General features: G+C 51.4%; 108 protein-coding genes and 1 pseudogene (1 of these 109 running past the window's edge). 83 read left to right on the forward strand and 26 right to left on the reverse strand.

Annotated features, from left to right (window positions below; genetic code table 11):
* Nucleotides 1-451: 451 nt before the first annotated feature.
* From I2D94_RS00005 to I2D94_RS00020, 4 genes are all read right to left on the reverse strand, one after another.
* Nucleotides 452-976: a signal peptidase II gene (locus tag I2D94_RS00005; protein WP_195395165.1), complete on the reverse strand. Its 525-nt coding sequence runs from the start codon at nucleotides 974-976 to the stop codon at nucleotides 452-454.
* A gap of 80 nt (nucleotides 977-1,056) precedes the next feature.
* Nucleotides 1,057-1,413 (reverse strand): hypothetical protein, encoded by a 357-nt coding sequence (locus tag I2D94_RS00010; protein ID WP_229056697.1) that lies wholly within the window; start codon nucleotides 1,411-1,413, stop codon nucleotides 1,057-1,059.
* A complete protein-coding gene (locus tag I2D94_RS00015) occupies nucleotides 1,407-2,318 on the reverse strand; it encodes an AEC family transporter (protein WP_195395166.1) in 912 nt (303 codons plus the stop codon). Before I2D94_RS00015 ends, I2D94_RS00010 begins: the two co-directional genes overlap by 7 nt.
* A gap of 230 nt (nucleotides 2,319-2,548) precedes the next feature.
* The gene (locus I2D94_RS00020; RefSeq protein WP_195395167.1) at nucleotides 2,549-4,468 is read right to left on the reverse strand and encodes a sensor domain-containing diguanylate cyclase; all 1,920 of its coding nucleotides are present in this window, start codon (nucleotides 4,466-4,468) and stop codon (nucleotides 2,549-2,551) included.
* Nucleotides 4,469-4,908: 440 nt separating this feature from the next.
* On the opposite strand from I2D94_RS00020, the gene I2D94_RS00025 reads away from it, so the two are divergent.
* From I2D94_RS00025 to I2D94_RS00090, 14 genes and pseudogenes are all read left to right on the forward strand, one after another.
* Complete coding sequence (locus I2D94_RS00025) at nucleotides 4,909-6,291, forward strand: Xaa-Pro peptidase family protein (RefSeq protein WP_195395168.1); 1,383 nt, start codon at nucleotides 4,909-4,911, stop codon at nucleotides 6,289-6,291.
* Between the two features lie 111 nt (nucleotides 6,292-6,402).
* Nucleotides 6,403-7,848 (forward strand): M81 family metallopeptidase, encoded by a 1,446-nt coding sequence (locus tag I2D94_RS00030; protein ID WP_195395169.1) that lies wholly within the window; start codon nucleotides 6,403-6,405, stop codon nucleotides 7,846-7,848.
* A gap of 461 nt (nucleotides 7,849-8,309) precedes the next feature.
* Nucleotides 8,310-9,101, forward strand: coding sequence for a MurR/RpiR family transcriptional regulator (locus tag I2D94_RS00035; RefSeq protein WP_072683168.1), 792 nt, complete (start codon nucleotides 8,310-8,312; stop codon nucleotides 9,099-9,101).
* 44 nt (nucleotides 9,102-9,145) lie between these two features.
* Nucleotides 9,146-10,621, forward strand: a complete 1,476-nt coding sequence (locus tag I2D94_RS00040) for a glycoside hydrolase family 1 protein (RefSeq protein WP_195395170.1) — start codon at nucleotides 9,146-9,148, stop codon at nucleotides 10,619-10,621.
* The gene (locus I2D94_RS00045) at nucleotides 10,618-12,480 is read left to right on the forward strand and encodes a glucose PTS transporter subunit IIA (protein ID WP_195395171.1); all 1,863 of its coding nucleotides are present in this window, start codon (nucleotides 10,618-10,620) and stop codon (nucleotides 12,478-12,480) included. Before I2D94_RS00040 ends, I2D94_RS00045 begins: the two co-directional genes overlap by 4 nt.
* A gap of 114 nt (nucleotides 12,481-12,594) precedes the next feature.
* Nucleotides 12,595-13,866, forward strand: coding sequence for a hypothetical protein (locus I2D94_RS00050; RefSeq protein ID WP_195395172.1), 1,272 nt, complete (start codon nucleotides 12,595-12,597; stop codon nucleotides 13,864-13,866).
* Nucleotides 13,867-13,941: 75 nt separating this feature from the next.
* Complete coding sequence (locus I2D94_RS00055; protein ID WP_195395173.1) at nucleotides 13,942-14,772, forward strand: HAD family hydrolase; 831 nt, start codon at nucleotides 13,942-13,944, stop codon at nucleotides 14,770-14,772.
* Nucleotides 14,769-15,458: a YitT family protein gene (locus I2D94_RS00060; RefSeq protein ID WP_195395174.1), complete on the forward strand. Its 690-nt coding sequence runs from the start codon at nucleotides 14,769-14,771 to the stop codon at nucleotides 15,456-15,458. The genes I2D94_RS00055 and I2D94_RS00060 overlap by 4 nt, the downstream gene beginning before the upstream one ends.
* Before the next feature lie 227 nt (nucleotides 15,459-15,685).
* On the forward strand, nucleotides 15,686-16,747 hold the full coding sequence (locus I2D94_RS00065; RefSeq protein WP_195395175.1) for a helix-turn-helix transcriptional regulator: 1,062 nt from the start codon (nucleotides 15,686-15,688) through the stop codon (nucleotides 16,745-16,747).
* A gap of 205 nt (nucleotides 16,748-16,952) precedes the next feature.
* Complete coding sequence (locus I2D94_RS00070) at nucleotides 16,953-17,489, forward strand: HdeD family acid-resistance protein (protein ID WP_083538376.1); 537 nt, start codon at nucleotides 16,953-16,955, stop codon at nucleotides 17,487-17,489.
* Between the two features lie 123 nt (nucleotides 17,490-17,612).
* Complete coding sequence (locus tag I2D94_RS00075) at nucleotides 17,613-17,792, forward strand: hypothetical protein (protein ID WP_195395176.1); 180 nt, start codon at nucleotides 17,613-17,615, stop codon at nucleotides 17,790-17,792.
* A gap of 48 nt (nucleotides 17,793-17,840) precedes the next feature.
* Entirely contained in the window at nucleotides 17,841-18,131 is a 291-nt protein-coding gene (locus I2D94_RS00080) for a helix-turn-helix transcriptional regulator (protein WP_072683176.1), read from the forward strand.
* A 76-nt stretch (nucleotides 18,132-18,207) separates the two neighbouring features.
* Nucleotides 18,208-19,220, forward strand: a pseudogene (locus tag I2D94_RS00085) (permease).
* Between the two features lie 13 nt (nucleotides 19,221-19,233).
* Complete coding sequence (locus tag I2D94_RS00090) at nucleotides 19,234-19,566, forward strand: thioredoxin family protein (protein WP_195395177.1); 333 nt, start codon at nucleotides 19,234-19,236, stop codon at nucleotides 19,564-19,566.
* 66 nt (nucleotides 19,567-19,632) lie between these two features.
* Here I2D94_RS00090 and I2D94_RS00095 read toward each other — a convergent pair whose 3' ends face one another.
* The 5 genes from I2D94_RS00095 to I2D94_RS00115 form a co-directional block, all read right to left on the reverse strand.
* Complete coding sequence (locus I2D94_RS00095; protein WP_072683179.1) at nucleotides 19,633-20,301, reverse strand: transcriptional regulator; 669 nt, start codon at nucleotides 20,299-20,301, stop codon at nucleotides 19,633-19,635.
* A gap of 35 nt (nucleotides 20,302-20,336) precedes the next feature.
* Nucleotides 20,337-20,831 (reverse strand): PTS glucose transporter subunit IIA, encoded by a 495-nt coding sequence (locus I2D94_RS00100; protein ID WP_195395178.1) that lies wholly within the window; start codon nucleotides 20,829-20,831, stop codon nucleotides 20,337-20,339.
* A complete protein-coding gene (locus I2D94_RS00105; protein WP_195395179.1) occupies nucleotides 20,824-22,035 on the reverse strand; it encodes a pyridoxal phosphate-dependent aminotransferase in 1,212 nt (403 codons plus the stop codon). The genes I2D94_RS00100 and I2D94_RS00105 overlap by 8 nt, the downstream gene beginning before the upstream one ends.
* Nucleotides 22,036-22,183: 148 nt before the next feature.
* Nucleotides 22,184-23,560 (reverse strand): PTS transporter subunit EIIC, encoded by a 1,377-nt coding sequence (locus I2D94_RS00110; protein ID WP_195395180.1) that lies wholly within the window; start codon nucleotides 23,558-23,560, stop codon nucleotides 22,184-22,186.
* Nucleotides 23,561-23,573: 13 nt separating this feature from the next.
* The gene (locus tag I2D94_RS00115) at nucleotides 23,574-23,948 is read right to left on the reverse strand and encodes a RidA family protein (RefSeq protein ID WP_195395181.1); all 375 of its coding nucleotides are present in this window, start codon (nucleotides 23,946-23,948) and stop codon (nucleotides 23,574-23,576) included.
* Between the two features lie 172 nt (nucleotides 23,949-24,120).
* On the opposite strand from I2D94_RS00115, the gene I2D94_RS00120 reads away from it, so the two are divergent.
* Nucleotides 24,121-25,572 (forward strand): glycoside hydrolase family 1 protein, encoded by a 1,452-nt coding sequence (locus I2D94_RS00120; RefSeq protein ID WP_195395182.1) that lies wholly within the window; start codon nucleotides 24,121-24,123, stop codon nucleotides 25,570-25,572.
* Between the two features lie 102 nt (nucleotides 25,573-25,674).
* On the opposite strand, the gene I2D94_RS00125 is transcribed toward I2D94_RS00120, so the two are convergent.
* The 3 genes from I2D94_RS00125 to I2D94_RS00135 form a co-directional block, all read right to left on the reverse strand.
* Nucleotides 25,675-27,426, reverse strand: a complete 1,752-nt coding sequence (locus tag I2D94_RS00125) for an FAD-binding protein (protein WP_195395183.1) — start codon at nucleotides 27,424-27,426, stop codon at nucleotides 25,675-25,677.
* Between the two features lie 85 nt (nucleotides 27,427-27,511).
* A complete protein-coding gene (locus I2D94_RS00130) occupies nucleotides 27,512-28,780 on the reverse strand; it encodes a sensor histidine kinase (RefSeq protein ID WP_195395184.1) in 1,269 nt (422 codons plus the stop codon).
* Entirely contained in the window at nucleotides 28,773-29,516 is a 744-nt protein-coding gene (locus I2D94_RS00135; RefSeq protein WP_195395185.1) for a LytTR family DNA-binding domain-containing protein, read from the reverse strand. The genes I2D94_RS00130 and I2D94_RS00135 overlap by 8 nt, the downstream gene beginning before the upstream one ends.
* A gap of 399 nt (nucleotides 29,517-29,915) precedes the next feature.
* On the opposite strand from I2D94_RS00135, the gene rpmE reads away from it, so the two are divergent.
* The 9 genes from rpmE to I2D94_RS18620 all read left to right on the forward strand — a co-directional run bounded on the left by rpmE (nucleotide 29,916) and on the right by I2D94_RS18620 (nucleotide 36,014).
* Nucleotides 29,916-30,122 carry a 50S ribosomal protein L31 gene (rpmE, locus tag I2D94_RS00140; protein WP_072683185.1) on the forward strand — a complete coding sequence of 69 codons (207 nt, stop codon included), beginning with the start codon at nucleotides 29,916-29,918 and terminating at the stop codon, nucleotides 30,120-30,122.
* A gap of 106 nt (nucleotides 30,123-30,228) precedes the next feature.
* Complete coding sequence (locus I2D94_RS00145) at nucleotides 30,229-30,369, forward strand: hypothetical protein (protein WP_195395186.1); 141 nt, start codon at nucleotides 30,229-30,231, stop codon at nucleotides 30,367-30,369.
* 45 nt (nucleotides 30,370-30,414) lie between these two features.
* A complete protein-coding gene (locus I2D94_RS00150) occupies nucleotides 30,415-30,741 on the forward strand; it encodes a hypothetical protein (RefSeq protein WP_195395187.1) in 327 nt (108 codons plus the stop codon).
* 97 nt (nucleotides 30,742-30,838) lie between these two features.
* Complete coding sequence (locus I2D94_RS00155) at nucleotides 30,839-31,444, forward strand: thymidine kinase (RefSeq protein ID WP_039864017.1); 606 nt, start codon at nucleotides 30,839-30,841, stop codon at nucleotides 31,442-31,444.
* Nucleotides 31,437-32,813, forward strand: coding sequence for an MATE family efflux transporter (locus tag I2D94_RS00160; RefSeq protein WP_195395188.1), 1,377 nt, complete (start codon nucleotides 31,437-31,439; stop codon nucleotides 32,811-32,813). Before I2D94_RS00155 ends, I2D94_RS00160 begins: the two co-directional genes overlap by 8 nt.
* A 12-nt stretch (nucleotides 32,814-32,825) precedes the next feature.
* Nucleotides 32,826-33,905, forward strand: a complete 1,080-nt coding sequence (prfA, locus tag I2D94_RS00165) for a peptide chain release factor 1 (protein ID WP_072683188.1) — start codon at nucleotides 32,826-32,828, stop codon at nucleotides 33,903-33,905.
* Nucleotides 33,898-34,752, forward strand: coding sequence for a peptide chain release factor N(5)-glutamine methyltransferase (gene prmC, locus I2D94_RS00170; RefSeq protein WP_195395189.1), 855 nt, complete (start codon nucleotides 33,898-33,900; stop codon nucleotides 34,750-34,752). Before prfA ends, prmC begins: the two co-directional genes overlap by 8 nt.
* A 78-nt stretch (nucleotides 34,753-34,830) precedes the next feature.
* Complete coding sequence (locus tag I2D94_RS00175) at nucleotides 34,831-35,211, forward strand: hypothetical protein (RefSeq protein WP_006058224.1); 381 nt, start codon at nucleotides 34,831-34,833, stop codon at nucleotides 35,209-35,211.
* Between the two features lie 620 nt (nucleotides 35,212-35,831).
* Nucleotides 35,832-36,014: a MarR family transcriptional regulator gene (locus I2D94_RS18620; protein WP_195395299.1), complete on the forward strand. Its 183-nt coding sequence runs from the start codon at nucleotides 35,832-35,834 to the stop codon at nucleotides 36,012-36,014.
* Nucleotides 36,015-36,153: 139 nt separating this feature from the next.
* On the opposite strand, the gene I2D94_RS00185 is transcribed toward I2D94_RS18620, so the two are convergent.
* Complete coding sequence (locus tag I2D94_RS00185) at nucleotides 36,154-36,504, reverse strand: helix-turn-helix domain-containing protein (RefSeq protein WP_006058221.1); 351 nt, start codon at nucleotides 36,502-36,504, stop codon at nucleotides 36,154-36,156.
* A gap of 99 nt (nucleotides 36,505-36,603) precedes the next feature.
* Here I2D94_RS00185 and I2D94_RS00190 point away from each other — a divergent pair, with 99 nt between their 5' ends.
* From I2D94_RS00190 to I2D94_RS00225, 8 genes are all read left to right on the forward strand, one after another.
* Entirely contained in the window at nucleotides 36,604-37,599 is a 996-nt protein-coding gene (locus tag I2D94_RS00190) for an NADH:flavin oxidoreductase (protein WP_195395190.1), read from the forward strand.
* A 239-nt stretch (nucleotides 37,600-37,838) separates the two neighbouring features.
* On the forward strand, nucleotides 37,839-38,759 hold the full coding sequence (locus I2D94_RS00195) for a CorA family divalent cation transporter (protein WP_195395191.1): 921 nt from the start codon (nucleotides 37,839-37,841) through the stop codon (nucleotides 38,757-38,759).
* An 89-nt stretch (nucleotides 38,760-38,848) separates the two neighbouring features.
* Nucleotides 38,849-39,535 (forward strand): response regulator transcription factor, encoded by a 687-nt coding sequence (locus tag I2D94_RS00200; protein WP_195395192.1) that lies wholly within the window; start codon nucleotides 38,849-38,851, stop codon nucleotides 39,533-39,535.
* Nucleotides 39,522-40,745, forward strand: a complete 1,224-nt coding sequence (locus I2D94_RS00205; RefSeq protein ID WP_195395193.1) for a cell wall metabolism sensor histidine kinase WalK — start codon at nucleotides 39,522-39,524, stop codon at nucleotides 40,743-40,745. The genes I2D94_RS00200 and I2D94_RS00205 overlap by 14 nt, the downstream gene beginning before the upstream one ends.
* A gap of 166 nt (nucleotides 40,746-40,911) precedes the next feature.
* The gene (locus tag I2D94_RS00210; protein ID WP_195395194.1) at nucleotides 40,912-42,453 is read left to right on the forward strand and encodes an ABC transporter permease; all 1,542 of its coding nucleotides are present in this window, start codon (nucleotides 40,912-40,914) and stop codon (nucleotides 42,451-42,453) included.
* Nucleotides 42,454-42,466: 13 nt separating this feature from the next.
* A complete protein-coding gene (locus tag I2D94_RS00215; RefSeq protein WP_195395195.1) occupies nucleotides 42,467-43,159 on the forward strand; it encodes an ABC transporter ATP-binding protein in 693 nt (230 codons plus the stop codon).
* Between the two features lie 142 nt (nucleotides 43,160-43,301).
* A complete protein-coding gene (locus tag I2D94_RS00220; protein ID WP_229056698.1) occupies nucleotides 43,302-44,126 on the forward strand; it encodes an SDR family NAD(P)-dependent oxidoreductase in 825 nt (274 codons plus the stop codon).
* 553 nt (nucleotides 44,127-44,679) lie between these two features.
* On the forward strand, nucleotides 44,680-45,375 hold the full coding sequence (locus I2D94_RS00225) for an MBL fold metallo-hydrolase (protein ID WP_195395196.1): 696 nt from the start codon (nucleotides 44,680-44,682) through the stop codon (nucleotides 45,373-45,375).
* Nucleotides 45,376-45,457: 82 nt separating this feature from the next.
* On the opposite strand, the gene I2D94_RS00230 is transcribed toward I2D94_RS00225, so the two are convergent.
* Complete coding sequence (locus I2D94_RS00230; protein WP_072683289.1) at nucleotides 45,458-46,213, reverse strand: DeoR/GlpR family DNA-binding transcription regulator; 756 nt, start codon at nucleotides 46,211-46,213, stop codon at nucleotides 45,458-45,460.
* Between the two features lie 192 nt (nucleotides 46,214-46,405).
* Between I2D94_RS00230 and I2D94_RS00235 the strand changes: the two genes are divergently transcribed.
* The 4 genes from I2D94_RS00235 to I2D94_RS00250 all read left to right on the forward strand — a co-directional run bounded on the left by I2D94_RS00235 (nucleotide 46,406) and on the right by I2D94_RS00250 (nucleotide 51,397).
* On the forward strand, nucleotides 46,406-47,326 hold the full coding sequence (locus I2D94_RS00235) for a 1-phosphofructokinase family hexose kinase (protein WP_195395197.1): 921 nt from the start codon (nucleotides 46,406-46,408) through the stop codon (nucleotides 47,324-47,326).
* Between the two features lie 57 nt (nucleotides 47,327-47,383).
* Nucleotides 47,384-49,249, forward strand: coding sequence for a glucose PTS transporter subunit IIA (locus tag I2D94_RS00240; protein ID WP_195395198.1), 1,866 nt, complete (start codon nucleotides 47,384-47,386; stop codon nucleotides 49,247-49,249).
* 18 nt (nucleotides 49,250-49,267) lie between these two features.
* On the forward strand, nucleotides 49,268-50,362 hold the full coding sequence (locus I2D94_RS00245) for an alpha/beta hydrolase (RefSeq protein ID WP_195395199.1): 1,095 nt from the start codon (nucleotides 49,268-49,270) through the stop codon (nucleotides 50,360-50,362).
* A 192-nt stretch (nucleotides 50,363-50,554) separates the two neighbouring features.
* The gene (locus I2D94_RS00250) at nucleotides 50,555-51,397 is read left to right on the forward strand and encodes a class II fructose-bisphosphate aldolase (protein WP_195395200.1); all 843 of its coding nucleotides are present in this window, start codon (nucleotides 50,555-50,557) and stop codon (nucleotides 51,395-51,397) included.
* Nucleotides 51,398-51,504: 107 nt separating this feature from the next.
* On the opposite strand, the gene I2D94_RS00255 is transcribed toward I2D94_RS00250, so the two are convergent.
* Entirely contained in the window at nucleotides 51,505-52,320 is an 816-nt protein-coding gene (locus I2D94_RS00255; RefSeq protein WP_006058203.1) for a BtpA/SgcQ family protein, read from the reverse strand.
* Nucleotides 52,321-52,522: 202 nt separating this feature from the next.
* Here I2D94_RS00255 and I2D94_RS00260 point away from each other — a divergent pair, with 202 nt between their 5' ends.
* Both I2D94_RS00260 and I2D94_RS00265 read left to right on the forward strand, forming a co-directional pair.
* Nucleotides 52,523-53,251, forward strand: coding sequence for a hypothetical protein (locus tag I2D94_RS00260; RefSeq protein WP_139248535.1), 729 nt, complete (start codon nucleotides 52,523-52,525; stop codon nucleotides 53,249-53,251).
* Complete coding sequence (locus I2D94_RS00265; RefSeq protein WP_195395201.1) at nucleotides 53,248-54,033, forward strand: DeoR/GlpR family DNA-binding transcription regulator; 786 nt, start codon at nucleotides 53,248-53,250, stop codon at nucleotides 54,031-54,033. Before I2D94_RS00260 ends, I2D94_RS00265 begins: the two co-directional genes overlap by 4 nt.
* A 167-nt stretch (nucleotides 54,034-54,200) precedes the next feature.
* On the opposite strand, the gene I2D94_RS00270 is transcribed toward I2D94_RS00265, so the two are convergent.
* From I2D94_RS00270 to ulaG, 3 genes are read right to left on the reverse strand one after another with little or no spacing between them, the layout of a single operon-like run.
* Nucleotides 54,201-54,851 carry an orotidine 5'-phosphate decarboxylase / HUMPS family protein gene (locus tag I2D94_RS00270; protein ID WP_006058200.1) on the reverse strand — a complete coding sequence of 217 codons (651 nt, stop codon included), beginning with the start codon at nucleotides 54,849-54,851 and terminating at the stop codon, nucleotides 54,201-54,203.
* On the reverse strand, nucleotides 54,848-55,693 hold the full coding sequence (locus I2D94_RS00275; RefSeq protein ID WP_195395202.1) for an L-ribulose-5-phosphate 3-epimerase: 846 nt from the start codon (nucleotides 55,691-55,693) through the stop codon (nucleotides 54,848-54,850). Before I2D94_RS00275 ends, I2D94_RS00270 begins: the two co-directional genes overlap by 4 nt.
* 41 nt (nucleotides 55,694-55,734) lie before the next feature.
* Entirely contained in the window at nucleotides 55,735-56,841 is a 1,107-nt protein-coding gene (gene ulaG, locus I2D94_RS00280) for an L-ascorbate 6-phosphate lactonase (protein WP_006058198.1), read from the reverse strand.
* 165 nt (nucleotides 56,842-57,006) lie between these two features.
* Between ulaG and I2D94_RS00285 the strand changes: the two genes are divergently transcribed.
* The 11 genes from I2D94_RS00285 (at nucleotide 57,007) to I2D94_RS00335 (ending at nucleotide 65,928) form a co-directional block, all read left to right on the forward strand.
* On the forward strand, nucleotides 57,007-57,636 hold the full coding sequence (locus tag I2D94_RS00285; RefSeq protein ID WP_072683207.1) for a ribulose-phosphate 3-epimerase: 630 nt from the start codon (nucleotides 57,007-57,009) through the stop codon (nucleotides 57,634-57,636).
* 11 nt (nucleotides 57,637-57,647) lie between these two features.
* Nucleotides 57,648-58,280, forward strand: a complete 633-nt coding sequence (locus I2D94_RS00290; RefSeq protein ID WP_195395203.1) for a class II aldolase/adducin family protein — start codon at nucleotides 57,648-57,650, stop codon at nucleotides 58,278-58,280.
* Nucleotides 58,281-58,475: 195 nt separating this feature from the next.
* On the forward strand, nucleotides 58,476-58,937 hold the full coding sequence (locus I2D94_RS00295) for a PTS sugar transporter subunit IIA (RefSeq protein ID WP_229056699.1): 462 nt from the start codon (nucleotides 58,476-58,478) through the stop codon (nucleotides 58,935-58,937).
* A gap of 20 nt (nucleotides 58,938-58,957) precedes the next feature.
* A complete protein-coding gene (locus I2D94_RS00300; RefSeq protein WP_006058194.1) occupies nucleotides 58,958-60,451 on the forward strand; it encodes a PTS ascorbate transporter subunit IIC in 1,494 nt (497 codons plus the stop codon).
* Nucleotides 60,448-60,738 carry a PTS sugar transporter subunit IIB gene (locus tag I2D94_RS00305; protein WP_006058193.1) on the forward strand — a complete coding sequence of 97 codons (291 nt, stop codon included), beginning with the start codon at nucleotides 60,448-60,450 and terminating at the stop codon, nucleotides 60,736-60,738. The genes I2D94_RS00300 and I2D94_RS00305 overlap by 4 nt, the downstream gene beginning before the upstream one ends.
* 71 nt (nucleotides 60,739-60,809) lie before the next feature.
* Nucleotides 60,810-61,841 carry a hypothetical protein gene (locus I2D94_RS00310; RefSeq protein ID WP_195395204.1) on the forward strand — a complete coding sequence of 344 codons (1,032 nt, stop codon included), beginning with the start codon at nucleotides 60,810-60,812 and terminating at the stop codon, nucleotides 61,839-61,841.
* 10 nt (nucleotides 61,842-61,851) lie between these two features.
* A complete protein-coding gene (gene araD / locus I2D94_RS00315; protein ID WP_072683210.1) occupies nucleotides 61,852-62,547 on the forward strand; it encodes an L-ribulose-5-phosphate 4-epimerase in 696 nt (231 codons plus the stop codon).
* The gene (locus I2D94_RS00320; RefSeq protein WP_229056700.1) at nucleotides 62,534-63,394 is read left to right on the forward strand and encodes an L-ribulose-5-phosphate 3-epimerase; all 861 of its coding nucleotides are present in this window, start codon (nucleotides 62,534-62,536) and stop codon (nucleotides 63,392-63,394) included. The genes araD and I2D94_RS00320 overlap by 14 nt, the downstream gene beginning before the upstream one ends.
* On the forward strand, nucleotides 63,387-64,205 hold the full coding sequence (locus tag I2D94_RS00325) for an HAD family hydrolase (protein ID WP_195395205.1): 819 nt from the start codon (nucleotides 63,387-63,389) through the stop codon (nucleotides 64,203-64,205). Before I2D94_RS00320 ends, I2D94_RS00325 begins: the two co-directional genes overlap by 8 nt.
* Nucleotides 64,193-65,008 carry a transketolase gene (locus I2D94_RS00330; RefSeq protein WP_195395206.1) on the forward strand — a complete coding sequence of 272 codons (816 nt, stop codon included), beginning with the start codon at nucleotides 64,193-64,195 and terminating at the stop codon, nucleotides 65,006-65,008. The genes I2D94_RS00325 and I2D94_RS00330 overlap by 13 nt, the downstream gene beginning before the upstream one ends.
* A complete protein-coding gene (locus I2D94_RS00335) occupies nucleotides 65,005-65,928 on the forward strand; it encodes a transketolase family protein (RefSeq protein WP_195395207.1) in 924 nt (307 codons plus the stop codon). The genes I2D94_RS00330 and I2D94_RS00335 overlap by 4 nt, the downstream gene beginning before the upstream one ends.
* Before the next feature lie 122 nt (nucleotides 65,929-66,050).
* On the opposite strand, the gene I2D94_RS00340 is transcribed toward I2D94_RS00335, so the two are convergent.
* A complete protein-coding gene (locus tag I2D94_RS00340) occupies nucleotides 66,051-66,731 on the reverse strand; it encodes a hypothetical protein (RefSeq protein WP_195395208.1) in 681 nt (226 codons plus the stop codon).
* Nucleotide 66,732: 1 nt separating this feature from the next.
* Nucleotides 66,733-67,938 carry an FAD:protein FMN transferase gene (locus I2D94_RS00345; RefSeq protein WP_195395209.1) on the reverse strand — a complete coding sequence of 402 codons (1,206 nt, stop codon included), beginning with the start codon at nucleotides 67,936-67,938 and terminating at the stop codon, nucleotides 66,733-66,735.
* A 235-nt stretch (nucleotides 67,939-68,173) separates the two neighbouring features.
* Between I2D94_RS00345 and I2D94_RS00350 the strand changes: the two genes are divergently transcribed.
* The 4 genes from I2D94_RS00350 to I2D94_RS00365 all read left to right on the forward strand — a co-directional run bounded on the left by I2D94_RS00350 (nucleotide 68,174) and on the right by I2D94_RS00365 (nucleotide 72,380).
* Nucleotides 68,174-68,923: a lipoprotein gene (locus I2D94_RS00350; protein WP_195395210.1), complete on the forward strand. Its 750-nt coding sequence runs from the start codon at nucleotides 68,174-68,176 to the stop codon at nucleotides 68,921-68,923.
* A 23-nt stretch (nucleotides 68,924-68,946) separates the two neighbouring features.
* Complete coding sequence (locus tag I2D94_RS00355; protein WP_072683218.1) at nucleotides 68,947-69,630, forward strand: rhodanese-like domain-containing protein; 684 nt, start codon at nucleotides 68,947-68,949, stop codon at nucleotides 69,628-69,630.
* 330 nt (nucleotides 69,631-69,960) lie between these two features.
* The gene (locus I2D94_RS00360) at nucleotides 69,961-70,326 is read left to right on the forward strand and encodes an Hpt domain-containing protein (RefSeq protein ID WP_200798746.1); all 366 of its coding nucleotides are present in this window, start codon (nucleotides 69,961-69,963) and stop codon (nucleotides 70,324-70,326) included.
* Nucleotides 70,326-72,380: a diguanylate cyclase gene (locus I2D94_RS00365; protein WP_229056701.1), complete on the forward strand. Its 2,055-nt coding sequence runs from the start codon at nucleotides 70,326-70,328 to the stop codon at nucleotides 72,378-72,380. Before I2D94_RS00360 ends, I2D94_RS00365 begins: the two co-directional genes overlap by 1 nt.
* Nucleotides 72,381-72,679: 299 nt before the next feature.
* On the opposite strand, the gene I2D94_RS00370 is transcribed toward I2D94_RS00365, so the two are convergent.
* Nucleotides 72,680-73,489 carry a helix-turn-helix domain-containing protein gene (locus tag I2D94_RS00370; RefSeq protein ID WP_072683219.1) on the reverse strand — a complete coding sequence of 270 codons (810 nt, stop codon included), beginning with the start codon at nucleotides 73,487-73,489 and terminating at the stop codon, nucleotides 72,680-72,682.
* A 217-nt stretch (nucleotides 73,490-73,706) separates the two neighbouring features.
* Here I2D94_RS00370 and I2D94_RS00375 point away from each other — a divergent pair, with 217 nt between their 5' ends.
* The 3 genes from I2D94_RS00375 to I2D94_RS00385 all read left to right on the forward strand — a co-directional run bounded on the left by I2D94_RS00375 (nucleotide 73,707) and on the right by I2D94_RS00385 (nucleotide 77,802).
* Nucleotides 73,707-74,645 (forward strand): AEC family transporter, encoded by a 939-nt coding sequence (locus tag I2D94_RS00375; RefSeq protein WP_195395211.1) that lies wholly within the window; start codon nucleotides 73,707-73,709, stop codon nucleotides 74,643-74,645.
* 18 nt (nucleotides 74,646-74,663) lie between these two features.
* The gene (locus I2D94_RS00380; protein WP_195395212.1) at nucleotides 74,664-75,824 is read left to right on the forward strand and encodes a transglutaminase family protein; all 1,161 of its coding nucleotides are present in this window, start codon (nucleotides 74,664-74,666) and stop codon (nucleotides 75,822-75,824) included.
* Between the two features lie 622 nt (nucleotides 75,825-76,446).
* Complete coding sequence (locus I2D94_RS00385; RefSeq protein WP_195395213.1) at nucleotides 76,447-77,802, forward strand: MATE family efflux transporter; 1,356 nt, start codon at nucleotides 76,447-76,449, stop codon at nucleotides 77,800-77,802.
* Nucleotides 77,803-77,999: 197 nt separating this feature from the next.
* Here I2D94_RS00385 and I2D94_RS00390 read toward each other — a convergent pair whose 3' ends face one another.
* The gene (locus tag I2D94_RS00390; protein ID WP_072683223.1) at nucleotides 78,000-78,833 is read right to left on the reverse strand and encodes a MurR/RpiR family transcriptional regulator; all 834 of its coding nucleotides are present in this window, start codon (nucleotides 78,831-78,833) and stop codon (nucleotides 78,000-78,002) included.
* A 234-nt stretch (nucleotides 78,834-79,067) separates the two neighbouring features.
* On the opposite strand from I2D94_RS00390, the gene I2D94_RS00395 reads away from it, so the two are divergent.
* From I2D94_RS00395 to I2D94_RS00410, 4 genes are all read left to right on the forward strand, one after another.
* Nucleotides 79,068-79,847, forward strand: coding sequence for a PTS sugar transporter subunit IIC (locus I2D94_RS00395; RefSeq protein WP_195395214.1), 780 nt, complete (start codon nucleotides 79,068-79,070; stop codon nucleotides 79,845-79,847).
* On the forward strand, nucleotides 79,840-80,664 hold the full coding sequence (locus I2D94_RS00400; protein WP_072683225.1) for a PTS system mannose/fructose/sorbose family transporter subunit IID: 825 nt from the start codon (nucleotides 79,840-79,842) through the stop codon (nucleotides 80,662-80,664). The genes I2D94_RS00395 and I2D94_RS00400 overlap by 8 nt, the downstream gene beginning before the upstream one ends.
* Nucleotides 80,665-80,670: 6 nt before the next feature.
* Complete coding sequence (locus I2D94_RS00405) at nucleotides 80,671-81,393, forward strand: N-acetylmannosamine-6-phosphate 2-epimerase (RefSeq protein ID WP_195395215.1); 723 nt, start codon at nucleotides 80,671-80,673, stop codon at nucleotides 81,391-81,393.
* An 82-nt stretch (nucleotides 81,394-81,475) separates the two neighbouring features.
* Nucleotides 81,476-82,180 (forward strand): sugar isomerase domain-containing protein, encoded by a 705-nt coding sequence (locus tag I2D94_RS00410; RefSeq protein ID WP_072683226.1) that lies wholly within the window; start codon nucleotides 81,476-81,478, stop codon nucleotides 82,178-82,180.
* A gap of 28 nt (nucleotides 82,181-82,208) precedes the next feature.
* Here the strand turns inward: I2D94_RS00410 and I2D94_RS00415 are convergent, their stop codons facing one another.
* Nucleotides 82,209-83,402, reverse strand: a complete 1,194-nt coding sequence (locus tag I2D94_RS00415; protein ID WP_195395216.1) for a hypothetical protein — start codon at nucleotides 83,400-83,402, stop codon at nucleotides 82,209-82,211.
* A gap of 151 nt (nucleotides 83,403-83,553) precedes the next feature.
* Between I2D94_RS00415 and I2D94_RS00420 the strand changes: the two genes are divergently transcribed.
* The 9 genes from I2D94_RS00420 to glyA all read left to right on the forward strand — a co-directional run bounded on the left by I2D94_RS00420 (nucleotide 83,554) and on the right by glyA (nucleotide 93,710).
* Nucleotides 83,554-86,379: a sigma 54-interacting transcriptional regulator gene (locus I2D94_RS00420; RefSeq protein ID WP_195395217.1), complete on the forward strand. Its 2,826-nt coding sequence runs from the start codon at nucleotides 83,554-83,556 to the stop codon at nucleotides 86,377-86,379.
* A gap of 127 nt (nucleotides 86,380-86,506) precedes the next feature.
* Nucleotides 86,507-86,926: a PTS sugar transporter subunit IIA gene (locus I2D94_RS00425; protein WP_006058017.1), complete on the forward strand. Its 420-nt coding sequence runs from the start codon at nucleotides 86,507-86,509 to the stop codon at nucleotides 86,924-86,926.
* On the forward strand, nucleotides 86,920-87,393 hold the full coding sequence (locus tag I2D94_RS00430) for a PTS sugar transporter subunit IIB (protein ID WP_195395218.1): 474 nt from the start codon (nucleotides 86,920-86,922) through the stop codon (nucleotides 87,391-87,393). Before I2D94_RS00425 ends, I2D94_RS00430 begins: the two co-directional genes overlap by 7 nt.
* 16 nt (nucleotides 87,394-87,409) lie before the next feature.
* Nucleotides 87,410-88,192, forward strand: a complete 783-nt coding sequence (locus I2D94_RS00435) for a PTS sugar transporter subunit IIC (protein WP_072683230.1) — start codon at nucleotides 87,410-87,412, stop codon at nucleotides 88,190-88,192.
* Entirely contained in the window at nucleotides 88,185-89,006 is an 822-nt protein-coding gene (locus tag I2D94_RS00440) for a PTS system mannose/fructose/sorbose family transporter subunit IID (protein WP_006058014.1), read from the forward strand. Before I2D94_RS00435 ends, I2D94_RS00440 begins: the two co-directional genes overlap by 8 nt.
* 45 nt (nucleotides 89,007-89,051) lie before the next feature.
* A complete protein-coding gene (locus I2D94_RS00445) occupies nucleotides 89,052-90,122 on the forward strand; it encodes an SIS domain-containing protein (RefSeq protein ID WP_195395219.1) in 1,071 nt (356 codons plus the stop codon).
* A 98-nt stretch (nucleotides 90,123-90,220) separates the two neighbouring features.
* Nucleotides 90,221-91,582: an MATE family efflux transporter gene (locus I2D94_RS00450; protein WP_195395220.1), complete on the forward strand. Its 1,362-nt coding sequence runs from the start codon at nucleotides 90,221-90,223 to the stop codon at nucleotides 91,580-91,582.
* Between the two features lie 560 nt (nucleotides 91,583-92,142).
* Nucleotides 92,143-92,340, forward strand: a complete 198-nt coding sequence (locus I2D94_RS00460; RefSeq protein WP_072683233.1) for a hypothetical protein — start codon at nucleotides 92,143-92,145, stop codon at nucleotides 92,338-92,340.
* Nucleotides 92,341-92,480: 140 nt separating this feature from the next.
* Nucleotides 92,481-93,710, forward strand: a complete 1,230-nt coding sequence (gene glyA, locus I2D94_RS00465; protein WP_072683234.1) for a serine hydroxymethyltransferase — start codon at nucleotides 92,481-92,483, stop codon at nucleotides 93,708-93,710.
* Between the two features lie 126 nt (nucleotides 93,711-93,836).
* Here the strand turns inward: glyA and I2D94_RS00470 are convergent, their stop codons facing one another.
* The gene (locus I2D94_RS00470) at nucleotides 93,837-95,177 is read right to left on the reverse strand and encodes an ATP-binding protein (RefSeq protein ID WP_072683235.1); all 1,341 of its coding nucleotides are present in this window, start codon (nucleotides 95,175-95,177) and stop codon (nucleotides 93,837-93,839) included.
* Nucleotides 95,178-95,181: 4 nt separating this feature from the next.
* Nucleotides 95,182-95,898: a LytTR family DNA-binding domain-containing protein gene (locus I2D94_RS00475; RefSeq protein WP_195395222.1), complete on the reverse strand. Its 717-nt coding sequence runs from the start codon at nucleotides 95,896-95,898 to the stop codon at nucleotides 95,182-95,184.
* An 859-nt stretch (nucleotides 95,899-96,757) separates the two neighbouring features.
* On the opposite strand from I2D94_RS00475, the gene I2D94_RS00480 reads away from it, so the two are divergent.
* The 4 genes from I2D94_RS00480 to I2D94_RS00495 all read left to right on the forward strand — a co-directional run bounded on the left by I2D94_RS00480 (nucleotide 96,758) and on the right by I2D94_RS00495 (nucleotide 101,385).
* Nucleotides 96,758-97,201 (forward strand): PTS glucose transporter subunit IIA, encoded by a 444-nt coding sequence (locus I2D94_RS00480; protein ID WP_072683237.1) that lies wholly within the window; start codon nucleotides 96,758-96,760, stop codon nucleotides 97,199-97,201.
* 26 nt (nucleotides 97,202-97,227) lie between these two features.
* Entirely contained in the window at nucleotides 97,228-98,055 is an 828-nt protein-coding gene (locus tag I2D94_RS18625; RefSeq protein WP_072683238.1) for a PRD domain-containing protein, read from the forward strand.
* Between the two features lie 363 nt (nucleotides 98,056-98,418).
* Nucleotides 98,419-99,807, forward strand: a complete 1,389-nt coding sequence (locus I2D94_RS00490; protein ID WP_072683239.1) for a PTS transporter subunit EIIC — start codon at nucleotides 98,419-98,421, stop codon at nucleotides 99,805-99,807.
* Nucleotides 99,808-99,936: 129 nt separating this feature from the next.
* A complete protein-coding gene (locus I2D94_RS00495; protein WP_072683295.1) occupies nucleotides 99,937-101,385 on the forward strand; it encodes a M81 family metallopeptidase in 1,449 nt (482 codons plus the stop codon).
* 71 nt (nucleotides 101,386-101,456) lie between these two features.
* On the opposite strand, the gene I2D94_RS00500 is transcribed toward I2D94_RS00495, so the two are convergent.
* Entirely contained in the window at nucleotides 101,457-102,326 is an 870-nt protein-coding gene (locus tag I2D94_RS00500) for a MurR/RpiR family transcriptional regulator (protein WP_072683240.1), read from the reverse strand.
* 100 nt (nucleotides 102,327-102,426) lie between these two features.
* Here I2D94_RS00500 and I2D94_RS00505 point away from each other — a divergent pair, with 100 nt between their 5' ends.
* The 10 genes from I2D94_RS00505 to I2D94_RS00550 all read left to right on the forward strand — a co-directional run.
* Nucleotides 102,427-103,818 carry a Xaa-Pro peptidase family protein gene (locus I2D94_RS00505; RefSeq protein WP_195395223.1) on the forward strand — a complete coding sequence of 464 codons (1,392 nt, stop codon included), beginning with the start codon at nucleotides 102,427-102,429 and terminating at the stop codon, nucleotides 103,816-103,818.
* A gap of 14 nt (nucleotides 103,819-103,832) precedes the next feature.
* Entirely contained in the window at nucleotides 103,833-105,281 is a 1,449-nt protein-coding gene (locus I2D94_RS00510) for a M81 family metallopeptidase (RefSeq protein ID WP_072683242.1), read from the forward strand.
* Between the two features lie 54 nt (nucleotides 105,282-105,335).
* On the forward strand, nucleotides 105,336-106,793 hold the full coding sequence (locus tag I2D94_RS00515; protein WP_195395224.1) for a M81 family metallopeptidase: 1,458 nt from the start codon (nucleotides 105,336-105,338) through the stop codon (nucleotides 106,791-106,793).
* 93 nt (nucleotides 106,794-106,886) lie between these two features.
* On the forward strand, nucleotides 106,887-107,945 hold the full coding sequence (locus I2D94_RS00520; RefSeq protein WP_195395225.1) for an AbrB family transcriptional regulator: 1,059 nt from the start codon (nucleotides 106,887-106,889) through the stop codon (nucleotides 107,943-107,945).
* A gap of 19 nt (nucleotides 107,946-107,964) precedes the next feature.
* Nucleotides 107,965-109,179: an MFS transporter gene (locus tag I2D94_RS00525; protein ID WP_195395226.1), complete on the forward strand. Its 1,215-nt coding sequence runs from the start codon at nucleotides 107,965-107,967 to the stop codon at nucleotides 109,177-109,179.
* A gap of 115 nt (nucleotides 109,180-109,294) precedes the next feature.
* Nucleotides 109,295-110,704, forward strand: coding sequence for a glycoside hydrolase family 1 protein (locus tag I2D94_RS00530; RefSeq protein ID WP_195395227.1), 1,410 nt, complete (start codon nucleotides 109,295-109,297; stop codon nucleotides 110,702-110,704).
* A 3-nt stretch (nucleotides 110,705-110,707) separates the two neighbouring features.
* Complete coding sequence (locus tag I2D94_RS00535) at nucleotides 110,708-112,120, forward strand: glycoside hydrolase family 1 protein (RefSeq protein ID WP_195395228.1); 1,413 nt, start codon at nucleotides 110,708-110,710, stop codon at nucleotides 112,118-112,120.
* Nucleotides 112,121-112,212: 92 nt separating this feature from the next.
* Nucleotides 112,213-113,145, forward strand: a complete 933-nt coding sequence (locus I2D94_RS00540; protein WP_072683247.1) for an AEC family transporter — start codon at nucleotides 112,213-112,215, stop codon at nucleotides 113,143-113,145.
* Nucleotides 113,146-113,158: 13 nt separating this feature from the next.
* The gene (locus I2D94_RS00545; RefSeq protein ID WP_195395229.1) at nucleotides 113,159-114,529 is read left to right on the forward strand and encodes an MATE family efflux transporter; all 1,371 of its coding nucleotides are present in this window, start codon (nucleotides 113,159-113,161) and stop codon (nucleotides 114,527-114,529) included.
* Between the two features lie 68 nt (nucleotides 114,530-114,597).
* Nucleotides 114,598-115,343, forward strand: partial view of an HAD hydrolase family protein gene (locus I2D94_RS00550; RefSeq protein WP_195395230.1) — the 5' portion only. It continues 46 nt past the right edge of the window; the window shows 746 of its 792 coding nt (coding positions 1-746); it begins with the start codon at nucleotides 114,598-114,600; its stop codon lies off the right edge, out of view.

Here is a 115,343-nt window from a genome sequence, read left to right on the forward strand (position 1 = left end):
GAAATGAAGATGAGGATCTTTTAAATTGAGAACAGATACGATAGAATGAGTAATGGACATAGTGAGATTTCCTTTCTGTAATTTGTGGTGATTTTATTGTAACGGAAATTCTTACCTATGTCTCTTTTTTTTATGCTCAAGAAAAAAAGGCGTTGGTTTCTACCAACACCAAAATTTATAGAACCGAAATCAGAAGATCTGAGCGGACAGCGTGTCTGCGCAGGTCTTTTTGATAAAGTGAATAAGATGATTTTCTCCCTGAATATTGGGCTTATCCAATTTGCGGAGCCGATTGTCTGTATGTCAGCTTGATTGACCATTTGTGTTTAAATCTGATTTGATTCCGTGTTCCACTCATTCAACTGGGATTTCCGAATGTCTTATGTTTCTAACGATATAGCCCATAATTAGTTCTCCAGCTTTTAATTTATCCATTTTTGAAACTGGATTTTTACAATTTAAACTTATTGCAGCAAAAACGTAGATACTCTTTTACTGATATTTCCTGACGATGTAAAATTCCAAGAATAACAAATAGAATTTCTGCTATCGTAATATAACAGTCTTTCAAATCAAAAATAAAGAAGTTGGGAATTTGTAGAAAATCTAAGCTTCCACCCCAAAACAGCTTATCAATCAGACTGCACAAGCATCCAGCTAAGCCGAAAATCAGTATCATTTTTACTGGGAAACTAGTATTTTCTATTTTTCTCTTATACAATAAATAGCCCGATATCAAGATCCCTAAAGCAAAAACATTTAGAAGAATCGTTACGAAGGAGTCTGATAATAGTTCAATAAAATTTCCAAAATAAGATAAACGTGTATTTAATACCGGATTAAACCTGAGGATTCCAGAAAGGATATCGAATTCATACTGCATGAATCCTCTTGATATCGTTATTTTTACAGTTTGATCTATCAGAATGAAAAATAATATGGGAATGATAAAAAGCTTAAACTTTTTAATAAACATGACCTCCCTTCAAATTCATATTTTTCTATCTGACAAGCCCAATTTATCGTTTTACAACTACTGTGATAAGGCATACAGCTTCATCGTACGGATTGAGGATGCCTAGGCTCAGAACCTTTTTTACAAATAGGACAAGTTCCTTTTCTTAAACCTGCTTCTTTTCCATCAAAAATGGCTTTTCCATGTCCGGATAATATGAAGTTCATATTCTTGCTTGTTTCATGCGTATTCTGGTCAATAGAATCGCCGATATGAATAACACAGGAAATGTTCCCTTGTTCATCCCTATCCATTTTTGCGGTCATCATCCCTGTTTCGTTATTCATGCCCTGACGGGTAATGTCTTTCCTCGCATTAAAATCGAAATACCCTATTTTCTCTCCGGATTTCAATTTATTTCCAGAATCCAGCTTAGCGAAAACAGCGGCGTTTACCAAATCATTTCCGAGATAAACAAGACCAGCGGCAGGGTGAACAGACTGAGAAGTGTGGAAAGACTGACAATCTGTGCGCCTAATGTAATATCCTGATCAAACATCTGGGCAAAAACCGGAGCCAGCACTGCGGAGGGAGCCGCGGCAGAAATGAGAATGACCGTGCGGATCGTGGCATAGGATTCAGGAATGAAGCAAAACGCTGCCAATAAAAGCGCGGGGATCAACGCCAGGCGGGCAAAGCTGACGCGATAGGCCGTTTTGTTTTTGAACATGTGGACGAGCGGACTTTTTGCCAGATATGCTCCTAACACCAACATGGCCAACGGCGTGTTCAGGGATCCCAGCGACTCTATGGCTTCCATAAAAGGCGGCGACGGTTTCACTGTCAGGAAAATGACGACGCCCAGGATCATGGCCCAGATGCAGGGGTTCGTCACGATTTTTCTGATCGTGATGTTTTCTTTCTTTCCCGACATCACAACAACGCCATACGTCCAGGCGTACAAATAGAAGCAGACGATAAACGGGGCGAGATAGAATACCGCTTCAATCCCCAATAAGCCGGTGACTAACGGAATCCCCAGAAAACCGGCGTTGGAAAACACCAGCGAGAATTTTTCAACCCGTTCCTCTGGCTTGAAAAGAAGCTGAGCGATGAGGATGTTGGCGGCGTATACCGCGAGACTTAACAGGAAAGCGAACATTAATCCTTGTAATTTCTCTGCTGAATATTCCTGATTGAAAGAAGTCACAATCGTGCAGGGAGTAGCGACCATTAAGAGAATATTGGATAACCGGGCGGTCGTGTCGTCGTTGATCGTTTTCTTTCGATACAACTGATAGCCGACGGCCATCATCAGGAACATTTTAATGATTTGATTGAGGATTGTAATCGCTGATTCCATGGTAGCCTCCCTGTGCTGAATTTTCACTAAGGACATTATACAGGGTTTCACAGGGAATAGGAAATGAAGTCAGAAAATTGCGGCAACTGAAAGATGCAGAGTAATCGGTCTGCGGACTCGCCGGGTCAAACAGGATGAGAAAGTTTCGTCTGTTCTTGGAAGGTTCAATAATCTAATCTGAAAAAGGAATTCCGCCTGGGGAATTCCCGGATCTTTGTTTGAGCACACCGTTACGGCTTTAACGTGTAATTGTTGCGGCCGTTTTTCTTGGACATATAGAGGGCGGAGTCCGCTTTCTGATATAACGATTCAAAATCCTGTGCTTCCCGCGCCGTCAGCGCAACGCCGATGCTGGCGCTGACATCCCAGCTGTTTCCCAAAGCCATGTGCGTATAGTACAGCGCTTTTAACAACCGCTGAGCTCTGTTCTTTACCCAGGCGATATCCGGCGCCGGAATGAAGACCGCGAATTCATCGCCGCCGATCCGGCCGATGATATCCTGTTCGCGGAACTGAGCGCGCAGCACGGCCGCAAATTTTTCTATCACCGAATCACCGAAGGCATGACCATACAGATCATTTGCCTGCTTGAACGTATCAATATCCAGAATGAAGAAAGCGTACAGCTGATCCGGTTTCTCTTTCAATAAATGTTCGATGTGCCGCCGGGTGGCTGTCTTTGTCAGCAGGCCGGTCATTTCATCCAGCTGCGCCAGTTCCTGCAGCCGGTTCTCCTGCCGTTTTTCAGCGTCGATGTTTTGCCGGTAGGTCAGCATGTGCAGCGAACCGTCGCTCTTCTGTGCAATGATCCGGGCAGTGATCCGCATCCAGAAATAATCGCCGCCGGTGGACATCAAGAATTCATATTTTAACGTGTCCTGCCCTGCTTCATACGCCTTGATGACATTTTCCGGCTTAAAGGTGTCGATATAACCCTGCCGGTATTCCTCTTTGATCTGTTTTTCCGCTACAATTTTTAATGCTTCGTCATACGGCGTGTTGGCTTCTGCGCCCAGACTCATGAAATATTGAACCGTCGCTTCATTCGCCGGCCGGTTGCGTGTAATGTCCAGTTCATAAATGTCGTCGAATAACTCCTCGGTCGCCTTTTTGAAGATGGATCGTTTTTCCTGCTCCATGGATTGCGTCAGCGCGACGATCTGGCGGTTAAAGCTGCGGATGACGCGGGTGATGACGATCAGGATGAAGATGATGATCATCAGGATGATCAAAGCCGAGCGCAGCATCTCCTGCCTAAGCTCAGCCAGAAACTTGCCGGTATCCTGCCGGACGACCAGATGCCAGTCCAGCTCGGGAATATAACGGGTGATCAGGTAATCTTCACCGGAACGCCGTCCATCCTGCGCGGTCCAGAAGCTGTCGGCGGCTTCGCCTTTATTCCAGATCAATAACGATTGCCGGATATCCTGCGGATAATCGAAAAGTGAAAAGAAATTGACCTTTTCATAGCCGGTATAATGCGATGCGATCTCGATCATGCCGTTTTGATCAACCAGATAGGCTTCAACATTGTACTGATTTTCATATTCCTGAATCAGCGCCTGCAGCGAATCAATCTGCAAGCCGACGCCGACCGTGCCCAAAAGCGTGCCGTCATCCTCCTGGATGCTGCAATTAATGAAGACCGTAATCTTATTATTCGCTCCGGCGACTTCATCGTTATCCACATTGATCCAGTAATCCTGATATAAACTTAAGGAATCATAATACCAGTCATTTTCCGGATTTTCCGGCTCCAGCGTCCGATCCAAACCCTCAAAATTGTAATAGCGATGGGTCGCAGATGAAACGAGAAAAACGGAATCGTAGTTGTATTTTATCCGATAGCTGTTGAGATACTCGCGCAGTGTCTCAATATACTCGGAACTGTCCAGATTTTCCTGTTCCTGCAAGAGCGTTGTGCGAAGCAGGCTGTCGTTGGCCATGGTCAGCGAGATGTTGACCGGTTTGGTAAACAGTGTTGTGAGCTGGTAATAGATTCCTTCGGAGGTAAGACTGGAAACCTGTTCAATGTTATCCAGCGAAACGGTGTAATTCATCTGATAACTCAGGAAGGCCGTTATTAAAAAGCCGATCACGATGATCAGGCACACCAGCAAGTTTGTGCGGATCAGAATATTTTTCTTCATCGAAGTCACCCCTTATTCAGAGAAAAAGCAAATCCCCCTTTGCTTTCTTCTGCTCTGGTATGTTCAAAAAAACGTCTGAGGGTCGCAACCGGGAGGCAGGCCGCAGCCAGAGGATTGAATTCTATTTTTATTGTATGGGGAATCGTTGGGGAATACAAATCTTTTTTCCAACATTGGCTCTTTGCCGACCAAACTTAATTCTGGATCAGAAGCGTGTGAAAGAGAAAAAAACGGCTGGAAATGTTGCCGGTCTGCCGGCGGATTCGGTTTTACGCGGCGAGGCAGTGAGGAAAAGGCGCAGAGAACATGAAATTTTGTCAGGAGCGAAAATTGTCCCGCGTTGCCTCTGTCGGGATGCTATAATCGGAATAACAAAATCCGCAGCCGGTTCTGGCCAGCCCTGCCGGCATTGGATAAGTTTATCTTCAGGGAGGAAAAATATGACACGAAAAGTAATCTGGGACAGCGCGCCTGTTCCGCGGTTTCATCAACAACGCCAGCCGGTCTTCTTGAGCGATCAGACGATGCGGGAGCGGCGGGATAAAATTCTGGCCCGGATGGCAGAGCATCAGCTTGACTGTCTGGCGGTTTACTGTGATCTGGAACATGGTTCCAACTTTGAGTATTTAACCGGTTTTCTGACCCGCTTTGAGGAGTCGATGCTGCTGCTGTTCAAGACTGGCCAAGCGGTCTTGCTGCTGGGAAATGAAAATACGAAAATGGTCAACTATTCGCGGATTCCGGCGACGATGCTGCATGTTCCGTTTTTCTCACTGCCGAATCAGCCGATGACGGATGACGGCCGTCTGTGCGATTTTTTCACGCAGGCCGGGATTGAATCCGGCATGAAGGTCGGCGTGGCCGGCTGGAAGCTGTTCACCAGCCAGACAGAGGAAAACAGCACGCTGTTTGACGTGCCATCGTTCATCGTCGAGGCTTTGCGTCAGGCCGGGGGCCGGCTGATCAACGCCACGGGGTTGTTTATTGATCCGCGTAACGGCGCGCGGATCACGAACAACGCCAACGAACTGATCCATTATGAATACGGTGCTTCGCTGGCTTCCGACTGTGTGCTGAGGGCGATGGAAGCATTAGCCCCGGGAAAGACCGAGCTGGAAATCGGCTCGCTGATGAACGCCGAAGGACAGCGCCCGAGCGTCGTAACGATCTTTTCCACCGGCGACCGCTTTGAAAAAGCAAATCTGTATCCCCGCGGCAAAGCGATCCAACTTGGCGATAAGCTGTCGTTAACGACCGGGTACAAGGGCGGACTGACCAGCCGGGCCGGCTATGCCGTCAGCGATCCGTCGCAGCTGCCGGAAGGCGCGCAGGATTATCTGGAAAAGCTGGCCATGCCCTATTATGCCGCCGTCGCGGAATGGCTGGAAACGCTGAAGGTCGGCCTTTTGGGCGGCGAGCTGTACGAGTGTATCGAAAGGGTATTGCCTAAGGCGCAGTATCACTGGTCGCTGAATCCGGGACATTTGAGCGCGGATGAGGAATGGCTCTGTTCGCCGATCACCCCGGGGTCCACGATTCCGTTAGTCAGCGGGATGCTTTTCCAGATCGACATCATTCCGTCGCTGCAAGGCTATGGGGGAACCGGAGCGGAAAGCACCGTGGCTTTGGCGGATGAGGCTTTGCGCCGTCAGATCGAGAAAGAAGATCCGATTTTGTGGGATACAATCCGCCAACGCCGGGCTTATATTCAAAAGGAGCTGGGCATTATCTTACATGAAGACGTGCTGCCGATGTGCGATACCGTGGCGTACTACCGGCCGCTGATGCTTAACCGTCAAAAGGTTCTGAAAATAAAGCGCTGAGCTTTCCGTTCTTTCTTTTATGGAAAAAAGTTGAGGGTCAATTTCTGACCCCCTTTCTTTTTTCAGGATGCGTATACTTGGGGTAAATAAACGAAGAAAGGGGTTCACCACATGAAAGTATTAATTGGCGGCTTTGTCGCCGAATCCAACGCCCGCGTGAAAAAACCGTGCGCGCTGCAGGATTTTATGATGAAAACCGGCGATGACGTCGTCGACGCGCTGTATGTCCGCGATTTGTTTGAGGAAGCCGGAATCGAAGTCATTCCGACGATTTACGCAGACGGTCGGGCTGGGGGCCGCGTCACCCGGGAAGCGTTCGACTTCATTCTTGAACAATTCCTGAACGGCGTGCGCGAACACATCGACGAGATTGACGGGATGTTTTTCTTCCTGCATGGCGCTAGCAATGTCCTCGGATTGGAAGGGGGCAGCGGCGAGCATACGATCATCCGCGAAATCCGCAAGCTTGTCGGACCTTACCTGCCGATCGCAATGGTCATGGATCCGCACGGCAATCTGTCGCAGGAACAGGCCGACAACTGCCAGATTATCCGCACTTTCCGGCATTCGCCGCATACCGACCGGCCGGATTGTCACCGGCTGGTAGCGAAGCTGTTTATCGACTTACTGAACAACCGCCGCGATATTCATCCGGTGTACCGCAAGGTTCCGATTTTAGTCGGCGGGGAGCGCAGTGTTTCACTGGATGAGCCGATGGTTTCCATCAACAAGCTGCTCGATGAAATAGAGGCCGATCCGCGGATTCTGTGCTGTTCCTATCATATCGGCTATGTGCGCCATGACAACGCCAAATGCGGCGCCAGCGTCATCGTCGTTCCGCAGACAGAGAACGATCGGGCGTATGCGGAAGAAAAAGCCGATCAGATCGCGGCCTTTGCCTGGAGCAAGCGCCGGGAGTTCCATTTCACCGGCAACGCGCTGGAGCCGGAAGACGCCTTCCAACAGGCGGTTGACTATCCTCAATCCCCGGTCGTCATCACCGATTCCGGAGATAACTGCACCGCCGGCGGTCCGGGCTGCAACACAACGATATTAAAGCAATGCCTGGCCGCCGAAGATCTGCATGGCAAGCGGATTGTGTTCGCCTGCATCGCGGACGCGGAAACCGCCCTGGCTTTGAAAGACAAACAGCCGGGTACCCATGTCAGCGTCGAGCTGGGCGCGAATCTGGATGAATTGTCGGCGAAGGTGCATCTGGAAGGCACCGTCAAAGCCACCGGCGAGCTGCATCACCACTATGGCGAAACGCTGTCCGTCGGCACCTGCACGACGATCACGCTGGACGGCACGGCGATCGACGTGATCATCGCGGAAAAAGCCGTTTCTTTCGCGGAAGATCAACAATATACCGCGGCCGGTCTGAATCTGTTTGATTATGATCTGATCATCGTCAAGCAGGGTTACATTTACCCGCGCTTAAAGGAACTGGCGAAGTTCAGCGTGATGTCGCTGACCGACGGTGCGACGAACCAGTGCACGGAAAAGATCCAGTACCGCACGATTCTGCGCCCGATGTATCCGATCGACAACATTTAGACCTTGCCATGTGATCCAAAGCCCTGAGTGCGCTGACTTTCATCTGACAAAAAATTCCACTGATCCTGCTTTCTGTCTGTATCTGAGGCGAAAAGCAGGCTCTATTGACTCCCTTTTACGGACTGCGGTGTGATCGCCGCGGTTCTTTTTTTGCTGTTATCCCGCTTCGCTGGCCGCAAAGCTCATCCCCGCCTTCTGCTTTTTCGCTTTTTTCCTTTTATTTCTTCTTTTTCCGGGTTGACAACGATAAAAATACTGCCGTACATTCAAGGGTGCAGAAACCTGTTTTCCCCGGCCTTTTTCCAATTTGACTGTAAGCGCTTGATCTCCTTTAACAAAAGCGGATTTCCGGGCATAGATTCAGGGTCGATTTCTGAACCCCAAAACGATGGAAGCGCATGCTAAGATGAAGGCGACAACAGTGGTAAACAGGATTCAATAGAACAGAGAGGAACCTAGGTATGAAGATCAATCGGCTCAGTTTGCTGAACTCCTTGTTTAACGTGCTGAATGAAAACAATCAGGGAGATCCCTATTTCATTCTCGCTGAATATTTTCTCGAGCACTATCATGAATTGTCGAGGCTCAATATTTATGACGTGGCCGCCGACTGTTTTGTGTCCCGTTCCAGTATCCGCCGGTTCTGTCAGGCGATCGGGTATGAGAACTTCGTCGCGTTTAAAGATGAATTCGCCCAGTACGACGATCAGCGGGCAAGCTTTCAGAAGCATGCCGGACGGGAGAACTACCGCGAAACCCTGACGCAGGAAATTAACGCGATGATCGCCGAGCTGGATCAGCGCATGAACACGGCGGAAGTCGAGCGGCTGGCCGAACGGATTCACGACGCCCGCGAGGTCGTCTTTCTGACCTCCAGTGTCGGCGCGACCTCGGTCGCTCAGTTCCAGCATTCGATGATCTTTCAGAACAAGGTCATCCGGATGGTTTCCGATATGTATGAGAATATTGATTTCGTAAAGCATTTGCAGAAAGAGGATCTGCTTCTGGTGATTTCCGGATCCGGACTGTTCGCCGCCGCTTCGCGCGATTACCTGCGGGACAATCCGGCGTATAAAATCCTCTTTACGCTCAACCGCAGCCATGACTTCGACGACGTCTATGATACGATCTATCATCTGAGCGCCGCCGACCGGTCGCAGGAAGCGAAATCCGTCTATTATACCTATGGAACGATCTATGTGCTGGATGTGCTGTACAGCGTCTACGTCAGAAAATATGGAGACTCTCAATAAGCGCCGCCAATCCGCATTGCGGAAGGGGCAAAGGAGAGAAAACAATGGACTACGGACGAGATCCAATTTTTCCGGAGGGCTTTCTGTGGGGAGCGTCCTCTGCGGCCTGGCAGGTTGAAGGCGGGGTCGCCGAAGGCGGCCGCACACCGGCCATCATCGACCTCAACAGTAAGACGAAAAAACCTTATGCTGACAATTCAATCGCCGCCGATCATTACCACCACTGGAAAGAAGACGTACAGCTGATGGCGGAGTGCGGCTTCACCTCTTACCGCTTTTCGCTTGCCTGGCCGCGGATCATTCCCGCTTCCGAAGGCAAGGTCAATCCGGAAGGTATTCAATTTTACAACGATTTGATCGACGAGCTGCTCGCGCACAACATCACGCCGATCGTCACCCTGTACCACTACGACATGCCGGTATGGGTGGACGAGCTGGGCGGCTGGCGCGACCGGCGGGTGATTGAGCTGTTCGACCACTACGTCCGCGTCTGCTTCGAGGCGTTCGGCGACCGCGTTAAATACTGGCTGTCGATCAACGAACAGAACATGCAGATCGTCTACGGCAAGTGGCTGGGGCTGGACAAGGGCTGCGCCGATTGGGAAAAAGACAAGTGGCGGATTAACCACATCATGAACCTGTGCCATGCCAAGGCTGTGATCGCCTGCCATGAATTAGTCGAGGGCGGCAAGATCGGGCCGGTGCCGGGCTATGTCCCGATCTACCCGGAAAGCTGCAAGCCGCTGGATCAGATCGCAGCGATGAACGCCGAAGAACTGACGGAAAAAATCTGGAACGACTTGTATGCGTTCCGCGAATACAGCGGATTTGTCAAACAGTATTGGAAGCTGCACGACATCGATCCGGATATCCGGCCGGGGGATATGGAACTGATCGGTCAGGCGAAAATTGATTACTTCGCCCTCAACTGTTACCGTTCCAACGTCGCGAAGCATTGCCCGAAGGAGGAAAGCTACCTGGAGCTGGCGCTGAATAAAGAAGGTAAAAAAGGTCAGTTCGTCTATCCGAAATTTCCGGGTGAATATGCTCTGGCGCCGAACCCTTACGTTGAAACGACGGACTGGGATTGGGAAATCGACCCGGTTGCGATGCGGTATATGCTAAGGTATGTCTGGGATCATTACCGCCTGCCGATGATGATCACGGAAAACGGACTGGGCGCGCACGAACAGGTCGGCCCGGACGGCCAGGTGCACGATGCGAACCGGATCGCCTTCCTGCGCGATCAGATCTATCAGGTCGGTCTGGCGATTGAAGACGGGTGCGAGGTGATCGGCTATAATCCCTGGTCGTTTACCGATCTGTTAAGCACCGGCAACGGAATGGCGAAGCGCTATGGTCTGGTTTATATCAACACGACAGACGAGGAAACGCTGGATCTGCGCCGCATTCCGAAGGATTCCTTCTATTGGTATTCCCGTCTGATCCGCTCCAACGGCCGCGATTGGGGAAGGCCGGCAACAAAAGAAACAAACAGAAACGAGGAGAAGAACGCATGAAGGGCAACGCTCAGGAAAAGAAAATGATCGACGAGATCGTCCGGCTGGTCGGCGGGACGGAAAATATCAACACGGCGATGCATTGTTCCACCCGCATCCGCTTTACGCTCAAAGAGGAAAAGAAAGCCGACGTGAACGCCTTGGAAAACGTCGAGGGTGTTTTGGGGGCACAGTGGAAAGCAGGACAGCTGCAGGTCATCATCGGCCAGAAAGTCGGCCGCATCTATGAAATGATGATCGAACAATATCCGATGACCTCAGGTGGCGAGGTACCAGATGATTTCGGGGAAAAGAACGAAGATAAGAAGAAATTCAGCTTCAGCGCGATCCTGGATTTCCTGGCCGGCTGCCTGGCGCCATGTCTGCCGTGCATTCTGGGCGGCGGCTTGTTAAAGGGCTTCATCTCGCTGTTCGTGATGATGAAGGTATTGACCTCCGGCAGCGATATGCATACGTTCTTAAGCATTATATCGGACGTTCCATTCTACTTCCTGCCGTTCTTGCTGGCCAATTCCAGCGCGAAGAAGTTCAACACGGATGCGTTCATGGCGATGGCGGTCGCGGGCATGTTGATGTATCCGACGGTAATCAACAATGCCGGCACGGCGATCCATTTGCTTGGATTCCCGGTGACCTACGCGAAATATTCCGGATCTGTCATTCCGATTATCCTGTCGGTCTGGGTGCTGAAATATGTCTACAAGGGCGTCAACAAGGTCATTCCGGATTTCTTGCGGATGTTGTTCGCACCGATCTGCGTGTTTATCATCATGGGCTTTGTCGCCCTGGGCATCACCGGGCCGATCGGCTACTACCTGTCCAGCTATGTCGCAATGGCGGTCAACTGGCTGTTTGACTTCTCACCGATCGTCGCGGGCTTCATCGTCGGTTTTACGCGTCAGTTCATCGTCTTCACCGGCATGCATCTGTCCCTGACGGCGATCATCCTGTCCAACCTGGAAGTGTATGGCCGGGATCCGCTGATCGCGATCTACGGGATTTCCGCACTGGCAGTTGCGGGTGCAGCTTTTGGAGCTTTCCTCCGGCTGAAGAATAAAAACAACAAGGAAATTGCGCTGTCAGCGGGGATCTCCGCTATCTTAGGCATCACGGAGCCAGGCCTGTACGGCGTGCTGGTCCGCTTCAAGTGGCCGTTTATGGCGGCTTCCATCGCCAGCGGCGTCGGCGGAGCGTTGAGCGCCATCTTAGGCGGCTATGGTTATGTCGTTTCCACTCCGTCAGTGATTTCCTTAGCGATCTTCGGCGATACGATGCTGGTCGTGGCGTTATGCTACGCGGTGGCGTTTGTGATCGCGCTGGTGCTGACGTATATCAAACCGTTTGACGAGAATGTGGAAAAGAACGAGCGGGCGATTCAGGCCGAGAAGAAGGCCGTCTTAAAGATCAAGTCGGAACCGACGGCGGTGGTCGCTCCGGTGGACGGCGAACTGATTGCCTTGAGCCAGGTCGACGATAAGACCTTTGCCAGCGGGGTTGTCGGCGAAGGCATGGCTGTGATTCCTGCCGATGGGAAGTTAACGGCTCCGGTCAGCGGCACGGTGGCGATGGTCTTCCCCACGCAGCACGCAATCGGCTTTACAACCGATAACGGCGAGGAGATCTTAATGCACATCGGGTTGGACACCGTTAGTATGAAGGGCGAAGGCTTTGCGATCCATGTAAAAGAAGGTCAGCACGTCGCCGTGGGCGAAGTGATCGGCAGCTTTGATCCGGAGCTTGTCAAAGCCCGGGGACTGGATCCGGTCGTTCTCGTCATCGCGACGAAGAAGGATGGCGTGCTTGCGTGCAAGGCTTTGGGCGAGGTCAAAGCCGGAAGCAACATCTATACGATCGGCTGATTCCTTTGAATCAAATATCCAATTCTTAACATGTCAAGGGCGAAAAAGGAACCGCAGAGGCGCGTTCCTCGTTTGCCTTGCCCGGCATCATTCACAATTAAAGGAGGCGCTTGGATGAAAGCGGCATATACGCGGGAAATCATCAACCCGACTCTTCCCTGCAAAATGGAAGGCTACAACGAAGCACGGTTTTGCTTCAACCAGACGGCGCAGCAGAAACAGGTCAGCGGTGAAGGGCTGCGGACGGCCTGCGGTCTGCGCGACGATCTGCTTCTGGATACGCTGATTTTACAAGCCGGCGAAACGATGGTGTTTTTTACGCTGGATATCGCGATTGCCGAGCAGCAGTTTACCGACGCCTGCCGCAAGGCGGTCAGCGAAGCCTGCGGCTTGGACGTGTCGCATATCTGCGTCAGCTGTTCGCATACCCATAACAGTCCGGTGGTGTCCCATGGCATGAACAAAGAACTGGATCCGGATCTGGAGTATTGGGAGCTGATTCAGGATAAAATGATCTTTTCCGCGAAATGGGCGCTGCGGCATCTGCGCGAGGCACAGGCGACGCTCGATCAGGTTACGATCAACGGCTTTTATAACAACCGCAACCGGCCCGGCGAGGAATACAACGACCGCTGCGAGATCCTGACGCTGCGGACTGTGGACGGCCTGCCGCTGGTGCAGCTGCTGAACCTGGCGTGTCATCCGACGATTCTGGGCGCGCAGAACCTGTATATCACCGCTGATTTCTTCGGCGTGCTCCGCCGCAGCGTGCAGGGAGCGACAGGCATGCCGGTCATGATTTTCAACGGTGAAGCCGGCGACGTCAGTCCGCGGTTGATGAAAAAGGGTGTGGATTGGAATGAATGTCTTCGCTATGGCGAAGGCATTGCGGCCCAGCTCATCGACCCCAAGCATCCTCATCCGCTGACCGTGGAGAAAATGGACGTCCGGTCAGTGAAGATGACGATCGACTACAATCCGCAGACCAACGAATACCTGCTGGAAAAACAGCGGGAACTCAAGGCGGAGCTGGAAACGCTCGATCCGGACAGCGACCGGGCGCACCGGATTACCGCGTGCTATCTGCGCGATGTCGAGGACAAGCTGGCGCAGACGCATTTGCATTACGAGCCGGAATGTCTGATTGTGGATTTCGGCAGCTTCCGAATCGTGACGGTGCCGTGCGAAATCGACACGGTGCTGGGCAAACGGATCCGCGAATACGATGGCAAACCGACGCTTTTGTGCGCGTATGCCAACGGCTTTCATTACTATGCCGTCAACAAGCAGGAATATGGGATTGTGTTTGAATCGTTCAACACGTATTTCCCATACGGCGCAGCCGACGAGATGGTCGATCTGATTCTGACTCAGCTTCAAGCGTAAATTGGAAAAAAATAAAATTTTGAAAGTGGCGCGCAGTCGTCATTTTCTTCTGGAACGAAAGGGGGCATCACGGCGATGATCAAGCTGATTGCGACGGATCTGGACGGGACGCTGTGCAACGCGAATCATTGTCTGGATCAGACGATTGCGGAGTATATAAAGAAGCTGTCGGCGCGTCGGATCGAATGGGTGCTGGCGAGCGGCCGGGCGATGGAAATTGTCGAACCGTTGTTTGCGAAGTACGCCTTCCGCTGTCCGGTGATCGCCTTAAACGGCGCGCTGATTTACGACCGTGAGGGAAAGCTGACGCAGCGCTGGCCGATGAAGACCCAACAGGCGCAGGACATGCTTCACGAAATTCAAAAGCGGGGAGTTCTGGCTGTTGCGTCGATGGAAAAGGGAAATTGGTGCAGCGATCCGCAAGCCTATCGGCAGCGGATGGAAACGTTAGTCAGGCGGATGCCGGATCCGGCGCTGTTCGCGCAGGAACATGGCTTTCTGAGTCTGACGGACACGCCGCTGGAACAGCTGGGCGCTTGTTATAAAATTGAAATTTATGATTCCCGGCCGGCGTTGGCGGATTGGGCGCGGGCTGCGGCAGACTTCAAGGTCAGCGTCGTTCACGGGGATGTGATTGAAATGACGGACAGCGCCGTTTCCAAAGCGGCGGCGCTGCGGCAGCTTTGCGAATCGCGGCGCCTGGCGAACGAGGAAGTGCTGTGCTTCGGCGACAGCGAGAATGATTTGGAAATGCTGCAGGAATTCCGCTACGGACACATCATGCGCAACGCAGAGGAACCGCTGTTGGCGCAGGTCAATCACATCGCGCCGGCGAATACGGCCTATGGCGTGCTGCGGGTGATTGAAAATTACACCGGGATTCCCATCGGAAAGGAACAAGCATGAAAACAAAGACTTTAAAAGGCTTACAGCTGATTGAAATGGTACTGGGCGTAGCGATCACGGCGCTGGGCCTGTCGTTTATGATGAAGTCCGGACTGGGCCAGACGGCTGTTGTGGCATTCACGCAGAATCTGGCGTTTCTGACCCGGCTGAAAAGCGGTACGTTGATCATTATCTTTAACTGCAGCTGCGTCCTGATTCAGATTTTAATTCAACGGCGGCAGTTTCCCAAGCTGCAGCTGCTGCAGGTGCTGGTCGCCTGGCTGCAGGGACAGATCGTCAACGTGTTCTGTTATGATCTGCCGGGCTTCTCAACCTGGATTCCGGGCAGCTACGGCGTCCAGTGGCTGGCGATGATTGCCGGGATTCTGTTGGCGTCGTACGGCGTGGCGGTGATGATGACGGCGGATTTAATCCGGCATCCGTTTGAACAGCTGGTCATGGTGCTGTCCCAGCGGTGGGCCATCCCGTTCAGTGTTCTGCGCAGCCGGGCGGATATGCTTTTCATCGGACTCAGCCTGGTTTTGATCGTAATTTTCCATCTGGAATTGACGACCTTACGTGAGGGGACCTGGGTCTCGATGTTGTTACTGGGCCGGTCGATGGCGTTCACGTTTCCGGCAGCCCGGAAATGTTCCGGCTATTGCCAGCTGAAAGAACGCGTCACGGCGTCGGTTTCTCTGGATTAACCGGTTATCCGCAGAAGACATGACCAATCTTACGAATAAGCTTCACCTGTCGATCAGGTCTGCGAGCCCTTGTGCCTGCGGATCTGATTTTTTGTTTAACTGACAGTTAAAAAAATTAACAAAAACCTTCTTTCCATTCAGTTGTACAAGCGTTGGGCAGCTGTTAAGATAAACTTGGAAAAAGCTTTTTCTTAACGATCCGCAAACGACATGAAAGGAGATTCATGATGAAGATGAACGAAGTGATCCGCCAGCGCCGCAAGGAGCTGGGGCTGACGCAGGACCGCGTCGCCGAACTGCTGGGGGTTTCCGCCCCGGCTGTCAACAAATGGGAAAACGGCAACAGCTATCCCGACATCACGCTTTTGCCGCCGTTAGCCCGGTTGTTAAAAACAGATTTGAACACATTGCTTTCCTTTCAAGACGAGCTGACAGACTTGGAAGTTGCCAACCTGATGAACGAAGTCGCGGAGCAGGTGAAAAACGGCGATCTGGAAGCCGCCTTTGAAATGGCGCGGGACAGGATCCGGGAATATCCTAACTGCATGACGCTGATCTACGGCATGGCGACGATGATTAAAGGCTCCGTTACGATGACCCGGCCGGAAGACGCCTCGCGGTATAAGGCGCAGGCTGACGATTGGCTGCGGTTATGTGCAAAGGGGGAAAACCGGCATGTCCGGGAATCTGCGATCGTGATGTTGTTTTCCGACGCTCTGGAGCGGAAAGCGCTGGACGAAGCCCGGACACTGCTCGATCAGCTGCCCGAACCGCTGGCCGTGGATAAGCAGCAGCTGAAAATCAACCTGCATCTTGCCAGCGGCGAGGAAGAAAAGGCAATGGATCTCATGGAACGCCAGCTGTTAAAGACCGCGAACAACCTGATTACACAGCTGAGTAATTTAATGGATCTCAGCTGGAAGCAGGGGCAGGGCGAGCGGGCTGAGCGCTATGGCGAGCTGTCGCGCCAAACCGCGGAACAGTTTGATCTGATGCCTTACGATCACGCGATCGCTGATTTCCTGCTGGCATTACAAAAGAAGGAGGCGAAGCCGTGTCTGGACGCTCTGCAGCGCATGCTGGAAGCGCTCAAACAGCCGTGGGATCCGTCGATTTCCCCGCTCTATCCGCATATTAAAAACACCAATGACGTGGGCACGTTCAACACCATTTTAATAAGCTCGCTGCTCAAAGAACTGCAGCGGGATGAGAAGCTGGCTTTCTTGCGGGAAGATCCGGCGTATGCGGAATTTGTTTCCCGCTATTTAACCCCGGATGATCCGGCCTGAGTGCTCTGTAAAAAAGCATGAATATCAGCGGTCTGCTTGAAAAAGGCCATTTCAGATTGCCATGGCGCCCTGCAGCTTTGACAATCTCGGCGGATTGTTTCAGATTTCGACAGATTTCCGCGGCTGTCTATTCCTTTGGAAAGAAAAAGGATTAAGATGTAGGTGTAATCAGAACATGGGTCTGATGCAAAAAAAGGGAGTGGACATGATGAAGAATTCAATGACTCGGATTTTGTGGTTTATCGCAGGGATTCTGTTGATCCTTTCCGGCTGTACGCTGTTGTTTAATCCCGATGCGTCGCTGATCTCCATGGCTGGCATGATCGGGTTTGTCATCCTGCTGAGCGGTATTTTCGACCTGACGATTTATTTTGTATTTCATAATCTGATGCTGGGTTCCGGCTGGCAGCTGCTGGACGGAATTCTCGGCGTATTGGTCGGCTTTATGTTTCTGGGCAACAGCGTGCTGGTCGCGTCGGTGCTGCCGTATATCTTCGGTATGTGGATCATGTTCTCCGGCCTGTCCAAGCTGGTCGGCGGCTTTGATCTGAAAAAGCTGAACTTTGACGGCTGGGGCTGGCTGGTTTTGATCGGCGCGGCGATGACGATTCTGGGCTTGCTGACGTTCTTCAAGCCGATGATCGGCACGGTGGCTCTGTCGGCCCTCTTCGCGATTGCTCTGATCGTCGAAGGCGCGCATGCCTTATTACGCGGGATTTATTACCAACGCTTCTGGCTGTAACTTTCGAAGATCAGCACAGAAAAATCAAAACGGGAACGCCGCACAGGGAAAATGAACACCCCGATACCGGCACTCCCGTTTTTTTTTGATCTGGCTTTTACGCAGAAAGAAAAATCCATATAAATGAAGAAAATCTCCGAACCCAAAGGCCCCGGAGAATTTATTGTTCTGCCTGCTGTGCAGAGGCAGGCCAACTGTGCTTTTGAAGATATCCCGCAGATTGGCGAGTTTGTCTGCCGCGTCCTGATTGTTGATATCATATCAAAAAAAATTGATCTGAAGATTGACAAATTCAGTGTTTGACTGTATGATCAAAATACATCAAAAAAATTTGATATGAGGAGGGAAACGATGGAGGAATATTCCAGCGACACCAAAATCTTTAAAGCGTTTTGCGATGCAAACCGGCTGAAAATTCTGGAGCTGCTCAAAGATGGCGAAAAATGCGCCTGCCGGCTGATCGAGATTCTGGATATCCGCCAGTCAGCGTTATCCTATCATATGAAGATTCTGTGTGATTCGGGCATTGTCGTCAGCCGTCAGGATGGAAAATGGACGCATTACCGGCTAAACGAGGAAGGCATTGAACACGCTGTGCGTAGACTGTCTTTCCTGACAGGCCGAAAAACAGACGAAATGTAGAAGTCATCGGCGGATGACTTTTAAAAAATTTCAACATATCAAAATATTTTGATCTGAAAGAGGAAGGAAGTGCAAAATGGAGTTCTTACAAAATCTTTTGTCGCTGATTCAGGATCAGATTCTGGGAATGCGGTGCTGAATCAGGGGATTGGCTTGCTTTTGGAAAAATTGGGTTTGGATGTGACCTCAAGATGGGGCGGGAGCGTTCACTTCTTTCTGTATGACGTGATTAAAATCACGGTGCTGCTGTGCCTGCTGATCTTGTTGATTTCTTATATTCAAAGCTATTTCCCGCCGGAGCGCAGCCGGAAAATCCTGACGCGCTTTCATGGCGTCGGAGCGAATCTGATCGCCGCGCTGCTGGGCACGGTGACGCCGTTTTGTTCCTGTTCGTCGATTCCGCTTTTTATTGGCTTTACCAGCGCGGGGCTGCCGTTAGGCGTGACGTTTTCATTTCTGATTTCATCGCCGATGGTGGATTTGGGAAGTCTGGTTTTATTAATGAGTATCTTCGGTGCGAAGATTGCGGTGCTGTATGTAATCATTGGTTTAGTGATCGCAGTTGCGGGCGGAACCTTGATTGAAAAGCTGCAGCTTGAGGATCAGGTCGAGGACTTCATCCGTTCAGCCCGGACCGGGGCTGTGGAGGATGTCGTCATGACTCGGAAAGACCGGCTGACTTATGCCCGCCAACAGGTTCAGGAAACATTAAGCAAGGTGTTTCCTTATATTCTGGTCGGCGTCGGCGTCGGCGCGGTGATTCATAACTGGATTCCGGAAGTGTGGATCGAAGCGCTGCTGGGCAGTAAGAATCCGCTGGGCGTCGTGTTGGCGACCTTAGTCGGAGTTCCGATGTACGCCGATATCTTCGGCACGATTCCGGTTGCGGAAGCACTGTTGGCCAAAGGGGCGCAGCTGGGAACGATTCTGGCGTTTATGATGGCGGTGACGACGTTAAGCCTGCCGTCGATGATCATGCTGAAAAAAGCTGTGAAACCGAAATTGCTGGCGGTGTTCATTGCCGTCTGCACGATTGGAATTATTCTGGTCGGTTATCTGTTCAACGGCTTTCAGGGATTTTTAATCTAAGGAGGAAAAAGCAATGCGGATTTTTGGAAAACAAACGACCGGGAAGGCTTGCGGCTGTCAAACACCTTCCATCAAAGCGGCAGCGGTGAATTCGAACGAAGAGGAGGCCGGGATTAAAATTCTAGGTTCCGGCTGCGCGAAATGCGCCGCGCTGGAAAAGGCAGTCAGAACGGCTGCGGAAGAGCTGAAGCTGAACTGGCCGATCGCGCATGTGACGGACTGGATTGAGATTGCCGCCTATGGCGTAATGAGCACGCCGGCGCTGGTTGTGAAGGGGAAAGTCGTTTCTTATGGCAAAGTGCTGAGCGTCGATGAAGCGAAGACCCTGCTGAAACAATCCTGCTGATAACGCGGCTTCGCTCATACCAATCTGAAAAAATCTCCGGAGAACGCAGGCTTCCCGGAGATTTTCTTATTTGTTATTCTGTTTGTTGCGCAAGTGCATGTAGACGGTGTTCTTGGAAATATCCAGCAGATTGGCGACCTTGATCACCGCATCCTTGATGTTGAAAATCCCGTAATCATCCAATCCCATCACGATCATTTTGTTTTTATTCGACGGCGCGATGGACGAATCGTTCATCACCCGCTCGCGGACGCTGCGCAGCGTCGATTCGATCAGCTCGTCGGAATTGTCCGCAAAGTTTTCCATCGCCGGCTGGCCTAATAACCCCGGCGTCTGCGGGACTAACGTCTTTACGAAATCATTCAGCGAGGTGTTCATATACAAATTCATGCAAAGCAGGCCGATGATCTTCCGCTTTTCCCCGCGGATCGCAATCGTCGTTGATTTGAGCGGTTCGCCTTTTTTGTTCGTGCTGAAATAGGTGATATAATCCTTATTCGTATTTTCGATCTTTTCCAGCATGTTTAACGCCAGATCGGTGATCGGCGCGCCGATCTTTCTTCCGGTATGCGATCCATTGATGATGTTGATTACGGAATGCTCGTAATTTTCCAAGGAGTGCAGGACAATTTCATACCCTTCCCCCAGATAACAGGCCAGTCCTTCGATCATGTTGGAATAGGAGTTCAGAATTTCCTGATCTACCAGGGTCAGGTCGACAGATTGATAAGCCATAGTCTTTCCTCTTTTCTTCCATTTATTGTAAACGATCAACCCCGGTTCTGGCTATACGTAAGTACGCTTGTTTTTCCAGCTTTGACATTTTCCGCCGTGATGAAGCGGGTGATTGAGAACTGCGCTCCGTTGGTGATCACGCAGGGAATCGCCATATCATACCCTTTCGCCTGCAGCGCTTCCCGATCGAAGTGAATCAAGGTCGTGCCGGGCTTCACTTTATCGCCTTCGCGGACGAAGCATTCGAAGCCCTTGCCCTTTTCGTTCACGGTGTCCATGCCGATGTGAATCAGAAATTCCAGACCGTCCTCCGCGCGCAGACCAATCGCGTGCAGCGTCGGGAAGACCATCAGCACCGTGCCCTTAAACGGCGCGACGATATATTCTCCAGAAGGCATGACCGCGAAGCCGTCACCCATCATTTTCTGGCTGAACGTTGTGTCCTGCACCTGCTCGAGCGGAACGATCCGGCCGTCGCAGGGAGCCAGCACCGTCGGCTCGGTTTCTTTCTTTCTCAACAAATTAAACATGGTTTTCCTCCTGCCACTGAATCAGCGCGGCCTTGATTCGTTCTAAAGCGGCGATCACCTTGGCGTCGTCCCGGTACACGCCCAGCACGATGCGCAGATGACCTTCCCCGCCCGGGCCGTAGTTTTTCCCATCGTTGACGGCGACTTGAGCGTGCTTCACCAGATACTGCACGATCTGCGAGGAATCGCCCAACCGGGACACGTCCACCCAGCACAAGAAGCCGGACTGCGGCAGATCGGCGTGCACGTTGGGGATGGAGTTGAGAATCTTTTCCGCGGCATGCCGGCGGACGTCGAACGCCCGTTCAAATTCCTGCATAAACGACGGATCCTCTAAAGCGGCGATCAGTGCTTTCTGGCAGGCGGTGTTGGTTGCGCCCAAAACGGAAACCGCATTGGCATACAGCGAATCCATGATCTCATCACCGCAGACCAGATAACCGACGCGCAAACCGCTCAGGCCCATGCCCTTGGAAAAGGAGAAGACCGTCACGGTGCGCTCAAACATACCGTTCATCGCGGCCGGGGTGATCATTTCGTTCTCGTAACAGAAATCTTCAAACGCCTGGTCGCAGACCAGAATCAGGTCGTGGCGGAGCACAAAGTCCCGCAGAATTTCCAGCGACTGCCGGTTATAAACGGTGGTTGTCGGATTGTTCGGATGGGTCAGCACGATCATTTTTGTTTTTTCGCTGACGTTTTGTTCCAGCAGCTCCGCTTCCAGCTGATAGCCGGTTTCCGGATGCAGCGGAACCGGAACGACACGCCCGCCCATAATTTCAATGTTCAGCGTGTTGTTGGGATAGCTGGGCGAGGGAATCAGAACTTCATCGCCGTCCTCAATAAACGGCAGGATCGCGAAGTACAGGCCGCTGTCCGAGCCGGGCGTGATCAGGATGTTGCGCTCAGGATCGACAAGCAGGTGATTCTTTGTTTTCAGTTTTTCTGCGATTTTTGCTTTCAGCTGGGAGGAACCGATCGGCGCGGTGTAGTGCGGCGCGGACGGATGCCGGATCGCGTCGATCAACGCCTGCTCGACGTGCTTGGGCATGGAGGCGTCCGGCATAAACGGATCAGCCCAGCCCATTAACGCAACGCCCTGCTTTTCCATTTCCTGATAGGCGCTGCCGACGTCTGCCTTTTCCACAGCGGTAAACAAACCGCCCTCGGCTTTGCGGAAAGCCGGAATCATTTTCTCTTTCATCGTGTTGTATCCTTTCTATGAAACAGGGGCTGCCTGGCGCAGCCCTGTTCTTATCATCCATTGTAGACTATGTCCCTTTTTCCAAGGGAGCGGCAAGCTGAACCACCGGCGTGGGAGGGACCGACAGTTCAGCGGAAAGGGGATGGACTCAGCGGTTTTCGTCGAAGCCGAAGACGACTGTCAGCACCGCGGAAACGATAAACGAGATCGCAAACGCCGCCATGACCAGCCAGACATTGCTCGGATTGTCGCCGATGAACATCGCAAAGTTCAGGAACGACGGGCCGCCCATCGCATAGGCTTTCAAAGCGAAGAAGGAAGCGAATGCACCGCCGCAGGCGCCGCCGATGGCCGCAGCCATAAACGGTTTCTTAAACTTGAAGTTGATGCCGTAGATCGCCGGTTCGGTAACGCCGGTCACCGCGGCGATCGTGGCGGATGCCGCAATCGTTTTGGTCTTCGGGTTCTTGGATTTCAGCCAGACGCCGAATGCCGCGCCGGCCTGCGCCATGTTCGCAGACCCGCTGGCTGGCGAAATATAATTGAAGCCCTGCGTCGTGATGCCCTGTACCAAAACCGGAACCATGCCGTGGTGAATGCCCAGGACAACCATCGCAGAGTAGATGCCGCCATAGATCAGACCGGCGAAGACGCCGCCTTTTTCAAACAGAACGGTCACAACCGCCGCCAGCTGCAGGCCTACCCAGTTGGCGACCGGCCCGATTGTCATCAAGGCGATCGGCGTCGCGATTAACATCGTTAAGCACGGAACCAGAATGATCTTCAGCGCGCCCGGAATGAATTTGTCGATCATGCGTTCAACCCAGGAAGCAAACCAGATTGCAAAGACCATCGGCAGCACAGAGGACGAATAATTAACAACCGTGAACGGAATTGCCAGGAAGGAGAACGTCGTCGTACCTTCCGCGATTAAGCCGGCCCAGCTGCCCGACATCATCGCTGCGCAGATCGTCAGCGCGACGAACTGGTTCATCTTGAACTGCTTTGCCGCGGAAGCCGCTAACAAGAACGGCAGGAAGGTAAAGATTCCGTTGGCGATTGTGTTGATCACAAAGTAGGTATTGCCGGAGCTGTCCAGACCGAATACGACAGCGATCGTCAGAATGGCGCGGACTAAGCCGGCGCCGGCCAGTGCGGGAACGATGGGATTGAAGATGCCCGCAATCGTTTCAAAGAATCCAGTTAAAAGATTCCCCTTCTTCTTTTTCAGATCGGATTTGACGTCGTCAAGATTTTCTTCAACCGCCGCTTCTTCGGAAAGACCGGTGAATTCGATGAAATCCTTATACACGTTGGCAACGTCGGTGCCGATGACGATCTGCGTCTGTTTCCCCTTGTTGACGACGCCCATCACGCCATCGACCTGATTGAGCGCCGCTTCATCAACCAGCGAGGTATCCTTTAAGTTCAGGCGCAGGCGGGTCATGCAGTGAGCCGCGGTGGCAATGTTGGCGGTGCCGCCGACATGCTTGAGGATGTTTTCGACCAGTTGTTTGTTTTTCATTCTGTTTTCCTCCTTATTTATGCGCTAGTATTTCGACTTCACACAAGACGCCCTTGGGAATCTCCCGCACAGCGACGCAGGAGCGGGCCGGGCAATGGGTGAAGGTTTCGCCATAGATCTGATTGAACGCCGCGAAATCGTTCATGTCCGCCAAGAAGCATGTCGTTTTCACAACGTCGCTGATGGTCATGTCCGCCGCTTCCAGAATCGCCTGAATGTTTTTCATCACCTGCCGGGTCTGGCTTTCAATCGTGTCGCCCGCGATCTCGCCGGTTTCCGGATCAACCGGAATCTGACCGGAAGCGAATAAAAAATCGTTCAGTCGGACAGCCTGGGCATAAGGCCCAATCGCTGCCGGTGCTTTGGGTGTTGCAATCTTTTCTCTCATCTGAATCCCCCTTTTTGGTAAATTAATTTTTACACTTTCAGATTATCACCGAATAATAATTTAGTCAACAACAAATAATGAAATTATTTTTATTGATTTAACCGGTTACATGCTCTATAATGAAAATGTAAATGAAATTTAGTTCAGTAAATTGAAGAAAAGGAGTAAACCAATGAAACAACTGAAAAGCTTTCCGGAAAACTTCTTCTGGGGCGCCGCTTCGGCGGCCAACCAATGCGAAGGGGCCTGGCAGGCCGAGGGCAAGGGCGTCAGTATTTCCGACGTCATGACTAACGGCACGCATAAAGAACCGCGCCGGATCACCCCGGTGATCGACGAAGACCGCTACTTCTATCCAAGTCATGAGGCTGTCGATTTCTATCATCATTATCAAGAGGATATCGCGCTGTGCAAGGAAATGGGCTTCAATATCTTCCGCATGTCCGTCAACTGGACGCGGATTTTCCCCAACGGCAATGAAAGTGAACCCAACGAAGCTGGTCTGGCGTTCTATGACCGCGTGTTCGCCGAGCTGAAAGCGGCGGGGATCGAGCCGCTGGTTACGATCTATCACAATGAAAATCCGTTCGCGCTGACGCAGGAATGCAACGGCTGGGCCGACCGGCGCTGCATCGACTATTATCTGAATTTCTGCCGGGTTCTGTTTGAGCGATACAAAGACGTCGTCAAATACTGGATTCCGTTTAATGAAATCAACTGCCTGACGACCAAGCTGGGCAACTGGAATCATGCCGGCATCCTCAACGAAGGCACGGAGTTCTTCACCGATCAGGTTGATAACCCGAACCTGCGGTTTGCCGCGCTGCATCATCAGTTTGTCGCCAGCGCCCGGGCGGTGAAGCTGGGCAAAGCGATCAATCCGGATTTCCAGTTCGGCACGATGATCTGCCATATCACGGTGTATCCGCTGACGTGCAATCCGGATGACGTGCTGATGACCCAGCAGGAAGACCTGATGCGCAACTGCTTCAGCGGCGACGTCCAGGTCAAGGGTGTTTATCCTTATTATATTAAGCGATATTTCGAGCGCCAGGGCATCGAGTTTGAGATCACTCAACAGGATTTAAAGGAGCTGCGTGAGGGCACAGTGGATTTCTATTCGTTCAGCTATTACATGTCTAACTGCATCAGCTCGGATCCAACCAGTGCGCAGGTGTCCGGTAATGTTATGGGCGGAGCGAAGAACCCGTATTTAACCGCGACGGAGTGGGACTGGCAGATCGATCCGAAAGGACTGCGCTACACGCTGAACCATATTTATGATCGGTATGGCATTCCAGTCATGGTAACGGAAAACGGTCTGGGCGCCCGCGACACGCTGACGGCGGACGGGAAGATTCATGATGCTTACCGGATTGATTATCTGCGTCAGCACATCGAGCAGATGCGGCTGGCGATCGACGACGGGGTAGAGTTGATCGGCTATACGCCATGGTCGACGATGGATCTGGTCAGCGTGTCTACCGGCGAGATGGAGAAGCGCTATGGATTCATCTATGTCGATAAGGACAACGAAGGCCGCGGCGATCTGAAGCGGTACCGCAAGGACAGCTTCTTCTGGTATAAAAAGGTCATTGAAACCAACGGCGAGGATCTGGATTAAGCTTCGCGATCTATGAAAAAGGAGCCTTTCCGCCATGAATATTCATGGGGAAAAGCTCCTTTTCGGTTTGGGAGATTTCGTTTGGAGAAGACGAATGAAGCGTTACAGACTGGCGACGTAATCGCCGACCTCACGGCCCAGCGTGATCGCCATGCCGATGCTGACACCCGGAATCGGCGTAAAATACTGGAAGCCCCAGCGTTCGCCGCAGCAGTTGCCCGTAACGAACAGGCCGTCGATTGGATCAAGGTCATGATTCAGAGCCTGTTGATTCTCCGTTGCCATGATGCCGCCGACCGTGACTAATGCATGGCCGCCGGTCACTTCGCTTTGGATCGCAAAGAACGGCGCGTCCTGAACGGAGAACAGATACCGGCTTTCCTTGCCGAGATCCTCATCGACACCCTTGGCGCACAGTTCATTGTAGCGATCAACCGAGGCCAGGAAGGTTTCTTTCTCTGCGCCTTCCAGTTTGAGGTCTTCCGCTAACTCCTCCATGGTATTTGCGGCATATAAAGTTCCGGAACCGAGGATGAAGTTTTCCACAACGTAACCTTCTTTGCCTGCGGCGACCGCGGCGTCCAGAGCTGCCTGCACCGTTGCGCCGTCATCGGCGGCCAGACTTTCGTGATTGAGGAAAATTGAGCCGTGTGCGGCGGGGAAGTATTGCAGATACTCCATGTAATGCGAATCGAAAACACTGGTGATTTTTCCTGATTTGCGAGCGGACTGGACGCTGTAAACGCCGTCGCCGACCGCTTCGGTCGTGTAGCGCTTGTAATTCTTATCCAGCCACAGGATTCCCGCCGGCCCTGCCGGCGCTGGTTTGAATTCGATACCGCCCATCGCTGGCAATGGCCGTGGCTCCAGCTGCGCTCCGGCCCAGACCGCCATTTTGATGCCGCTGCCGTCGCGGCCCATGCTGATCGTGGCTTCCGTGTTGTGCAGAGCGTTGGTGTCGACCAGCTCCGGGCACAGCTCGTTGACCATCTGCGCGTCGGCGCCGAAATCTCCGGCGGCCAGAATGACGCCCTTGGCCGCGTTGTATCGAACGTAGTTTCCATCTTTGTTGATCGCGATTACGCCGGTGACTCTGCCGGTGTCATCCTTGATCAACTGATAACCCGATGTGGAATAATGGATCGTCAGGCCCAGACTGACGGCATAGTCCCGTTCTTTTTTTGCCGCGTCGATCAGACTGAAATTCCCGTCGAAATACCGTCCGGAAAACTGTGCGGTACCTGGCCAGAACTTCTGTCCGCCGCAGGTGCCGCTGAAATCATAATGCGTCGGATACGGCATGTTGGAAACGCGGATGGTGTCGATATCGTCCGGAGAAAACGGTTCGATGTACCAGTCGAAAGCCGAACCGGACTTCTGCAGGAATTTCATGACCAGCGGTGCATTGCAGCGGTACAGCGAGCGCATCTGCCAATCCTGCATCGCTTCAACCGGATCGACTTCCGGCACGCCGTGGTTTTTCAGCCATTGCGAATTCAGATGACCGATATCGTTGCCTAAAACACTGAAAATGTCTTCATCCTGCTTTTCCAGCGTGATGACGGAAACGCCTTTTTCAACGGCGGCCCGGCTGGCCGCGATCCCGGCGTGGCCCAAACCGACGATGATGACGTCGGCGTCATAGGTTTCCTTAATTTCGCTGTCGGCAACTGGAGCTGGAGCTGTCCGCCAGTCAGCGGCAGGGGGTTCGGGAGTAGGGGTGGATGGCGATTCAGGTTCATTCTGGGACGGAGCTGCGCAGCCGCCTAACAAGCCGGCCGCCGCCAGTCCGGCAGCGGAAGCCGCGGCGCCTTTTAAAAAGTCGCGGCGGGTGATGCCTTTGGTGTTTTTCATTTTCTTTCCTCCTCGATTTGCCCTCATTTTACGAATTTGTGAAAACATTTACCAGTGAGGTTGCGTGATCGGAAGGATTCGTTGCTTAATCGGTACAGATCGGCAGAAAAATCTGCAGCGTGAATTGATTGTCAGCGGCATCCAGCTGCATGATGCCGCCTAAATGCTCCGTGGTTTTCTCAATGGAACGCAGTCCCAGGCCATGCCCTGCTCCGTCTTTAGTGCTTGCCGGTCTGCCATCAGACCAAGTGAGCGGCTGAGGCAGCGGATTACTGATCTGGATCAGCAGCCAGCCGTCGCGCTGTGTGATCCGCAGCCGGATTTTCCGATCTCCCGCCTTCAGTTTCCGGCATGCTTCGATCGCATTGTCCAGCGCGTTGCCGAACAGCGTGACGATGTCCATCGGCTGCAGAAACGCCAGATTCTGATATTCAATCGACACCGTTAACGCAATGCCATCCTGCCGCGCCTGAATTGTCTTATCCGACAGAACCGTATCCAGCGCATCATTGTCCGTCGTCACGATCGGAATATAATCCTGCATTTCTTTCTGCAGCGCGTGCAGATACGCTTTCTGATCTGGTTGGGAAAGCTGTTCAAGATATTTCAGATGGTTCTTCATGTCGTGATATTCACGGTTGGTCCGCTCGATCAGTTCCTTTTTCAGCTGAATCTGTTCAATTTCCTTGTGCTTCAGCTCGACCCGCAGCTGCAGGTTTTTTTCCGTCTCGATGAGTTCGACCGTCTTTTGATTGTTGACGACGAAGGCCAGACCGCAGACGCATAAAAGCACACAGATCGCCAACGGCAGTGAAGCATCGAACCAGCCGGCGATCAGATGCGCGTAATCCAGCGTGGAGGCAATTAACAGATTCATATATAAGATTGAAAACAGACACAGGCTCATCGCCAGCAGCGTCCAGAAGTGCAGATACCGGTTGATCTGCGGGCGAAGCAGCCGCCGCGCAAGCTCAAAGACAAGCAGAATGCCGACGGATCCGGCAAGATAAATCAAAGGTGTTGGAAGTCCTGGAAAGTGACGGGGCAGCACATAGCCGAGATGCTGCATTGCGCGTTTGATCGGAAAGTTGAGAAAGAAGATAAGCATCCAGTTGTAGATGAAATTCTTGAAGTCCGACTGTCTGTCCAGCAGCAGGAACAAACCAAGAATCCAATAATAGATGAGATAATAGGTTGTGTGGTATCGGTCGGATGCAACCCGGACAAGCAGGACACAGGCCAGTACGGCTGCAATCAGCAGCGGAGTTTTCCACTTGGTGCTGCGTTGGGGCAAAGCGGAAAACAGGCGATGGACAGCCCACACTTCCATTGCCGCTCCGGCGAACTCAAACATTCTGGCGCGCTCCCACATGCCGCGCAAAAGCAGCCAGGAAATCATTCTTTTTCGTCCGGCTGACCGGGATTGCGATTGTGCCGCTTAAGATGACCTCCTGACGGCCAAAACGACGGACATGATTCATATTGATTAAATAACCCTCATGACAGCGGAAAAAATCAGCGCAGTTCAGCAATTCTTCAAAGCGGTTAAGCGTCATGTTGCAGCGGTAAAGCTGCTGACCGCAATGAATCCACAGCTGCCGCTGACAGATTTCAGCATACGTGATCTGCGCGACGTCAATCTGCGTCTCCCCTTCGAGCGTGCGGATCAAAATTCGCTGCGGCGCCGCTTTGTCAATCCGCGCGAATGCTTTGTCCAGAACACCGAACAACTCTTCGGGCTCCAGCGGTTTCAGCAGGTAGCGGAATGCTTCGACCTGATAGCCCTGGATTGCGAACTGCTCCATCGACGTGATAAAAATCAGACAGACATCGGGATCCTGTTTTCGAATCAGACGGCTTGTTTCAATCCCGTCCAGCTCATCCATCTGAATGTCCATCAGCAACAGATCGTACTGATGCTTAAAGTTTTCCAGCAAAGCCCGGCCGTGCGGATAGAGATCAATTTCCGCCCGACGTCCACGCTGCCGCAGATAAGCGCAGAGCTGATCGCGGTAATGGCGGGCCGTTTCTATTTCATCTTCGATAATCGCGACATGGTTCATTTCGTTCTCCCCCGGATCGATTCGCATTTTGCTTTACCACCAAGCTGTGCTTTTAAAACAATGCTGACCAGCTTGGACAGGCTTCTTTTCTAACGATATTATACCGGGTTTTAAGCTCGTTTTTAGTGAAGAAATCAAGGAAAAGTAAAAAAATCGCAAGTCAGGACAGGATTAAACCATTCAGGGAAAAGCAGGATGAAGAAAAAGGCGTCTGGAAGATCTTTCCTTTCTTCTCAACCCCATTTCTCAGACAGGATTGAAAAAAGGAGTTCCGGCCGTAAATTCCAATCTTTCCAAGTCAGGAAAAGCGCTTAACCAAGGCGAAAATTAAGAAATTTAGGATTGCTTTTGCGATGGGGCTATGCTAAGATATATAAGCACTTACTTTGGACACGCCAAGGGGTCCAAGGCGGAAGGAGAGTAATTATGAAAAAAGGAATTCATCCAAACTACCATAAGGTCACAGTCACCTGCACAACTTGCGGCAACACGTTTGAAACGGGTTCAGTCAAAGACGATATCCGCGTCGATACCTGCTCAAACTGCCATCCGTTCTTCACAGGAAGACAGCGTTTCGCAGCGGCTCAGGGCCGGATCGAAAAGTTCAATCAGAAGTACGGATTGAAGAAATAACAACGCGAAAAAGGATAAGGAGCGCAAGCCCCTTATTTTTTTCTGATTTGGGGGCCATGGGATTCTTTCAATGATGGGATTTTAAAAAGAATGAGGGGGAGCGTTGATGTTAGCGATGTTCAGTGGGGCGCTGTTTGTCCTCGCGCTGATCTACGGGTTGTTTTTAATGATTAAGGATCGGAATGTAACGAAGAAAAAGTTGAAAAGGATGACGGACAACCGCTTGTTGACGGCTGTCAGCAACTGACTGTTTCATTATTATCGCGAAGGTCTGGAAGAACCGGAACTGCTCGTGCAGATTCCGGATGTTCACCGGCATGTTCTGACCCTGCCGATCGTCAACGAGGAAATCGGCTGCGGCGGCGTCCCTCAGCTGTTGGCGAATCATGGCATGGACATGTTAATTTATGGCAAAGAAGCGGCTGAAGCCTGGGGTCTAACTTTCTATGCCGAGGCGCTGAAGGAAGCGATCCGGCGCAGCGCTGCGGATCCGGGAAACGTGGCGGAAGGGCTGTATGATGATCTGGAAAGCGAGATTTATACGCCGGAACATCAGGCGGAGTATCAGAAGACGCTGCTTCGCGTCATCCATGAAAATATTGATTCTTTCGGCTTTTAACCGTTGTCCAAGGGTGGAAAGTAGACATCAATTCCTGTACAATAGGAAAGGATAAATAAAACAAAGACCATGACGGAAGAAGAGGAGCGGAATTATGATGTATCATCAATACCGCCCGGGATATGTGGAAGTCATTTCCGGGTGTATGTTTGCGGGAAAAACAGAAGAATTGATCCGGCGTATCAAGGTGCTGGAATTTGCGAAGAAAAAAGTGCTGGTGTTTAAGCCGGCGATTGATAACCGGTACAGCGAAACCAAAGTCGTTTCCCATGCCGGAAGCGAAGTCGACAGCATCGTGATCCGGGAAGCGAAGGAAATTCTGAACTATGTCGACGATTCGGTCGATGTGATCGCGATCGACGAGGTTCAGTTCTTCGATGAAGATATTATAGAAATCTGCGATTACTACGCGAAAAAAGGCAAGCGGGTGATGGCGGCCGGCCTGGATATGGATTTCAAGGGCGAACCGTTCGGTGTGATGCCGATTTTGATCACCAAGGCGGAATTTGTCACGAAGCTGACGGCCGTCTGTACGATCTGCGGTGCTCCGGCAACCCGCACCCAGCGTTTAGTCAACGGCGAACCGGCCAATTACGATGATCCGATCATCCTGGTCGGCGCGTCGGAAAGCTATGAAGCACGCTGCCGGCACTGCCACCAGATTAAAAACAAGCCGTCCCATCTGGGGCTGGACCATGACTGAAGCGTTGAAAAAGTGGATCGCACCGAAAGATTTCTATAAAAAAGTATTTCTGATTTCCGTTCCGCTGGCCTTGCAGCAGCTGCTCAACAGCGCGATGGGGATCGCTGACAGTATGATGGTTTCCTGGATTGGTCAGGTGACCGCCGTCGGCACTGCGGCCCAGATTGAAAATCTGATGATGACGGTGGGCTTCGGCGTCGCCAGCGGCGCGGGAATCTTCATGTCGCAGTTCTTCGGCAAGCAGGATTTGAAAAGTGAGAAAAAGGCGTTTGGTCTGGGCGTAATCCTGAGCCTGATCAACGCGCTGGTCTGGATGGCGGCTTCGATTTTCTTCGGCCGTCAGCTGATGCGCTTTTACATTCCGGATCCGACGGTTATCGAATCCGCGCTGCAGTATCTGATGATCGCGATGATCTCTTATCTGCCGGGGGCGCTGATCACGATGTTCTCGTTCGCCTACCGCTGCATTCAGAAAACGCATGTGCCGATGTTGATCGGCCTTGTCAGCATGGCGGTGAATATCGTCCTGAATTACTGCCTGATCTTCGGCCACTTCGGATTTCCGCAGATGGGGGTGCAGGGCGCCGCGCTGGCGACGCTGATCGCGCAGACGACGGGTTTGGTGATTCATATCGTCTACGCTTATAAATCGAAGCAGTCGTTCATCGGAACGCCGCGGGAAATGTTCGCGCTCAGCTCGGACTTTGTCCAGCCGATCTTACGCCGGGCGTATCCGTTAGTGCTGAATGAATTATTTTTCGGTTTCGGCAATACTTTATATATTCGCGCGTTCGGGCGCTTGGGCACCGAAGCGATGGACGCTTACTATGTCGGCAACCAGATCTCCAACATGTTCTTCTTTATCGTCCAGGGCTTAAACAGCGCCAACGGTGCAATTCTGGGCGCTTCGTTGGGGCAGGGCGATCTGGAGCTGGCAAAACGGCAGGGAAACTGGTTTGTGGCGCTGGCCGTCGTGCTGTCGGCCGTGTCGTCGCTGTTGATTCTGGGCTTCGCTCATCCGATGGTCGATCTGTTTGGCTTGCAGAACGCGAACGTCGTGCAGGAAGCGGTGCTGATCGTCCGGATTTTCTCGATCCGGATCTCACTGCGGATGTTCAACGTGCTGGTGTTCTCGGCACTGCGGGCCGGCGGAGATTCCAAATTCCTGGCGTTTCTGGATGCGGGAATCATGTGGATCGTCGGCCTGCCGCTGGCCTTCATTCTGGTCGAAGGTCTGCATTTCACAAGCATTGCGCTGGTCTTTTTGATCATTCAGGTGGAACAGCTGGTCCGCATGGTCATCGGCTTAAAGCGTTACTTCAAGGGCGCGTGGCTGATTGATTTAACGCAGGAAGTAAAAACTGCATAAGGAGGGTAAATAATGGATGCAATGATGAAACGGCTTCAGTCGATTGAAGAACGTTACAATGAAATCAACGAGGAAATGATGTCTCCGGAAATTGTTTCCGATCCGAAACGGCTGGCGAAGCTGGGCAAGGAACAGGCTTCGCTGAAACAATCCGTGGAGGCTTACGAGGAATTAAAGGGCCTGAATTCGCATATCGAGCAGGCGGAGGAAATGGCGAAGGAACATGATCCGGAGCTGAAGGAAATGGCGCAGATGGAGCTGGAGGAACTGCTTCCCAAGAAAGAAGCGCTGATCGCGAAGATCGAAGTGCTGCTGATCCCGAAGGATCCCAACGACGATCACGACTGTATCGTGGAAATCCGCGGCGCAGCCGGAGGCGACGAAGGAAATATTTTCGCCGGTGATCTGTACCGGATGTATGTGCGGTATGCGGAAACGCAGGGCTGGAAAATCCAGGTGCTGGAAATGAGCGAATCGGAAGCTGGCGGCTTCTCCATGATTTCATTTCTGGTCAAGGGCGACGAGGTGTACCGTCAGCTGAAATTTGAATCCGGCGCGCATCGCGTGCAGCGGGTGCCGAAGACGGAGACTCAGGGGCGGATTCATACGTCGACAGCGACCGTCCTGGTGCTGCCGGACGCGGAGGAAACGGATATTGAGATCGATCCGGCGGACTTGACTTTTGAAACACACCGGGCTTCCGGCGCCGGCGGGCAGCATATCAACAAGACCGATTCCGCGGTCCGGATCGTGCATGTGCCGACTGGAATTACAGTCAACTGTCAGGAAGGCCGTTCCCAGCATGAAAACCGTGAAACCGCGCTGCGCTTAATCCGCGCGCGGGTCTTTGAAGAACTCAATCGTCAGAAAGAGGAAGAAGAAGGCGCAGTCCGGCGGGCGAAAATCGGAACGGGCGACCGTTCGGAAAAGATCCGGACATACAACTATCCGCAGAACCGCGTGACCGATCACCGGATCGGCTTTACGATCAACCAGCTGGACCGGATTATGGAAGGGAAGCTGGACGATGTAATTGCGGCTCTGTTGGCGGAAGAACAGCGGCAGAAGCTGGCAGGCGAAAATAATGCCTAGTTTCCGCGAACTGATTCACGAAGCGCTGCCGTTACTGGAACAGGCGCAGATTCCGCAGGAAACCGCGCAGGTATTTCTGTTAGAGCTCAGTCAGAAAGAAAGCTACGATCTGTACCTGCATTATGAGGACGAAGCGCCGGCGGAGCTGGTTGAACAATATCAGGCGGGAATGAAGCGGATTCTGAAACAGGAGCCGATGCAGTATGTCCTGGGTTACTCCTGGTTTTACGGCTACCGGTTTCAGGTTAATGAAAATGTCCTGATTCCCCGCCCGGAAACGGAAGAGCTGGTCGCGAATATCCTGGCGGATCTGGATGAATATTTCGCGGATGTGGAAACGATCGACGCGGTGGATATCGGTACCGGCAGCGGCGCGATCGCGCTGTCGCTGGCCAAGGAAGAACCCAAAATCCGCATGAGCGCTACCGACATCAGCGCGGAGGCCATTGAAGTGGCGAAAGCGAACGCCGCAAGCTTAGGCGTCGACGTGAAGTTTCTGATCGGTGATATGGCGCAGCCGGTGATCGACGCGGGAATGAAGGTCGATCTTCTGATCTGCAATCCGCCGTACATTCCGCAGGAGGAAACATTGGAAGCTTCGGTTAAGGATTATGAACCGCACGTCGCGCTGTTTGGCGGCGAAGATGGCTTGAAGTTCTACCGTCAGGTCTTTGCGGCCGCGCCGCAGGTGCTGAAGGACAGAGCGATGATGGCGTTTGAAATTGGCTGGAATCAGAAGGCGGCATTGTTGGCGGAGGTCAGAAAAACCTTCGGCGATGTGCGCGCCGAGGTGGTCAAGGACATCAACGGCAAGGACCGGATGTTGTTCGTCTACTTCAATCTGTAAGCTTGTCCTGTGCAAGATCCTGGTATAAAAATGGAAAATCCGTCCATCCTGAAAGCAACAGGAAGGGCGGGTTTTTTTATGAAGAAGCTGATGGTAATGATGAGTCTATGTTTGTTCTGTTCCCTTTGTACAATCGTTGGGGAAACGGAAGAAGTCCGATTTCAGATTCAGGCGGATTCCCGTGTTCATGAAGAAGCCGGTCTGAAAAATCAGATTTATGCAGTGTACTCCGAGTTAACTGACGGTGTGGACACAGAGTCCCGCCCGGTGATCGTCGCTCAGAATATCAAACGATTTGAAGTGAACGAGGACATCCGTGCGGAATATCAGAATAATACCGTGGTGATCACGCAGGGGGACGGCAAAGGCAGCCTGATCCATGGCAGCTTCGATGCGTTCAGCTGCGGACGCCCGGTGAAACCGAAATCCTGGATAGCGGAACTATTCGGACATGAATAATCAATTCAGGTTTATCGAGGAGCTTAAACGCCTTCGTGTTCAAGAAAGCTTAGTCGTGAGCGCGTTATTAAAAAGAAATAAAACAATTTTATTGAGAGATCTATGGCCCAAAGATGTATCGACGGTCAACACATTTAACGAATCTATTTTCCAAAAATGAATTATTTTCAGAATTGGAAAATAAGATGATTTTCTCTTCAGGTCAAAGTTGATCGCAAGGGGATTTACAAACTTGATTTTTCAAGATATGATAAATAGGCTCATAGAGTAGGAAGGAACAGGGACTGAGGTCGTTTCTTCCGTTTTTTTTATGTGTTTCAGCAAGGAAAAAAATTCGTTTTATAATTTGAATGAAATCTGCGAAGATTGAAGAAAGACCATTCCAAGCCGTGAAACCGTGTCCTTGCCTGCGCCTTTGCTTACATGAAGATCATTGAAAAATAGGGCAGCGGTATTCCCCGGATTTTCCATGAGTGCAGCGAGTATGGATTGCCGGAACCTGATTTTATTGATCTTGACGGGGATTTCCGGGTGAATATGTATCGGCGGCTTCCAGAAAAAAATTGGTCTCATATTGATGATACCAAAACTGATACTAATGATATCAGTTAGAAAATGATATCAAAGTTCTGAATCTAATCCATGAGAATCTGTTTATCACGCAAGCTGAGCTGAAAGAAAAAATGCAGGTCTCCATCATAACCGTTAAGCGCCTGATGGCCGATTTGCAAAAGCGTGGCGTGATTGAGCGGCAAGGCTCCAGCAGAAGGGGAAAATGGATCATTATTGAGCAAACGGAGTAGCAACTGGCAGAGCTAAATCTAAAGTAAATCATAAACCGGCTGAATGAAGAATTTACTGGTGATATCCGCAAGTTGGTATTCTGGTGTGATGATAAGGCGGATTTCTTTAATTCTGTTTGCGGCTCAGAAATAAGAAACGTCAGTTCTGTTCCCATCCGTCCGGGACATTCTGGTTTCCCCACCGGCACAGCTCACTGAGAATCGGCATCATCGACTTGCCTTTCTCAGTCAGGCTGTATTCCACCTTCGGCGGCACCTGCGGATATTCCCGGCGCAGTACCAATCCGTCGGCTTCCAGTTCTTTCAGCTGGGAGCTTAACATTTTATGCGTTACATTACCGAGCGAGCGCTTCAGTTCGCTGTAACGCAGCGTATCTTGTTTCCATAGCCAGAACAGGATATGCATCTTCCATTTTCCGTCGATCAACGAGATGGCGTAGGCAAACGGCCGGATATCGACGGGCTTCACGTTCTCTTGTGTTTTCATCATACTCTCCTTTTAGATAGGTTCTCACTTTTTTGTGCGTACTTACTGATTTGGAAGAATTATGATATAACTGAATTACAATGTCAAGAGGAGGACACATCCATGAAATTACTGACTTCACCCGTTCAGGTAGGAAACTTAATATTGAAAAACCGGCTGGTCATGCCGCCGATGGCGACGTCCAAAGCGGAAAACGGCAAGGTTACGCCGGACTTGATTCGCTACTATCAGGAGAAATCTGACGGCGGCGCACTGGGCTTGATCATCATGGAACACAGTTTTATTTCGGCAGAAGGGCAGGCCAGCGCAAACCAGACGTCGATTTCCAGCGATGAGGATATCGTGGGATTGCGCGAACTGACAGAGGCGATTCACGCCAACGGTTCGCCGGTATTCGCTCAGCTCAATCATGCCGGAAGCGCGGCGAAAGAAGAAGTCACCGGCTATGTCCCGTTAGCGCCCAGCGTGGTCAAACATCCCAAGGCGAAAGACGAATGCCTGCCCAAAGCCATGACAGCGCAGGATCTTGAAAAAGTGATCGCTGATTTTAAGGAAGCTGCCCGCCGGGCCCAGGCCGCCGGCTTTGACGGCGTGGAAATCCACTCGGCCCACGGCTATCTGCTCAACCAGTTTTATTCGCCGCTGACCAATCGGAGAACGGACGACTACGGAGGCTCGCTGGAAAACCGGATTCGCCTGCATTGCCGGATCATCGAAGCGATCCGCAGTCAGGTTGGTGCGGAGTATCCGCTGGCGCTGCGGTTAGGCGCGTGCGAGGGTCTTGAAAACGGAAGTACGCTGGCAGACGCAATATCCGCATGCGCGGCATTTGAAAAAGCCGGCGTCAATGTGATCGACATCACCGGCGGCTTAGGCGGCTATGTTCGTCCGGGCCACAGCGAACAAGGCTATTTTCAGGACTATTCCGCCGCGATAAAACAGTCGGTTTCGATTCCCGTGCTGCTGACGGGCGGAATCACGGAAGTCTCGGCCGCGGAGGCGCTCTTGCAAAGCGGGAAGGCCGATCTGATCGGCGTCGGCCGGGCGATCCTCAAGGATTCCGGCTGGGCAAAAAAGGCAATCTCCGCTTTCTTATAAAACCATGAAGTTCTTAACCGCTTAATTCGTAAGATTTTTCCATCCTTTGTCCGCAAAGTACAGAATTGGAAAAATCTTTTTCTTGTCCGCGCCGAAATTTTTGACTGCGGAAATTTCTTTTCCGTTTCAGATCAGGCCGGCTGAAAAAACGCACGATCGGTATGAACAACTTTCGTTGTATAATGATAGCAAACGGGCCTCGGAAATCAACGGCGCCCAGGAAAAAGGGAGATGTGGTTATGCTTGTTGAAATTACAGAAACCTGTCGTCAAACAGAAAATTTGAACTACCCCTGTGAACATCTGACCGTCGGCTTTATCAGTGAAGAACAGCTGCAAGCGCTGGCCAGGCAGGCCGGACTGCATCTGCCGATCCCCACGGAAAGGGAATCCCTGATGCGCAACGCCGTCAGCGTCAGCGAGAATGCCTTCTGGTGCGTGCTGCATCTGATCAATCCCGGTCAGATTCTGGGACAACGGGATAAGATCGGCCTGTTGATTGTAAAAAACTGTTTTTTAGTCGTCGATCTGTTCGACGAAGACGACAGCACCGGCGAAGCCGTCAATCGCATGCTTCAGTCGCTGCAGCCAAAGAAAGCGACGCTGCCGCGGTTGGTCACCGGCTTCTTTCGGGAGATTCTGATACAGGATCCGGATATTCATGAAGATCTGGAAACACGGATCGACACGTTGGAAAAAGAAGTGTTCGACGCCAGAGCGCCGCACTTTCGGCAGCAGACTCTCCAGTTGGGCAAAGAGCTGCTGACGCTGAACCGCTATTATGATCAGCTGATCAACATCAACGATCATCTGGAAGAAAACAGCAACGACTTGTTCGCCGAGGACGAGCTGCGCAGCTTCACGCTGTTAAACGATCGAATCCTCCGCTATCGCGACAATGTGCAGCTGCTGCGCGACCGCCTGACTCAGACGCAGCAGTCCTATCAGGCCCAGCTGGACTATCAGCTGAACAAGTCGATGAAGACGCTGTCGTTAGTCACGACGATCTGCCTGCCTTTGTCGCTGATTGCCGGCTGGTATGGTATGAACTTTACGGCGATGCCGGAATTGAAATGGCGCTATGGCTATCTCTATGTGATCGGATTGAGCGCGGCGGTCGTCAGTCTGGTGATTGTTCTGTTAAAACGCAAAAAAGGGTAGAGTCTGTTCGCAGACTCTGCTTTCTTAACTTTAGCTTAACCTGCGAATGGTTATAATCGTAGATGTCCGGAGAGTGAAAGGAGAACCGCATGAAACTGTTGATTGTGGAAGATGAGGAAGATCTGGCGCTGGGGCTGAAGCGCGGGCTGCGGAAAAACGGCTACGAGGCCGACTGGACCAGCGAGGGCCGGGAAGGGCTGGATCTGGCGCTGGCTGAGGATTACGGCTGCGTCCTGCTCGATTTGAATCTGCCGGGATTGGACGGACTGGATCTGCTTCGCCGGCTGCGCGCGGAGAAGCCGCAGCAGAAGATTCTCATTTTATCAGCGCGCGGGACGGTGGCGGACAAGGTGAAGGGGCTTGACCTGGGCGCAGATGATTACCTGGTCAAACCGTTTCACTTCGAGGAACTGCTCGCGCGCATCCGCAATCTGACCGGACGCCATTTTGTGCGCCAGGACGCCGTTGTCTGCCGCGGTTCATTGCGGATCGACACCGGCAGTCATCAGGTGTATGTGCGGGATCAGCGGCTGAAGCTGACCGCCAGGGAAACGCAGATTCTGGAAACGCTGGCGCTGCACGACGGCAAGCGGCTGAGTGCGGAAACGATTATCTGCCAGGTTTGGGGCGAAGACGAAGATCTGTTTTCCAACGCCTTTAAAGTTCACCTGTCTTCCCTGCGCCGTAAGCTGGCCTCGGCCAGTGGGGAAGACTGGATCGAATGTCAGCGCGGGCTGGGGTATTGCCTGAAGGAGAATCAGGATGAAAAAGCTTAGTTTACAGGTCAAGATTACGCTGCTGTGCACGGCGATTCTGACCGCGGCCTGTGTGCTGCTTACCCTTTCCTCCATGATGTTCAGTTCCCACGAATTGATCGGGGTAGCCAGGCAGGCGACGACCGTGATAACCGATTATGCCGTTTCGGTTAAAGAAGCATACAACCTGCAGCCCGCCCCAACCGCAAACAGCGGCCGTGAGGAGATCAAGGTTGATCAAATTGTCATCAATTCCAATCTTGCGGATTTTTACAACGAGAATCTTCCTGAGCAGGTGGAACAAAGCATGGTGGCGATCACAACCGCGGCCAACGATCAGATTCAGATTCAGGTTGTCGGTTTGATGACGGCGATCATTCTGTTGGGCACGTTGGGCATTTATCTGACCGTTTCCCGCCTGACACGTCCGCTGCGTCAGTTGTCGACCTCGATCAGTACGCTGGACGAAGATCAGCTGTCGGTCCGGCTGGAAGAAAACGGCATCCGCGAGGTCGCGGAACTGAGCCATTCGCTCAACCAGATGATTAGCCGGCTGGACGAAGCCTTCGAACGGCAGAAACGCTTTACTGCCGATGCCGCGCATGAGCTGAAAACACCGCTGGCCTCGATTCAGGTCAATCTCGACTCCCTGCGGCAGGAAGAAGAATACACCGCCGAGGAAGCGGCCGAGGTGCTGGAAGTGACCCAGCGCAACATCCGCCGGCTGAATCGACTGGCCGAAAATCTGCTTCAGCTCAACAGCGCGCAGGTGATCGAGCAGCGTCAGCGCTGTTCCGTTCACGATTGCTTTTGCACGATTATCGAGGAGCTGGATCCGCGGATTCGACAGAAACAGCTGAGTGTCCAGCTGGCCGAAGCTTATCCTTGTCTGGATACCGATCCGACGCTGCTGCTTCGCTGTCTGTATAACTGCGTGGAAAACGCTGTGAAATACACCCCGGAACACAGCACGATCCGGATCGATTTAAGCAAGCGGGAAGATCAGCTTCAAATCCTGATCGCCAATCCGTCACAGCCGATCAGCGAAAGTCAGTGCACCCAGCTGTTTCAGCCGTTTTACCGGCTGGACGCCTCGCGCAGCCGCAAACTGGGCGGCAGCGGTCTGGGCCTGGCGATCACGCAGGAAATTGTGACCCGGCTGGGCGGAACGATTCAGGCAGTCTGGAAAGACGGCGAATTCCAGATTCAGATTCTGCTTCCGAAAGGATAATCAAGCGGACTCTGGACAGACAGAGCGCTTCCGAAATCGGAATTTCTGAGCTTGATGATCCGAAGCGTCTCTTTCGCATTTGAGCTGTACTGCATCATTGAATTGAAATCAAAACGGACTTTTGAGGAAAGTTGTTTTCCTTGCGCCCGTAGAAAGGAAATACACTATGAATTTCATTCAGCGTGCGCTGCGGCACTTATCCCGCAGCAAGACAAAATCACTGCTTCTTACCCTGACGTTTTTTCTGATCGCCAACTTTGTGGTCGTCGGCTTTTCGATCAGCGCGGCCGCGGCGGAAGCCAAGATTGAAACGCGCCGCAAAATGAATCCGGTCGTCGAGTTTACGATGGACTTTGACGCCTGGTATGAAAAATATATGAGTCTGGATTCGGAGGAACGCAAAACCTTTGCCTATCCGAAACCGGATCCGGAGCTGGTGAGAAGAATGTTAGCCGATTCCCGTGTTAAATCCGCGGACTGGACGCGCTCCACGTTGGGCTATGCGGACGGGTTTGCGCCGGTGGAGATCCAGCGGCCGCAGAAGACGGAGGACGAGGAGGACGACGGGATGTTTTCCACCTCAGTCGTCGTTTCGGAAACGATGTCCGGCAGCGGGCAGGCGACGAACCAACAGCCCAACATGACGCTGCTGGGACTGCTTTCGCCGCAGCTGAACAAGCTGGCGGACGAAACGTGGAAACTGGCCCAGGGCCGGATGATTACGCAGGAAGAAATAGATAACGGAAGTCCGGTCGCCGTGATCGACAAGCGGCTGGCGGAAGCGAATAATCTGTCGGTCGGCGATTTCATCCGGATCAAGCTGTATTCTGACGACGAGATCAACGCTGTGGCCGATACTGCCAACGACAACGTCCTCGAACTGGAGATCGTCGGGATTTTGGACAGCGCGGAGGAGCTGAGCAGCGAGGAGCTGCAATGGGCCAGCGAATATTCCCATCCGGCCAATCAGGTGCTGATGCCGCTGCCATTGTACGCACAGCACGACATCGCGCTGATGGCGCTGTTCCATCAAGCCAACCCGAAAGTGGCCGAAGCCAGGCTGGAAGACTATAACCCCTCCAGCGCCGTGTTTGTGCTGAACGATCCGCTGGAGGTCGATGCCTTCCGCGGGGAATACGGCAAAAATCTTGACGAGTACCTGATCATGGATGCCAACGATGAGATGTACCAGCGTTTGTCGAAGCCGCTTGACACCCTGACGGTGTTCTCCGATCTGATCGTGGCGGTCGTTCTGATCAACGCGGTGGTGATCATTTCCTTAGTCAGCGCATTGACGTTGAAGACGCGGGAAACGGAGATCGGGGTCTTGCTTTCCCTTGGCGTGTCCAAAGTCAAGATTGTCGGGCAGCTGTTTACGGAGCTGTTGATCACGGCGATGATCGGCTTTGCGCTGGCCTCCGCGACGGGGTCGATGCTTGCCGGAAGCGTCGGCGAGAAAGCGCTGGCGATGCAGGTGCAGGAAAACCAGACAAGCGAGCCGGGCGTCTTCACGTATTCATCTTCGGATTCCTTGTTTAACGAAGTCAGTCAGGAAGAGGTGACGGCCAGCTATCACGCCGGTGTGGATGCAGGCATTCTGATTCAGATCTTTATTTTGGGCGTCGGCGTGGTCTTCATCAGTACCCTGATACCGTCGATGATGGTGCTCCGTTTCAATCCGAAGAAGATCCTGATGAGTCAGAATTAGAAAGGACAACCGCATGTTAAAATTAGTAAACTTAAATTATGGCTATACCGACGGCGCGAATCGCCGCAGCATCCTGCGGGATTGCTCGTATACGTTTGAGGAAGGACGGTTTTACACTATTCTGGGACCTTCCGGCAGCGGCAAGACGACGCTGCTTTCGATCCTGGTCGGCTTAGACAGCGCTGAAAGCGGCGAGATCTGGTACAAGGATGAACAGATCACTCCCAATCGGCTCTATCATTACCGCCGCAATCAGATCGGCATCGTGTTCCAGCAGTACAATCTGATCAACTACCTGACCGGTATTGAAAACGTCGAGCTGGCCATGACGGAAACGGATAACGCCGTGCCCGAAAACCGCCGGGAAATTGCTTACGCGCTGCTTGAAAAGGTGGGGATTGTACGCTCCAAGGCGGAGCGTCCGATTTCCAAACTGTCCGGCGGCGAGCAGCAGCGGATTGCGATCGCGCGGGCGCTGGCTGCCAATGTCGATCTGATCTTCGCGGATGAACCGACCGGCAACCTCGACACGGCGACCGAACAGGAAATCATCCGGATCTTCCGCCTTCTGGCGGAAGACTTCGGCAAGACCGTCATCGTCGTTACGCACTCGGAAACCGTTTCTCGTTTCAGCGATGAGCGGGTGCTGCTGGAAGATGGGCATCTGCATCGGCTGCCGCCGGAGGCGGAGGCGGCAGGGGTCTGAGAACCGGGAGTGCGGAGCAAAGATTGTTCAATATTACAACGAATAAAGCACCGCCAGCTTGAAATGTGAAAAAAGTAACAAAATCATGGCCTTTCAAATCCTGCCGAGGTATAATAGATGTAGTTAAAAGGAGGAACAATTCATGATGATTCAAGATCGATTTGCCGGCAAGGTCATGGTCGTAACCGGCGGTACCTCGGGAATCGGCAAAGCCGTATGTTTAAGAGCGGGCGCGGAAGGCGCGAAGGTCGTGATCGCCGGACGAAATCAGGCGCGCGGCGAAGCGATTGAAAAGGAAATCCGCGAAGCGGGCGGCGAGGCGGTATTCATTCAATGCGACGTTACCAGAAAAGAGGATATTATCAATCTGTATGCCAGGACCGTTGAAATTTACGGACGGCTGGATATCGCGGTCAACAACGCGGGCATCGTCGGCGATTCCAAGAAGATCGAAGATCTGACGGATGACGACTGGTTCAGCGTGGTCAATGCCAATCTGAACGCGATGTTCTATTGCATCCGGGAAGAAATCAAATATATGCTGAAAAATGAAAACGGCGGCGCGATCGTCAACACGGCTTCTGTTGCAGGAATCCGCGCAACCCCGGCGGGACCGGCTTATGTCGCAAGCAAGCACGGCGTCGTCGGTCTGACGAAATCCACAGCGATGGACTATGCCAAAAACAACATCATCTGCAACGCGGTCTGCCCGGCCGGCACCGATACGCCGCTGACTGAAGCGGCCAAGGAAAAGATCTATGCCAAGATCGCCGAATTGAAGGCGCAGGGCATTGATCCTTCCGAATTCATGAAGAATTCCATGATCGCCGGCAAGACCCAGACCCTGCAGGGCCGCAACGCGACTTCGGAAGAACAGGCGTCGACCATTCTGTACTTCGCTTCCGATGAAGCGCGTCACATCACCGGTTCGATCGTCGTCGCCGACGGCGGTTTCACCGTCTATTAAGCCTGAAATCTGATAACCAACCAGGAGAACGGGAGACATCTTCCGTTTTCTTTTTTGTCCTTTGGGAATGAAGGAAAAGAATCGTCAGACGGCGTGATCACTTGAAGCTCAGGATTGAAATTGAATTGGGATCCGAGGCAGAATCATTACGAAATGTGAAACAAATTCGCCAGCTTAAGAAAGTCTTCAGGAAGTTCACGGAACCTTCACCCGTTTTTGATACGAATCCCATAATGTTTGTTTATAATACAAGCATACAAGGAAGGAGGTATCCAGACGAATAATCAGCTGAGAAAGCATAAAAAATAAGTTCCCTTTTCATAAAATAATTTTTCCCCTCTTAAACTATAAAAACAAATTGGAAGGCCGGCTTCCCCTCCGGCCTTTCGAAAGCACCTGCCGCTCCCCTCGGCAGGTTTTTTCTGTTTTTCTTTTAAAAGTAAATTTGATGGAAAGTCCAGTCAGGAAAAGCTTGAAAATTTCCCCAATCTGGCAGAAACTAAAGTTAATCCAGAACGAAGTGTGGATATCGAAGAATCCGGAGGAAATGTCTATGGAAATCAAGCACATACAAGACCATCTGATGAGTGTAGAAGAAGGATATGTCCGTTGTTTTCTGATTGAAGGAGAAACAGGAGCGCTGGTGATCGACGGCGGGGTGGAAACAGGTCTGCGAAAATTTATGGAAAAGCAGACGTCTCAGAAGCTGACGTTTCTGTTGACGCACAGTGATCCTGATCACACGGCGGCCTGCGGCGAGTTTGAAGAAATCCTGCTTCATCCTGCCGAAATGGCCCGGCTGGCGCGGAAACAGAAAATTCAGAACCGATTTGCCGCCATACAGGAGGGGGATTTGCTTGATTTTGAGCCGTATCATTTTGAGGTTGTGCTGATTCCCGGCCATACGCCCGGCAGCATCGCCTTGTGGGAAAAAGAAAAACGGTTTTTGATCAGCGGCGACAGCGTGACGAATGCGACGACGTTTCTGTTTGGCGAGGGCCGGAGTCTGCCGGCGTATTTATGCAGCCTGCGGAAACTGGCGGCGATCGCGGGCCAGCTCAATGTGATCTATGGTTCACATGGACCGGTGGAGGTCCCGCCAACGAGGATCAACGAGTTGATCGCGTTGTGCGAACGGGTGGAACGCGGTGAGATTCACGGGGTGCCGGCCGAGCGTTTTGCGGGCGATATTCAGGAATATCGTCATCAGGGCGCGGCAATTTATTATCCAGCTTTAACTCAAGAATAGAAAAAGACGGCTGTCTTTCTGAGATTCCGGCGGCGATTGCCGGAAAGGCCAGAGAGAGACCGTCTTTTTTTGTCTTGTTGGACTAATCCAGCTTACTTTCGCCATTTGTCAGCTGGTAGCGGATTTGCGAGCGGTCGAAGTCCGGAATCTCATCGCTGAGGATCACGGCCTGATCCAGCCGGGAGAATTTCACCGGATAGAGCTTATTGAACTTGGAGCCGTCTGCCAGAACGAACGTCGAGCTGGAATGGGCGATGACTTTCGCCTTGACGTCTGCCTCCTGTTCGTTGGTCGTCGTGAAGCCGACCTTCTCATGGATGCCGTTAACACCGAGGAATGCGATGTCAAAAAACAGATCGTCCAGCTGGCGCAGCGTGAGATTGCCGGTCACCGCTTCGGTCGTCCAGCGGATCGTGCCGCCCAATAAGATCGTGTGCGTCAAGCTGCGCTTGAGCTTCGCGATATGCGGCAAACCGATCGTGACGACCGTGATGTTTTTCGCGCGCACATAATTCAACATTTCATAGGTGGAACTGCCGGCGTCGACGTAGATCATCTGATTGTCTTTAATCATGCTTGCGGCCAGACGCGCGACCTGATTCTTGCTTGAAATATTGGTTTCGGATTTGATCAGCATCGGCGGTTCTTCGGACTGGCCGTCGTTGAGCCGGACGCCGCCATGATACCGGCTGACCATGTTGAGATCCTCCATCTGCTGCAGATCACGGCGCACCGTCGCCTCGGAAACACGCAGCAGCGAAACCAGCTCACCGACGCTGATCGCGGTGTTTTCGCGGCACAGGTCGATGATGGCCGCCCAGCGTTGTTGTTTTATCATCGTTTTCGCCTCCGGAATCATTATAACATTCATTCGTGTTCCATGATCGAATTTGAGTGAAATAATTCATAATTCAATCAAAAAGAATGATTGCTTCTGTAAATGACCGTGATTGTTTTCGAAAACGATCAAAATATGCTTGAAATCAGTGCTGATATCGCTTACATTGAAAACGCAGGGAGGTATACCACGATGATTATTACACTCACGCTGAATCCTTCGATCGACTACACGCTGACGGTGAATGAACCGCTGCTGGACATCGAGGTGAACCGCACGACTGGTGAACAGATGAAGGTTGGCGGCAAGGGTTTGAATGTTTCGATGATGCTGAATAAGCTGCAAATCCCGTCGCGGGCAATCGCGCTGCTTGGCGGCTTCACCGGCGATTATATTGAACAGGCACTGCGGTCGTATCCGCGGATCAATCTGACGCGGGTGCCGGTCGAGGGCATGAACCGGATCAACGTCAAGCTGTATCATGGGCCGGGCACGCTGTGCGTCAACGCCCGCGGGCCGGAAGCCGGAGCTTCTGTCCGGCAGACGCTCTTAGACTTGCTGGAAGCGGCAGGACCGGACGACTGGGTGCTGGTGTGCGGCAATATGATGCGCGGGTTGGATGCGGATTTTCTGACTGGGCTGTGCGCGAAAGTGCATCAGCGGCAGGCCAGACTGGTCATCGACATGGAAGCTTTGTCCCCCCAGTTAATTCAACGGTGCCGGCCGGATTTGATCAAACCCAACTTCTACGAGTTCAAACTGCTGACCGGACAGCCTGACCTGACGCTTGACGAACTGCCGCAAGCGGCCGCGAAGCTGCGCGAAAGCAGCGTCGGCAACATTCTTGTTTCGTTGGGGGCAGAGGGCGCTCTGTTGGCAGCCTCTGACGGGATTTACCGACTGAGCCAGGAGCCCGTCGCGGCGGTCAATCAGGTCGGTTCCGGCGACGCGATGCTGGCGGCGTTTGTCGGCCGGTTATCCGAAGGCCGGTCCAAAGCGGAAGCGCTGGCCTGGGCCGGGGCGGCAGGAAGCAGCGTCGCGATGACCCATGATGAAGTGAGCGCCGGCCAGATCGCTCAAGGACTTCACCGCATGCACGTTCACAAGCTCTAATCCAGCTGCCGGCCATCAAACTGATGGAATCCGAAGAAAAAAGAGGAGAGAAAAACCATGGCAAAAAAATTGAATTACGCCGACATGGCCGCCGCGATCATTACGCAGCTGGGCACTCAGGAAAACCTCACCAACGTCAATCACTGCGCGACCCGGCTGCGCGTGGTTGTCCGCGATCCATCCAAGGTTGACGCCGCGGCGCTGAAGAAGATCGACGGCGTGCTGGGCGTCGAGGTCCGCGAGAATCAGGTTCAGGTTATCGTCGGGCAGATCATCGAGGATCTGTTTCTCGAAGTGGAAAAACGCGTTGGGAAGTCCAGCGCCGGGGGAGCGGAGAAGCCGAACGAAAAAAAGCTTGTCGCAATCTTCTCCAATTTCCTGCAGCTGATGGCGGGGATCATGAGTCCGGTCATTCCGTCCCTGATCGCCGCCGGCTTTCTGACCTGTCTGTTATTGCTTCTGAATCTGGTCTTCGGGCTGGAATCGACCAATTCCACCTATGTCATTCTGAATAACCTGGCACAATCCGTCTTCTACTTCCTGCCGGTCTTCGTCGCTTACACCTCCGCAAAGAAATTTGACACGGAACCGGTGCTGGCGATGCTGCTGGCCTGCTGGCTGCTGTACCCGGATTGGGTAGCGATGGCTGCAGCCGGCGGCTATACGAGCTATTTCGGTATTCCGGCGTTGTTGACAACGTATAACGGCGCGGTCTTACAGATCATTCTGTCAGTCTGGGTGATGTCCAAAATCGACCAGCTGCTGAAAAAAGCGCTGCCGCTGTCAGTCCGTCATTTCTTAAAGCCGTTCCTGCTGATTCTGATCACGTCAATCATCACGCTGACGCTGACCGGTCCGTTAGGCGGGTTAGTCACGAATTATATCGCGATGTTCATCGCCTGGATCCGCAATTATGCCAGCTGGGCGGCGGTGCCGGCGATCATCATCTTTGCCAGCACGATCGGTCTGTTATGCCCGGGCTTCCATCTGGCGCTGATTCCGATCGCGACGACCAGTCTGGCCACAGTCGGCTACGACGATTTCATCAATATCTGGTTCTTCTGCTGCACGATCACGCCGGGCTTCATCGCGCTGGCCGTGGCGTTAAAAACCAAGAACCGCCGGTTAAAGGAAATTGCGTTCCCGGCTTCGATCTCAGCACTGTTCGGCGGCATTTCCGAGCCAACGACCTATGGTATCTCCTATAAAATGCCGAAGGTTTACTTCTGCAGCATTGCGACTTCGCTGATCACCGGGCTGTACGCGGGCATCGTGCATCTGAAATGCTTTGGCTTCGGCGGCTATTCACTGACGAATATCCTGCTTTATCTGGGCGAAAACGGCGATACGACAAACTTCATTAAAGCGTTAATCGGCGTCGGCATCATGGCGGTCTGCTCGTTTGTCTTCGTGTTGATGACAAAGTGGGACGACAGCGTCTATAACGAGGAAGCGGACGAAACTGAAAACGCAGCAGTGGCTCTGACGTCCGTCGAGCTGTCCGCACCGGCGCAGGGCGCGTATATCGCGCAGGAAAACATTGCCGATCCGGTCTTCGCGGCCGGTACGCTCGGCGCCTGCTTCGGCATCCGCCCTGAAACTGACGATGTTTTCGCACCGGTGGACGGCGTGATCAATTCCATCGCTCCGACCCGGCACGCCATCACGATCAAGGCGGCCGGCGGGGCCGAGGTGATGGTGCATATCGGCATCGACTCGATGAAGTTGGAAGAGCAGGAAATTGAAACACTTGTGCAGATCGGCCAGACCGTCAAACGGCATCAGCCGATCGCCAGGATCGACCGTGAAGCCTTCGCAGCGAAACAAATGGACGATTCGATTATCGTCATTCTGTTAAACAGCGCGGCTTACGCTCAGGTTCATGCCGATGATCAGCGGCAGCAGCTGATCGCCGCGGCATAGAGAAACGGAGGAATCGGAATGCGGAAATATGCGAAACAGCTGTTGGATCAAATCCACGCGAAGGAACATGTTGAAACCGTGGACGGCGTTCCTGTCTTGATGAAACCGGTGCCGGACGACGACCGGCCGCATGTGCTGGATCCGCGGCTGCTGGAAGTGATCCGGATGAAACGGAAAATGTTTGCCCGGCGGGCACAGAAGGGTTACCGGCTTTCACAGGAGCGTTATCGTCCGGATAAAGTGACAGAGGATTTGTGTACTGTGGAAATCGACGTGGATGAGCGGCTGATTGATATCGGTCACGATCATAAAATTGACATTTATCTCTATCGGCGTCAATCCGATCAAGGCTGCCTGCCAGTGCTTGTCTATCTCCATGGCGGCGGCATGACGGCCGGGGATATGCGGCTGTTTGCCAATCAGATGCGGTTGATCGCTGAACTGGCTCATGCCGTGGTGGTGTTTCCGGAATATCGGCTGGCCCCGGAATGTCCGTATCCCGCGTCGATTGACGACGCCTGGGGAACGGTGCAGTGGGTTGCGGAACATGCCGACGAGCTGAACGTCGATCTGAACCGCCTGATGGTGGCCGGCGACAGTGCGGGCGGCGCACTGACAAACGCTTGTTTATTAAAGGATGAGAACGGTCTGATCAAAAAAGCATTTGAAATCTATCCCGCCGTGGACAGCACGGATTACCGCAGACAAACGCGGTATGTCTGGTCCTATGACGCGTATCCGATTCTTGAAGAACAGCGGGAAGAAGCCTTCAGCCGGATCGACCGGATTAAAAACAGCGCCGGCGTAAGCGAGGCGGAAAGTCTGTATCTGCAGGGGAAGACCAGCTATGAGAATCCGCTGGTTTCCGTAATTTACGCCCCGGCGGAAAGAATGGCGCAATTCCCGCCGATGGTGATCGTCAGCGCGGAATATGATTACCTGCGTGTCGGCAGCGATTATTTTGCCAGCCTGCTGCAGGAGGTGGGCGTTAACGTGAAGTCGGTGCGCTACTGCGGTTGTGATCATGGCTTCCTCGATCTGCTGGGGACGATCGTACAGGCGGAGGATCTCTGCGGTTTGATCGCTGAAGAAATCCGCGCGATGAACGGATAAACGATCAGGGAGACGGCCGAACCCGTCTCCTTTTTCCTCCATTTCGGCCCAGTTCAGGTTTTCTTTGTGATTGGTGCAGTTTAGGCGTGCGCCGGTCTGGGACGTGTGCGATAATGAGGGCAGAGAAGCGAGTCAGAAAAGCGTATCGTTTGAAACAGCCATCCGGGAGTGGATGGGGGAGGAGTGAAATTCATGTTGGTAACGATGAAAGAAATTCTCGACAAGGCCAGCGCCGGCAATTACGCGGTGGCGGCCCCGAATCTGTGGACGGAGCTGGACGCCCGGGCGGTGATCGACGCGGCGGAAGAGCTGCGGGCGCCGTTAATCCTGGATATCGCCTACCCGGCCAATCCGGATCTGTTTCTGCTTTGTCAGATCGCGCGGTATTTCGCTCAGCGCTCAGCCATTCCGGTCGCGATTAACCTCGATCACGGCGGCGCGAAGAAAGAAGTGCTGGAAGCGTTCAGAGCCGGATTTACGTCCGTCATGATCGACCGGTCGGCGTGCCCGTTTGACCAGAATGTGCGGGAGGTCAGGGAAATTGTCGAGCTGGCGCATGCGCTGAACATTTCCGTGGAAGCCGAACTGGGCCATGTCGGCATGGCGGATCAATATGAAACCGACGGCGGCGCAGCGCTGACGGATCCGGAAACTGCGGCGGAATTCATCCGGTTGACCGGCGTGGATTGTCTGGCGGTGGCTGTCGGCACAGCGCACGGCGCTTATCCCAAGGGCATGAAGCCGAAGCTGGATTTTGAACGGCTCGCGGCGATCAAGGAAAAGACCGGTCATTTCCCATTGGTGATGCACGGTTCCTCCGGCACCGATAATGAAACGCTGCGGAAGGCCTGCCGGATGGGGATTAATAAAGTGAATATCGCCAACGATCTATGTCAGGCCGCGGCCAAGGCGGCGAAAACCGCCGATCTTGAAGGCAATCATGCCTATGATCTCAGCGCGGTGATCTATGAAGCAGTCAAGACGAAGATGATGGAGATGATCGGGGTCTATGGTTCCGCTGGGAAAGCGGGTTAAAGTATTTCATTCGCTTTAGAAGAATATAAAATAAAATCCACAGAGCTTGGGAGTACGGCTCATGTGGATTTTATTTTTATGACAGGAGTAACCCGGTATTCGTCTTTTTATAATGTTTTTCTGAATTCTTTAACGATATCCATGAATTCTTTAACCCGCTGTTCATCAACCGCGTTTTCGAAAATGCCGTCAATTTTGAAGGTTGTCGCGCAGACCGCACCGTCAGCGACGGATAACTGCCGTGTGATATTATCTTTATTGCAGCCTGTATTGCAAAGAATTGGCGTACGCTTCACTGAGTTTTTGACAACAGAGAGAACCTGCGTATCGGTTTCGCTGCCGGCAGTCAAGCCGGAAACACATAAGGCGTCAGGACGATTGTTAAATTCCGTGGATTTCGCGATTTCCGCGATATTTCTATCTGCCAGATATTTTGCGGCTTCCGGGACAATGTTGAATAACATTTTAACGTCCTGTGCGCCGATTGCCATTTTGTGACGTACCGTTTTCCCAACGTTTGTATTCCATAAGCCAAAATCAGAGGCATAAACGCCGGAAATGATTTCACGGATAAATTTGGCGTCAACCGCAACCGCCAGGTCTAAGGAAGCGATAGGATCCCAAAGGCAGTTCACGCCATAAGGAACGGTAATTTCTTTCTTTAATTCACCGATAACATGAGCCATGGCCGCGATCGTTACCGGCTCAACTTTCGTCAGATAGGGCAGCGAAAATTCATTGGAAAACATGATGGCATCGACGCCGCCGTTCTGCAATGCGTGAAGGTCTCTTCTGGCGCAGTCCAGAACCTTAGCCATTCCCCCCTGCTTATCGTAATAAGGGTCTCCAGGAAGCGGCTGCAGGTGGCACATCGCGATGATCGGTTTTTTTACACCAAATAATTCTTCTAGCCAGTTGTTCATAATTAATCAATCCTCCTTGAACAACCCCATTATAGTGCAACCAATTTTATGTTTCTAGTGATCAATAATGATCAATCATATAACGAATTAATTGTTCATAAATCATAAAATTTGTCTATAAACGAAAAAAATAGGAAAAATAATAGAAAACATTCATAAAAAATCAATCATAAGTGTTATAATGGAAGCGGAGGAACAGAAGATGAAAAAATATTCAATGAAACAACGGATCGTTACTATGGTAAACGCGGCGATTTTTTTAGGCTTTCTGGGATTAACGCTTTCAATGTTTTTTGAATCAAAGAAAACAGGACTGGATTGGGCAATGCTGCTGATCTGTCTCGGTATCTTTGCGTGCGCGCTCTATTATGAGTATTTAAAGTATTTATATAACGATGCTCTGTATACTTTAAACTTTTTACTAAATCCGCAATCCGCAGAGGAGAAATATAAAAATTTATGCAAACTCGATATCACCCATAATTATGAAAAAAATACAGGGATTTTTGAGGTAATGATTTCAATCGAGAAAAACGACCCTGTTAAAGCACTGGAATTGATTAAAAAAAATGAAAAGAGATTTAGAAGCAATGTTGAATTGTTAATCATTATGTATTATTATCAAATCAGAGCTTATCTGTTGTTGGGAAATGCTAAAAAAGTAAATGAAGTTTACAGCGACGCTCAGGTAATTCGGAAAATGAAAAAAAGACCGAATATCATCAATTATCATGAGTTGGACGGATTGCATGAACTGGCATTGGGAAATAAAAAGAAAGCCTGCGACTATTTCAAACAGGTGGATGGTTCAAAAATGAATCCCAAGGAAATCCTCTTTATTTACAGTCAGTTGGCAGAACTCACCGCAGGTGAGGAACGTGCGGAGTATCAGCGCAGAATAGCGCAATTAAAAGGAGTTGCAAATCCATGAAAGTAAGCAAAGCGATAGTCAATGACCGGCGGATTAAAATTATGCGTCTGATTGAGGAAAAACGTTCAGTCAGCGTGGATGAGCTTGTCGAAAAATATCATGTTTCTCCAATCACAATTCGCCGCGATCTCCAGTATTGGGAAGACAAGGGAGCGATTATTCGAAATTATGGAGGAGCATCGTTAATCCAGGAATTTGTTGAAGATGAAGAATATGAAAGAACGACCTTTCAAAAAGCAATCGCCAAGAGGGCAGCTTTATATATTGAGGAAGACGACGTCATCTTTATTAATTCCAGCACAACAGCTTTAATGATCGTCGATTATATTAAGGACAAACACGTAACGATTATTACCAATAATGCCAGAGCGATTAATTATACGCCGGATCCCAAGGTTCTCATCATATTCACCGGCGGGGAGGTGCGCTTCCCTAAAAATTCAATGACTGGAGATTTTGCGGTGGCGGCCCTGAATAATATTACGGCGACCAAGTGTTTTGTAGGCTGCAGCGGTTTGACTGAGAATGGAATCTCAACAGGTTTAATGAAAGAGATGTTAATCAATCAGACCATGATCAAGCGGACAAGCGGCCAACGCTTCGTTTTATGCGACAGTACGAAGATCGGCGTCAGTTATTCATTCTTCTATTCCAGTTTGAAAGGCTTTGATTATCTGATAACGGATGTGAAAGCAGATGACGAAGTGATCGAAAAAGTAAAAGAGAATACCGGAATTAACGTCATCAAAGTGGAACCGCTAAAAGGCGGATGGAAAATATAAAATTGAGCTGTATGAAAAATGAGCGCGGTGTCGGAAAGCGGTAGCCTGATCTCCATGAAAAGCTCATTTTCAATACAGAAAGTCTCAGAATAGAAAAAGAAACAAAACCGGATCTCCATAATGAAAAAGCAATGAAATCTTTGAGCGGATTTCATTGCTTTTTTCGATTATGACCAGATTTCTTTGATTTTTTCTTTCATTCGGCGAGCTTCTTTAGCTGGATCCGCAGCTTTGCGGATTGCCCGCCCAAAGATGAAACAGGATACCGGGATCCCTCGGAATTTCTCCAGATCGTCATAGCCGATACTGCCGGTAGCCGCAACGTCGATACCCATGTCGCATAATTTTTTTAAAGTGGCGATTTCTTCTTCATCCCAACCGCCGGGTTTATCGCCGGAATGCTGCAGCGTCAGCTGGGAGATGCCTAATTCTTTCCACAGTTTAACGTCCTCAAAGCTCCAATGGCCATACAATTCGATTTGCAGCTTTGTGTTTAATCCGCGCTTTTTCGCTTCTGCCTGAACAGAAGTAATCGTGCCTGGCTCGCAGGCGCATAAAATCGTCGTGAAATCCGGCCGGCCATCCAAAAGCATTCCGCCAATTTTGCTTCCAGCATCCACAATTTTCAGATCGGCAAGCAAAGGCTTGTTCGGGTACATCTCCCGGAAAATTTTTACGACGCGGGCACCTTCCGCAGCGATCAGGGAATAACCGCATTCCAGAATATCAACTTCGTCGACAACACCGGTCTGGCAATCGCGGATCGCTTCTTCGGTGCTGGAACAGTCTAAAGCAAGCTGCACTGTAGGGATTTTCATTCTTTGTTCTCCTCCTTTATTTTATTTCTTAAAAAACGTTGAATACTTGGAAGCTGGCGAATAAAACCAAGTTCTTCTTCACACCAGACTTCTGCTGTAAAAGTCCCTTGGAAATCAGTATTTTTAAAGTGTCTCAGGACGCTGTTGAAATCGACTAATCCCGTTCCATAGGGAATATTGTGTTCGTCTTTTGAAATAGCGTCCTTGAGATGACAGGCCACAATTTCACCCTGACCGCCGGCGAGGTCGCTCACGACGTCGAATCCGTTATAAGCGACATTTCCAGTATCGGCATAAAGCTTAAACTGAGGATGATTCACCTTCCTGACAAACGCCGCGCATTGAGTAATTGTGGAAAAATGAGGCACATCTTCCAGGACCTCCATGGCCAGCGTGACCGGATAAGCCTGAATCAATTCCAGAATTTCAAATAATGAGGAAGCAAAACGGATTCTGGTGTCCGCGGTGCTTTCTTTTTGATAGACGTCATAAGGCGCTAACTGAATGATCGGAATCTTTAATTTTGCAGCGAGGATGATCGCTTTTTTTACAATTTCAATGCCTGCGTCAGAACGCTTTGGATCGCCTAAGGGATAGAAGCGGTTGGCGCTGAGTGCCATTGTTTGAAACGGCATCTCAAAATGATCGGCAAGTTTTCTCAATTCCGCGATCATCTCATCCGTCCAATCCAGACGTTTGATTCTTGGATCTTTGCCGTCGATGCTCAGTTCGATATAATCAAAACCGGCCTTTTTGGCAATGACGAATTTATCGCGCCAGGATAGAGCCAGGGGGATTCCTTTTTCATAAATTCCAAGAGGAATGCGTTCTAAATCTGTCATGACAAAAGAAGGAACAACCCGAAAGCTGTTCCTGACAAAGTTTAGAGGAAACTTGGGAATGGCAGATTTATATCGTGTGTAAAGATATCGTCAAACCCTCTTGGATAGTTATATGAAATCTTATCTTTATCATCCGGATAAACGAATTTTCCGCCAACTTCCCAAATAAACGGCTTGAATTTATATTGCAGGCGATTCTTGCGCATATACCACAGAACGAGAATTTCGTTGGTATCCGCTTTGAAATTTGTCCACAAATCATGATGGTAAGGAATCATGACTTTCGTATTCAAGTCTTCGCCCATTCTTAAAATATCGCTGGCTGTCATCTTATCAGTAATTCCGCGAGGATTTTCGCCGAAAGAACCGAAAGCAACGTCGATGTCAAATTGATTTCCGTGCTTGGCATACATATTGCCGAAGTGGGAATCGCCGCTGTGGTAAATTGTTCCGCCCGGCGTTTTTACGACATAGCTGACTGCGCGATCATCCATGTCGTCACAGGGCAGTCCCTTGATGTCGCCATGCGGCGGAGCGGTAATTAAAATCGTCCGGTCAACGGATTCAACGGCAGTAACTTCAATGTCTTTAATTTTGATGACGTCGCCTGGACGGACGGTAATCAGCCTTTCTTCCGGCACGCCCCAGCTGCGCCATAAATCCGTGGCAAATTTGGAACCGATGAATGGGACGTCCCGTTCTTCACCGTTGATGATTGTTTTCTTCTTGACGTTGCTTAAAACCGCGGCGGCAAGATTGATGTCGATATGATCGGTATGGGTGTGGGAAGCAAAAACAGCGTCGATTTCAGTAACCGCAAACGGATCAAGAACGGCTGGAACGGCCCGCAGGTTTGGCTGGAGCTGACGGGCTCCGGACATTCTGGCCATCTGATGATCCGGATCCATCATCTTTCGCTTTCCCTGATCATCATAGTGGGAACGTTTTCCTGAACCGCACCAATAATCCATCGCTATATTTGTGTTGTTTTCAGTTTTAATCCATAAACCGGTGCAGCCCAGCCACCACATGGCAAAAGTTCCTTTTTTTACTGTGGTTTCGGCAATTTCTTCATTGAGCCAGGTTCCCCATTCCGGGAAGGTGCCGAGGACCCATTTTTCGCGTGTTACGTCGTTTACGTTAGGCATTTTATGACCTCCTTTAATTTATGTTTTCATTATACATGCCAGTTTTTAGGATGAATAGCCTTTTATATGAACGATGTGAACGTTTTAAGAATAAAAATAAGAATGATATAGCAGAATGTGCTTAAAAGAATATAGAATGAAAACAGAATCAAAGGAGGGGATACCATGAAGATTTATCCATCAATAGCCTCTGCCGATCCGTTACGAATCGCAGAGGAGCTTGACAAGATCAGAGGACATCCACGAGTCCATGTGGATATCGAAGACGGTAATTTTCTGCCGAATATCACATTCGGTCAGAAAACGGTCAGAAAACTGATGCAGGATCCGGATTTTGTTTATGATCTGCATCTGTTGACGACACGTCCATACGAGTTTCTGCAGCAGATCAGCGACTGTCATTTTTCCCATATCTGTTTTCATTTCGAAGCTTCGGCTTATCCACTTCGGGAAATCAATCTGATCAGAAAAATGGGAGCTAAGCCGGGCATTGCGTTGAATTTTAAAACGGGAATCAGAGAATTGACTCCCTTTTTGTCCCAGATAGAGTATCTTCTGATCATGACTGCGGAGCCGGATGGCGAAGAAGAAAAATTCCAATCAAGCATGCTGGAAAAAGTGAAAGAAGCCCGCGAGTATTTGCCGCATAATGTTGAAATTTGGGCGGATGGAGGAATAAACGAAGGAAATATTTACCAATTAAACGAGGCTGGCGCGGATGCTATGATTATGGGAAGAGCTGTTTGGAATTGTGATAACCCACTTGAAAGTATTCGTCGTTTTGAAAAAATATAGGAGGAAAAACGATGTACGAAAATGAGAAACGGGCCATTTTGGATGCCTGCTTAAAAATGAAGGAATATCATCTGATATCGCTGACTGGAGGCAACGTTTCCATGGCGGTGGACGAAAACCGATATTTAGTAACACCGTCAGGCATGTTGTATGAAAAGATGACGATTGAGGATATTGTTCTGATCGATCATGATTGTCAGGTTATAGAAGGAAAGCGCAAACCTTCTTCCGATGCTTCAGCTTTAATTTATATCTTTGATCATCTGCCGGTAAAAGCGATCATTCATACTCACCAGCCTTATGCCACGGCGATAGGGTTTAATAACGACTCTTTGCCCGCTTGTATGGTAACGTTAATTGACGCGGCGCATGCACGGATTCCCGTTGCGCCGTTTACGCCTTCCTCGAATGTCGGCATGGGGCAGCTGGCTGTGAAATATGCCAATGATGCGACCGCATTGATTATGAAGCATCATGGCGTAATCGCCTATGGCAAAGATCTTGAAGAAGCGCTGTATTCTGCGGTTTATCTTGAGGAAGCGGCGAAGACCTATTGCATGGCGCGGATCATGGGGGCGGTTCCTGAACTTTCTGAAGACGAGATTGCAAAAGAGTCTGCGGGTTGGCTGAACTACGGACAGTAGGAGATAACAATAATCTTGTCAGACTTAAAATAGAACATAAAAATGATTAAATAATCATTAAATGTTATCAAAACTGGGCTGATTATTGGGAATAAAGAGACAAAAATCTTAAATATGAACAATGATTCATATAATTAATTGAAAGCGGTTTCTTGGCGTGTTACACTTTAATCAGCTTAAGCGGGAAAGGAGGGCTTGGAAATTCTTAAGGATATCGTTGATTCAAAGCATTACATTTTTTGCGAAGGTTTTTCCGACTGGACAGAGGCGATCAAGGCAGCGGCAGCTCCGCTGCTTGCCGAGGGGATTATTGAAAACACGTATGTTGACGCCATCATTGAAAATGTTAAAGAATATGGACCGTACATTATAATTGCCCCCGAAGTAGCCATGCCGCATTCAACGTTAGGCGGAGCTGGAGTGCATGATACGTGCATCAGCTTCATGAAAACAGAAAAACCAGTGGTTTTTGATCCCAACGATCCAACTAAAAATGCTCGTTTGTTCTTTACTTTAGCAGCTACCGATAATGAAAAACATTTGAGCAATATGGTTGCATTAGCTGAATTTTTACTTAAAGAGGGGGCCATTGAAGACTTATTAAAAGCAAAAAATGCCGATGACTTGATGAAAGCACACTGCAAATATTCTGAATAATTACTAATAAGGAGGGTATTATGGGATTTCTCGAATTGATTTGGGCGTATTTTGTTAACAATTTCTTGACTCAGCCAGCATATTTCATCGGTTTACTGGTCATCATCGGCTACATGTTGATGAAAAAACCTTTCCACGAATCCTGCGCCGGATTTATTAAAGCGGTTGTAGGTTACAAAATTCTGACGGTGGGTTCAGGCGGATTAAGCAGCACCTTCAAGCCGATTATTGCGGCGCTGCAGGATAAGTTTAATCTGAGCGCTATCGTTCTGGATACATATATGGGCCAGGCGGCAGCGCAGTCCGCCTTGGAAGCTGCCGGGAAGTCCTTCTCCCAGGCGATGCTTCTGTTATTGTTTGCCTTTGTCTTTAACTTGCTGCTGGTTAAGTTCCAGAAATATACGAAGATGCGTGCCGTCTTTACGACCGGTCATATTCAGACGCAGCAGGCGACCATCGCTTTCTGGTTTATCTTCACCTGCTTCCCGCAGCTTGGCGACTGGCCGCTGATGTTGATCATGTCGGTTCTGCTGGGACTGTATTGGGCGGTCGGATCAAACTTAACGGTTGAAGTAGCTCAGAATCTGACGGATGGCGCGGGGTTCTGCGTTGCCCATCAACAGATGTTCGGCATTGCGATCTGGTCGGCGATTGGCTATAAGTTCTTCAAGGGAAAAGATGGAAAAGTTAAGCGTCTTGAAGATTACGAACTGCCGGGCTGGCTGTCTATTTTTAATGAAGATATGGTTTCCACAGCTTTACTGATGACGCTCTTCTTTGCGGTAATTCTGCTGGTACTGGGTAAAGATTATCTGGTCAGCGCCGGTATGTTGGGCGAAGGCAAGAGCTTCCTGTTCTATATTCTGGATACCTCACTGGCCTTTGCGGTTTACCTGTCAATCCTGAAACTCGGCGTCAGAACCTTCGTCGGTGAACTGACGGCGTCCTTCCAGGGCATTCAAAGCAAATTGCTGCCGGGCGCTATCGTCGGCGTCGACTGCGCCGCGGGCTATGGCTTCGGTTCTGAAAATGCAGTGACCTTTGGCTTTATGTTCGGTGCGTTAGGTCAGTTCCTGGCTATCATCGGTCTGATTCTCTTTAAATCGCCGGTTCTGGCGATTGCGGGATTCGTCCCTGTCTTCTTCGATAATGCGACGATCGCGATTTATGTCAATGCGAAAGCAGGCGCAAAAGCGGCGATGGTCACAACCTTCTTCTCCGGTATTCTGCAGGTTGTCTGCTCTGTCATTGCGGCGATGGCCTTCACTTATAACGGTATCGGCGTGGTTGAATTCGGCGGATACATGGCAATGTTTGACTGGGCGGTAATCTGGCCGATCTTCACCTTCATCATGAAGTACCTGTCGTATATCGGCGTTGCGATCGTTATTCTGGTACTGGTCATGATTCCTCAGCTGCAGTACAAAAAAGATCCGGAAGGATACTTCCTGTGTGTCAGCGATTATGAAGCTTATAAAGAACACATGAAAAAGAAAGAGGCGGCTGCTTTATGATTAAAATCTTAATTTGCTGCGCGAGCGGATCGGGGACCAGCCAGCTGATGGCGATCACCGCTCAGAAAGCCTGTAAAAGCGCAGGCGTGGAGGCCAATGTCAAGCACTGCCCGATTGCCGAGGGAAAATCATCTGCACGAAACTATGATCTCGTGCTGACCTCTCCGGCTTTCATCAAAATGTTTGATTCTGCCAAAGCTGCGGGCGTCAATGTTTATCCGCTGAAAAATCCGCTTTCTCAAGATGAAATTATTGCTGCTCTGAAAGCGGCGGGATACATTTCTTAAATTCAAAGAAGTAGAAGAGAGCTATCCTGACCGATAGCTCTTCTTTCTTCACGACTGACGGGAGGTAAATAATGAAATTTGAGAAGATTCATTTAGATGACATCACACGCTGTTATTGTGCGAGTTCCATCACGATCGGCAAAGAAGTGTACGCTTTGTTTGCCAGTGAAAATCCGGAAAGCGTATGTTATTCCTATTCCGGCAAAAATTTTGAAAACCGTGAGGTTGTCTGGAATGATCGCGGCGGCTGTATGTCGATCGTTCCATTTCAGACAAGAGAAGGCGAGTTTCTGGCGGTCAACGAATTCTATCTGAAAGTGACTCCAAGCCTGGCAAAAATTGTTCATGGCCGAAAAACAGAAAATGGCTGGGAGATCGAGGATGTCTTCTCACTGCCTTATCTGCATCGGTTTGATCTGTATCATGTCGATGGAATTGATTATCTGATCTGCGCGACGATTGCCAGAAATAAACAAAATAAAGAAGACTGGAGCGAACCGGGGCAGATCTACGTCGGTGTTTTAGGCCCGGATTGTTCCCAGGGTGTTGCGTTAACTCTGCTGGTCGACGGGTGTTACCGCAATCATGGCTACTGCCGGGGAACTTATGAAGGGCGTGTCTGCGGTTATTTTTCCAGCGACCAGGGTGTGCTGCGGGTGCTGCCGCCGGATAGTCCTGACGGAGAATGGCGGGTTGAAAAGATTCTTGAGGGTCAGGTTGGCGAGATCGCCTTTGCCGATATCGACGGCGACGGCTTGGAAGAAATGATGACCATTGAACCTTTCCATGGAAATTCCATGAAAATTTATAAATTAAAAGAAGGACGCTATGAATGTGATTTTGTCTATCCGACAGAAGTGGATTTTGCGCATACGCTGGTGGGCGCTCAATTAAATGGAAAACCTTGTTTTGTAGGCGGCGTCCGGCGGGTGAACGCAGAACTCTTTGTCATCCGCTTTCAGAATGGAAACTATGAGGTGACTTCTGTTGAAGACGGCGTTGGTCCGGCAAACGTGGCAGTGATTCATAAAGAGGGGATTGACTATATCCTCTCCGCAAATCATACAAAAAATGAAGCTGCAATCTATAAGGTAGTGGAATAGGAGAAAAGAAATGCTGGAACAATTAAAAAAGGAAGTTTATGAAGCAAATTTGCTTTTGCCGAAATATCAGCTGATTACCTTTACCTGGGGAAACGTCAGCGGCATTGACAGAGAACGCGGGTTGATTGTGATCAAACCCAGCGGCGTCGACTATCAGTCGATGCAGGCGGAGGATATGGTCGTCTGCGATTGGCAGGGTAAGGTGGTCGAAGGCCGATACAAACCGAGCAGCGATCTGATGACGCATCTTGAATTGTATCGGCACTTCACAACGATCGGCGGCGTTGTGCATACTCATTCGCAGAATGCGACGGCGTGGTGTCAGGCGGGGAAAGCAATCCCCGCGCTGGGGACAACGCATGGTGATTATTTCTATGGGCCGATTCCATGCACCCGTCTGATGAGCGAGGCGGAAATCCGTTCGGATTATGAGCTGAATACTGGAAAAGTGATTGTGGAAACTTTTGAAACGCAGCAGCTTGACGCTGCACAGATGCCGGGCGTTCTTGTTCAAAGCCATGGCCCGTTTACCTGGGGAGAAAGTCCGGGCGACGCTGTTCATAACGCAGTGGTTCTGGAAGAACTGGCAGAGATGGCATGGAAAACCCGGCTGATTAATTCCGAGGTTTCTTCGATGCAGCAGACGCTTCTTGACAAACATTATCTGCGCAAGCATGGACCAGGAGCTTACTATGGACAGAAATAAACCGTATCTGTTGGGAATGTACGAAAAGAGTATGCCGGCAGATCTGTCCTGGAAAGAAAAACTGGAAAACTGCCGGGCTTTTGGTTTTGACTGGCTTGAGATCAGCATTGATGAAACAGAGGCGAAATTAAGCCGTTTGGATTGGACGCCAGGCGAGCGTCAGGCGTTGATCAAAACGATGCAGGCGTGCGGTGTTCCGATTTCTACAATGTGCTTGTCAGGCCATCGCAAATACCCGTTAGGCTCGCTGAATCCAAAAGATCATCGGCGTTCGCTGGAAATTATGGAAAAAGCAATCGACCTTGCTTCCGACCTGGGTATCCGGCTGATCCAGCTGGCAGGCTATGACGTTTATTATGAGGAAGGCTCTGATCAAACTCGCCGCGAATTTATCAGGAATCTGTGCACGGCGGTCGGCATGGCGGCGAAAAAAGGCGTAATCCTGGGCTTTGAAACTATGGAAACACCGTTTATGGATACAGTGGAAAAAGCTATGGACTATGTTCAGCTTATCGACAGCCCTTATCTGGGAATCTATCCTGATATAGGAAATTTGACCAATGCTTCCCTGCTGTATCATGTTCCCGTCTGGAAGGATATTGAAAAAGGAAAAGGACATTTGTTTGCGGCGCACCTGAAAGAGACCCGTCCGGGAGTTTATCGGGAAGTGCCTTTTGGGACCGGACATACGAACTACCCGGAAGATCTGCGAAAACTGAAAGAGCTTGGGGTCCGGATGTTCACAGGCGAATTCTGGCATACCGAGCAAAATCCTGATTATCCGGAAATTTGCCGGCAAGCCGCGTGTTTTCTGCGCCGTCAGCTGGATGAAGTGTTCCATGATTAAATTGATTGTCTGTGATCTGGACGGTACGCTTCTTAACGACAGGAAACAGCTGGACAGTCAGATTCTTCCGGTGCTGGACGCTTTGCGAAAAAAGCATATTCTTTTTACTTTGGCCACCGGCAGGAATGAAGCGATTGCCAGGGATTATGTCGATCAGCTGGGCATTGAAATTCCTTATGCTGCGGATAACGGCGCCAATCTATATTGCCGCCATCGGTTATTGCAAAGTGAAAGCCTACAAAAAAAGGATTCAGAGTGGATCCTCACGCGGCTGATGGAAGAAGGGATTCCGTTTACTTTTTTTGATCAGCAATGCGGTTACAGCTTTTCCAGTTCAAAAAAGCTGAATGAAATCCGCGGTTTATTTTCAGGACGGTTAAAACTGAAACAGGTCAGAGAAAACGCGGTGTTTGCGGATGGGGATATTTATAAATTGACACTGGATTCGGCGGGATATCCACTTATTGAAAATCTGGTCCGGGAAGTAACAGAAAAATGTCCGAAGATTGCTTTTAAGCGGTCGGAAGATTCGTTGTATACGATAACGGCGGCGGGAACAAGCAAGGGGCAAGCGCTGAAAAGCATTGCCGGAGCGCTGAAGATCGAACTTTGCGATGTTTTGAGCATCGGCGATAATTTCAACGATATCGCCATGTTTGAAATCAGCGGACACAGTGTGGCGATGGGCAACAGTGATTCTCTGGTAAAGCAAAGCGCTGATGAAGTTACGCTATCCCATAATGAAAATGGCGTCAGTCAGTATCTGATCAAAAAACTATTAAATTCAAAGGAGGAATTATGGACGAGTTAATCAATCATGCCAAACATATTCGTCAGAATATCGTAAGGCAGGTGTATTTCGCAAAAAGCGGACATCCGGGCGGCAGCCTGAGCAGCGCTGATCTTCTGACTGCGCTGTATTTCAAAGTGATGGATATCAACGAACAGAATGTGAATTCGATAGACCGCGACCGGTTTGTCCTGAGCAAGGGCCATGCTTCGCCGCTGCTTTATGCGGTTCTGGCGGAAAAAGGATTGATTAATGATGCGGAATTAAATGGTTTCCGCACCTTGAATTCCAAATTGCAGGGACATCCGAATATGAACTATGTACCCGGGGTGGATATGTCGACCGGTTCGCTGGGTCAGGGGATATCCTGTGCTGTGGGCATGGCGCTGGCGAATAAACTGGATCAGAACGAACATCGTATTTATGTTCTGATCGGTGACGGTGAATCGGAAGAAGGTCAGGTCTGGGAAGCCTGCATGGCTGCCGCGCATTATCAGCTGGATAATTTATGCGTGATTTTAGACTATAACCATCTTCAGATTGACGGTGATCTTCAAGAAGTCATCAGTCCGGAACCATTTCAACCCAAGTTTGCGGCTTTTGGATTTCATACACTGGAGATCAACGGGCATTGCATGACGGAAATTCTGACAGCGTTGGACAAAGCGAAAACCTTGAAAGGCAAACCAACGGTCATTATCGCTCATACTGTAAAAGGCAAAGGTGTTTCGTTTATGGAAAAGAAAGCGGCCTGGCATGGGACCGCGCCTGATGCCGCGCAATACAGTCAGGCAATGCAGGAATTAGGAGGTAAAACAGAATGAATACCGCAACCCGGGAAGCTTATGGCCGTGCGCTCGCAGAACTGATTGTTGAAAAAAAGGATATCGTGGTGCTGGATGCGGATTTAACGAAATCGACAAAGACGATTGAGGCGAAGAAAGCGTGTCCTCAGCGGCATTTTAATATGGGCATTGCGGAAGGAAACATGATGTCGGTCGCGGCCGGTCTGGCGGCCAGCCGCAAGGTTGTCTATGCTTCCAGTTTTGCCATGTTTGCGGCAGGCAGGGCTTTTGAACAAATTCGCAACAGTATTTGTTATCCGAATCTGAATGTAAAAATCTGCGCTACGCATGCAGGCATCAGTGTCGGCGAAGACGGCGCTTCGCATCAGGCGATTGAAGATCTGGCCTTGATGCGTGCTTTGCCGAATATGAAGGTTTTCCAGCCTTGCGACGCCCGTGAAACCGAAGCTGTGATCAAAGCTGTTTATCATCTTGATGGTCCTTGTTATGTGCGGCTGGGCAGGCTGGCGGTCGAAGATGTTTACGACGACAGCTATCAATTTGAATATGGGAAGGGCATCGTATTGAGAAAAGGTGTGAAGACGGCAATTCTTTGCAGCGGACTGATGGTTCAGGAAAGTCTGAAAGCTGTCTTGAAGATGACTGAGATCACGCCGACGGTAATCAATCTGCCTACGATTAAACCGATAGATGAAGCGTTGATTATCGAAACCGCAAGGTCACATGAAGTGATCGTAACGGTTGAGGAGCACAGCGTCATCGGCGGGTTGGGCAGCGCCGTAGCCGAGGTGCTTTCGCCGCTGGGACTTCCTTGCCGGCATTATCGTTTGGGAATGCAGGATGTTTTTGGACGCAGCGGAACACCTGCGGCTCTGCTTGACTATTACGGATTGGACGCCCGGCATATTCAGGCTTTTGTAGAAAACGTATCTCGTTAGTGTTTTTTCTTTGAAATCAATCAATTTCAATCCCATGATTTCCAGGCATCATGGGATTTTTATAAGAATAAAAAAGCATCGGCGTTCCTGATGCTTTTTTATCAAAAAGGTATTTATCCAGCTTACTCGTCTAAGATCGGCGTCAGCGATTCATTCCAGACAAACTGACTGGCAACAGTATAGACGTTTGTTCCCGGCACATGATATTTCGCATCCGGATAATCCTTGTAAGCAATGATATTGCCCATGCCGTTGGAGAACGTGCCGGCATTATACAGCTGCGATCCATCATAGCCCAGCTGCTCTAACAGGCAGATCGTGTACGCCGCTTCCACCCCGGCGGTGGAGATGAAGACGATCGGCTGATCCTGAGGAAACAGGTCGCGGACAAGACTTTCCGATTCTTCATAATTAGGGAAGAAGCTGCCGACGTCACCCATCTGCGCAATCACCTTGCCGTTGTCATCCCGAACTTTCGTCATCCGATATAAGACGTTGTCCTCGCGCTGATAATCAACCAGTACGCCGTAAAACGGAATGTTGACAAACCCGGCGACAGAGCCTTCCTCAGCCAGCTGCGCTGGGGAACGCAAGTCAAAGTAGAGCACGTCGTCAAGAAACAGATAGTCGTCCAAATTGGTGGGGCTGATCGGCGAATCGCTCATCAGCGCACTTTGCGGATTGGATTTTTCGGGCAGTGCGGAGGGCGTGGGCGTCTCTGACGGCACGGGCGGCGTTTGCGGTTTTGCGCATCCGCTTATCCATAAAAGACAGAGTCCTGCAAGCAAAATTTTATATTTCATTTTATTCACCTCGTTGAATTTCAAATTCGACAGTTTCCGGAAGCGGAAGGGACGTCAGGCGGCGTTGTTCCATGCCTTCGCTGACGGTGAGCTTTAAGTGCTCTTCGGCCTGCTCACACCAGGCATAATCAATGCCAAGCTGCGCTTTGTCTTCAAACCGGCGGATCATCGCGCGGCGCTGGAGGGGGTCTTCTATATTATAAAGGACAGTACTCAAAACATCCAGCGTTCCCGCCTGATCAGCGGCGCTCAACGTTACGCTGCGCAGCCAGTTTTCGCTGTATCCGGTGCGGGGATTGAGAATGTGATGGCGGCGAATCTGTTGATCGCCGTTTTGGATCAGAAAATAATTCTGGTCGTCGGCTGACGTCGAAACGACGCCCTGACGCAAGGTGAAGGCATAGAGCAGCGAAGCCTGACCGGAGGGATCGCGCACGCCGATCTTCCAGGCGTATGGCGCATCTTCCGGTGACCAGGCGATGATGGAACTGTTTCCGGCGTCCAGCAGAAAGGGGGTGTTCAACGGCTTCAGAGCGGCGGCCAGCTGATCGAGAATGTAGCCCTTGGCCATCGCCCCCAGACTGATTTCAAGCGCTCCTGAGCACGCCCCCGGTTCAAAGCGGACAGTCATCGCCTGAAAATCCAGCTGAATCACTTCGCTCAGTTTACCAGCTTCAGGCAGACAGCCGACGATTGCGCTGAGTGCTTCGGGATTCGGATCGGTATTCTCGGTGGGAAACGGCGCGAATTTGGGTTCCCACAATTCGCTCAGCGCTCCCAGCAGGGGATGGAACAAACCGTCGCTCAGCTGCGATAATTCGATTGCGCTTGTGAGCATTGCGGCAAGTTCAGGTTCGATCGGAATCGTTTCGCCGGGATGGTCATTGATATAAGCAACGTTGTGCAGCAGATTTCCCTGATCGTCGAGATAGCTGTGATGGGAGTCTGCCAGTTTGTGCCATTGGGGTAATTGAGCTTCGACGATCGCCGTCGCTTCCTCCAGCGTTTTCGGATCCGTCATGGTCAGCTGGATTGTCGTATTGAGCGGAAGAACGAGATTTCCCTCGCTGTCCGTTAAAACGTCAAAATAATTTGTGAAAGTTTTTTCTTCGTCGTTTTCAACGGAAACGTCTTTCTGACACCCGGGAAACAGGCTTAAACAAAGGAAAATTATTGAAAAAGAAAGTAATTTCTGAAAAAAATTCAAGATTTGAACCTCCTTGACCGGAGCTCTGTGAAAGGATGTAACAACTTCCCCAGTTGTTTTCCACAGGCCGAGTTGTTATAATAATAACATATTAAAGTGTCTTACGCACAGTGATTATCCAAAGTGAAAAAGCAGCGTTCATCCAGGACTGCTTTTCGTCTGTGCACGGTGCCGGGAACATCGTCAGGACGCTTTAATACTGTTTCAGGGAGTTTATAAAACAAGGAGGGAATTCATGAAAAAAGTTTGGGCAATTCTTCTGTCCTCTCTGATGGTGCTGACGTTAACGGCTTGCGGCAACAGCGGCAGCGGAACGCAGACGCCAACTCAGGGAACTGAGGGCGGTTCATCCACCCCATGCACAGCGGAGGGTGAAATCACGCTTGACAGCATTAACGAGTATCTGAACACAAGCGCCGACATGGGCGAAGGTTCGATGGCAAACGTCGTTGCGGTCGTACCGATCAGCCATATCAATGGTCCGCGTGAAGAAACCGATTTCTATGCCTTCGTCAATTTCAAGTATAAGGCGAGAAATTACATCAAGTATCAGATCACGTATTTGTCCTGCACCTGCCGCTCGGCGGATGTCAATTACTGGATGACAGCGTATGTTGAACTGACATTGCCGGAAAGCAAGAAGCTGGACGACGCGCAGGTTCGTTTCCTGTCGTTTGACCGCGACAGCGCCGATAAGTACACGGCGGGTTTCTGGGGCGACAGCAATCCGACCCCGGCGGGAGCGACTTACGACATGTTCAAGGCGGAATACATCCCGTATTTCATCGACAAGGACTATGCTTACATTAAGACGCTGAGCACGGTCGACGATATCGCAGCGGAAGATTACACTGCCGGCGAAGGCCGCGAAGGGCTGACGCTGGATACGTTCACCGGGTCTTCGGTTTCATCCAACAACATCATCAGAATGCTGAACGCGCTGATGGAATATCACGGCACTGACGATTATTTCAGCGCTGAATAAAAAAGGGAAAGAGGAAAAATCCAATGAAAAAGTTATTTGCGATCGCTCTGTCTGTTCTGCTTCTGGCCGGCTGCGCTTCCGCACCGCAGGAATGCCCGCCATGCGCAACTCCGGACGCGGCTGAACCAACGACGGCTGCTCCGGCACCGCTGCCTGAACCACGCGATACGACGAAGACCTACAAGCCTTCCAAGGATGCGGCGGATGAAGCCTGCACCGCGGAAGTCTGGGCTACCGGCTGCTCCAGCATCAACGTTGACAATCTGACGGAATACCTGAACCGCGACGATGTTCTGTACATCGACCTGCGCGATTACAACGACTATGCGAAAAAGCATCTGAGAAACTTTGAAGTTATTCCGTACTTTGCGCTGATTTTTGACGAAGCCGCAGGCACGGAAGGCAAGCCGCAGCTGTATGGCGGAACGCTGGAAGAACCAGTCGCTACGTATGAAGAATCCGCAGCACTGTTAGAAGCCATGTTCCCGAAGGATAAGACAATCTTCTTAATGTGCCAGTCCGGCGGACGTGTCGCCCAGATGATGAAGCTGATGAATTCCTTAGGCTACGACATGAGCAAGATCTACAATGTCGGCGGCATGGGCCAGTTCACAGATTCCAAGTTTGCCCCATATACGACGGACAACGCGGAAATCGTTCTGGAAGCGACCTATTCGTTTGAAGGCCTGACACCGGCTACGAAATAAGCACTTTTTAAACGCAAGGAAGCAGCGCCGAATTCAGCGCTGCTTTTTTTGCGCCGTTTTTACCAATTCTGGCCGACTGTGCCCGTTGTGTACGCCGCTCCAACAATGGTATAATAACAATGTTTTTATAACCCGCCGGCCGCATGGAAACAGGCCGGTTTATTAACAAATACAGAGGAAAACAACGATGGTCTTGATCAGAAGAGGCTCTGATTCCAAGGCAGATTCCAGCATGTTTTCCAAGATCCGGCACGCTGGGGCCGGGCGTTTTGACCGTTGTGATGAGCGGTGAAACGTGGAAGCTTCAAAAAAGAAGGAGGAAATCATCTCATGATGACTGTCGAACAATGCTATACTCAGCTCGGCGGCGATTACGCGGATATTACTCGGCGGATGGGAACGGACGAACGGGTGATAAAATTTCTGGGTATGCTTTTGCGGGACAACTCGTTTGAACAACTGAAAACGGCGCTGGAAAAGGAAGACTATGGGACGGCCTTCCGTGCGGCGCATACTCTGAAGGGAGTGCTGCTGAATTTAAGCCTGACGTCCCAGGCCAAGGTGATCAGCGAATTAACAGAGGTTCTGCGTCCGCAGCAGGCGAATGATCAGATCGGACCGCTGTTTGAAAAAGCGAAGGCTGCCTACGCGGAACTGACGATGGGGATTGAAGCGCTGCTGGGAAAGAATGAATAATGATGAAAGCTCGCGATAAAGTATTGATCGTTGATGATTCTGATATCAACCGGTCGCTGCTGGCCGATATGCTGGCGCAGGATTACGAGTTGTTGGAAGCGGCGAACGGATTGGAAGCCGTCACGATCATGAGTCAGCAATACAATGAAATTTCATTGGTCTTGTTAGACATCGTGATGCCGATGATGGATGGCTTCGAGGTGCTGGCTTCCATGAATAAGGCCGGGTATATTGATCATATCCCGGTGATTATGATTTCTGCGGAAACCTCCTCCGCTTATATTGATCATGCCTACGATCTGGGCGCGGCGGAATATATCAGCCGGCCGTTTGACGAGAAAACGGTCAAGCGGCGTGTGAAGAATACAATAATGCTGTATGCCAAACAGAAGTATCTGGAAAACATGGTTACTGAGCAGCTGCTGGAAAAAGAAAAAAACAACCTGGTGATGGTTGAAATATTAAGTCATATCGTCGAGTTTCGAAATGGCGAAAGCGGACTGCACGTCATGCATATCCGCGTCATTACGGAAGCACTGCTGAAACAGCTGTGTCGGATGACGGACCGCTACAACCTTACCACGGAACAGATTGCGATGATCTCCAATGCTTCCGCATTGCACGACATCGGGAAAATTTCAATTCCCGAGTCAATTCTGAACAAACCGGGGAAACTGACGCCTCAGGAATACGCTGTGATTAAAACCCACAGTGCGATCGGCGCGGAAATGCTGGAAAAAATTCACTATTTTGAAACGGAAAAGCTTGTGCAGGTGGCCCGGGATATTTGCCGGTGGCATCATGAACGGTATGACGGCCGCGGTTATCCGGACGGACTGAAGGGGGAAGAAATTCCGATTTCTGCTCAGGTTGTTTCCCTGGCGGATGTCTACGACGCTCTGGTCAGCGTCCGTGTATACAAAGCGGCTTATACGCATGAAGAAGCGATGCAGATGATTTTCAACGGGGAATGCGGCACCTTTAATCCTTTGTTGCTTGAATGTCTGAAGGAAGCCGGCCCGACATTAAAGAAGGAACTGAAAATTCGCTCGCTTTCCGGCGCCTCCCGGATTGAGCTGCAGGATATGGCGCGGAACCTGATTCAAAGCGGCAATGCCTCCAACCGAACTCTGGCATTGCTGGAACAGGAACGGACGAAATATCAGTTCTTTGCTTCGATGTCCAAGGAAATTCAATTTGAATATAATTTCCACTCCGATTTGTTAAGCATCTCCGAATGGGGTTCAGCCCAGTTGGGCATCAACGAAGTGATCATGCATCCGCTGAAGGATTCGCAGATTCTCAATTTGTTCGACAGCGCAGATTTTAATGATTTCCTGACAAAGATTCGCACGGCAGAGCCGGAGAATCCCATTCTCAGCGGCACTTATCCGTTAAACATTAAGGGTGTTTCACGGTGGTTTAAGGTTGTTGCGCGGCCATTATGGGTGATGGAGGAATCTTCAGAGCTCACCGGGGTGATCGGTAAATTCATTGATGTGCATGATGAACAGATAGAACTGGATCAGCTGAAGCAGATGGCAAAAATTGATTCCCTGACGGGGTTGTACAACCGGGCTTACGCGAAGCGGGCACTGGATACGATCTTGAACACCGGGGGCCATGCGAGTCAGAATTTTGCGCTGCTGGTCTTCGATATCGACTTTTTCAAGAGCGCGAATGATGAATACGGCCACCTGTTCGGTGATCAGGTGCTGGCCAACATCGCCCGCCGGATACAGGCGAATGTGCGCAAATCGGATATTTCTGCCCGGATCGGCGGAGATGAGTTTCTGATCTTTATGGAATACAAGGATCATCTGGAACAGATGATTGAACGGATCTTTCAGGCGCTCAATGGCAGCTATCAGGGCTATGATATTACGGTCAGTATGGGCGTCGCCTGTTTTCCGCAGGACGGACTGGATTATCTGACGTTGTTCCATCATGCCGATCAGGCGCTGTACGCCGCAAAACGCCGCGGCCGCCGGCAGTATTGTCTGTATGAGAGTTCGATGCAGGATTTATTGACCGGGGTATCGGCTGAGGCTTAAGCGAGGGGCCAGAGGAATATCAGGATCCCGGCCGGATATCCGAATAGTCAAATTAAAAAAGAATGAAAAAGAGCGGTTTTCTCAGGTTCTTACTCGGTTTCGGGTAGACATAGAATATCCATACAAAGAAGCAGGCAGGATAAAGCGTTAAATGAAGCTTTATCCTGCCTGACGTTTTCTTTGCCCAATTTCGAGTAAGAACCTTTCTCAAACGACCGCTTTTTTTTATCAGCGTTCTTTTAGTCAGGCAGGGCTTGAAAATAAAAAAGGAAGCCGCGCTTCCTGTTGAAGAATGAGAATTAATCTTTGATATTTAACAGTTTGCGATAAGCTCCGGAGGTCATGCCGGCGTCGATGAAATTGCCGACGCTGATTGCGATGAAGGGAAACAAAACAACGCAGTTGACGTCATATTCGCCATACAGGCCGTTCAGCATGAGCATCAGACTGACGCCGAAGATGATCAACGAAACGCCTACCACAATTTTTCGCGTGAACGTTTTCTGATACCGCTCGTAATCCGCCTGAAGATCGCAGATTAGCTCCCCGCTTAAATGGAAGTTCTGCTTTTCGATCTTTTCGATCTCCTGATAATCCATTCCGTTTTTGACCAGCAGCCCGACGCCGATCGCGATAAAGAACATCATGATCGCCACGCCCAGATCATTGTCAATCGCGATTACCGGCATGACTCCGCACAGGATAAAACCGACGCCGACGCTGATCCAGCGGGAAAAGCGCTGGTTGAGATCCAGATAGCGTTCTACCGTGTCGCGGTCTGTGGTGTAGGCGAAGCGTCCGATCAGGGAATCCTCTTCATGGATATCGTCCGGCAGCGTGACCGTGGAACGGGTTTCTTCCATCCAAGCCTGTTCTTCTTCTTCCAGCGGTTTAAAAGACGCCGGCTGTTGCCGGGTTTCCTTCATCAGTTCATCCAGAGAAATCCCCAGCAGGTCGCTGAGCTGGATCAGCTTCTCGACTTCCGGATAGCCTTGTCCGCTTTCCCATTTGGACACCGCCTGACGGGAAACGTTGAGTTCAAAAGCCAGCTGTTCCTGAGAAAAACCAACTTCTTTTCTTCTTTTTTGAAGTTTTTGCGCAAAATTCATGCGTGCTCACCAACCTTACATTGTTGCCTTCATTGTATTCGAAAATGAACAGGAAATCTACCAAGTTGTGTTTGCGTTTGCGGGCAACTTTAAGTTGCGGGCTTAAAAGTAAGGAAAACAGCGGCAAATTTACCATATTTTTTCTCTTTGAAAATTTCTGTCTGGACAAAAGGTTCGGTTGTTTTACAATGAGGGGGTAGAGAGCGGGGGTTTTTCCATGGAGAGTTTAATTTTGTCCCTCAACGTCGTGCTGCCGTTGTTATTTCTGATCTTGGTGGGGCAGGGTGTGCGGCGGTTGAAATTGTGCGATGAACGGACGTTAAAACAAATGAATCAGCTGGTTTTTAAATTATTTCTGCCCTGTACCTTGTTTAATAATATCTTATCGACAGATTTGAAAACGGTGCTGCAGCCGCAGTTATTGATGTATGCGGCGGTCTGCGTCTTGATCGCCTGCGGTGCGGGCTGGCTGATCATGCCGCGGATTACAGCCGATCCGCGCAAACAGGGCGTCATGATCATGAATACGTACCGGAGTAATGCCGTGTTGTTCGGCATGCCGATCGTGCAGCTGATCTATGGGGATTCGCAGTTAGGCGTCATGTCGATGTTGATCGCAGTGATTGTCCCTTTATTTAATATTCTGTCAGTGATTGTATTGGAATCCTTCCGTGGCGGGAAAGCGCGCTTATCCAGACTGGTTGGAGGGATTGTGACCAATCCGCTGATCATCGCGTCAGCGCTGGGGTTACTTTGCTTGTTTTCCGGGGTTCATCTGTGGAAGCCGATCGCGTCGGTAATCGGTGATATGGGCAAGGTATCCACGCCGCTGGCGTTGATTATTCTGGGAGCGGGCTTCCAGCCGGAACGCGTCGCTGACAATCGAAAAGAACTGATCGCCTCGGTTTCCGCCCGGCTGATCTGGACGCCGCTGGCGGCGCTGGGCTGCGCGGTGCTGCTGGGGATTCGCGGAGTGGCGTTAGTCAGTCTGCTGGCGATTTTTGCCTCGCCCAATGCGGTGTCTTCCTATTCGATGGCCGAAGGAATGGGCAGCGACAGCGAACTGGCGAGTCAGGGCTTATTGTTAAGCACCGTGTTCTGCATCCCGACGATCTTTCTGTGGGTTTTCTGTTTCAGTCAGTGCGGCTGGATTTAACGCGGGGAGGGAACCATTATGCGTATTTGTTTTCAGACCGATCCCCGGTTTTGTCCGGATCTTCAGCTTGAGCATCAGCGGGTGCTTGCCACAGTCCCGGCTGCCGCAAATTCAGACTGGATGGAATTGACCGTTGAGGTTCAGTCCTGGAATCCAGAACAATTTGCCCGGCAGCTTCAGCGCGTGCCGGCAGGCTTTGAACGCTTCAGGCAGGCGCAGAATTATGAAAGCGAAATTCCCGGATTGACTGACATGGCAGCGGAAATAAGCCGGCGGACGCTGGATCCGGTGGAATGGACTTTGGCCGCGATGACTTTAGTTCAGCAGCGGATGGCTTACGATCCAAATCTGGCGTTGGCCTATGATCAGGGAAGGAAAACAGGTCTTTCTTTATCCGAAGCCTGGATTAAAGGGAAAGGAACCTGCCGGGAATTTGCGATGGCGATGGCCGCGCTTTGTCAGGCGCAGGGCATTCCTGTACGCTTTGTGCAGGGAATCAGCGCTTGCGGCCAGCTGCATTGCTTTAATGAGATTGACTTGTATCCCTTAGGCTGGCTGCCGGTTGACGTTCAGGCAGGAATGCTCGGACAGTGGGGCAATCTTGCAGTGCTGCGAATTGCGGAAAAGATAGAGGATTTGCCAATGCCTTGCGAAGTAAAAATCAGGGGAATCAAGCCGCTTGTGATGCAGAGCGACCGTCAGGTCTATCTGAAATTGAAGAAACTGCCGGATGAGGTGGAAGGTTCGGGACAATTTCTTTTGCGACAATGGGTTGGAAAAGCAGGCGTTCGCTGCTTTCTTCATCTTACTTCCGAGCTGGAACAGAACGAAAAGCTTCAGGGGTTGTCCGATCGGGTGTTTTCGATAGTCAGCGTATTTTCAAGGGAAAATCACTGGATGAAGGTAGGAGAAGCTTTCAATGCCGCGGTGCTTCCAAGAATGGAAATACTTTGCCGTCAGCTGAAGAATAACGACATCCGCGCCCGGCTGGCCGCCGGGATAAACTGCAATTCCCAAACAGCGGCGGTCTGGGTGGAAATTGCGGTTTCTGAAACCTTGTGGGCCAAATTGGACCTGGCGAAAAAAACACTCGATTTTAAACCGGAGTGGGTACGCCTGGTGCAGGCTCGTTCGGTCGCTTCCTTACTCGCAAAGTTGAAGGCAACGCTTGGAAGCTAAGATTGTGGGGAACCCCCTTTAACTCTCAGAAAAGCAAATTAAAAATATTGCCCGCAGCTTTAAGGCTCTTATTCAGTGTCTGGGGCTGGTTTGGCATTTTTATAGAAAGAAGCAGGCGGTATAAAGCGTTATGGAAAGAAATAATACCTCCTAAAGTGGTTTGGTTATTTACCTTATCTGCGTGAGAGGGTTCATATCAGAAAGCTTTGTACTCCCTGCCTTTTTATCTTGACTGAGTTTGGAAAAGAAGCGGGTTCAGAGTGGTTCAGTCTATGCTCCAAATTTTATGGAGCAGGCTGTCTTCGCATCGGATGTCAGATATGCCCCTGTGACAGCGGGGGAAAACCCGATTCTCCGCGTCTTCCACTGCCGTTAAGCTTGTTTTTGTCGTTTTATCCCCTTACCGATCAGTTTATTGACAAAAAAGGCGGAAAAGAAGAAATCATCCGTGTTCCGGAATCCTTTTTCACATTCTTATTCAGGAAACGTTGACATAAAGCGCGGAGTTCGACTATAATGACACTGTTCATCGGAGGGGAAATCACAAATGTGGTTTGCTGGATAAGATGGCTGACTGAAACGTCAGTGTCTTATCCTTTTTTGATTGATGGGAGGTTTCTGGATGAGAGCAGAATTTGCGAGCGGCAAAATTTTAGCGCCGTTGATGAAATTTACCGTGCCGATCATGATCGCGCTGATCCTGCAGGCGCTCTATGGCGCGGTTGACTTGTTAGTCGTCGGCCAGTTCGCTTCGCCGGAGGCGGTCTCGGCCGTCGCGACAGGCAGTCAGGTCATGCACTCGATGATGGTGATCATCACCGGACTGGCAATGGGCATCACCGTGCTGATCGGTCAGCAGTTCGGCCGGGGTGAACCGGAAAAAGTAGGGCAGACAGTGGAAAGCGGCGTCTTTCTGTTCGGCTGTCTGGCGATCATCCTGACCGCTGTCATGTTGGCCGCGACGCCGGCATTGGTTACGTTAATGCAGGCACCGGCTGAAGCGGTCGCGTTTACGAATCAATATGTTCTGATCTGTTCCGGAGGAATTCTGTTTATTGCCGCCTACAATACGCTGGGCAGTATCTTCCGCGGTTTGGGCGATGCACGCACGCCGTTGTTAGCGGTAGCGATTGCCTGTGCTGCGAATATCGTGCTCGACCTGTTGTTCGTCGCGGGCTTTAAAATGGGAGCGGCCGGCGCGGCGCTGGCAACGGTGATGGCACAGGCGGCCAGTGTGGTTTTGTCGCTCGCTGTGGTTGCACGTCAGGGCCTGCCGTTTCCGTTTTCATGGCGGCGGATCCGGTTTCATGGGGAAACCGTTAAAGAAATCGTCAAGCTGGGCGCACCGGTCGCACTGCAGGATCTGTTAGTCAGCATTTCTTTTTTGGCGATCACGGCGATTGTGAATCAGCTGGGCGTCATTGCCTCGGCCGGAGTCGGCGTCGCGGAGAAGGTCTGCACATTTATCCTGTTGGTGCCTTCGGCTTATGCGCAATCCATTTCCGCTTATGTCGCGCAGAACATCGGCGCGAACCAGCCGCAGCGGGCAAAACGGGGAATGGTTTACGGAATCGCTACTTCATTGTTATTCGGTGTCTTCATGAGTTATTTTGCGTTTTTCCACGGCAATCTGCTTTCCGGATTATTTGCCCGTGATCCACAGGTTATTCTGGCGGCTGCGGATTATTTAAAAGCCTATGCGATCGACACGCTGCTGGTGTCGTTTATGTTCTGCTTTGTCGGCTATTTCAACGGCTGCGGCAAGACGACCTTCGTCATGTTTCAGGGATTGATCGGCGCGTTCTGCGTGCGAATTCCCGTTTCCTATCTGGCAAGTAAACTGGTTCCGGTCACCTTGTTCAAGATCGGTCTGGCCACGCCGTGTTCCACCTTTGTTCAGATCATCCTGTGCGTCCTTTATTTTCTCTGGCTGGGGCGGAAAGAGAAAATGAGTTTGAAACAAGCGGAAGTCAGATAAAACTGAAAGAATTAAAGTATAAAGTCTGACAGCGCTGCAAACATAAGTCAGAATGCGGATAGATCTTACGTTCAACTGTTAAAAAAATGAAGCTTTCAGCAAGCCGCAAGCTTCATTTTTTTGTTATTCATTTCTTTATGGATGGCAGACGGGAAGTCCAGGACTTTCTCTTATCGAGAAGAGCCGGGTTAGCACGTTTAGCCGTTATATTTATAATCCAATAATTTTTCGGATTGAGTGATGATTTTTTCATAATGCTCGAAATCCGTCTTATACAAATTTAAGTAGATCATATCTAAAAGACAAAGTTGGGAACACCGCAGCGTCATTGCGTTAAGGCGGGTATTCGTTTCATAATTCACCGTTTTCAACACGATATCCGAGTAACCATGAAGCCGGTTCTTCTGGATTCGCGTCATTGAAATCACCGTCACGTTCTGATGGCCGGCAATCCGCGCAGCTTTTAAAATCTCCGGCGTTTCTCCTGATTCCGAGATCAAAAACAAAACATCCTGCGGCCCGAATTGACTCAGCATCGAAAAAATGATATGCGAATTGGCGCTGCAAAAAGAATCCAGGCCCATTTTCAGCCACTGATTGGAAATGTACTCGGCGAATAAGTTCGAGTTGCCAAACCCGAAAACAATGATTTTTCGCGCTTTTCTCAGTGCGGAAACCGTCTGATCAATGACTTGCGGCGGGTTGAATTCAAGAGTCAGCTGCGCCATTTTCTGATACTGCTGGATGATCTTCTGATTGGTCGACGAAGTTCCCTCGTTGACGACAATTTCCTCTTTCACTTTTTCTTCCGTGAGTGAAGTCGACAGGTCTTCCAACAATTCCCGAAAACTGCGGTAGCCTAATTTTTTAGAAAACCGGATGATCGTGGACTGGCCGATATTCAGCCTGTCCGCAAGCTGATACGACGTAAAACTGCGGGCTTCCAGCGAATGATTCTGAAAGAAATCCGCAATGATTTTTTCGGTCTGCGTTAATTCATTCCGAACTTGTTTTAATTTTTCCTGATACATGAAATCACCTCGGTTGTATAAATCTATTATACATAACCTGGAAAAAAATAACAATTTAAAATTTCACAAATGACTTGGCAAGTCATAACAAAATAATTTATTTTAAAATTAATGACTTAATTTTGTTGACAAAAAACAACGTTTTCTTCTATGATCTGGTTAGATTCATTCCTGTTTCTTGCGCAAGGTGATGGAATAAGAATTGATGCGAAAGATCGCAAGGAGGAGCGTTTTATGACCTTATTTCAAGCTCTGCTGATCGCCTTATTCGGCTATCTTTCTTCCAATTATTCACCCTGGTGTTTCGGCCAGCTGGGCGGCTGGTATACAATGGGGTGTCCGCTGGTTTCCGGCTTGATCATCGGCATTATTTTAGGGGACGTACGGACAGGAATCCTGATGGGTGCGGCTGTTCAGACGTTGTATATCGGTTTGGTCACACCCGGATTGTCGATGCCGGCGGATCTGAATTTTGCGGCGTATATGGGAATCCCGCTGGCGATGGCGGCGGGCGCATCGACGGAATATGCATTGAGCCTGTCGGTACCGCTAAGCTTTCTGGGTGTTTCCTTAGTCTATGTCGTGGCTTCGGTCAACGTCTACTGGGTGCGCAAACAGGAACAATGGATTGAACAGGGAAAGATTAAAAAAGCGGCGAATGCCCCGGTTTATGCCTCGATATCCCAGTTTATCGCCCGTTTTGTTCCGATTTTTCTGGCCTGTTATTTCGGGCAGGATTTCATTATTTCCGTGGTTGAAGCAATTCCGGCGTGGCTGGGCGATACGTTTGTGATCTTCGGCAAGATGCTGCCGGCGGTCGGCTTCGCGATGCTGCTGCGGTTTGTGCTGAACAAGAATGTGGAACTGGCTTATTTCTTCGTCGGCTTTATCATGATCGCCGTGCTGAAAATGCCGATTGTGGCCGCGACGATGATCGCTTGTTTCCTGGCTTATCTGGATATCCGTTACATGGCGAAGAAAACGAACGAACTGGAGGTGGAAGTCGATGAGTAACCCTTTGAAAAAACTAACAAAGCGTGATTTATTTCATGCCTACGCATACTGGATGATGTTCGCGCTGGCCGCACAGAATATGGAACGCATGGAAGCACCGGCGTTTGCCGGAATGATGGGCAAGGTCGCGGACAAGCTGTATGACGATCCTGAAGAACAGAAGGCCCTGATGCTGCGGCATACGCAGTTCTACAACAGTCAGCCGATGGTCGGCGTGATGATCAACGGCATTGCGCTGGGGATGGAGGAACAGCGGGCCGGTGGGGAAAATGTGCCGGATGAATTGATTTCATCCACGAAGACAGCCTTGATGGGACCCTTTGCGGGCGTCGGCGATTCCTTGTTTATCGGGACTTTGATTCCCATTTTGCTGAGTATCGGTTTGGGCTTGGTGGGAGAGCAGGGCAGTCTGGCGGGACCGTTGTTTTATATCGTCGCCTGGCTGGGGATCATGCTTCCGTTTACCTGGCTGACCTTCCGGTTTGGCTACCGATCGGGCATCACCGCCATCCACACGCTGTTTGAAAGCGGAATGAAGGACGTCGCGGTCCGCTTTGCCAACATTGTCGGACTGATCATCGTCGGCTGCATCAGCGCGCAATATGTCAGCGTGAAAATCGGCTGGACGTATGTCTCCGGCGAGATGACGATGAGTATTCAGAGCGTGCTGGATGGAATTCTGCCGGGGCTGCTTCCGCTGCTCTTGACATTGGGGGCCTGGGCTTTGATGGAGAAAAAGCATTGGAAAATGGGAAGGGTTTTCGTTCTGATCTTTGCGATGGCCCTGATTGGCCGGTTCTTCGGTATCCTGGCGTGAGTGATTATGCGAAAGGAACTGATTGAACAACTGCGCGGCGGATTGGTCGTTTCCTGCCAGGCGTTTGATTACGAACCCTTTTACGGCGCAGAAATGATGGTGAAAATGGCGGTTTCCGCCAAGCTGGGCGGCGCGGCTGCCATCCGGGCAAGCTGGCCGGAAAACATTCGTGCAATCAAAAAGGAAGTGGATCTGCCGATTTTCGGGATCAACAAAATCATGCCCAAGGTCTATGATAAGCTGCACGATGTGATCATTACGCCGACGCTGGCATCAGCCCGGGCTGTCGTGGAAGCCGGCGCGGATATTGTGGCCGTCGACTGCACGCTGCGCCAGGGGCGCACGCCGGAAGCGATCCAGGCGTTATTGGAGGAATATAAAGCCGGGCTGGATGTGCTGATCATGGCGGAAATCAGCACTGCGGAGGAAGGCCGAATTGCCGCGGCGGGCGGCGCGGATATTTTATCAACGACCATCGCCGGATATACGCCTTATTCACGCCATCTGGAGGAGCCGGATTACCGACTGATAGAAGAACTGATCGAAACGACGCCGCTGCCCATCAATGCCGAAGGTCGTTTTTATCAGCCGGAACAGGTTGTCCGGGCTTTAAAACTCGGCGCGTGGACGGTCACCGTCGGCAGCGCGATTACCCGTCCCCATTGCATCACGCGAACGTTTACTCAGGCGATCGACCGTTTCAAAACGCAGGAAAAAGGGGCAGAATAAAAACTGGAATAAATTATTCATAAAATATTGTAAAATATGAATAAAAAGTTTACAATGAGAGCAGAAAGTGGAGGAATTGAAAATGACCAACAAAGTATTCCCAACGGTTCGTCATCTGGTTGACCAAGTCGAAGAAACGCAGCAGGAAAACATCGAAGCTGCCGCGCAGATGGTTGCAAAGTGCATCATGGACGGCGGTATTATTCAGGCCTGGGGCGGCGGCCATTCAATGGCCGGTGCAATGGAAGTCGCGCATCGCGCCGGTGGATTCATTCCGACCAAGAAAATTGTGGAGCCATCCAACAATGCGTATGAGACGGTGGAAAGAGCCGGTGAAATCTTTATGAAAAAAGTCGACGTGCGGCCGGGCGACGTCGTGTTTATCATCTCGAATTCAGGCCGCAACCCGCTGTGCATGGATATCGCGCTGGGCTGCAAGAAAAAGGGGGCGAAGCTGATCGCGATCACCGCGCTGGAGGCTTCTTCTCATCTGACTCCAAAGCATTCCTGCGGGAAAAACCTGTATGAAATTTCCGACGTTGTGCTGGACAACTGCACGCCGGAAGGGGATTCCTGCATTGATCTGGAAGGCTTTGACGGCAAGATCTGCGGCATGTCGATGATCACTACCTCGGTTCTGGTGCAGGCGGTAACCTATCGCGCTGCGGAAATCCTGATCGAAAAGGGGATCACCCCGCCGATCTACAAATCGCAGAATATCGACGGCGGCCGCGAATTCAACGAAGCGCTGGAAGCGGAGTACATCGACCGGTTGTACCGGATTTAAGCAAGAATAAGAGAAAGCATTCTGAATTTCAGGGTGCTTTTTTTAAAGCTTTGCGGCGATAGGAATTGGGAATGTTGAGCCGTTTGCGGACATCGGCGATCCGCCTGCGGGAAAGGATCAGACCTTCATTTTGAAAACGCTGCGCCAGCTGTTCGTCATCCAGCGGTGAATCCGGGTTTTCTTCTTCAATCCATCGTTTCAGCTGCGCTGCGATTTCACTGCGGCTGACGTTGTGCAGCGGCTTGCACAGCAGATCGGAAAAAGGCCGGATCAATCCGTGATATTCGTAGTATTTATGGGCGCAGGCGCGGGACACGGTAGACACATGGAGTCCGGTTTCTTCCGCCACCTCTTTCAGCCGGCAGACCGCCAGCGGCGCCTCGCTCATTAAATGATTTCGCTGGCGGCGGACAAGACTATGAAAGACCAGCTGCATCGTGAGATTGCGCTGGTCGATCAGATCCAATGTCAGCCGGGCTTCTTTTAAGTATTGCTTAAGCGGGGGACTGAGCGGTCCGGCGGGAATGTCGAGGCTGACCTGCGGCGTCAGCGGGGTGATCGTGAACTCATCGTCGGCAAGAGTAAGCAGGACGTCGGCCTGCACGCAGGAATTTTCAGTCTGACCCAGCTGGCAGGGATAAAGTTGGCAGGTGCGGATGATTTCAAGCTGGCGATTCAGTTCCGCTTCCGTGATATTCAATTTTCGGCAGAGCGCGTTTGTGCGGTGTGTGCTCAGTTCTGCTGCTCCTTCGTTCAACACGCGTAAAGCTGTCGTTTCATTCCGGGATTTTAACTGGCAGCGAATAAAATCAAGACTGTCGCGGCAGCCGACACCGAACGGTTCCAGCTGTTGAATCACTTCCAGTGCCGCCGCGATGTCCTCCATCGGAAAACCGGGCGCCGGCTGGGCGGGATCGTAGAAACCATGATCATCCAGCGCTTCGATGATGTACTCCGCGGCGTCGATGCGGCAGCGCCAGCGGCCGGTATGCAGCTGAGTCAGCAGGTCCGCGCGCAGATCAGACTCCGGCTGGGCCTGAGCAAACAGCACTTCATCCGCGACGGTGTGCAGAAACGGATTGACGGCGATCAGCGAGCGCAGCTCGGCGGCCAGCTCCTGTCGGTTTTTTGTTAGGATTTCGATAAAACGACCGCGGGCAGGCGAGAAGGCCTGACGCTGCCGCTGGGCCTGATGCAGGCGCAGACTTTGCTTGTTTTTCATACGATGCTTCTCCTGCTTTCAGTGTAGTCTAATCTGCAAATTCTGGCAACCGCTTTCATTAACAATGCGGAAAATTGACAAACCCTTGAAAATAAAGGAATTGTAAAAATTATTGATTGAATTTACAATGGACTGGAAGAGGAGCAGAGTCATGGAAAATAAAACAAAGCGTCAGCTCTATGAAAGGATCGAAGCGCAGATGACGGGCCGGTCTGTCCGCGGACTCGATCTTGAACTGTTCTGTGCCCGAAGCTTAGCGGAGAAGCTGGACATCTCCCGCAATCTTGCGTCCCAATACCTTAACGAATTGTTTTATGAGGGGAAGCTGATTAAAATCGGGGCGCACCCCACCTGTTTTTTAGCGCGCAGTGCATTGGAGAACGATGGTTTTGCCAGCGTCTATGACAACGCCGAAGATTTATGGAATCAGGTGGATCAGCTGCAGGAGAAACGCTCGGTATTCTCCGATCTGATCGGCGGCAACGGCAGCCTGCACTACGCAATCGAGCAATGCAAGGCGGCGATGAATTATCCCGGCAGCGGACTGGCAGTTTTGCTTCATGGGCCGACCGGCAGCGGCAAGAGCCTACTGGCCGCGAAGCTGTACGACTATTGCGTACAGCGCGGGCTGATCGGCAGCGAAGGACGGCTGATCACGGTTAACTGCGCGGAATATTCGGACAATCCGGATTTTTTCCTGACCAGCTTGTTCGGCTATGTTAAAGGTGCGTACACCGGGGCGGAAAAGGACAGCGAGGGACTTCTGGCACTGGCAGACAAAGGGATGTTATTTCTGGATGAAATCCACAGCCTGACGCCGGAATGCCAGGAAAAGTTGTTTTTGTTTATGGATAAGGGTGTTTATCACCGGGTCGGCGATAACCAGAAATGGCTTGCCAGCACGGTGCGCTTCGTGTTTGCGACGACGGAAAACCCGGATCAGGCGTTGTTGAAAACGCTGTTCCGCCGAATTCCGATCGTGATTCAGATTCCTTCACTGAAAGAACGGCCGCTGACGGAAAAGCGCGAACTGATCCGCCATATTCTTGAAACCGAACAGACCAAGTTTAAAATGCCGGTGCGGATCAGCGAATCAGCCTATCGCCTGTTGGAGCAGCATGAATTCCGCCACAACATCGGCGAGCTGAAAAACGATATTCAGGTCGGCATGGCCGGTGCGTACATGAAGGCGATTAAAAACGCCAGTCCGACGCTCGACCTGCACATCAGCGATCTGCCTTCCGGACTGGTCCGCAATCCGCTGCAGAATCCGCTAATGGATCAGGGCAGCGTGAGCCGGCTGCTTCCACTCGGCGAGCTGCTGCCGCGGGGCGGCGGGGAAAGCCGGTACCTGTTGTTTTATCAGGCCGCGATGCAGAATTACGAACGCTTACAGAAGCATGAGCTGTCGCTTGACACGTTTCTGGCCACGACGACGCTGCAGCTGGAACAATACGTCGATTTCCTGTTTTTCAACAATGAGAATTTCAGCTCGCCGCAGGAGGAGATCGTCCAGAGCCTGTTGGCGAACATCAACCGGCTGCTGAACAAGAAATACGGAATGTCCGAGCTGTCCAACAATGAAATTAAGATCCTGGCCCGCTACTTCACCGATCTGCTTCAGAATGAGCCGATCAGCGCCGTGGAGCTGCGCCGCCGCGGCCGCAGCATCAGCGATTTCCAGGAAACGTTAAAAACGGTCAATCCCAAGCTGGTTTCGATTGCCAACGAAATCCTGCCATTGCTGCAAACGGGACTGAATCTGCCATTGGGCGCGTTTGAAGAAATCACGACGACGTTGTTTTTTCTCTACTTTAACCGGGGCTACCAGCCGGCGCCGATTCCGGTCGTCATCATGGCGCATGGTTATTCCATTGCCAGCGGGATCGCGGAGCTGGCGAATCAGCTGCTGCACCAGAATATCTTCACGGCGATCGACATGCCGGTTGAAAGTCATTTTGAAACGATCACTAACAAGCTTAAACAGTATTTGAGCGAAATCCGGAATTGTCATGAGATCATCGTCATGGTCGATATGGGCTCGCTGGAAGGCATTCAGAAATATATCGATCAGACTGCCGATCTGGATATCGGCATCATCAACAATGTTACGACCAAGCTGGCTTTGGACGTCGGCGCGATGATCATGGAAGGGGATTCGCTGGAAAATATTCTTGAACAGGCCAAGCAGCGCTCACTGCCGAATTACGTGATCATTAAGAACCGCGTCCGTCCGAAAGCGATTCTGACAGTTTGTTCCTCAGGCATTGGGATCGCGGGCAAGATTGCCGCGCTGGTGGAAAACAGCTTCCCGAAAAAAATGGATCTGACGGTCATTCCGATCGCTGCCGATACGCTTCAGCACCGTCAGGCGTCAGGAATTTTTGATAAGTACAATGTTATTCTGATTCTTGGTACGCTGAATCTGAAACCGCAGGGTATTCCGTTTATCTCGATCGAAGATATCATCAATCAAAGCGACAGCTGGGCGCTTAAAGAAAAGCTGGGAATGTTGATGAACGACGAGGAGCTGACGGTATTTACGCAGAACATGGTGCGCAACTTCTCGCTGGATAACCTGATCGACTATCTGACGATTCTCAATCCGGAGAAAATTATCGTATACGTCGAGGAAATCCTCGAACAGATACAAAAACGGCTGGAATTCACGTTGTCCAACAACATCCTGATCGGTCTTTATCTGCATATCAGCTGTCTGATCGAGCGGCTGATCATCGACAAGCGCTTCGTTTACTATCTCAACCTGGAGAAATTTGAAGCCGAGCACGGCGATTTCATCGCGATGATCCGGGAGGTGTTCGGCCGCGTGTGCCGGGCGTATAACGTCGTCATTCCCACGGCGGAGATCGGTTATCTTTACAATTATATCGTGCAGGGGAAATCTGTCGAAAAACAGGTTGAATGTGTCGAAGAATCCAAATCGGAACTGATGGAAAGCGTCGGATTTACCGAATAACCGGAGAAAAACAAGGAAAAGCGAAGAAAAAATAATGAATTTTAAGAAAGTTGCATAAAAAAACGCGCAAAAGCGGAGCTTGGCGCGTTTTTTGCTGATAAGAGGGTGAAGAAACGAGGTGAAGCGGATGCGGAAGGTGATACTGACTTCCCATGGTCATTTGGCAGAAGGCATGCAAAGCGCGGTCAATATGATTCTGGGATGTCAGGCTGATCTTGAAGTGTATGACCTGGATCATTATGACGAACCGGATATGATTCTGGAACGGGTGCGGAAAAGGGTGGAAGAACAGCCTAACGATGAATTTATCATTCTGACCGATATCAACAACGGCAGCGTTCATCATCAGATGATGCAGCTCTGTCTCTGTCCCAATGTGTACGTCCAAACGGGGATGTGCCTGTCGATGGTCCTGGAAATTCTGCTGGCCAGTCCGCAGGCGGGGATTGAGGAAACGGTAAAGCACGCCGTGGAATCGACGAAGGAAAACATGCTCGGATTCAATTTCAGATCCATCAGAGAGATGAAGGAGGATGAATTATGGTAATTCTGATGCGGATCGACGAACGAATGCTTCATGGACAGGTGGCGCTGACCTGGGTCAACGAGGTCCATCCGGAAGCCATTCTGATCGCCAATGACGAAGCGGCGGAAAACGACATGGCCAAACTGGCCTTCAAAATGGCAAAGCCTGATGGGGTGAAGCTGGCGATCAAATCGATTGACGACGGAGCGAAGCTGCTGAATCATCCGCACGCTCAGAAAATCCGGATCTTTGTTATCGTCAGGACGCTGGCCGACGCCGTGCGGTTAGTCCGGCAGACAGAGGAAATCCACCGTGTGAATATCGGCGGAATCCGCAAGCGTGAAAACAGCCGTTCATTCAGCTCCGGTATCTTCTTAACGGAGGAGGATCTGGTGAATCTCAGGGAACTGCATGAAAAAGTGGATTATCTGGAATTCCGGATGATTCCCAATGAGCCTAAAGTCGATTATGAGAAGTTACTGAAATAAGAGGAGGGAAAAACTTATGTTGATTGTTCAAAGCGTCATCGTCGGGGTGATCTATCTGGTTTTAGGTTTCCTTGAAGAATATCTGTCATTTCCGATGTGCTCCCGGCCGATGGTTGTCGGTTCGGTCATTGGCTTCTTTCTGGGGGATTTGAAGACCGGCGTTATGATCGGTGCTTCCCTGGAACTGGTCTTCATGGGCGCTGTTCAGATCGGCGCGTCCACGCCGCCGGATTCATTAGTCGGTACCGCTGTCGGTACGGCGTTCGCGATCATGATGCACGCCGATGTCGAAGTCGCGCTGGCGCTGGCGGTTCCAGTCGCTCTGTTAGTGTCCATGACCAGCTCTATCTGGCTGACATTGCGTACATTCTGGCATCCGACGATTGAAAAAATGATGAACAAAGGGGATTACAAAGGTCTGGAACGGATGTTCTACGTCGTTGCCCTGACATTGTATATTCCGAAAGCACTTCTGGTTACATTTGCGATTATGGCGGGATCCACGGTGGTCGAGAAAATGATTTCGATCATTCCGGAATTCGTCACCGGCGGCCTGGGCGTTGCGGCAGGCATGATGGTCGCGGTTGGCTTCGCGATGTTGTTAAAGATGATGTGGTCCAAGAAAATGTGCGTTTACTATTTCCTGGGCTTCTTATTAGTCGCTTATCTCAACCTGCCGATTCTGGCCGTCGCCTTCTTCGGCGTCATCCTGTGCGTTATCCTGTACTTTGAGGGCAATTTCAAAATGAATAAAGCAGCCCCGGAAGCTTCAGAGGAGGAGGAATTATTCAATGATTAAAGAAAGACTGAATTTATCAGACGAAGACGTCAAGATGTGCAAACAGATCGGATTTAGGACGTTGTCGCTGTGCTCCATTATGGAAATGGAAAAAATGCAGGCGTTAGCGTATGTCCGTGTCATGATTCCGGTCATCAATCGTTACTATCATACACAGGAAGAACGGATCGAAGGGTATAAGCGGCATTGGGAACTGTTCAATACGACGCCGACGGTCGCGGGCTTTATCACCGGGTTATCCGCGGCGATGGAAAAGCAGGCTTCGGAAGATCCGACGATGGACAAGAAGTCGATCAACGCGGTCAAGGCTTCGTTAATGGGACCGTTCGCCGGCATCGGCGATTCCATCTTCTGGGGATCCTGGCGGATTGTCGCCACCGGCATCGGCTTGTCGCTGGCCCTGCAGGGCAATGTTCTCGGCCCGATCCTGATGTTGGTGATCTTCAATATTCCGGCGCATATCTGTCGTTACTATGGGCCGTTCCTCGGCTTCGGCCTGGGCTCCAAGTTCTTAAGTCAAGTTTCAGAATCCGGTTTAATGCAGTTTTTGACGAAGTGCGCGACGATTGTCGGCTTGATGACCGTCGGAGCGATGACCAGCTCAATGGTCAGTCTGAACATCGCGTATGTCTTTACGATGAATGAGGTGGAAATGTCCGTTCAGTCGCTGATCGATTCAATCATGCCTTCAGCTTTACCGCTGGCGTTGGTCTTCGTCTGCTTCTATTTCCTCAAGAAAGACGTCAAGCCGATCACGATCATTCTCGGCATCATCGCGTTCAGTATTCTGGGGCGGTTTATCGGCCTGGTCTAAGTGAAGGAAGTACGAAAATACAAATAAACAAGGAGGAATTATTCTATGGTTACCATGCTTGAAGTCATCAATCGGATCCCGGCGGTCTGCACCGATATTTTAAATCATCGTGAGGAAACGTTTGCGGCATTGACGCAAGCCGTCAAAGCACATCCGGAAATCAATCAGATCTTACTGATCGGCTCCGGCACGTCCAACACCAGTGCTGTTACAGCCCGCCGGTTTATCGAGAAAACTTCGGGCCTGCAGACGATCTGCGTGCTGCCAAATGAGCTGCTTTACAACTGTTTTGCTTATAATCCGAACGCCTTCTATGTCTTTACTTCCCACTCCGGCACCTCGACGCTGACCTGCATGGCAGCGGAGAAGATCACAAAGCTGGGCTATTTGACAGCGGCGGTGACCGATGGCGAGGACAGTCCGATCGCAAAAATGGTCGACGTCTTTATCAATCAGCGCAATGGGGTTGAGGAATATCTGATGCGCACGATCGGCTACTGTTCCAGCGTTTTAACCCAGATGTTGATGGGCATGGCCATCGGGAAAGCTCGCGGTGTGCTGACAGACGATCAGGCAGCGGTCTATCTTGATCAGGCGCAGGCCGGTATCGGACACCATCCGGCGATTGTCAAGGAAGCGATGGCCTGGTTTGATCGGAATCAGGAAAAGCTGATGGCGGCGGAAACCTTCACCCTTTACGGCATGGATTCGCTGTGGGGTGTCGCATTAGAAGGAGCGTTAAAGATTCTGGAAATCTCGAAGCGCCGGATTGGCGTCGGCTATGAATTTGACGATGGCATGCATGGTCCGACGATGGGCTATACGCCATCTAACTGCGTCATCGTCCTGCATGACGGCGGCCGGGAAGACGTGCGCGCGCATCAGCTGACGACGTTTGCGAAGAATGAGCTGGGTTATGGTTATCTGATCGGTGAAAATCCAATCGATGCCAGTGATCTGCCGATTTCGCTGGCGGGCGGGGAATTTATCTTCCTGGAGCTTTCCCCGGTCGTTCAGGTTCTGGCTTACCGGCTGGCGGTAGATTACGGCATTGATCTGGCGGATATGTCGTATCATTCAGAAACAAAATATTTCAACACGCATAACGAAGCGTAAGGCTTTCTTGCAAGGTTGAAGGCATCGGCAGCCGGGGCGTCGCGTCCTGGCTGTCTTTGTTTTGACGTCAAAGCGGCGGAGGACAGGAGGAAAAGTCAATGCAGAGAAGCAAGAGCCGGTGGATTGGGGACCGGCAGTTTTACAGGACGGCGCTGGCGGTGGGAATTCCGCTGATGTTTCAGCAGCTGATCACCAGCTCGGTCAATCTGGTGGATAATCTGATGGTAGGGCAGTTGGGTAACGAGGCGCTCAGCGGGGTCGCGGCGGTGAACCGTTTTACGATGATCGCGATTTTCGCGGTGAATGGATTATTAGCTGCCGCGGCAATTTTTATCGCGCAGTTCTGGGGTGCGGAGGATTCTGAACGGATGAAGCAGACCTTCCGGTTTTCATTGCTTGCGGCTGGTTTTATTCTGATTCCGTTCTGGCTGGCGGAAGCCGTGGCTCCCGCGTTAATCCTGGGATTTTTTACGAATGTCCCGGAGGTTGTTGCGGCTGGAAGCCGGTATATGGCGATGGCGGCGTGGACCTTGCCCCCAACGGCGCTTTCGTTAACCGCAGCGAGCGCGATGCGGGCTGCCGGAGAACCTCGCTTGCCCTTATTAATCAGCGCCGGCGCGGTTTTAATCAACACGCTGCTGAACTATGGGCTGATCTTTGGCCACTTTGGATTTCCTGCTCTGGGCGTGCAGGGAGCGGCGCTGGCAACAGTGATTGCCCGATTGATGGAAGCCGCGCTTTATCTTTATTTCCTGAAGCACAAGCCGTTTGCGTTTAAAACCAGCTTGCGCGACTTGTTTGCGATACCACGTTCTTTAGCGTGGACGATCTTTAAAAAAGCGCTACCGCTGGCCTTGAACGAACTGATGTGGTCGCTGGGCATGGCAACGTTGTTTAAATTCTATTCCCAACGCGGACCTGAGGTCATGGCGGGATATTCGATTGCGAATACGATCAGTGACCTGTTCTTCGTCTTGTTTGGCGGATTGGCTACGGCAACCACGATTCTGGTTTCCAAGCCGCTGGGCGCGGATCGGATGGAAGAAGCGCGGGATCGGGCCTATCAGCTTCTGGCTTTTTCAGTCTTTCTCGCGGTTCTTTTTTCCTTTGTGATGTTTGGAACTTCGTTTGTCGTACCGTCCTGGTATCAGGTCAGTGCGCAGGCCAAACAGATTGCAGCTCAAATGCTGCGGGTCATGGCAGTGATGTTCTGGACCTATACCGCGAATACGCAATGTTATTTCATCTTACGGGCCGGCGGGGATACGCGCTCCACTCTGTTTGTGGATTCTGGGTTTATGTGGCTGGTGAATCTTCCCTTGATCGGGATGCTGACGTATTTTACCGGATTGAATATCATGCAGATGTATTTGATCGGACAAATGACCGAGTTGGCAAAGTTAACGTTGGCTTATCATTTGGTCCGGAAAGAGAAGTGGCTTGTCAATCTGACGGAATGATCTACAAATTTTAAAGATCATGGACTCCTTTTCTGCTGGAAGAAAATTGGAAACACATGATCCAGACTGAGAAAAATATCGTTGTCCATAGCCGTTTTGCGTGATAAGATGAAGAAAAATAAAACTTATGAAAGAAGAGAATATCATGGATGCGCTGGAGATATTGAATGCGAACTGGAAAGCGGAAGACGGAAGCTTCCTTTATTATTTCCATGAAGAAAATAATTTTCATGAAGCGGCATTTCTGGAACTATGCGGCTGTATTTCCTCTTTATCCCGGCTTCGTCCACGTGATCAGGCAGTTTCCTCTAAAATCGTCTTTGTTTATGGGCAAGTGTTAAAACATCTTCTCTATCATTTTGATCCTCAGGATCTGAGTTCAATTTCCAATCTGCCTTCCGATTACAGTGAAAAGCTGGAACTACTTGAAAAAACTGTGTTTCATTACTTTCAATGTGATTGAGAAAAACAAAGAGCGTCGATCCGAGCTGATTGATTCGATTTTCAGATTATAGATGTGTTTGCATGAACAGGCAAGTCATTGAGGGGATGAGGAGAATATGAAGAATATTCTGACAGGCGGATTTCTAACCATCGGCGGCATACTTTTAATGCAAATCAAGCGAGTTAACGATTTATTTCTTTCGATGGGCGGTCTTCGCGGCGCGCCTGAATTTGGTCTGTTGATCAGCGGCCTGCCCGACGATGAAGAAAATCAGCGTTGTTTAAAGGTGTCATCGACTCAGAATCTCTGTTGAATTCAAGCCTTTCCGCCGTTATTGATCAATTAAAAATTCAGGAATTAAAACCGGAATACATTGTCGAAGCGTTTAGCTTCGCTAAAGCGCAAAGCATGGTATAATCAAGACATTAAGAACGAGAAAGAGAGGATCTTGATATGCATGATGCCGCAGTCCGCAAGGCGATTGAGCTGGAAACTCAGCGCCAGACCCATAACATTGAATTAATCGCTTCTGAAAACTATGTCTCCCGGGATGTTTTGGAAGCCGTCGGTTCCATCCTGACCAACAAATACGCCGAAGGTTATCCGGGACGGCGCTATTACGGCGGCTGTGTGGACGTCGATATCATTGAAAATCTGGCCCGCGACCGGCTGTGCGAATTATTTCATGCCGAACATGCCAACGTCCAGCCGCATTCCGGCTCCCAGGCCAACATGGCGGTGTATATGACAATCTTACAGCCGGGCGATAAAGTGCTGGGCATGGATTTAAGCTCCGGCGGCCATCTGACGCATGGGCATCAGCTGAATTTCTCCGGTCGGCTGTACGAGTTCCACAGCTACGGCGTGGATAAAGAAACCGAACAAATTAATTATGAGGAACTGCGCCGGATCGCTCTGGAGGTGAAGCCGAAGCTGATTGTGGCCGGCGCCAGCGCCTATCCGCGGGAGATTGACTTTAAGAAATTCCGGGAAATTGCCGATGAAGCTGGCGCGTACCTGATGGTCGATATGGCGCATATTGCCGGTTTAGTCGCGGCAGGGCTGCACATGAGCCCGGTGCCTTATGCCCATTTCGTCACGTCCACAACCCATAAAACCCTGCGCGGCCCGCGCGGCGGCATCATTCTGTGCAAACAGGAATTTGCCAGAGATCTCGACCGCAACGTCTTCCCGGGCATTCAGGGCGGCCCGCTGATGCATGTGATCGCTGGAAAAGCGGTGTGCTTCGGCGAGGCGCTGAAGTCAGAATTCACCGATTATGCCCGCCAGATCATGGCCAACTGTCAGGCTTTCTGCAAGACGCTCCAGCAGGAAGGCTTGCGGATTGTGACCGGTGGTACGGATAACCATCTGATCCTGGCTGATGTGAGATCTTCCTATGGCATCACGGGCAAGCAAGCCGAAGCCCTGCTGGATGAAATCAACATCACCTGCAATAAAAACACGATTCCCTTCGATCAGGAAAAACCGTTTGTGACCAGCGGTATCCGATTGGGCAGTGCGGCGATGACGACGCGCGGCTTTCAGGAAGAGGAATTCCGTCAGGTTGCCCGCTGGATTACGATGGTGCTCAAGCACCCGGAAGACGAAGCTTTGAAAGCGAAGCTGCGTCAGGAAGTCATTGAAATGACCTCGCGCTATCCGCTGATCCGGGAATCCTGAATGACGCGGTAGCCGAAGGGAAACAAAAAGTCCTGAGCTGTAATGGAATCATCCGATTTCCAGACAGCGCGGGACTTTTTTACAGAATTTTTGAAATTGCCGAATTCGCCTCTGCCGGAGAGAAAATCAGGCGGCGGCAGGTAAATTCAACAACAGGTTGACGGTAAACGTATCATCGTTCGGCGTGATTTTTAAAACACCGTGATATTTTGTGCATAATGTGCGGATGGAAGAAAGACCGATGCCTTCCCCTTCCCGCTTGGACGACAGGAACGTCTCATCCTGCTTCTGGATCTGACCATTATAGCTGTTGCGGCATTGCAGAACCAGTCCGTTATTTCCCTGCATCCGGCTTTTGATCTCGATGAACTGTGTTTCCCCCGCTTTTTGCCGTAAACAAGCCTCAATCGCATTTTCCAGCATGTTGCCCAGAATCACGGTTAAATCCGTATCCTTGATCGCCAATGCCGGCGGCAATACGATCGACGAAGTAAATTCAATTCCACTCTCCTCTGCCATCTCCATGTAATACCGCACGATGGCGCTGAACAACAAATTCTCGCAGACCGGCGTTTTCACCGAAGATTCAAAATTGTTGATGAACTGATTCAGTGAATCCCGCAGTTTTTCCGTTTCCCCATGATCCATATACGTCTTCAGCGTCAGCAGGTAATGATGCAGATCATGCCGCGTCTGCCGTGTAGTGGCGATGCTGGCGGCCAGCCGTTCCGCCTGCTTGTTGCGGATCAGCACCTGATACTCCTGGACCTGCAGCTGCTGCTGGAGCTGCCGTTTTTCTTCGTTGAAATTGATCATACTGAGGGTGGCGTAATAGGAGAGAAACGTCCCCGCAGTCCAGACGATCGCCAACAACAGCGGGGATGTGATCTCGCTGTGCAGCACGGTGATCGACGAGGTAAACCCCAGCCGGTAAATAAGATAGAACGAAGCGGGAATCAGCCATAACATACTCCAGATTTCCGGCGTGTCCTCATGTTCCCAGACCGGCAGGACCTGATGGCAGAGAAAATGCGCCATTAACGGAGCACTGAGGGCAAAGACGAGAATCCGGCAGAGCGAAACCAGCCCCACTGCCGATAAACCGGTAAAAAGCGGCCCGCAATGGATCTCCAGAATTTCCGAGAACATTAAGACAATATCGGAATAATTCTCAATCAACAAGATCAGAAACAGGAGCTTGCGCATCGACGTGCGCAGGATGTGATAGGCCAGAAAGAGACAGACCCCAAGGAAGAAACAGGTAAACGGAAACATCCAGATTGAATCGATTCCATACGTTTCGCCTAAAAGATAAACGCTCAGCGTCGTTCCCAGATAAAGCAGGAATGCATACAGCACACTTTGACGGAAGGAACAGCGCAGATGATTCCGAAACGGAATTAAGATCAAAAACAAATAGGGCGCCAGCCGGGTGCCCAAGCTTAAAAAGTAATCCGGAAGCGACATAGGCTTACCCCTCGCTCAGGCGTTTAAACGAATAATCGGCATACGCCTGCCGGATTTCACTCTTGCGCGCACGGTTGATCGGGATCTGCACCTGATCCTTCATCAAAAAGTCATGATCGTCCATCTGCTGCACATAATCCATGTTGATCATGCAGTTGCGGTAGGGACTGAGAAACTGTTTGTATTTCAAAAGCAGCGGTGAAAATTCCGCGAAGGACATATAGGTTTTGATCATCCGGCCGGGCGTATGGATTTGAATGTAATGATTGTAATAGTCGGTATACATGATATCGCGGATTAAAATGCGCGACATGATCCGGCCTTCCTTGACTTCGATGTAATGATTGCGGGAACGAATCGACTTTTCGCTCAAGCGCAGAACTTCGTCAAGTTTGTCCTGCTCGATGGGCTTGACCAGATAATGAAAAGCCCGCACATCATAGCTCTCAATCGCATAGTCGCGGCTGGAGGTGGTGAACACAATTAAAGAACTGACGTTGTTTCCCCGCAGCGTCCGGGCCACGGTCATGCCGTCGATTTCGTTCATGAAAATATCCAGGAAAATGATATCCCAGTCCGCGCGTGAAGCCAACAGAAATTCATTTCCTGAAGAAAATGAACGGATCTCATAGATCAGCGATTCGCGCAGGCAGAAATTTTGAATTTTTTCAGCCAGCAGCTTCCGATCTTCTGCTGAGTCGTCGATAACCGCAATTTTCATAACGATTGCTCCTTTCGATCCGCATGCAAGCCGATGCATGATCGGGATAAGGGAATGGATTGTTCGATTTCCTTTGTTTTCTTTATTATAACAGATTTTTTTTAACAATTTTTATTTTATGATTAATTTGATAATAAATTGTTAAAAAAACAGGAATGCCTAATCTGTGAAGCAACAAAAAGCCTGAATTATAAGGCAAATCTGAACTTTGAACGGCTGAGGCTGAAATCCTGTTTTATTATATCATTAGCGAAGATTGAAAATTGTACAGCCTCAAAACTCTGAAATGTGTTGCTTTTTCTTTTCAGAGGAGTCGATCCGTTTTTGTTCCTGCGCCTAAAACACCAATGAATCCAAAGCGAACGGCCAGGGCTGAAAATCATCCTGTCCCTCCGTTCTTTCTTCCGCTTTTTTCTTCAAAAAAAGTCTGGGAAAATGTTGCTTTATGATAAAAAATCTCAAGCTAATATCATAAAGTTTTGAGCCGGATCAAAAAGGAGGGGAGATGGACTTTGCCTGTTTTCCCTCTTGACGTCAGGAATATCCTTAATACAGGCTGGGGACAGATCGGAAAAGTCCGGTATCAATCCAGCTCGCCGGCCGCGGCTGTTTAACGATTTATAAAGTGATAATTAAGTGCAGTTTAAGCTTACATTCAAACCGGCAGCGGCGCAAAGACCGCGGTCTCTTCGAAGTAAAAAAATGGAAAATTCTTATTGACAACTTCTCGTGGTATCGCTTACAATGACGGTGTAATTGGATTGTTATTGTTCAATAAAACAAGCAAAACCAATTTGCAAGAGGACTTTTATGTCTTCTCTGCAAATTGGTTTTTTCTTTTTTCCAAGGAGGTTTAGCGATGGAAATCTGTTATAGCCCGTTAGCGGGCAAAACGGTCAATCTGGACCATGTTGCGGACGAAATGTTTTCTCAGCGGATGCTGGGGGATGGAATTGCGGTCGAACCGGAAGCCAGTGAAATTTACAGTCCGGTCGCCGGCGAGATCACGATGGTTTATGAAACCCAGCACGCAATCGGCATTAAAACGGAGAAGGATGTTGAAATTCTGCTGCATATCGGCATCGACACCGTCATGTTGGGGGGAACGCCATTTAAAACAAAGGTGCAGGTCGGCGATCATGTGCGTCCGGGCGATCTTCTGACGCTTGTCGATTGGGATTACATCCGGAAGAAAGGCTGCGACACGATCGTTCCGATTCTGGCAATCAACCGCAAAGTAAAGCTGCTGAAAGGTGAGGAAAATGTAAAACCGGGCGAAGCTTTATTTGAAATCGAAGCATAACGTAACGCGGAAAGCGAGGTGGCTCTGTGATCATCAAACAGATTTACAATAACAATGTCATCCTCTCGGAGAATGAAGCGGGGGACGAAATCATCCTGGTCGGCCGGGGAATTGCCTTCGGCATGACCCGCGGAAGTAAAGTCGTGGAAGGCCGGATTGAAAAGAAATTTGAGCTTCAGGACGACGTCGGCCAGAAATTCAAGACGCTCGTTCAGGAAGTCCCGTATAAAACGATTCTGGTTTCAGAAGAAATTATTGATTATATCAAGACGCAGTCAACTAAACGCATCAACGATTCCATCTACGTCACGCTGACCGACCACATCGCCAACATGATCGAACGGGTCAAGATGGGAATTGTCTTTGATCCAACGCTGCTGCTCAACGTCAAATCGCTGTATAAAGAGGAATACCGGCTGGGCTTGAAAGTCACGGAGCTGCTGCGGCAGAAATTGAAAATCGACATCGACGATGGAGAGGCAAGCTTCATCGCCCTGCATATCATCAACGCCGAGCTGGATTCCAATATGCAGCAGATGTATGAAATCACAGCGGTGATTGAGGATATCCTCAACATCGTGCGCGAGGATTTTCACGTCGATACGGAAAACGGCCAGTGCGACCGCTTTATCACGCATTGCCGCTTCTTTGCCCAGCGCGTTGTCAATAACGAATATCTCAGCACCAAGTCCGACTACAATCTGAGCACCTATCAGGTGTTCGAACAAACGCATCCGCGCGAAACCGCATGTATCGAGCGGATCGCGCAGCGGATCAAGGAACAGTACAGCTATGAGGTCAGTACGGATGAAAAGCTGTATATCATGATCCATCTGATCCGCCTGACCGAATAACAGGTTATTGCCAGCCCTCATCCGAGCGGGCTGTGTAATAAAGGTTTTGAAAAAGGACTGGAAGTTTTATCAGCGCACGTTCATTTCAAACAGGCTCAGCTGGCCTGGGAAGATTACCGGCTTAAGACGGGACTTTCCATTGGAAATGAGGACGTGCCGGTCAGAAAGAAACAGAAGGGAAAAAGGACGAAAGTCGATTCCGGGCGGCCAGGAAGCCGCGCATCAGACGGCCTGTTTCCACAATGTTTCACGCTTTGCCAGGCGTCTTTCGCGAAGGTGCTGAGGCAGGCTGACCGTCAGAACTTCCAAGCTCCGTTTCAGCCAGCAAATCCAAAAAAGATTTGAAAGGAGAAATCACCAAGTATGGGGAAATATGAAGAGTTATCCAGAAAAGCACTGGAAGCTTTAGGCGGCGTGGAGAACATCACGCACGTCACGCACTGCGCAACACGTCTGCGGATCAGCTACGCCCGCAAGAGCGTCGTCAATGAGGAAGGCTTGAAAGATCTTCCGGGATCCGCCGGCATCGTCAACAAAGACAAGCAGATCCAGATCATCATCGGCCCGGGCGTTCATGACGCTTACGAAGAATTCCTGGAAATCTCCGGATGGAGAGAAGGCGGCGCCGTCGCCGCGGAGGAAGAGGAAGAAACCGGACCGAAGAACGCGATGTACTACCTGAACAAGTTCGGCAACTTCGTCGCTCCGATCTTCATGCCGGTCGTTCCGGCGATGATCACCGGCGGTATGATCCTGGCGATCAAGAACCTGTTGGTCAACTACTTCGGCATGGGCGTTGACAGCGGCACAGCACAGCTGATGCTGATGATCTTTGACGCCGGCTTTGCCTTCCTGCCGGTTTACGTCGGCTATACGTTAGCTTCCCAATTAAAGATGCAGCCGATCATGGGCGCCTTCTTAGGCGCGACGCTGATCGCTCCGCGCTTTGCGACCGGAACCGTCACCGACTTCTTCGGCATCGGCATTCCGCAGGTTTCTTACAGCTCGACCGTCATTCCGATCGTGCTGGGCGTCTTCTTCATGTACTATGTCCAGAAGGTTCTGAAGAAGATCATTCCGGAAGCGCTGACGTTCTTCTTAACGCCGCTGATCACGATGATTGTCGTCGTTCCGGTTACGTTAATCGTTTTAGGCCCGATCGGCAACCAGCTGTCCGGCTACATTGCGGCCTTCTGCATCTGGCTGACCAATACGCTCGGCTTTATCGCTCAGCCGATCCTGTCGGCGATCTATCCGTACATGGTTATGTTTGGTTTGGATAAGGGTCTGTCTCCGATCGGCATCGAACTGATCGCCAACCTCGGCTACAACTCCGTCACCGGCATTATGGGCTTCGTTTCCAACATCTGCATCGGCGGCACGGCCCTGGCAGTCGCGACGACGATCAAAGACAACAAGGCGCAGAAGGGCATGATCGCTTCCTTCGGCGTCACGGCGCTGTGCGGTGTTACTGAGCCGGCCTTCTACGGCGCGCTGCTGTCGCGGCCGAAAGCGTTGATCGGCACAGCCATCGGCGCGGTTTCCGCGGGCTTAGTCGCAGGTCTGTTCGGCTTGAGAACGTTCGTTCAGGGCGGCTGTCCGGGATATCTGACGTTGTTGTTCTTCGTTGATCAGAACGGCGGTCTGCATTATGTCTGGATCGCGATCCTGGTCGCGGCGATTGCGACGATCGTTTCCTTCACGGCGACGAAAGTCATTCTCAGCCGGGATATGAAAAAGGCAGCGAAATAAAAATCAGGCTTCACTTCACGCTGTCGGGATGCTTCATTCCGGCAGCGTTTGTTTAAACGGACCCCCAATACAGGAGTTCGCCAGATTTTAGAAGAAAGGGCGAAGCGGCAGGCTTCGCAGGGTAAAATGATGAAAGTATTAATCGGACAATTTATCAATGAGGCCAACGCCAACATTCCCGTCAAGGACGAGATCACAACCTTCGACATCGCTTTCGGCGACGAGCTGATCGAAAAAATGCAGGTCGGCGATATTTTTGAGCAGGCCGGGATTGAAATCATTCCGTCGGTGTACGCGGTATCGGGCGCCTCGGGCGTGATCAAGCGTCACACGTTCGACTACATCGAAGCGTGCTTCCTCAATGCGGTGCGCGAGCATCTGCATGAAATCGACGGGATTTATCTGATGCTTCACGGCGCGAGCGAGGTCGACGGCTTAGGCTCGGGCGACCATCACATCCTCAAGGCGATTCGTGACCTCGTCGGGCCGTACATCCCGATCACGGTGGCCTGCGATCCGCATGGCAACCTGTGTCAGGACTATGTTGAAGCGACGACCGCGATCCGCAGCTACCGCCAGTCTCCGCACACCGATTCCCGCGATACATGGCGGAAGATGGCGCAGATGGTCTGCGATCTGGTCAAGGACCGGCAGAACATTCATTCTGTGTACCGCAAGCTGCCGATGATTCTGGGTGGGGAACAGAGCGTATCGGCGGATGAGCCGGTGCGTTCGATCAATCAGTATCTTGATGAACTGGAACAGGATCCGCGGATTTTGAGCTGTTCCTGGCATGTCGGCTACATCCGTCATGACACCGATGTCGCCGGCTGCGGCATCGTCGTGGTCCCGGCCACAGAGGCAGATCAGGCGTATGCCGAAGAAGTCGCCGACAAGCTGGCGGACTATGTCTGGAACAAGCGGCATGAGTTCCATTACACCGGCACGACCGCAAAACCGGAAGACGCGCTGGCGATGGCGCTGGGCTTTGAAGGCAAACCGTTTGTCATCACCGATTCGGGCGATAACACGACCTCCGGCGCGACGGGCTGGAATACATTCATCCTGCGGCAGGCACTGGCGGCCAAGTCCGATAAGCGGATTCTGTTCGCTTCGATCTGCGATCCGAAGACATGCGATCTGCTCGATGGGCTGGATCTCGGAACGAAAACTGAGATCGAGCTGGGCGTGGGGCACGACGCGATGTCGGAGAAGGTCAAGCTGGAAGTGACCGTTTTGTCCAAGGGACAGGTCGTCCGGCCGATCGGGATCGGAACCGAAGGCATCGCCAAGACATTTGGCAAGTGCGTCGTCGTCCATGTGGAAGGCACGGCGATTGACGTCATCGTCGCCAATCACCGTCAATCCTACGCCCATGCGATTCAGTTTGAAAGCGCCGGCGTGAACTGGATGGATTACGATGTGACAGTCGTCAAGCAGGGCTATATCTTCCCATATCTGAAAGAGAACGCCGCCGGCTATGTGATGTCGCTGACCGACGGAGCGACGCCGCAGGACACCGCTTCGATTCCATTCAAGCGGATCATGCGTCCGATGTTCCCGGTCGATCAGATTTAATTTTGAACTGACGATCAAACCAGATCACAGCTTCCATAAGAAAACCGGCGTGCATTCCACGCCGGTCCTCTCTAATCTTCAGGTTCCCGGCGGTTTAACCGCCGGTGAATCTTCTCATACGTCGTCAGCTTTCGATTTAACAGCTCGTCATATTGGAGCCGGAAGTAAATCGAATACAACGTATCCAGAATATAAAGCAGCGTCATCCGCGTCGAAAACGACGAGATCTTCTGATAATGATTTTCATACGACGACATGTAAATCTTATGCAGCGCAAAGCGCGTCAGCGGATTTTTCTGGGTCGAGGTGATCAGTACGATCGGCGAATGATTGTCGCTTAAGATCTGACAGACGGTGTTCATCGAGCCGCCCCGGCCGCCGAACGAAATGACGATCGACAGATGGCTGGCGTCGGCGTTGCCGGCCGACAATTTCTGCATGTATTCCGCTTCGGGAACGTTCACGTTCACATTGATCTCCTGCATCTGGAACTGGAAGTTCCGGGCGAAAAAGAGATTGCCGGCGGAGGCGTACACGTCGATGAACGCCGCTTGTTTCATCAGCGCCGACACGTCCACCAGCACCTGCTGATCGGACAGACTCAGCGTGTCTTCAATCGTCTGGGTGTAAACGTCCTTTAAATGAAGCAGGATTTCGTTGACTGTATCGGTTGGGGAAATCGGGAAGTCAATGCTTTCCACCGGAATCTCGGTTTCCGAGCGCAGGGCATCCTGCAGCTGCAGCTTCAGGTCGTTGACGCCGCTTAAGCCCAGCTTGTTGATCAGGCGGTAGATCGTCGGTACGGAGACATAGGTCAGGGAAGCAATTTCCTTCGGCTTGGCCGCGATAAAGCTTTCCGGGTCTTTCAGGATCGCGTCGATCAGGATCCGCTCATTGGGCGTGACATTTTCAAGATTTTCAAGTTTTTTTAACAGATTCACAACGCATCTTCCTTTTCTGCTTTAACTATACCACGATTGCAGGCAAAGCCGAAAGAGAAGCAGAAAAAGAAGCGAACCATTGATAAAGGAGAATGAAACGATGGAACAAATCAAAGCCGTTTTAAAACAGGTGAGCGCACCGCAAAAGGACTGCGCGGGCACGCCGGTCGGATTGAGCGACGAGACGATCGCCGAGCGCAAACAAAAAGTGCTGGCCGCGATGAAAGCGCGCGGGTTGGATCAGCTGATCGTGTACGGCGATGTCGAGCACGGCGGAAATTTCGAGTATTTAGTCGGGTATTTCACCCGCTTTGAGGAAGCGCTGCTGGTGCTGAATGCCAACGGAAAGGCGACGCTGGTCTTGGGCAACGAAAACCTGAACAAAGCCGCCAAAGCCCGGATTGAAGCCGCGGCCGTGCATGTCTCGCTGTTCTCGCTGCCGAATCAGCCGCATCGTCACGACAAGTCGCTGAAAATACTGCTTCAGGAAGCGGGAATCGCCGAAGGGCAGCGCACCGGCTTAGTTGGCTGGAAGCTGTTTACCAGTCCGCTGGAGGACAACCGGCAGAGCTACGATATCCCTTCTTATGTCGTCGAGGCGGTCAAGGCGATCGTCGGCGAAGCACAGTTAAGCAATGAAACCGGTCTGTTCATCGGGGAAAACGGCGTGCGCACCACCAACAATGCGAATGAAATCGCGCATTACGAATACGCGGCGGCGCTGGCTTCCGATTGCGTGCTGGACGCGATGGACAAGCTGGAACTGGGCGTCAGCGAGCTGGAGCTGGGCGACGCGTTAGTGCGCAAGGGGCAGCACACGAGCATCGTCACGATTGCCTCAAGTGGTCCGCGCTTTGTCAAAGCGAATATGTTTCCGACGGCCAACACCGTCAAGCTGGGCGATCCGATTTCCCTCACCGTCGGCTACCGCGGTGGTTCCAGCAGCCGGGCCGGCGTCGCGGTGCATAATGCGGACGAACTGCCGGAAGCCCAACGCGATTATCTCGAGCGGGTGGCTGGCCCGTATTTCAGCGCCTATGCGGCATGGCTGGAAACGATCCACATCGGTCAGACCGGCGGCGATTTGTTCAACACGGTGGAAACGGTGCTGCCGCGCGCGCAGTATGGCTGGTCGCTGTGCCCGGGTCATCTGAGCGCGGAGGAAGAATGGATGGCTTCGCCGGTTTATGAAGGCAGCACGGAAATCCTGAAAAGCGGCATGCTTTTCCAGATTGATATCATCCCGTCCGTATCCGGCTATCCGGGAACCAGCGCCGAAAGCACCGTCGTTTTGGCGGATGCGGAATTACAGCGTCAGATTCAGCAGGAATATCCGCAGATGTGGCAGCGGATGCAGGCGCGGCGGACCTACCTGAAAGAAACGCTGGGCATCCGGCTTTCCCAAGACGTGCTGCCGATGTGTTCAACGGTCGCTTATTTACGGCCATTCCTATTAAATAAGGATAGCGCGTTTGCTGCAGAACACGTGTAAGCGGGGAATTGAAGATGAAAATATTGATCGGCGGTTGGCTGGCCGAGTCCAACGCCTATGGGAATAAGCCCTGTCAAATCCAGGACTTTACGATCACAACCGGCGAAGCGATTGCGGATAAGCTGTACCTGCGCGCGCTGGCCGATGCGGAAGGGGTCGAGCTGATTCCTGCATTGCATGCCAGCTGCATGGCGGCCGGGGTGATTACTTCCCAGACGTTCGCTTATTTCTTAAACCAGTTTGTGCACGCCGTGAAGCGACATGAGCACGAGATCGACGGGATATTCTTCTTTCTGCATGGGGCAAGTTACGTCGAGGATCTGGAAGGGAGCTCCGGCGATCATAAAATTCTGCGGGAAATCCGCAAGATCGTCGGCCCGTACATGCCGATCGCGATCGCCTGTGATCCGCATGGCAATCTGTGCCAGCGCTATGTCGACGATTGCACTATCCTGCGGACGTTCCGTCATTCTCCCCATTCCGACCGCGACGTCACCAATCAGATCGTCTTTCGGGGCCTGCTCGACGTCCTCCGCCATCGCCGGCAGATTCATCCGGTATACCGCAAGGTGCCGATTCTCTTAGGCGGGGAGCGCTGTGTTTCGGCGGATGAGCCGCTTTGTTCCATCAACAAGCTCCTCGATGAAATTGAAGCGGATCCGCGGATCCTGTGCTGTTCCTATCATATCGGCTACCTGCGCCATGACAGCGAACATTGCGGCGCGGGTATCGTCGTAGTGCCGGATCGTCCGGAAGATACGGATTACGCGAAGCAGAAAGCGGATGAAATCTATGATTTTGTCTGGGCGCGGCACAGGGAATTTCATTTCACCGGCAACGCCGCCGAGCTGGACGACGCGCTGCGGACCATGCTTGAGTTTGACGGCAGCCCGTGCTTCTTAACGGATTCCGGCGACAATGTCACAGCCGGAGCGCCGGGCGTGAATACGGATGTGCTGCGGCGCTGCTTAAGCTGGGAAACGCCGCTGACCAAGTCGATTCTGTTTGCGGCGATCTGCGATCCGGCTGTGTGCGCGCAGGTGCTGGCGGAGAAACAAGCCGGTGATCGGGTCGCGCTGAACTTGGGCGTAAAGGACGACGAACATTCCCAACCCGTTGCAATTCGCGGCGTCGTGATCTCCCGCGGCGAGCTGCACCGGCGCTATGGCGACGAAGCGGTGGCCGGACAGTGCTGGACCGTGAAGCTGGACAACGTGCCGGTGAGCGTCGTGATCGCCAGCGCAGCGGTGTCGTTTTCCGAGCGTGAACAATATGAAAAGGCCAACGTCGATCTGGACGGCTATGATCTGATCATCGTCAAGCAGGGTTATTTGTATCCGGAGCTGAAAGCGATGGCCAAGCATTACGTCATGGCGCTGACCGACGGCGCGTGCATGCAGCGGACGGAACGGTTAGTCTATAAGAAAGTCAGCCGGCCGATCTACCCGCTCGATGAAATTTAAACCGGACATCATCATTTTGAAGACCGCGGTAAAAACGCGGAAGGAGGAAATCTCATGAAAATCTTAATCGGCGGCCTCGTCGCTGAATCCAACGCCTACGTGGCCAAGCCCTGCGAAATCCAGGACTTCGTCATCCAGACCGGGGAGGACATTGCCCACCGGATGTATCTGGACGAACTGCAGCCTGAGCTTCAAGCCAACGACATTGAACTGATCCCGGCGATCTTCGCCTACGGGGCGGGCGCGGGACGGGTCGCTTACGATACGTTCGATTATATCCTGAAACAATTTAAGCACGCTGTGGAAAAATACCAGGGCGAGCTGGACGGCATGTTTTTCTTTCTGCACGGCGCAAGCAATGTGATTGATCTGGAAGGCGGCTCCGGTGACCACAAGATCATCGAGGAAATTCGCAGGATCGTCGGGCCGTACATGCGGATCGCGGTCGTCTGCGATCCGCATGGCAACGTCGATCAGGAGTACGCCAGCCGGCTGAACATTCTGCGCACCTTCCGCCACAGCCCGCATACCGACCGCAAGGAAGCGCATCAGATCGTTTTCCGCTACCTGGTCAACCTGATCCAGAACCGCCGGGAAATTCATCCGGTGTACCGCAAGGTGCCGATTCTTTTAGGCGGAGAGCGCTGTGTTTCGACCGATGAACCGCTGGTGTCGATCAACCGCCTGCTCGATGAAATCGAAGCCGATCCGCGGATTCTGTGCTGTTCCTATCATATCGGCTATTTGCGTCATGACAGCGCCAAGTGCGGCGCGTCGATTGTGGTCGTGCCGAATCAGCCGGAGGATGAGGCGTATGCCCGGCAGAAAGCGGACGAGATCTATGATTTCGTCTGGGCGCGGCACAGGGAATTCCATTTCACCGGGTACGCGGACGAGCCGGAGGCAGCGTGGGAAGCGATGCTCAAGCATCCGGGAAAGCCGTGCTTCTTAACCGATTCCGGTGATAACGTCACGGCTGGGGCGCCGGGCGGCAACACGGTTGTGCTGCGTCAGGTGCTGGCGGAAACCGACTATCACGGCAAGCAGATTCTGATCGCCGGGATTACCGACAAGAAGCTGTGCGAAAGCACGCTGGCCGGCAAGCAGACCGGCGATCATGTGGAATTTGACGTTGGCCCGGAAATCGACGCACTGTCAGCCAAGGTTCATCTGCGCGGCACGGTGATTTCCACTGGCGATCTGCACAACCATTATCATGATCCGAAGGTCGTCGGCGTTTGCTGGACAATCAAGCTGGATGACAAACCGGTCACAGTTGTGATCCAGAGCTATTCCGTTTCATTTGCGGAGCGGGCGCAATATGAACAGGCCAACGTCGATCTGGACGCCTATGATCTGATCATCGTCAAGCAGGGCTATCTCTATCCGGAACTGAAAGCAATGGCTTCGCATTACGTCATGTCGCTGACCGACGGGGCGTGCATGCAGCGCACGGAGCGGCTGACATACAAGAAGGTCATTCGTCCGATCTATCCGCTCGACGAGATTTAAAACGGGACCAGCGTGCCGGGTTGGTGAACGCCACGATCCGGCCGCTGTTTTTGATGGAATAAAACGGGAGAGAAGACAAAGGGGGACGAGTGTTTGAATTGGGTTTTAACGCTGTTGGCGGGTATCGCCGGCTGGCAGCTGGCAGCGCGGTGGAAATTGCCAGCGCCTGCGATGTTGGGCAGTATGCTCGCCGTGGGTCTGACGAATATTCTATTCGATTACGCCGCCTTGCCGATGGCGGTGAAGGTCTTCGCCCAGGCGATTTCCGGGGCCTTTATCGGCATGCAGATCGGAAGAAGGGATGTGGCGCGGATGCGCGGGCTGATCGTTCCGTTTCTGTTATTGGCAGTCATGCTGACAGTGAATACGTTTGTCGTCGGGATCGCGATCCAGAAGCTGTGCGGCTGGGAGTGGATCACGGCTTTGCTTTCCTGCGTCGCCGGCGGGGTTACTGATATCTCGTTAATCGCGATGGAGATGGACGCGGATGTCGGCACCGTCGCGATGATGCAGACAGCCCGGTTAGTCGGTGTGTTGTTGTTTTTCCCATACTGGATTCAATTCGTGACCCGGCATGAACCGAAGACCGCACCGGTGATGGAAGAAAAACCGCTGGATGCGGCGCACACACCGCTGGACCGGCTGATTTCAACGCGGTCCTCGCGGATTGTCTTCACGCTGCTGCTCAGCATCGGGTTAGGCTATCTGGGCAATGCGAGCGGTCTGCCGGCGGCGTCGATGGTGTTTCCGATGATCGCTGTCGCGGCGCTCAACTGCACGACTTCGGTCTGCGCCGTGCCGCTGGCGATCAAAAATATCGCGCAGCTTCTGGCCGGGTCGTTAGTCGGCGTGAGCATCACGGCTGCGACCTTTAGCAGCCTCTCAACGACGCTGGTGCCGGTCGGCCTGCTTTTGCTCAGCTACTGGACGGTTAACGGTCTTTACAGCGGAATATGCAAGCGGACAAAGCTGCTGGATCTGAAATCGGCGATGTTCGCTTCCGCTCCCGGCGGTGCGACGGACATGTCGCTGATCGCCGCCGATCTGGGCGCGGATCTCTCGCAGATCGCGCTGATCCAGGTGCTGCGCGCGGCGTATGTCGTCGCGGTGATGCCGCCGCTGATCCTCGGTTTTATCCAGTGGATCGGATAGCGGAAAGAAAGGGAAAACGATGAAGCGATATTTCTATTTGGGTCTGGGCTCGCTGGCGATGTGCGTGTTCGGATTGATGTATAACTGGACGGTCTTTGCCGGGGCGGTCAGCGCCGAACTGAACGTGTCGGCGGCCAGCGTTGCCAACGTGTTCTCAGTCTGCCAGATCTGTTTCTGCGCCGGCGGCGTGCTGAGCGGATTTATCTATTACCGCGTCCGCTTCCGGGCAAGCATGATCGCGGCCAGTCTGATGATTCTGGCCGGTTTGTTTCTGACCAGCCGGGCGGAGAACGTGATGATGATTTATGTTTGTTACAGCGTGATGTTCAGCCTGGGCGCGGGGTTTGCCTACAAGGCGTTATTGACGAGCGTCATGACGTGGTTTAACGACAAGCCGGGTCTGGCCAGCGGGATTCTGGTGATGGGCGCGGGTCTGACGGCATTTGTGTTCAATGTGCCGACCTCGCTGATCATTGAAAGCACAGGCTGGCGCACGGCGATGACCTTATTGGCGGGGATTGCGTTCGGACTGTCGCTGCTGACGGCAGTCGTCGTCCGGCCGCGCGGGGTCGTGAAGCAGGCCGGGACGCTGGAAACCGAGGAGGAAGGCCAGGTCTCCACCGGCCAGATGATGAAAAGCGCGCGCTTTTACGTTTACTTCCTCTGGAGCGTACTGGTGCTGGCCGGATGCAGCTCACTGACCGGAACCGCGGTCAGCTGCGGAGTGTCGTTTGGGATCAGCGCGACGATGGCGGCGACCCTGTCGATGATCATCTCGCTGTTCAACTCACTCTCGCGCGTGTTCTACGGGATTATCTACGATAAAATCGGCCGCAAGACGGCCATGGGCATCGCTACGACGCTGTTTCTGACCGCCGTTGCGATCCTGTACGGCGCCTTTACGCTGGGCAGCACAACGCTGCTGGCGGTAAGCTTTATTTTCGTCGGACTCAGCTTCGGCGCGGTGCCGACGATCTCCTCGGCCTATATTCTGACAACCTTTGGTAAGAAATATTACCCGAGCAATTTCAGCGTTCAGGGAACCTATACCCTGTTCAGCCCGTTTTTAGGCACGATGCTGTTCAGCGCGCTGTTTACCGCCACCCAAAGCTATCCGGCGTCCTACAGCTATCTGATCGTCTACGCGCTGCTGGCGGCGGTGCTTTTGACGGCGCTTAACCGGCTGCTGAAGCCCGGGCGTGAAAACAATTTATCAAAGCCGCAAAGCGAATAAAACGAAGTTTTGAGAATTTTATCCAAGCGTCGCTCAGGCGCTTAAAAAACGATAAGAAATCTCTATAATGGAGATCAGAAAGAAATCAGTCGGCAAAGACTGGAAGGAGGTACCGATGAACGGTAAAGTCAAAAAGGATTTTTTATGGGGCACAGCCAGCGCGGCTTATCAATGTGAAGGCGGCTGGAACGAAGGCGGCAAAGGGGAAAGCAACTGGGATCAGTTCTGCCATGGACCGAAGAACGTCAAGGGCTTCACAGGCGACGTCGCGGCGGACTTTTACCACCGCTACAAAGAGGACATCCGGCTGTTGAAGGAAGGCGGCCACAACACACTGCGCTTCTCGATCGCCTGGACGCGGATTCTGCCGGATCAAAGCGGCCAGGTCAATCCGGAAGGCGTCGCCTTCTACAAGGACGTTTTAAAGGAATGCCGGGAAAACGGCATCACGCCGAATGTCACGCTGCTGCACTACGACATCCCGGCCTGGCTGGAAGATCTGGGCGGGTATGCCAATCCGATTTTCCCGGATGAATTCGCGAAATACTGCAAGGTCGTCTTTGAGCAGTTCGGCAATGAAATCCCATTATATGTGACGATCAACGAATCAACGCATAATGCATACTGTTCCTATCTGACCGGCAACTATCCGCCGAATATCCACAACGTGCAGACGCTGGTGCAGGTTTGTTACAATCTGGTCGTTGCCAACGCCAAGGCAATCCGCGAGTTCCGCAAGCTGAATCTGACGTCGCAGGTCGGCATCGTGCACACGACCAACACCGTCCAGATCCTTAAGGACACGCCGGAATACCGCGTGGCGCAGCGGCGTGGGGATCTGTTTAAAAACAAGTGGGTTACCGATCCGGCGATCCTGGGAAAATTCCCGGATGATCTGTTCCCGCTGTTAGAGGAAAGCGGCATCGACCTGTCGTTTGTCAAGGAAGAAGATCTGGAGATCATCAAGTACAACACGATCGATTTCCTCGGCCAGAACTGCTACACCCGCGCGCTGGTCAAACCGTACGAATCCGGGGAAACCAACTATTATCCGAATAATGTCGGAGCCGGGGTCAAGACGATCGAAGGCTATACCGTCAAGGGCTGGTTCCAGACCGACGTCGATCCGAACACGCCGAAAAACGCCTGGAGCCGCGAGATTTATCCCAAGACGGTGTACGATATGCTGATGGGAATTAAAAAGGACTACGGCGATATTCCGGTTTACATCACGGAAAACGGCCATGCCCTCTATGAACAGCCGGATGAAAATGGCGAGGTCAACGACGACGAACGAATCGAATTTCTGAAGTCGTATCTTGAATGGCTGATCAAGGCAGAAAATGAAGGCTGCAACGTCAAGGGCTACTATGCCTGGTCGACGACCGACTGCTACTCCTGGATCAATGGCTATGAAAAGCGCTACGGCTTGATTTATGTCGATTACGCCAACGGTCTGAAGCGGATTCCGAAGAAGAGCTATCACTGGTATCGCGAGTTCATCCGCGAACATACCGAGGACTGATCAATGGCTGAAAAATTTCTCTGGGGCTCCGCGACGGCAGCCTATCAATGCGAAGGCGCCTGGGACGCGGACGGCAAGGGGCCGGGCATCTGGGATCAGTTCTGCCACAGCGAAAAGAACACGACCGGGATCACCGGCGACGTGTCCTGTGATTTCTATCATCATGTCGAGGAGGATCTCCGGATGATGGCCGAGGGCGGTCAGAACACCTTCCGCTTCTCCATCAGCTGGTCACGAATTCTGCCGAAAAACGACCATGTCGTCAATCCGGCCGGTCTGGCCTTCTATGACCGCGTGCTGGACGCGTGTGAAAAATACGGCATCGTGCCCAACGTTACGCTGATCCATTATGATCTGCCGGACTATATCGGCGATCAGGGCGGCTGGTGCTACCCCGGCGTGGCCGATGAATTCGCGTTTTACTGTTCCGTAGTGTTCAAGCACTTCGGCGACCGGATTCCGCTGTATGTGACGATCAATGAGCCGAACCACAACGCTTACTGCGATTACTGCGTCGGCAACTATCCGCCGAATGAAACTAACCTGCAGCACTATTGCCAATGTGCTTACAACATGGCGGTCTGCACGGCCAAGGCGATCCGCGAGTTCCGCAAGCTGAATCTGAAGGCGCAGATCGGCGTGGTGCAGGGCTGCGGCCCGGCGACCGCGCTTCAGGATACGCCGGAGTACCGCGACGCCGTCAAATATTGCAATTATTTCTGCAACGACTGGATTCTCGATCCGGCGATCAAGGGCGCTTACGATCCGGAGTTAATCGCCGCTGTCAAAGCGAAGGGCATCGACCTGTCGTTTGTGAAGGAAGAGGATCTGGAAATCATGAAGCACAACACGATTGATTTCTTAGGCCAGAACATTTACAGCCGGATGCTGGTAAAACCGAACACCTCCGGCATCACTGCTTTCACCGTCAACAACGCCGGAAACAACGACGGTTCGGCGAGTGCTGCGCGGGAGACCCGGGCGATTGCCGGCTGGTTTGAAAGCGACCGCGATCCCAATACCAAGCTCAATCACTGGGGCCGCGAGATCTTCCCGCAGTGCGCCTACAACACGCTGATGGAACGCAAACGCCGCTATGGCGATATTCCGATCTACGTTACGGAAAACGGCCACGGCTGTTACGACGTCGCGGATGAAAACGGCTATGTTGAAGATGACGAGCGGATTGAGTTCCTGCGCAATTATCTCCATTATATTCTGAAGGCGAAGCAGGACGGCGTGAATCTGAAGGGCTATTACGTCTGGTCGACGATGGATCTTTACAGCTGGATCAACGGCTACAAGAAGCGCTATGGTCTGGTGCGCGTGGACTATGACGATCCGCAGCGCAAGCGCACGCCGAAGAAAAGCTATTTCTGGTACAAGCAGTTTATCGCTGAGCATCAGGATCTTTAGGCTTAATTTTAAGGCATCCTTCGCGGCAACCGCCGGCCTGCGCCGCGGCTGTCCGATCCGGATGCCTTTTCTAAATGCAAGGGGGAAAACCGATGTTTGATTTGTCTGTTTTGTTGAATGTGGAAATGCAGATTCTGATCTTTTTCGGGCTGGGTCTGCTTTTGAAGAAAAGAGGAGTCACCGACGGTCCGATCGATGCTTTTCTGTCGACGTTGATTCTGAATCTGATCATGCCGGTCAATATCTTCCTGTCCTTTTACCGCAGCGTTTCCGTCGCGGTGTTAAAAGAAAGCCTCCTGTTGGTGCTGGCGGGTGTGATCGTGGTCGTGCTCGTGTTGGGAATGGCGCGGCTTTTGCCCAAGTCGATGCCGTTAGAAAAGAAGCGGATCGCGCAGTATTCGATGTTGATATCCAACGGCTCGCTGATCGGTCTGCCTTTGATCGAAGGGCTGTGCGGAAGCATGGGTGTTGTGTATGCGAACATCTTTATGATTCCGACGCGGATTCTGTCGTTTTCCTCCGGGGAGAAATATTTCAATACGGAGTGGAAGCCGGCAGGGGCGCTGTCCGTGATGAAGAAATTCTTTTTCAATCCGATCACGATCGCGATGATCCTGGGATTTCTGTTCAACCTGGCGCGGATTCCGCTGCCGGGCGGGCTGGATGCGGTGTTCAGTTCCTTGTCCGGATGCATGAGTCCGCTCGCGCTGTTGTTAGTCGGATCGACGCTGCTGGACAGGGAATCGACAAGCGCGGGATTATCGAAGGATATCGTGCAGATCAGTCTGTTCCGGCTGATCATCGCGCCGTTCTTAACCTGGATCGTCGGTGTGGCGTTACATTTAAGCACGCCGCAGCTGATTGCCGCCGTGCTGGTCAACGCGACGCCGGTCGCTTCCACGGCCACGATCTTCTGCCGCAAGTATAACGGCAATACCAGCTATACCAGCCGCTGCGTTTTCTTTTCCACGGTCTTTTCCCTGTTTACGTTAGTACTGGTTTCCGCTACAATGTCGATGGGATAAGGGGGAATTTTCCATGACGAGACGTCTTCAATTCAAGGTCGATCTGATTCACGGGCCGATCTTTCAAAGCTTGCTTTTCTTTGCGATTCCGCTGTTTTTTTCCAATGTGTTTCAGCAGTTATACAATACCGTCGATACGATGATCGTCGGCCATGCGCTGGGCGATTTGTCACTGGCGGCGATCGGTTCCTGCGCCGCGATTTATGATTTGTTGATCGGTTTTGCGTTAGGCATCGGCAACGGTCTGGCGATCGTGACGGCGCGCAGCTACGGCGCCAACGATACGGAGCTGCTTAAAAAATCGGTGGCGGCTTCGATCGTGATTGGCCTTTTGACTTCGCTGGTGCTGACAGTAGGCGCGGAAGTGATTTTAATGCCGTTGTTGAAAATGTTGGATACGCCGCCGGAGATCATCGCCGAGGCGTTCAGCTACATTTCGGTGATCACGCGGTTTACGCTGGTCATGTTCGCGTATAATTTGTGCGCGGGTCTGCTTCGGGCAATCGGCAACAGCTTCATGCCGCTGGTCTTCTTAGTTTTATCGTCATGCCTGAATATCGGGCTGGATCTGTTTTTCATCACGCAGCTGAACATGGGCGTCGGCGGGGCGGCGGTTGCGACCGTCATCGCGCAGGGAATTTCGGTCGTCCTGTGCCTGATTTATATTTTGAAGAAAGCGCCGGTCTTAATTCCGCAGCGCCGGCATTTTAAAGTCGAGCGGGGGATTTATGCGGAAATGTTGGGACAGGGCTTGTCGATGGGCTTTATGGGCAGCATCGTTGCGGCGGGTTCCGTCGTGCTGCAGTATGGCATCAACAATCTGGGAACGCTGGTGATCGCGGGGCATACCGCGGCGCGCAAGCTGTTCATGTTCTTCAACATGCCGTTTTCCGCAATGGCGATGGCGATTTCAACATTTGTTTCACAGAACCGGGGCGCGGATCAGCGGACGCGGATTCTCAAGGCGATGCGGTGCGCTGTGCTGTATGATATCGCGATGGCCGCAGGGGTAACCGTGATTCTGTTGTTGTTCGCGCCGGCTCTGGTTCAGCTGATTTCCGGCTCGCAGGAGGCTGTCGTGCTGAACAACGGGGCCTTGTATCTGCGGGTGGTCGGACCGTTCTATGCCGTTTTAGGCGTCTTGTTGGAAACCCGGTATGCGCTGCAGGGATTAGGCGCCAAAATGATTCCGCTGGTGTCGAGTGTGATCGAGCTGTTGGGAAAGATTGTATTCGCGTTCGTGTTCATTCCGCGGTTTCAGTATCTCGCGGTCATTTTCTGCGAACCGGTGATCTGGTGTCTGATGACGGCGCAGCTGATTTACGCTTATGCTACTCATCCTTATATCCGAGGAGAAAAAGGAAAAGCGGAATTATCGGTTTAATCCGGATTAACGACCATCGTTGAGGCAAGAGAAGGGATGGCTGTTCAAGGGAGGAAAAGGGAAAAACCATGAAACTGTTTGTATCGGATCTGGATGGAACATTGTATCCGCCCAACGTCACCGACAGCGGCGCGGAAAACCGGGCGGCGATCCAGCGCTGGCGGGCGGCGGGCAACGTGTTCACGGTAGCGACTGCACGGATTCATCAGGCGTATCCGAAAGTGTCGGCGGATCTGGGCTTTGCGGTCGATTATCTGGGCGGCAATGGGGCCGAATTGATCTTCAGCGATGGAACGCGGATGACGCGCACCCTGAAGGCGGCGGTTTTTCTGGACGTAGCCGGCTGGCTGGCGCGGCATCATGTTGACGCGACGGTGAAAATGAATTGCCAGGGGCAATGGATCAGCAGCGACTGCCGGCATTATCCGTATGGACATCCGCACCGGCTGCGCCGTTCCCTGCTGGATTCGGTGACGTTGGCAGAAACGACCGTGGATCCGAACGCGGAAATCCTGAATCTGGGGATCATTATCCGTCCGGATCAGCGCGACGGCGTTAAACGGGCCTTGCGGGAAAAGCTGGCGGGAACCGTGGAGATCGTCAGCTCGGATTTTGATAATCTGGATCTGGTCCGGCCGGATTGTTCCAAAGCGGCCGCGCTGGGCATTCTTGCGGAGCGGGTGGGTGTACCGCTGCGCGAGGTGATTGTGATCGGCGATTCGGAAAATGACGTCGGGATGTTTGACGTTGTGGAAACGAGCTACTGCATGGCGCAGGCGGAGCCGGAGGTCAGGCAAAAAGCGCGGTGGGTCGT

It is taken from the genome of Holdemania sp. 1001302B_160321_E10, from assembly GCF_015552275.1.
GTDB lineage: Bacteria > Bacillota_I > Bacilli_A > Erysipelotrichales > Erysipelotrichaceae > Holdemania.

Bases quoted from the DNA above. Each gene is read 5' to 3' on its own strand.
- I2D94_RS00050 (WP_195395172.1), top strand. From the start codon at position 12,595: ATGAAAGCGGCATATACGCGGGAAATCATCAACCCGACTCTTCCCTGC.
- I2D94_RS00450 (WP_195395220.1), top strand. From the start codon at position 90,221: ATGCAGAGAAGCAAGAGCCGGTGGATTGGGGACCGGCAGTTTTACAGG.
- I2D94_RS00160 (WP_195395188.1), top strand. From the start codon at position 31,437: ATGACTGAAGCGTTGAAAAAGTGGATCGCACCGAAAGATTTCTATAAA.
- I2D94_RS00320 (WP_229056700.1), top strand. From the start codon at position 62,534: ATGGACAGAAATAAACCGTATCTGTTGGGAATGTACGAAAAGAGTATG.
- I2D94_RS00285 (WP_072683207.1), top strand. From the start codon at position 57,007: ATGAAGATTTATCCATCAATAGCCTCTGCCGATCCGTTACGAATCGCA.
- I2D94_RS00115 (WP_195395181.1), bottom strand. From the start codon at position 23,948: ATGAGAGAAAAGATTGCAACACCCAAAGCACCGGCAGCGATTGGGCCT.
- I2D94_RS00250 (WP_195395200.1), top strand. From the start codon at position 50,555: ATGTTGGTAACGATGAAAGAAATTCTCGACAAGGCCAGCGCCGGCAAT.
- I2D94_RS00325 (WP_195395205.1), top strand. From the start codon at position 63,387: ATGATTAAATTGATTGTCTGTGATCTGGACGGTACGCTTCTTAACGAC.
- I2D94_RS00505 (WP_195395223.1), top strand. From the start codon at position 102,427: ATGGAACAAATCAAAGCCGTTTTAAAACAGGTGAGCGCACCGCAAAAG.
- I2D94_RS00400 (WP_072683225.1), top strand. From the start codon at position 79,840: ATGAGTAACCCTTTGAAAAAACTAACAAAGCGTGATTTATTTCATGCC.
- I2D94_RS00105 (WP_195395179.1), bottom strand. From the start codon at position 22,035: ATGAAAGAGAAAATGATTCCGGCTTTCCGCAAAGCCGAGGGCGGTTTG.
- I2D94_RS00025 (WP_195395168.1), top strand. From the start codon at position 4,909: ATGACACGAAAAGTAATCTGGGACAGCGCGCCTGTTCCGCGGTTTCAT.
- I2D94_RS00305 (WP_006058193.1), top strand. From the start codon at position 60,448: ATGATTAAAATCTTAATTTGCTGCGCGAGCGGATCGGGGACCAGCCAG.
- I2D94_RS00445 (WP_195395219.1), top strand. From the start codon at position 89,052: ATGGTTACCATGCTTGAAGTCATCAATCGGATCCCGGCGGTCTGCACC.
- I2D94_RS00440 (WP_006058014.1), top strand. From the start codon at position 88,185: ATGATTAAAGAAAGACTGAATTTATCAGACGAAGACGTCAAGATGTGC.
- I2D94_RS00125 (WP_195395183.1), bottom strand. From the start codon at position 27,426: ATGAAAAACACCAAAGGCATCACCCGCCGCGACTTTTTAAAAGGCGCC.
- I2D94_RS00275 (WP_195395202.1), bottom strand. From the start codon at position 55,693: ATGACAGATTTAGAACGCATTCCTCTTGGAATTTATGAAAAAGGAATC.
- I2D94_RS00375 (WP_195395211.1), top strand. From the start codon at position 73,707: ATGGAGAGTTTAATTTTGTCCCTCAACGTCGTGCTGCCGTTGTTATTT.
- I2D94_RS00210 (WP_195395194.1), top strand. From the start codon at position 40,912: ATGAATTTCATTCAGCGTGCGCTGCGGCACTTATCCCGCAGCAAGACA.
- I2D94_RS00530 (WP_195395227.1), top strand. From the start codon at position 109,295: ATGAACGGTAAAGTCAAAAAGGATTTTTTATGGGGCACAGCCAGCGCG.
- I2D94_RS00545 (WP_195395229.1), top strand. From the start codon at position 113,159: ATGACGAGACGTCTTCAATTCAAGGTCGATCTGATTCACGGGCCGATC.
- I2D94_RS00005 (WP_195395165.1), bottom strand. From the start codon at position 976: ATGTTTATTAAAAAGTTTAAGCTTTTTATCATTCCCATATTATTTTTC.
- I2D94_RS00525 (WP_195395226.1), top strand. From the start codon at position 107,965: ATGAAGCGATATTTCTATTTGGGTCTGGGCTCGCTGGCGATGTGCGTG.
- I2D94_RS00290 (WP_195395203.1), top strand. From the start codon at position 57,648: ATGTACGAAAATGAGAAACGGGCCATTTTGGATGCCTGCTTAAAAATG.
- I2D94_RS00135 (WP_195395185.1), bottom strand. From the start codon at position 29,516: ATGCGAATCGATCCGGGGGAGAACGAAATGAACCATGTCGCGATTATC.
- I2D94_RS00020 (WP_195395167.1), bottom strand. From the start codon at position 4,468: ATGAAGAAAAATATTCTGATCCGCACAAACTTGCTGGTGTGCCTGATC.
- I2D94_RS00475 (WP_195395222.1), bottom strand. From the start codon at position 95,898: ATGAAAATTGCGGTTATCGACGACTCAGCAGAAGATCGGAAGCTGCTG.
- I2D94_RS00190 (WP_195395190.1), top strand. From the start codon at position 36,604: ATGAAATTACTGACTTCACCCGTTCAGGTAGGAAACTTAATATTGAAA.
- I2D94_RS00425 (WP_006058017.1), top strand. From the start codon at position 86,507: ATGCGGAAGGTGATACTGACTTCCCATGGTCATTTGGCAGAAGGCATG.
- I2D94_RS00510 (WP_072683242.1), top strand. From the start codon at position 103,833: ATGAAAATATTGATCGGCGGTTGGCTGGCCGAGTCCAACGCCTATGGG.
- I2D94_RS00200 (WP_195395192.1), top strand. From the start codon at position 38,849: ATGAAACTGTTGATTGTGGAAGATGAGGAAGATCTGGCGCTGGGGCTG.
- I2D94_RS00495 (WP_072683295.1), top strand. From the start codon at position 99,937: ATGAAAGTATTAATCGGACAATTTATCAATGAGGCCAACGCCAACATT.
- I2D94_RS00380 (WP_195395212.1), top strand. From the start codon at position 74,664: ATGCGTATTTGTTTTCAGACCGATCCCCGGTTTTGTCCGGATCTTCAG.
- I2D94_RS00410 (WP_072683226.1), top strand. From the start codon at position 81,476: ATGACCAACAAAGTATTCCCAACGGTTCGTCATCTGGTTGACCAAGTC.
- I2D94_RS00270 (WP_006058200.1), bottom strand. From the start codon at position 54,851: ATGAAAATCCCTACAGTGCAGCTTGCTTTAGACTGTTCCAGCACCGAA.
- I2D94_RS00310 (WP_195395204.1), top strand. From the start codon at position 60,810: ATGAAATTTGAGAAGATTCATTTAGATGACATCACACGCTGTTATTGT.
- I2D94_RS00040 (WP_195395170.1), top strand. From the start codon at position 9,146: ATGGACTACGGACGAGATCCAATTTTTCCGGAGGGCTTTCTGTGGGGA.
- I2D94_RS00535 (WP_195395228.1), top strand. From the start codon at position 110,708: ATGGCTGAAAAATTTCTCTGGGGCTCCGCGACGGCAGCCTATCAATGC.
- I2D94_RS00460 (WP_072683233.1), top strand. From the start codon at position 92,143: ATGAAGAATATTCTGACAGGCGGATTTCTAACCATCGGCGGCATACTT.
- I2D94_RS00370 (WP_072683219.1), bottom strand. From the start codon at position 73,489: ATGAATTTTGCGCAAAAACTTCAAAAAAGAAGAAAAGAAGTTGGTTTT.
- glyA (WP_072683234.1), top strand. From the start codon at position 92,481: ATGCATGATGCCGCAGTCCGCAAGGCGATTGAGCTGGAAACTCAGCGC.
- I2D94_RS00390 (WP_072683223.1), bottom strand. From the start codon at position 78,833: ATGTATCAGGAAAAATTAAAACAAGTTCGGAATGAATTAACGCAGACC.
- I2D94_RS00235 (WP_195395197.1), top strand. From the start codon at position 46,406: ATGATTATTACACTCACGCTGAATCCTTCGATCGACTACACGCTGACG.
- araD (WP_072683210.1), top strand. From the start codon at position 61,852: ATGCTGGAACAATTAAAAAAGGAAGTTTATGAAGCAAATTTGCTTTTG.
- I2D94_RS00335 (WP_195395207.1), top strand. From the start codon at position 65,005: ATGAATACCGCAACCCGGGAAGCTTATGGCCGTGCGCTCGCAGAACTG.
- I2D94_RS00395 (WP_195395214.1), top strand. From the start codon at position 79,068: ATGACCTTATTTCAAGCTCTGCTGATCGCCTTATTCGGCTATCTTTCT.
- I2D94_RS00330 (WP_195395206.1), top strand. From the start codon at position 64,193: ATGGACGAGTTAATCAATCATGCCAAACATATTCGTCAGAATATCGTA.
- I2D94_RS00195 (WP_195395191.1), top strand. From the start codon at position 37,839: ATGCTTGTTGAAATTACAGAAACCTGTCGTCAAACAGAAAATTTGAAC.
- I2D94_RS00055 (WP_195395173.1), top strand. From the start codon at position 13,942: ATGATCAAGCTGATTGCGACGGATCTGGACGGGACGCTGTGCAACGCG.
- I2D94_RS00260 (WP_139248535.1), top strand. From the start codon at position 52,523: ATGAAAAAATATTCAATGAAACAACGGATCGTTACTATGGTAAACGCG.
- I2D94_RS00265 (WP_195395201.1), top strand. From the start codon at position 53,248: ATGAAAGTAAGCAAAGCGATAGTCAATGACCGGCGGATTAAAATTATG.
- I2D94_RS00255 (WP_006058203.1), bottom strand. From the start codon at position 52,320: ATGAACAACTGGCTAGAAGAATTATTTGGTGTAAAAAAACCGATCATC.
- I2D94_RS00405 (WP_195395215.1), top strand. From the start codon at position 80,671: ATGCGAAAGGAACTGATTGAACAACTGCGCGGCGGATTGGTCGTTTCC.
- I2D94_RS00540 (WP_072683247.1), top strand. From the start codon at position 112,213: ATGTTTGATTTGTCTGTTTTGTTGAATGTGGAAATGCAGATTCTGATC.
- I2D94_RS00435 (WP_072683230.1), top strand. From the start codon at position 87,410: ATGTTGATTGTTCAAAGCGTCATCGTCGGGGTGATCTATCTGGTTTTA.
- rpmE (WP_072683185.1), top strand. From the start codon at position 29,916: ATGAAAAAAGGAATTCATCCAAACTACCATAAGGTCACAGTCACCTGC.
- I2D94_RS00045 (WP_195395171.1), top strand. From the start codon at position 10,618: ATGAAGGGCAACGCTCAGGAAAAGAAAATGATCGACGAGATCGTCCGG.
- I2D94_RS00430 (WP_195395218.1), top strand. From the start codon at position 86,920: ATGGTAATTCTGATGCGGATCGACGAACGAATGCTTCATGGACAGGTG.
- I2D94_RS00240 (WP_195395198.1), top strand. From the start codon at position 47,384: ATGGCAAAAAAATTGAATTACGCCGACATGGCCGCCGCGATCATTACG.
- I2D94_RS00415 (WP_195395216.1), bottom strand. From the start codon at position 83,402: ATGAAAAACAAGCAAAGTCTGCGCCTGCATCAGGCCCAGCGGCAGCGT.
- I2D94_RS00090 (WP_195395177.1), top strand. From the start codon at position 19,234: ATGCGGATTTTTGGAAAACAAACGACCGGGAAGGCTTGCGGCTGTCAA.
- I2D94_RS00360 (WP_200798746.1), top strand. From the start codon at position 69,961: ATGATGACTGTCGAACAATGCTATACTCAGCTCGGCGGCGATTACGCG.
- I2D94_RS00490 (WP_072683239.1), top strand. From the start codon at position 98,419: ATGGGGAAATATGAAGAGTTATCCAGAAAAGCACTGGAAGCTTTAGGC.
- I2D94_RS00175 (WP_006058224.1), top strand. From the start codon at position 34,831: ATGAAGAAGCTGATGGTAATGATGAGTCTATGTTTGTTCTGTTCCCTT.
- I2D94_RS00065 (WP_195395175.1), top strand. From the start codon at position 15,686: ATGAAGATGAACGAAGTGATCCGCCAGCGCCGCAAGGAGCTGGGGCTG.
- ulaG (WP_006058198.1), bottom strand. From the start codon at position 56,841: ATGCCTAACGTAAACGACGTAACACGCGAAAAATGGGTCCTCGGCACC.
- I2D94_RS00480 (WP_072683237.1), top strand. From the start codon at position 96,758: ATGGAAATCTGTTATAGCCCGTTAGCGGGCAAAACGGTCAATCTGGAC.
- I2D94_RS00300 (WP_006058194.1), top strand. From the start codon at position 58,958: ATGGGATTTCTCGAATTGATTTGGGCGTATTTTGTTAACAATTTCTTG.
- I2D94_RS00155 (WP_039864017.1), top strand. From the start codon at position 30,839: ATGTATCATCAATACCGCCCGGGATATGTGGAAGTCATTTCCGGGTGT.
- I2D94_RS00035 (WP_072683168.1), top strand. From the start codon at position 8,310: ATGAAGATCAATCGGCTCAGTTTGCTGAACTCCTTGTTTAACGTGCTG.
- I2D94_RS00080 (WP_072683176.1), top strand. From the start codon at position 17,841: ATGGAGGAATATTCCAGCGACACCAAAATCTTTAAAGCGTTTTGCGAT.
- prmC (WP_195395189.1), top strand. From the start codon at position 33,898: ATGCCTAGTTTCCGCGAACTGATTCACGAAGCGCTGCCGTTACTGGAA.
- I2D94_RS00350 (WP_195395210.1), top strand. From the start codon at position 68,174: ATGAAAAAAGTTTGGGCAATTCTTCTGTCCTCTCTGATGGTGCTGACG.
- I2D94_RS00145 (WP_195395186.1), top strand. From the start codon at position 30,229: ATGTTAGCGATGTTCAGTGGGGCGCTGTTTGTCCTCGCGCTGATCTAC.
- I2D94_RS00075 (WP_195395176.1), top strand. From the start codon at position 17,613: ATGAAGAAAATCTCCGAACCCAAAGGCCCCGGAGAATTTATTGTTCTG.
- I2D94_RS00385 (WP_195395213.1), top strand. From the start codon at position 76,447: ATGAGAGCAGAATTTGCGAGCGGCAAAATTTTAGCGCCGTTGATGAAA.
- I2D94_RS00015 (WP_195395166.1), bottom strand. From the start codon at position 2,318: ATGGAATCAGCGATTACAATCCTCAATCAAATCATTAAAATGTTCCTG.
- I2D94_RS00110 (WP_195395180.1), bottom strand. From the start codon at position 23,560: ATGAAAAACAAACAACTGGTCGAAAACATCCTCAAGCATGTCGGCGGC.
- I2D94_RS00185 (WP_006058221.1), bottom strand. From the start codon at position 36,504: ATGATGAAAACACAAGAGAACGTGAAGCCCGTCGATATCCGGCCGTTT.
- I2D94_RS00225 (WP_195395196.1), top strand. From the start codon at position 44,680: ATGGAAATCAAGCACATACAAGACCATCTGATGAGTGTAGAAGAAGGA.
- I2D94_RS00515 (WP_195395224.1), top strand. From the start codon at position 105,336: ATGAAAATCTTAATCGGCGGCCTCGTCGCTGAATCCAACGCCTACGTG.
- I2D94_RS00365 (WP_229056701.1), top strand. From the start codon at position 70,326: ATGATGAAAGCTCGCGATAAAGTATTGATCGTTGATGATTCTGATATC.
- I2D94_RS00070 (WP_083538376.1), top strand. From the start codon at position 16,953: ATGATGAAGAATTCAATGACTCGGATTTTGTGGTTTATCGCAGGGATT.
- I2D94_RS00245 (WP_195395199.1), top strand. From the start codon at position 49,268: ATGCGGAAATATGCGAAACAGCTGTTGGATCAAATCCACGCGAAGGAA.
- I2D94_RS00060 (WP_195395174.1), top strand. From the start codon at position 14,769: ATGAAAACAAAGACTTTAAAAGGCTTACAGCTGATTGAAATGGTACTG.
- I2D94_RS00100 (WP_195395178.1), bottom strand. From the start codon at position 20,831: ATGTTTAATTTGTTGAGAAAGAAAGAAACCGAGCCGACGGTGCTGGCT.
- I2D94_RS00470 (WP_072683235.1), bottom strand. From the start codon at position 95,177: ATGTCGCTTCCGGATTACTTTTTAAGCTTGGGCACCCGGCTGGCGCCC.
- prfA (WP_072683188.1), top strand. From the start codon at position 32,826: ATGGATGCAATGATGAAACGGCTTCAGTCGATTGAAGAACGTTACAAT.
- I2D94_RS00230 (WP_072683289.1), bottom strand. From the start codon at position 46,213: ATGATAAAACAACAACGCTGGGCGGCCATCATCGACCTGTGCCGCGAA.
- I2D94_RS00030 (WP_195395169.1), top strand. From the start codon at position 6,403: ATGAAAGTATTAATTGGCGGCTTTGTCGCCGAATCCAACGCCCGCGTG.
- I2D94_RS00130 (WP_195395184.1), bottom strand. From the start codon at position 28,780: ATGTTTGAGTTCGCCGGAGCGGCAATGGAAGTGTGGGCTGTCCATCGC.
- I2D94_RS00340 (WP_195395208.1), bottom strand. From the start codon at position 66,731: ATGAAATATAAAATTTTGCTTGCAGGACTCTGTCTTTTATGGATAAGC.
- I2D94_RS00120 (WP_195395182.1), top strand. From the start codon at position 24,121: ATGAAACAACTGAAAAGCTTTCCGGAAAACTTCTTCTGGGGCGCCGCT.
- I2D94_RS00355 (WP_072683218.1), top strand. From the start codon at position 68,947: ATGAAAAAGTTATTTGCGATCGCTCTGTCTGTTCTGCTTCTGGCCGGC.
- I2D94_RS00215 (WP_195395195.1), top strand. From the start codon at position 42,467: ATGTTAAAATTAGTAAACTTAAATTATGGCTATACCGACGGCGCGAAT.
- I2D94_RS00420 (WP_195395217.1), top strand. From the start codon at position 83,554: ATGGAAAATAAAACAAAGCGTCAGCTCTATGAAAGGATCGAAGCGCAG.
- I2D94_RS00220 (WP_229056698.1), top strand. From the start codon at position 43,302: ATGATGATTCAAGATCGATTTGCCGGCAAGGTCATGGTCGTAACCGGC.
- I2D94_RS00095 (WP_072683179.1), bottom strand. From the start codon at position 20,301: ATGGCTTATCAATCTGTCGACCTGACCCTGGTAGATCAGGAAATTCTG.
- I2D94_RS00205 (WP_195395193.1), top strand. From the start codon at position 39,522: ATGAAAAAGCTTAGTTTACAGGTCAAGATTACGCTGCTGTGCACGGCG.